We start from the raw sequence: 91,998 nt of genomic DNA, 5'->3' as shown, positions 1-91,998 counted from the left end.
GGAGCTAAAAGATAAACCCGAACGAAGTCAAAATATGATTTCGTTCGGGTTTTGTGTATTAACAATTAGTTCTGTCCCAATCTTTTTATTTTTCAACACTTTTAAATCTTCTTAATTGATCCAACTTACCTTCTGCTTTTAAAATATCTTCTTCAAATGATCCAATTAAATCAAAATGTGGGTATTTCTCATCTTCATGAATCCATTTCGGTTTAAGTCCATGCTTCTTACCCCACTGTTTTAATTTATCGACATCTCGACAACCTACTTTAGTAACGGTATTCATTTGTGGAAAACGGTCATCAGCCCAATAGTGTGTTAAAAAAGCGATATTACCTGCTTCTACTTCCTTTTTCCAGTGTTTTAATTCATCTCGCTTAATTCCGAACGCCATCTGCTTCACCTACTGCCTGTTCATACGCTTTGTGCCAATCAGGGAAATGCTTCTTAATTGATATTGGACGAAAGTTTGACTTCTTAACACATACGTGAGATGAAGACCCAGTAACAGCCAAAGTCCCATCATCTGTATAAACTTCATATCCATAAACGACCCTAAAGCCATCATACTCTTTAATATAGGTTTTAACCGTAGCGACTTGGCCATAGCGTAGAGGTCTTTTATACTTTGCTTCGATATCAACTACCGGTGAAACAATCCCCTCTTCTTCCATATCCGCATATCGGAATCCTAAATCCTCAATTAAGTGAGTTCTCCCTATTTCAAACCAGACGAAATAGTTCGCATGGTAAACGACTCCCATTTGGTCAGTTTCTTGATATCTTACTTTAACTTCTGTTTCATTTGTAATCATGTTATGTACATCTCCCTTGCTACACTTTGCTATTATTTTACTATATATTTTATATGAAATGTTTTAGCGTAGCAAAAATAAGTCGTTAATGAAATATTAAAGCTGCCGAGATTCTCTCGACAGCTTTAATATTAATTATTTATTATTCTTTTTTCGCTTCATATGTTCGTGTTCATCACGTACTTCGTCTCTCATACCTTCAACTGACTGACGTCTACGTGCATTTTTACGACGAATTTCTTCTTCTTGGAATTCTGAAGCTGTTTCCATTGAATGTTCTGCTTCTTGTATGTTCTCTAGCGTATTTTCAATGTTTTCTTGAATCTTCTTTAAGTTATCACGTCTATGATCTGGTTTCGGCTTTTGGCTATGATTAGACATTCCATCCATCTCCTTTTTGATGTAATCAATCATAGTTTGTAAAACCAGTCATGAGCTATGCATGCTTTTTAGGATTTCTAACTAATTCCATTCGCTCTTCAATTTTGTCATAAATTTTGTCAAGTTCTTCTTGGTTGTTCATAATCTTCTCTTTTTCATCTTTAACTAAGGCTTGGAAAGAAAGTCGTTCTTTTCTACGCATCATGATCGTCTCCTTTTTTTACTAGGATTACCATGATTCGTAATGTTTATACTTAATCTAATTCTTCAATTTTTCTGACCATATCATCATATGATAGTGGCCCAACATGTCTTGGGATTTGCAGTTCACCTTCAGTATTAACGAAATACGTTGTAGGCAAGCTTAACGCTTGGTAACGCACATTAACTTCTCTTGTTTCATCCATTAAAATTGGAAATGTTAATTCCAGTTCATCTATAAAGTCCTGCACGTTATCATGCGATGTCTCTTGGCTCGTCGCATTAACGGCTAATATGACAACATCATCATCATACTCCTCATGAATCTCTTGCATATGAGGCATTTCTGCACGACAAGGTGGACACCATGTAGCCCAAAAGTTAATCATTACTTTTTGTCCTCTAAAATCAGCTAATTCTGCTTCTTCTCCATTGAGGGTTTGTAATTTGAAGTTAGGAGCCATATCTCCAACTTCTACACCATCTGTATCAATATCAACACCATCAGGCTGAACAAAAATGCCATCACCCTCTGGATCTCCATTTGCTGTATCATCAAACCAAGTATTATAAACGATGATTCCAAGTAATACACCGATAATTGCCAAACCTAAAATACGCTTTAACATTATGTTCAATTTAATTTTCTCCTTTCACCTTTTGGTTTAAATACCATTCTAAAACAATCGTAAGAACAGCTAAAAGTAACACTATAATTAATGTATCAGTATATAAATGAATCTCATTTTGCAACACTCTAAATAAAGTCCAAGTAATAACAAACCACCTATAGGCTTGGAAAACTTTAATTAAAGTGACCGGCTTAACTAATCGAAACAAAATCCCAACCAATACAATGTATGAGACAACCTCTATAAAAATGTAAAGGTCAAAACCGTATAGAAAAGATGTTGCTTGATCAAATGAAATAAAGACGAAGGTCGCCTGTAAAATTAATAGCAATTGAATAGGAATAGTAATATTATGGCGTTTTAGTTGAAAATAACCGAAAATAACAATACCAATAACACCTAACAATAAACCTAACGTACCACCGTCAAAATAAATAACAGCTAATGGATTATTTAAGATGTTCCTTGGATAGTTAATAAAATAACTTAACTTCCAAATGACAATGAATACAATCCAATATTCAATCATTAAATCGGCTGGTTTTTTTGGAAAATCATAATTAATCAAACGTTTGATTAAGAAGTGTGCAACAACTAAAGATGCGACAATACCAGCTATGTAAAATAAATATGGAACGAATATGTTTAAAGGTCCAATTTGAATCAGATCGTTCATGTTACCACTCCCTACTAATTCATCATACCAAATTTTCTAAAAAAATACGTAAAACATGCATTACGATTCAGTGAACTTGTATTACTAAATATAGGAATAAATATGGTGTGATTTGGCAAACTACAGGTGACCTACATATATAGGAGGGTAACTTATGACAAATGAACAAAACAACCATCAAGATGCTAAAAATGAACAGCTTAACGCCTTTAAAAATAGTAATCAAGGTGAAAAATTAAGCACGAATCAAGGGGCTAAACTGTCTGATACGTCTCAGTCACTTACTGCAGGCGAACGAGGACCAACTATTATGGAAGATTTCCACTTCAGAGAAAAAATGACACACTTTGACCATGAACGAATACCGGAAAGAGTTGTTCATGCGAGAGGGTTTGGAGCTCATGGCTATTTTCAACCTTATGAATCCATGAAAGAATTAACGAGTGCCAAGTTTCTTCAGGACCCATCTGTCAAAACACCAGTCTTTGTTCGTTTTTCTACAGTAGTAGGGTCTCGTGGATCAGCTGATACAGTTCGAGATGTTCGGGGTTTTGCGACGAAATTTTATACTGAGGATGGTAATTTTGATTTAGTTGGTAACAACATGCCTGTTTTTTTCATTCAAGATGCAATCAAATTTCCGGATATCGTCCATGCGATTAAACCAGAACCCGATAACGAAATTCCACAAGCATCAGCAGCGCATGATACTTTTTGGGATTGGGTTGTACAAAATCGAGAATCAGCTCATATGATTATGTGGCTATTGTCAGATCGAGGTATTCCGAGAAGTTTTCGTATGATGGAAGGCTTCGGTGTTCATACGTTCCGCCTAGTTAATGATCAAGGTAAAGCTAGGTTTGTCAAATTCCATTGGAAACCACTTTTAGGTACACATTCATTAACGTGGGATGAAGCCCAAAAAATAGCGGGTAAAAATCCGGATTACCATAGGCAAGATTTATGGGATGCCATTAATAACGGAGAGTATCCTGAATTTGAATTAGGAATTCAAGTCATTGAAGAAAACCAAGAATTTGATTTTGACTTTGATATACTCGATCCAACGAAAATATGGCCTGAAGAACAAATTCCGGTCAAAATTATTGGAAAGATGACGCTAAATCGAAATCAAGACAACTTCTTTGCTGAAACAGAACAAGCTGCTTTTCACATGGGTAATATCGTGCCTGGTATTGATTTTACTAATGATCCATTATTACAAGGTCGCTTGTTTTCTTACTTAGATACACAGTTATTACGATTAGGTGGTCCGAACTTTCACGAAATACCGATCAACCGTCCAATTGCCCCTGTTCACAACAATCAACGTGACGGGTTCCACCGAATGACGATTAATAAAGGAAAAGTCGCCTACAGTCCAAATGGATTACAAAATAATGATCCTCAAACTAGTTCATTTGCTGAAGGTGGATTTGAACATTATCAAGAAAAAGTTGACGGTTATAAGGTTAGAAAACGAAGCGAAAGTTTCAAAGATCATTATACGCAAGCTGCACTATTTTACAATAGCATGTCCGAACATGAAAAAAGGCATATTCATAAAGCATTCCACTTTGAAGTCGGTAACGTTAAAGACCCTAAAATTAAGCAACAAGTTGTCGAGATGTTCAGTAATGTAAGTCATACGCTAGCCAATGAAATTGCTAAAGGTGTTGGGGTTGAACCACCACAATCAAACAACCAAGAACCTCAAGTGTCACCATCACCAGCGTTAAGTCAGTTACAAACGACCTTCTCATCTAATACACGAAAAGTAGCTGTTTTACTTGCTGATGGATTTAAAAATAAAGAACTACAAGAAATGATGACGACCTTACGAAATAATGATGTACACGTTGAAATCGTTAGTAAAACGTTAGGGAAATTACACAGTGATCAAAATGAACCAGTCGATGTCCACAAAAACTATTCGACAACACATTCTGTCATGTATGATGGGATATTTGTACCGGGTGGGAAACAACATGTTGATCAATTAATGACACACAAAGAAGCAAAAGACTTTATTAAAGATACATTTGCGCACGCTAAAACAATAGCAGCTAGTAATGATGCGGTTGAACTATTTTCAACAGTTCTACCTCAAAATTCACAACTTGCAACTAAGCAATCAAACAACGAGATGTTTAATGATCACGGTGTGTTGACTATTCAGTCTGAACAATTACAAGATTTTAGCCAAACCTTTTTAGAACAATTAGCTCAACACCGACATTGGGACCGTGAATTACAAGATGAAAAACAAGCTTAAAGATAAAGAAGCCACCGTTTTTAAACGGTGGCTTCTTAAAATAAGGTTTATTTTTCAACTGTTTGAAGCTTGTTACGAAGTACCATTGGCAGAATACCACCGTGGCGGTAGTAGTCAACTTCAACGTCACTATCGAAACGTGCAACAACTTCAAATTCTGTCGTTTCACCTTGATCATTCGTAGCAGTTACTTTTACTAAGTCATGAGGTTTAACGTCTTCATTAACTTCAACGTTAATAACTTCTTCTCCAGTTAATCCAAGTGACTCAATCGTGTCACCTTTCTGGAATTGAAGTGGTAGTACGCCCATCATAACTAAGTTAGAACGGTGAATACGCTCAAAGCTTTGAGCAATTACTGTTTTAATACCTAGTAAGTCAGTACCTTTAGCAGCCCAGTCACGTGAACTACCCATGCCGTAGTCATCGCCTGCGATCACACATAGGCCAGTACCTTTTTCTTTGTATCTCATAGCAGCATCGTAAATTGGTAGTACATCGCCTGTTGGCCAGTGCGTAGTAAATCCACCTTCTTTACCTCCACCGATCTCGTTACGGATACGGATGTTACCAAACGTACCACGCATCATAACTTCATGGTTACCACGACGAGAACCATACGAGTTAAAGTTACGTGGAGAAACGTCTTTTTCCATTAGATATTGACCAGCCGGCATATCTTTAGGAATCGCACCTGCTGGTGAAATGTGGTCAGTCGTTACAGAATCTCCGAACTTACCGACTACACGTAAACCTTCTAACGGTGCTACTTCTTTAGGATCTTTAGACATTTCTTCGAAGAATGGTGGGTTTTGAATATAAGTTGAATCTTCATCAAACTCATATAACGGCTCATCCGTTGTTTGAATCTTGTTCCACTCTTCATTTGAATTAAATACTTCTTCGTATTCTTTACGGAAGATTTCAGGTGTTACAACTTTCGCAATTTCAGACTTGATTTCATCTGATGATGGCCAGATGTCTTTGAAGAATACGTCATTGCCATCAGCATCTTGACCTAATGGTTCATTTAAGAGATCAAGATCTACTGTACCAGCTAGAGCATACGCTACTACTAATGGTGGTGAAGCTAAGTAGTTAGCACGTACTAATGGGTGAATACGTCCTTCAAAGTTACGGTTACCTGAAAGTACAGATGATACCGTTAAGTCAGAATCAGCAATTGCTTCCTCAATTTCAGGTAGTAATGGACCTGAGTTACCGATACAAGTTGTACAACCGTATCCTACAAGGTTAAAGCCTAACTTGTTTAGGTATTCCATTAATCCAGAGTTCTCTAAGTAGTTTGTAACTACTTTTGAACCAGGTGCTAATGAAGTTTTCACGTATGAAGGTACTTCTAAGCCTTTTTCTACAGCTTTCTTAGCTAATAGACCAGCACCTAACATAACGTGTGGGTTTGACGTGTTTGTACAAGATGTAATAGCTGCAATTGCTAATGCACCTGTTTTCATCGTCGTTTCGCCACCGTCGTTAAATTTAACAACAGCTTCCTTTTCTTTATCTTTCTCATTTAATCCAAAGCCTTGGTTACCAGCTGGAGCTGTTAACGCCTTGTTAAATGATTCTTTCATCTCTGAAAGCGGAATTAAGTCTTGTGGACGCTTCGGACCAGATAAGTTAGGTTCTAAATCAGATAGATCGATCTCTACTAACTGAGTAAACGCTGGATCTTCTTGATCTGGCGTGTAGAATAGATCGTTCTTCTGTAGGTATTCCTTAACTAACTGGATTTGCTCTTCAGTACGTCCAGTTAAACGCATGTAGTCTAGAGTCTCTTCATCTACTGGGAAGAAACCACATGTCGCACCATACTCAGGTGCCATGTTTGAGATCGTTGCACGGTCTGCAAGCGGCATTTCAGTTAGGCCAGGACCGAAGAATTCAACGAACTTACCTACTACGTTCTTCTGACGTAGTACTTGCGTTACTTTTAACGCTAAGTCTGTAGCTGTAGTAGCTTCTGGGAAACTACCTGTTAGTTTAACACCGATTACTTCAGGTGTTGGGAAGTATGAAGGCTGACCTAGCATACCTGCTTCTGCTTCAATACCACCTACACCCCAACCTAGAACACCTAGACCGTTGATCATCGTCGTATGTGAGTCAGTACCAACTAGTGTATCTGGGAATGCGTCATAAGTGCCGTCTTCTTGTTGTTTTTCGTGTACAACGTTAGCAATGTACTCTAAGTTAACTTGGTGCACGATACCTGTTGCTGGTGGTACAGCACGGTAGTTATCGAATGCTTTCTGTGCCCAGTGTAAGAATTCATAACGCTCTTTGTTACGTTCAAATTCCATTTCCATATTGACACGTAGTGCGTCTGCTGTACCATATCTGTCAACTTGCACTGAGTGGTCAATTACTAAGTCGACTGGTACTTCAGGATTAATTTGATCAGGGCTTCCACCCATATCAACCATTGCTTTACGAAGAGATGCTAAGTCTACTACTGCTGGCACCCCAGTAAAGTCTTGCAAAATAACACGAGATGGTTTGAAAGGAACATCTACCTTTTCACCATCAGCCCATTTTGCTAGCTTTTCAATGTGTTCATCTTTAATAACATGACCGTCATATTGACGTAAAACTGATTCTAAAAGTACGCGAATTGAGTAAGGTAGGCGTGATACGTTGCCTAGCCCTTTTTCTTCTAGCGTTTTTAGATGGTAATAGTTATAAGTCTTACCATTAAGTTCAAACTGCTTTTTTGCATTTGAAGAAAGATTAGCTACCATGTTACTTTACCCCCTTAACTATGTAATGTTTCGTCTCATTAGAATAATTAGCGTTTTTCTACAGAAAAGCCAATATTTCTGCACGTATTCATTTTATATTAAAAAGATATAGAAGTAAAACATTAAAACTAAAATTTTTGCATGAAAACGCTTACTTTAATCGATTATTTAGTTCTTGTAATGCTTTTCTTATTTCATCCTGTTCATGGCGTTCCAAAGTTCGAAAATCGACCATAACCGAATCGTTTTCAACCCTAACTATGATAGGAATCGGACAAGTGCGCAATTGCTTGGTTAACTCCTCTGTTGTCCGTACTCGGCATCGGACTTTAATACCAAAAGAATCTAACTCTACTTCAGGTAATGTACCTCCCCCTACTTTTGATTTCATCTCAATTGGTTCTAATGTTAACGGGTCAAGATCCTTTGTTCCCTCTAAAAATACCATGACTTCGTTTCGTATGGTATTAGAATCTTTTAAGATGTCACGTAATGTAGGTATTTGGTCAACCTGATTCGTTAATGCCAGCCGAAGCGTTTCTTCGAGTGCTGCATAAGTCATCTTATCAACTCTTAACACTCTGGCTAATTGGTGTTTTTTTAGGGCATCGATATACTCTTTCTTACCAGCAATAATACCTGCTTGCGGTCCACCTAACAATTTATCTACACTAAATGAAACAAGGTCAACCCCTTTGGCAATCACATCTTTGACAACTGGTTCATCAGTTATTCCTTGATCACTCAAATTATACAGTAAACCACTACCTAGGTCTTCATAGTAAATTAAGTTGTGGCGCTGAGCTAGGCTTGCTAACTCTTCACGATCTACACTCGAAGTGAAGCCGCTCATATAAAAATTGCTCGTATGCACTTTCATAATCATTTTCGTTTCACTATGAATTGCTTGTTCGTAGTCAAATAAATGCGTTTTGTTTGTCGTTCCGATTTCTTTAAGTGTTGTACCGCTTTCTTCCATAATTGATGAGACGCGAAAGCTTCCCCCAATTTCAACCAGTTCTCCACGTGACACAATGGCTTCATAGTTTTTGGCAAAACATGATAAAACCATGTAAACAGCTGCCGCATTATTATTAACAACCATTGCAGATTCAGCACCTGTTAAATTAGTAATATAACGTTCTACTAAGTCATGTCTTGATCCTCTCTTACCAGTAGTTACATCATATTCTAAAGTTGAATAATATGAAGCGCTATTAACAACGTGGTCTATCGCTTGGGATGCTAGTCGGGCTCGCCCTAAGTTTGTATGTAAAATAGTTCCTGTCCCATTAATTACAGGTTGTAAGTTATGAATTTTATGTTGTTCTATTTGTTTAACCGCTCGCTCTATAATTGAATTAAACAAATCTTCTAAACTTGAGTTTAAGAATTCACCGTTTCGGATTTCATTACGAACAGACTGCACGCTATCTTGTAAAGATTGTTTCGCTTCTTCGTATGAAATGTTATGTTGTTCAATTTCAGCGGCTATTTTATTGTCATTAAGTAATTCGTGTATTGGTGGAATATTTCTTAATAGATTCATCCAATCGCCCCATTATTTTATTACTTCAACACCATTATATCCTAATTAAGCCATAACCATAAAGAAGCCCACCGTTTAAATAAACGAGCGGGCTTCTTTTCGTTTTAAGATTTCATTTCTTTAATAACTTGATCAGCCTCAGGAAATACACCAGTATCTAGTTTTGAGTATAACTTTTCACCATCAACCGTTACTTCGAATGCTCCACCAGACGCTGGTACTAATTTCATTTCTGAAATTTCGTGTCGGAATTCAGTAAATAACTCATCTGCGAAACTCGCAGCTTTTGGCGCATAGTTTCACTGCATGCAAAACTCAATTGATACTTTATAACTCATAAATCTCTACCCCCTCTTTAATTACTAGCCTATAAAATAACATATCCTTTTTCAACAATTTTCACTCATTTTTCTAGTAAATTGTAGGAGGATATACTATTCTGAAGTTGGAGGTGATTCATATGAGTAAGGAACGTGATGAAATTTTACGTCTAACTTCCCTTTCATCTAAAGCTGGATGAGGTTGTAAACTCGCACCAAGCGAGCTGACTCAAGTGTTGAGTCAAGTTGAACGAAAATCAGATGACCCTCAAGTAATGTATAGTCAAAACAGTTCTGACGATGCGGGTGTTTATCAGATATCTGATGAACTAGCAATGGTACAAACAGTTGATTATTTCACTCCGATCGTCGATGATGCATACACATTTGGTCAAATTGCAGCCGCCAATGCTTTAAGTGATGTTTATGCCATGGGTGCTGATGCTAAAACAGCTTTAAATATCGTTGGTTTCTCTGTAAAAAAATATGGATCAGATATATTAGCTGAAGTACTTCAAGGTGCTGAAGATAAAGTGCATGAAGCTGATGCTTCTATTATAGGTGGTCACTCGATTGATGATGATGAACCGAAATTCGGACTGTCTGTAACTGGGTTCGTGCATCCTCATAAATTATGGACGAATAGTCAAGCACAAACAGGTGATGTACTAGTTCTTACGAAACCAATCGGTATTGGAATCATCACAACAGCTATTAAGAAAGGCAAAGCATCTCAACATTTAGCAGATGAAGCGATTAAATGGATGGCTCAATTAAATAAGTATGCAGCAGAACATCTACGTCCATTCAAGCCGCATGCTGTAACAGATGTCACAGGTTTTGGGTTATTAGGTCATGCTTTAGAAATTGCTAAAGGTAGTGAAAAATCACTAATTATAAACCATGATCAAGTTCCTGTTATTCAAGGCGTTAAAGAACTTGTTGAACAAGGTGCTGTTCCTGGTGGTACTAAAGCTAACCTTAAATGGTTAGATCAAGATGTAACATTTGAAGCACAAGTACAGGAAGAGTCAAAGTTAGTCTTAGCTGATGCAATTACTTCAGGTGGATTATTAATCTCAATGGATCGTAATCAAGCTGAGCAGTATGTTAAACAAATGGATGAAGTGTTTGGCGATCGAGCTTATATTATCGGTGAAGTTATTGAAGGGTCTGAAAAAAGTATTTATGTAAAATAAAAATGCACGAGGTTTGAGAGAACTAATAGTTAATACAAAAACCCGAACGAAATCACATTTTGAATTCGTTCGGGTTAAGCTTTTAGCTCCGCTCCATCAAAATGCTTCGCTTTCCGTGGGCGGCTGGTGAGCCTCCTCGTGCTACGCACTGCGGGGTCTCACCCTGGCCTTTGCTCCCACAGGAGTCTACGCATTTTGATTCCGCTAAGTGTCTACTCAACAAAGCTAAAAGCCCCTTTGTTCGTGTTTTCAATAAACTCCAGCCTATTTGTCCCAACCCCGTGCAGTTTGCAGTTTTTAATGAAAATTATTGGTTGTTCCACTGTCTCGCATTGTCCAATCTTTTCGTGTATTCAAATTCATCTAGCTTTTCTAGTAAAGGAATTAAATATTTTCGTGACAATGATAAGACATCTTTCGCCTCTTTTAATGTAAATTGGTCGGTCGTTTCCTTACGAAGCTGATCAAGGGCGTTATGAAATGTTTCATGACTGACAATAAGCTCTTCAGAAAGTTGGACTATTTGATTTGTGTTAGTTAAGTAATGCTGCAAATCTAAAATAGTATCTTGTCCTATAGTTGGGAAGTAGTTACTAAACTTTTCTACGTGCAAAGCGTCTTGTTGTAGTTTTGTCAGCCCTAATTCAACATCTTGTTTTAATGCATCATCAATAAATGGAGAAAATGATGGCAATGCGATATTATTATTAATTTGTCTAAAGTGTCCTTCTTCAACTAAATGGTCCACTATAACCTTCCCTGTCTTCGCTTTGATTGGCAACAATTGAACGAATTCTGCTTTTGGGTAGCCTTGCCTTAAAGAGAAATGGTTATGGTAGTTAGTTAGCTCGGTGTTAAGTAGTTGAACATATTGATTCAACCAGTTCCTCGTCATAATTAAATCATTAATGAAATAGATCTTGTCTAGTTCATATAGAGTATTTAATCTTTCATGACCTTCTGTTGGATCAATTGCTAACTCGTTGACTACTTCTTTCTTTTTAACAACGCCATTTCCTTCTATATACTCAATAATCGCTTCATCAATCGTTAACTCGCTTTGCTGTTTTAACAATTTGACTGTATTCGTTCCGAAGCGGTGTCGTTTAGCTGGAGCATTAATGATTCGGCCACCACCTATTGTCTCCATAGGCGTTGCTCTTCTTAAAATGAAAAAGTCATGCCTAGTAGCGTAAACGGTGTGATCTAGCTCTACTTGAGCGTAAACTTCTTCGTTTGCAGATTCTATTTCATTTCTGTCAAACAGGATTATTCTACCGTGAACTTCACTCGTACCAGTATGAAACTTGATAGGAGACCTTTGTTTAATCGCTTTATTTAAGTTCGGGCTTATATGTAATTTAAGGTCAATTCTATTTGATGCTTCATGGCTGTTCGTTGTTAGAACGTCCCCTCTTTTTACGGAATGGTAATCCACCCCTTTTAAGGCGATTGCTGTACGTGTACCTGCTCTCGCTTCACTCACCGTTTGTCCAAATTGTTGTAGACTTTTTGCTTCTGTATTAATATCTTGCGGCTTGACTGCTATTTGTTCCCGCTCACTAATTGAACCTTCAACAATTGTTCCTCTAACAACTGTACCAATCCCATGTACGTGGAAAGCTTGATCGACTGGCATTCTAAAGAAGCCTGAATGGTCTTTTTCAGGCATACGCTTTAAAGCTGTAATTAAGTCAGTCTTTAATAGGTCTATTCCATTTCCACTAATAGAATCTACACAATAAATTGGAACATTTTCAAATATTGTATTTTTAATATGATGGTTAATATCATCTTTTACGAGTTGTAATAGTTCTTCTTCTACTAAATCGACTTTCGTAATAACTATGTATGCACGATTAATCTCTAAGTAATTTAAAATTTCAATGTGTTCAACCGTTTGAGGCATAACACCCTCATCAGCTGCAATGATTAATAACGTATGATCAACACCGGATACGCCCGCAATCATTTGTCTAATGAACTTTTCGTGGCCTGGAACATCAATAATAGATAATGAATATTCTTGGTCCGCATATAAAGGTGCATAACCTAATTCGATTGATATTTTTCTTTCTTGCTCTTCTTTTAGGCGGTCTGTTTCGACACCAGTAAGAGCCTTCGTTAATTCTGATTTACCATGGTCAATATGGCCTGCCATACCAATCGTATAGTTACTTTTTGTCATATACCCACCAACTAGCATTAGGAAAATTTAACTTGAAAAATACTACCTTTTGGTTCACGGTCTCTAATTAATAATTGTGCTTCATGATTTTGTAGAATATCAATCGTAACCATTAAACCTAGGCCAGTCCCTTTATCTTTAGTCGTCAAGAACGGTTGACCTAACCTTTCTTTTAACGAATCAGGTACTCCTTCTCCTTGATCGATGACTTCTACAGATAAACAGTGGTCATTAGTTACTTTAATCGTAACTTCTCCAGGTTCATGCATTGCTTCAATAGCATTTTTTATCAAGTTAATGAACACTTGCTTAATTTGTGATCTGTCACATAAGATCATATAGCTTTTAAGATCACTGTCTAATACGACTTCAACATCTTCTAGTCTTGCTTGTGAACGCATAAGCATACATACTTCTTCTAACATTTCTACTATATTCGCTTCTTTAAATTCATTTGGTGACGGTTTTGCGATATATAGCAGCTCAGATGAAATGGATTCAATTTTTTCGATTTCATCTTTCATAATGTTTAAATAGGCTTCTTTACCTTCAATACCAGTCTCTAAAAGTTGTAAAAAACCTTTTAAAGACGTGATTGGATTGCGGATTTCATGAGCGACACTAGCAGCGAGTTGTCCTGCTGTTGACAGTTTTTCAGAGCTTACAAGCATTTGTTGTGCTTGTTTATGAGCCATAATATCTTGTGTCACACTAATATAATAGTGTTGACCTGTTTTACGATCAACTATTTTCCTAGAATGGGCTTGGCAATCTATATATCTACCATCTTTATGTAACACACGAAATTCGTGCCTTAACTTTTCGTTGTCTTCAAGCTTCTCCAGACATCCATAAAGTGATTGTCGGTGTTCTGGATGGATATAGTTTATAATAGACTTACTAATTAGTTCATTTTGTTTATAACCGAACACGTCTTCAACGGTAGCGGTTATATAAATTATGTTAAAAGATTCATCATATATCGTTTTGACAGTCATTGAGTTTTGATCAATCCATGAATTAGCAGCTTCTATTATTCCACCATATTCTACGTCGTAAAATAGTTCGTTTACATCATTAAAAGTGACATGGTTCTTCATAATCGGGTTGATCCTCCCCTCATTTGACGAATAGTTTATTAACAAACTATGATAAAAGCTAACAAATTATAACAGCTATTTTCATTTTAACTAAATAGTTTATAATTGTCTAAACAATTTTGATCATTTATTCTTTATTTAGAACAATTATACTAGATTTTTCGTCCTATTTAAACAGTACAATGATATCTTTAAGTTGCTTGTGGTTAGTTTACCTTGTATAATTACGTTTGGATATAAACATGAACTAGTTGGGGCTGGTTGCAATGCTGGTGCTTGTCTCGGTCTTCAAAACCGCTTGGGAGGCGCGTGTCGTCTCCGGTGGGTTCGATTCCCACACAGTCCCGCCAATGTATATGTACATCAAAAAGAGAGTGAGTACTTATGTCAACTACAGTAGGTATATTGTTAATTATTTGGTCTTTTATAATGGTAGGACTTTTGGCTATTGGCGGTTATTTTATGTTCCGTAAATTTCTTAAAAAATTACCTAAAGAAGACGGAAAATCAATCATTGATTGGGAAGAGTATTACGTCTATGAAACGATTGATTTATGGAGCGAAGAGAAAAAAGCTTTACTTAATGAGTTAGTTGAACCTGTTCCAGAGCTGTTTAGAGATGTAGCTAAACAAAAGATTGGAGCTAAAATTGGTCAACTTGCCTTAGAGCGAAAAGCAAAATCAATCACGATGGACTTGTTAATTGAAGGTTACATATTAGCGACTCCTAAACGTGATCATAAGTTTTTAATTAAAAGACTCAACGAAAAAGATATCGATTTTTCACAGTATGAACATTTACTTGAACGAGAAAAAGAAAGTGGGAGCTAGCAATAGGCTAACTCCCACTTTTTTTAGTTTAAACTTTCTTTTAGTTTTAAATACTTTAGCAACATCGCAATTCGCCAAGTTAATAGCATGGCGAAAGCTAGTATATAAAACATTGCACTCGTCTCACCGACTGAAATATCAGCCCCTGTAATTGCTTTCCAAGTCAGTCTAATTAACAATAAGCCGATTAAAATGAAACCAAGTGCTTTGGATGGTTTTAAGTAAATGTCGTTCTCTTTAATTTCAAAATTTGAAGTGTAAATAAGTAAAATTGAGAACAATAAACCAACAATGACGGCTTCCACCACTAAAATCCATTCTATTTGAAAATATGGAACAAAGAACATCAATGCTCCTGTACTCATGAATAGTGGTGGTAATATAATTTTTTTAACTGATGCAGGTTTCTTTGATGCTCGCATTCTTACGACAATCATACCTGTTGCCATAATGACCGCCATGACTGTTATTAAACCTGCAACTATTGGGTGATCTAAAATTGAAAACATTATGCCTCTGCCTTTTCTTCGTCTTCCTTAGCATCTGAGTCAGTTGCGATCGTTAAAATAATTGTCATCGTGACACCAACTACCCCTAAGTAAACCCCTAGGTCAAAGATTAATGCTGTTGCTAGCTCTGTTTCACCCATTATTGGTAAGTTATAGTATTCAAAAGTCTGTGATAAAAACGGGTGTCCTAAAACAATTGAGCCGATACCAGCTAGGGTCGCAATACCTAAGCCTGCAACGAACATTGTTGTAAAATTAATTGGCAAGATTTGTTCAATCTTTTCGTAGCCGTAAGTGATGTACATTAAAATGATTGCCGCTGCCGTCATTAATCCACCGATGAATCCACCACCTGGTGCGTTGTGACCAGCGAAGAATAGGTAAATAGAAAATCCTAATAAAATAAATGCAATTAACTGAGTCATTGTCTTAAGGATTATGTCATTAGTGTGTGCCATGTTAAATCCCCTTTTTCGTTGTTTAATAAATCACCATTATTATATGCTATTATGCACAATCATTCAATCTTTAAAAGCCGTAAAAGCCAAAGAAATTTGCTAAATAAGCTGTAAAAATACGTAATAAGTCAAAGAATAAGGCGATTCCTAATACGATTAATACATAACCGCCAATTTTAACAATCTTTTGTGAGTTACGCTTGATCCAATCCATCTTTCCAATAAAGAATGACATTACAAAGAATGGGATGGAAAACCCTAGTGAATATGCAGTCATCATGATAACACCAGACTCTGGATTTGTTGCTGCTAAGCCAATAATCGCCATTAGAATAGGGCCGGTACATGGTGTCCAGCCCATCGAGAACGCTGCACCAATAAATAAAGTGCCAAGGTATCCTGCTGGTCTATTCTTTAATGTAACTTTGCGTTCTTTCATAAGGAAATCAAAATTAAAGAACCCAATCATCATTAAACCGAAGAATACAATTAATACAGCACCAACTTGTCTAATTAAATCGCTGTAAGCATATAAAGTTCCTCCAATAAACGATGCTGTAAATCCGAGCATAATAAAGATCGATGAAAAACCAATTAAGAAAAACAAGGTATGTAACATCGCTCTTTTCCTTAAAATCGCTTTATCATTTTTAAGTTCTTCTACACTCATACCTGTTATATATGATAGAAACACGGGATATAACGGTAAAACACAAGGTGAGATAAATGATAAAAATCCTGCACCGAAAGCTAACAATATGTTTACTTCAGCCATAGGTAACTCTCCTAACTATAGTCTATCTTCTATAATATCATCGTATCAAAACAATTACCTCTATAAAGCTTTAACAGTTGACGGTTTTATGAAAATTGAAAGGGATGAGCTATTCGCCCATCCCTTTTCGTTTATTTTTTCTTTTTGTCATCGTTGTCCATTTGTTGAGACATAGCTTTCATCATTTGATTGATCTTCTTCTGTGAAGGCTTTTGTCCCATTTGCATCATCATTGTACGTAACATTTGCTCGTTAATTGGTGGGTTTTTCTTTAAATAGCTCATCATCGTCTTACGGGCAATGAAGAACCCTAAAAGTAAACCGGCTACCAATGTACCAAAAGCAATTAATACAACCCATAGTATGTCCATTGCTTCTATATCCTCCTATCTCGTTGTCTTTATACAGTATAGTAAAACATCCGAATAATGACAATAGTCTTAGATGTGATAATTTGCTTTTTTCGCTAAAGGTAAGATCCAACCGCATTCTCTTGAGTCAAAATTGACGACAAAAACGTACGGGTGGAACTCTTTAATATATTGAAAGAATAATTGATCAGCATCAATTAATGAATTTGCATAAACGTCAATGGCATAACCGTTACGTACGGCTTTCATATCCAAACTATCGCTCTTTATTATAAGTTCGTTATTTTCAGCTTTAACATCAAGTTTGTGTGAGAATTTTTGTGATGTTAAATGTTCATATACATCATTTAAAATGACATATTCTAAGACGAAACTCACCTGACGTTGTGTAGTGTCATCTGTATATTTACCTTTTCTATATTGATCTAAAAAACGATAAAGTACATCAACTTTATAATAAAAATGAATCGCGTATGTCGGTTTGAAAAAATATAAGGAATATTGATACATGACTCATCCTCCTTTAGGACAAGCGTATCAATATTCCATAAAAAAGTTTGTCACTTTTTAAGTTGAACTACAAAAAAGAATGTCGCATATTGTTTATCTTTGATGAATTATTATTTTAATAACGCCTTTGCGCGTGCTACAACATTCTCAACCGTAAAGCCATAGTTTTCGATGACTTCATCACCAGGAGCTGATGCACCAAACGTTTCGATTCCTAGAACGTCACCTTCTAGTCCTACGTAACGCTCCCAACCGAATGGTGATGCCATTTCCACAGCAAGACGTGTTTTAACTGCAGATGGTAATACAGCTTCTTTATAAGCGTCAGATTGTTGCTCAAAACGATACCAAGAAGGCATACTAACAACTTGAGCGTCAATTCCTTCTTCCTTAAGCTTATCGCTAGCTTTATATACAAGTTGTACTTCTGAACCTGTTGCTAATAAGATCACATCTGGTTGCTCTTTTTCAGCTTGCTTTAATACGTAAGCCCCTTGTTTAACACCTTCGTAAGCTATGTCATCTGTGCTTGGTAGTACTGGTAACCCTTGACGAGTTAGAACTAATGCTGTTGGGTGGTCAGTTGAAGTCACTGCTAATTCCCATGCAGCTTTCGTCTCGTTAGCATCAGCTGGTCTAATTAAGTCTAAATGAGGCATCGCACGTAATGAAGGCAGTTGTTCAATTGGCTCGTGTGTAGGACCATCTTCACCTACTGCAACTGAATCGTGAGTTAATACGTAAGTGACTGGAGTCCCCATTAATGCTGATAATCTTAACGCTGGGCGTAAATAGTCGCTAAATACGAAGAACGTACCGCCAAATACTTTTAAACCACCGTGAAGAGCCATACCGTTTAATGCAGATGCCATCGCAAATTCACGTACGCCAAACCAAATGTTTCGACCACTATAATCTGTTGGTTTGAAATCATCTTCACCTTTTAGTGCTGTTTTGTTAGAACCAGCTAAGTCTGCACTACCACCGATTAAGTTCGGCACTTTGTTCGCTAGTGCGTTTAGTACTTCACCTGAAGCTGCACGAGTTGCTAAAGCTTTCGAATGTTCATCATAAGTTGGTAAGTCAGCATTCCAATCTACTGGTAGTTCATCATTCATTGCTTTTTCAAACTCATCAGCTAATTCCGGATAAGCTTCTTTGTATTGTGCTAATAATTCATTCCACTTGTTTTCTGCCTCTTCTCCACGTTGTTTAACTTTCGTAGCGAAGTCTTCTTTAACTTCTTCTGGAATGAAGAAATCTTCTTCAAAGTCCCAACCGTAATGTTCTTTTGCTAATTTCAGCTCATCTTCACCTAAAGGAGCACCGTGTGAATCAGCTTTACCTGATTTATTTGGTGAACCGTAACCGATCACTGTTTTCACTTCAATCATTGTCGGTTGTTCTGTGTTAGCTTTTGCCTCTTCTAAAGCGCGCTCAATTGCTTCAGTATCGTTACCATCTTCTACACGAATGACTTGCCAGCCGTAAGACTTGTAACGGTCTTCTACACTTTCTGAGAATGAGCGGTCTAAGTCACCATCTAATGAAATATCATTAGAATCGTACATTACGATTAACTTGCCAAGTTTTAAGTGACCGGCTAATGAAGCTGACTCTTGAGAAACACCTTCCATTAAGTCACCGTCACCACAAATAGAATAAGTATAATGATCAACTAAATTATGTTCATCAGTGTTAAATTTTGATGCTAAGAATCGCTCAGCCATAGCTTTACCAGTCGCCATTGCTAAACCTTGACCTAACGGGCCAGTTGTTGCTTCTACACCATCTGTATGGCCAAATTCAGGGTGGCCTGGTGTGTTAGAACCCCACTGACGGAAATTTTTAATGTCATCAAGACTTACGTTGTACCCTGATAAATGCAATAAAGAATACAGTAGCATTGAGCCGTGACCAGCTGATAAAACGAAACGGTCCCTATTAAACCATGAAGAATGGCTTGGGTTATGGTTCATAACTTTCGTCCATAGTGTATAGGCCATAGGCGCAGCACCCATTGGCATTCCTGGGTGACCTGAGTTTGCTTTTTCTACTGCATCGATTGTTAATGTTCTAATTGTGTTAATAGATAGTTCTTCTGTTGTTCTACTCATTTGAATTCTCCCTTCAACTTGCTTATTTATATTGCAAGGCTTTTGTTACACTCGTTTCTATTTTAACAAAAACCGACAATTAATATTGATATTTTTAATGTTTTTTATTTTTTTCTTGTTCATCTTTTAATTTTTCTGGTGTTACATCTTGTCCTTCTGGGTCTACTACTTTCATTGAGTGTAGTTGATTTTTGAAAGAGTTGCGGAATGAAGATAAATATTCTTCTCTTAACTTCTTTTGTTCTTGCTCTTCTTTCTTTGTTAATCCTTTGGTCTTCTTTTTGTTCGCTAGCTCATTTATTCGATCTATTTTTTCTTGAGATAACATAAACCAAGCTCCTTTTAATTCTTTACTATTAAAATACCCTTATACTCAAAGTCCAAACTATATTCTATAATCTATGTACGCTAAACACAAGGACGATGTCTTAAATGCGAACGAACGTTTGTCTTTTGTGCCAATTCTTGCTATAATGTCTTTAAAAGTAGTTCGTTAGTTGTAATAATTCCATGGGGTGAGAAGAGTGACGAAGTTATCAAAGAGACAGAAAGAAATTTACGAGTTTATTGCAGATGAAGTAAAAGCAAAAGGGTATCCACCGTCCGTTCGAGAAATAGCCGAAGCAGTTGGACTAGCTTCAAGCTCAACTGTGCATGGTCATTTATCTCGTTTGGAAGAGAAAGGTTATATTCGTCGTGACCCAACTAAACCGCGTGCAATTGAAATTACGCACGAAGACCAACAAACAGTTCATGAACGTAGCGCAATGTATGCACCTTTAGTTGGTAAAGTTACTGCTGGTGAGCCGATTACTGCTATTGAAAATGTTGAGGAATACATTCCGATCCCTAACACTTATTCAGCAGTTGAAGACGATGTGTTCGTCTTATCTATTCAAGGTGATAGTATGATTGAAGCTGGTATTTTAGATGGGGACTTAGTCATTGTCAGAAAGCAAGCATCTGCTTCTAACGGGGACATTGTCGTTGCTATGACTGAAGAAGATGAAGCAACAGTTAAACGCTTCTTTAAAGATTCCAATCAATACCGGCTTGTACCAGAGAATTCGTCAATGGAACCTATTGTGTTAAGCCATGTTACAATTTTAGGTAAAGTGATTGGCTTGTATCGCGATATCCATTAAAAAGAGTTGCTTTCTTCCTAATTTGGAAGGAGCAACTCTTTTTTTATTCATAATGTCCACCTATTTTCTTACCACGATCAATTGCAATACCACCTGATGTGTAGCTACTAGCTCTTAAAATGGCGGTAGAACCAAATCGTTCTCGCACTTGATCGACAGCGTAATCAAGTTGTTTTTGACGGTCACGTTGTTCAAACAAGCTAAGTTGTGTTCCGACTTCATCGGTTAAATTCGTTAATGTAACGGATGCTTTACGTATGTGGCTTCCTTCTTTATAAAATTGCTCGAACAACTGCAAGCACACTTGGTACATTTCCCACGTGTCATTTGTTGCAGTGTCAATTGAAGTTGAGCGGCTAAACCCTTTGCCGTGTTCACTCGAATAGCCAATTGCAAGATGAATCGTCCTACCTTCCTTTTCATCTCTTCTCGCTCTTCGACAAGCCTCTTCGCACAAATCTAATAAACATGCATTAATTTCATCTTTCGTATAATCACGCAATAGTGTAACACCATGCCCATAACCTTTCTGCTCTGTTTTGGTAAAATTACCGGTCACTGGACTTAAGTCGATTCCCCATGCATGCCAATACAGCTGCTCACCGATCACACCAAACCGCTTTTTTAAATGGGCTTTTGAACATTGAGCTAAATCTCCTAGAGTGACGATTCCCATTCGGTTTAAATGATGTTTCATACGTGATCCGATCCCCCACACTTTTTCAACAGATATAGGCCACAACGAATCACTAACATGTTCATACCGGCACTCACTAATACCGTTAGGCGCTTTTTTTGCGTGGATATCCATGACAACTTTAGCTAAAAATTTATTATCACCTATGCCAATAACTGACTCAATGCCGAACTGTTCACGAATGCTGGCCTGAACTCTTTGTGCGATTTCTTCAACTGATCCATAAAGTCTTCTTAAACCGTCTACTGTTAGCCATAATTCATCGACAGAGTAGATATGGATTGCTTCTTTCGGTACAAAACGAGTCATTAATTTCGTAATTTCAAGTGAGATGTTAAGGTAATCACCCATATGAGCATTAGCAATTATTAAATTTGAATCTTGAGGCAGTTCAAAGTAACGACTGACATTGCTGATGCCGTGTTTTTTCTTTAAAGCCGGTGATGCAGCTAAGACGATACTTCCACTTCGATTAGGGTCGCCGACAACAGCCAGCAACGCTTTTTGTGGATCAAGTCCTCTTTTCATACACTCAACACTGGCATAAAAAGAGCGCATATCAATGCATAGTACATCATGCCTTGGGTAAGGAGTGTAATCCATGTTAATTCATTCCTTTACAATGTCACTTGTTTAATGTGTTTTAGTTTGATCCAATCTCGTTTATCGTGTTTGGTTTGCAGTCGAACGGCTTGCTGTTCACGACTCCAATCCATCACTCTTCCGATTATTTCGTCGTATCGTGAATGTTTAAAGTAAATGACTCTTACTTCTAATTGTTCTTCGTAAGCTTGTGATAAATAAAATAGATGCTCTTCTAGTTGTTGTTCATCAATGATTGGTGGTTGTTCATGTTCACTCTCTTGCCAAATTTGTTGTAGTGCTTCTACGTGTTCAGGCAACATGAGTGACGCCCATTTGATACTTCCGCGATCGTGATGCATAGTTTAAGCCTCCATTTCATACTGATTTAACCGAACTGGGTGAATGGCTAAAATGTTTTCCTTTTTAAATGACCTAACTTTCTTTTTCGAATAACAAAAAGCAAGGATTCGATCATCGTCTATTTTTACAATTCGTACAGTGCGTTGTGTTATGTTGTTTTCTGAATCCATATAAACTATCTCAAGCTTACGTCGGTCTTGTAATGACTTTTGAAATAGTTGGTTCATATTATTCAATCCTTTCATCGAATTAGAACGTTTGTTCGTATTATATCACGAAATGAAGAAAAATAACAAGGTGTTAAAAGTTGGTAGGGTTTAAAGGGAAAGAAAAACCCTAATAGCTTGATTAGCTATTAGGGTTAGAGGTGTTATTTTATTAGTAAGACGACAAGTACTGCTCGCGCTCCCATGGGTGTACTTGTGTACGGAACATATCCCATTCAATTTCTTTTGCTTCTAAGAAATGTTCTAGCAGGTGTTCACCTAAAGCACCTTTAATGACTTCATCTTGCTTAAGGTGTTGTAACGCATCGTATAGTGTTGCTGGTAAGTCTTGAACGCCGTTTGCTTCACGTTCTTCTTTATCCATCACATAGATGTTACGATCAACTGGTTCTGGTGCTGTTAATTTGTTTTCTACACCGTCTAGGCCAGCTGCGAGCATAACCGACATTGCCATGTAAGGGTTTGCTGCAGGGTCAACACTACGTACTTCAATACGTGTGCTTAATCCTCTAGAAGATGGAACGCGTACTAGTGGGCTACGGTTTTGACCAGACCATGCAACGTAACATGGTGCTTCGTAACCAGGTACTAAACGCTTATATGAGTTTACAGTTGGGTTTGTAACAGCTGTAAAGTTAACAGCGTGCTTAATAATTCCTGCTGTAAATTGGTGAGCGACTTCGCTTAACTGTTCGTCAGCATTTTCGTCAAAGAACGCGTTAACACCATTAGAGAATAGAGACATATTCGCGTGCATACCAGAACCGTTCACACCGAATAATGGTTTTGGCATAAATGTAGCGTGTAAACCGTGTTTACGAGCGATCGTTTTGACGACTAGTTTGAACGTTTGAATATCATCACAGTGTTTAACAGCGTCTGAATATTTAAAATCGATTTCGTGCTGACCAGGTGCTACTTCGTGGTGAGATGCTTCAATTTCAAAGCCCATTTCTTCTAGCTCTAATACAATATCGCGACGGCAATTCTCACCTAGGTCTGTTGGAGCTAGGTCAAAATAGCCACCTTTGTCGTTTAATTCCATCGTTGGTTCGCCACGTTCGTCTAACTTGAATAAGAAGAACTCTGGCTCGGTACCAATGTTGAAGTCAGTGAATCCTAGCTTCTCCATACGTTCTATGTTGCGCTTCAAGTTGTAACGAGGGCAACCTTCAAATGGTGTCCCATCTGGATTGTAAATGTCACAAATAAAACGTGCGACTTTACCTTTTTCTGAAGTCCATGGGAAAACAACAAATGAATCTAAATCTGGGTGAAGTAACATATCTGACTCTTCGATACGTACAAACCCTTCGATTGAAGAACCGTCAAACATCATTTGGTTGTCTAATGCTTTGTCTAACTGGCTAAGTGGGATCTCTACGTTCTTGATCGTTCCTAGTAAATCAGTAAACTGTAGTCGGATGAACCTAACGTTTTCTTCTTCAATACGTTTGTAAACCTCTTCTTTTGTAAACTTTGCCACAATAAATTCCTCCTAAATTTTTTTATCATTAATGGTAGAACCTAGAAAGCTCCCCTTTAACGATGGACGATTTGTTCATGTAACCTGATTCCATAATTTCGCGACGAAGCATTTTGTGAAGCTCTTTTTCAGATAGCTCTTCTTTCGCCTCAGGCACTTCTTCTTTATGTGGAATTTGCTCTTGATGTTCAGTTTTAACTTTTAATACTTGTTTGATGCCGGCTAAATTAACACCTTGGTCAATTAACTCTTTAATTTCTAATAACCGATCAACATCATAAAAGGAAAATAAACGTCTGTTCCCTTTTGATCGAACGGGCATGACTAAACCTTTTTCCTCATAGTAACGAACTTGTCGAGCGGATAAGTCAGTAAGCTCTGAAACAACGCTCATTGGGAATAAAGGTAAAGCTTTTCGATCTTGATTAACCATAACCAACACCTCCAATATGTTATTCATTATATTCTATGTAATTATAAGTGTCAAGAGATGTTAGGAAAGTTAACATAAAAAATAAACTCCTTAACTATTCAACAGTTAAAGAGTTTACAAATTCCCTTAAAAACTAACATTTAAACTTTTTAACGCTTCAACGATCGCAATTTTAACGTGTTCGTATGTTAACCCACCTTGTACATATAATGTGTAAGGTTCACGGATTGGACCATCCGCTGTTAGTTCTAAGCTTGCTCCTTGGACAAACGTTCCAGCGGCCATAATAACATCGTGATCATAACCAGGCATATAACTCGGTTGTGGTGTTACATAGGCATTGATTGGCGATTGTTGTTGAATGACTTGTGCAAATTGAACCATTTCTTCTTTTGTAGAAAATGTGATCGATTGAATTAAGTCCGTTCGATCTTGTTCTGGGCTAGGTGTTGTAACAAACCCTAGTTTACATAATAATGTTGCAGTAAAGTAAGAACCTTTTAAAGCTTCTCCAACTGTATGAGGTGCTAAAAATAAGCCTTGAAACATTTCTTGCAAGCTGTTCAATGTGGCTCCAGTTTCTTTACCTAATCCTGGTGCCGTTAGACGGTTAGCACATTGTTCGATTAAACGCTCTTTTCCTACAATATAGCCACCTGTTCTAACGATCCCTGCTCCTGGATTCTTTATTAATGAACCTGCAATAATGTCTGCACCTACATCAGTAGGTTCGATTGTTTCTACAAATTCACCATAACAATTATCAACAAAAACAATAACGTCGTCTTTAACCGATCTTACAAACTGAATCATTTCTTTAATTTCACTAACAGTAAAAGATGGGCGGTCGGCATACCCTTTTGAACGTTGAATCGCAACGACTTTCGTATGCTCATTAATTCTTTTTTTGATTTCGTCATATTGAATAGCACCTTCAGAATTTAAAGGAGCTTCATCATATTGAATACCAAAATCAATCAAAGAACCGTCAACAGACTGTTTAAAGCCAATCACACTTTCTAACGTGTCATATGGAGAGCCAGTAATACTTAACAGTTGATCATTAGGTCTAAGTAAACCGAATAATGCTGTTGAAATTGCGTGAGTGCCTGATACAATTTGTGGGCGAACTAACGCATCTTCACCATTAAAAACTTCTGCATACAATGATTCGAGCTTTTCTCTTCCTAAATCGTCATATCCATAACCTGTCGTTGGGCTAAAATGGACATCACTAATATTCTGGCTTTGGAAAGCTTTTAGTACTTTATTTTGGTTAGTTGTAACGAGATCTCTAATTTGTTTAAAACGTTCATCGAGTTGTTCTTCTGTTTCATGTATCATATTCCATTGCTGTTGCTGCATGTTGACCCCTCACCTTTTTGTAATGCTTAAATATAAAGGAGAATGTTCTGAGACAAACCCTTTAACTAAATAAGTCTCATCTTCCTCAGTAAATTCTTCTTCTTCTAAAATTGTTTCTCGTTTAAGTTTATTAATTAATTTCCCTTCACTACTTTCAAGCTTAATGTCATAAGGCTCCCACTCTGACTTTAATGCTTTTTCAATTGCGAGTTGTAATTTAGTGTAGTCTTCATTTCTGATCGCGCTCATTAAAGTGTGTGGTGTTGAGTAAGGAATAAAGTCATCTGCAAGTAGATCCGATTTATTATAAACGGTTAGCATCGGGATATCACCAGCACCTAATTCGTCTAATATTTTATAAACTGTCTTCTCTTGTTCTACCGATTGTTCATTTGAAGCATCAACGACGTGCAAAATAAAATCCGCTTCAACGACCTCTTCTAATGTCGAACGAAAGGCTGCAATTAACGTTGTCGGCAATTCTTGAATAAAACCAACAGTATCGGAAATTAACGGCTGAAAACCACTAGGTAGTGTGATCTTTCGAGTCATTGGATCTAATGTTGCAAATAACTTATCTTCAGCTAACGATTGTGTATCACTTAAATAATTAAAGATCGTAGACTTACCCGCGTTCGTATAACCGACGATTGAAATTTGAAACGCAGCGTTTTTCTTACGTCTTTCACGATACTGATTACGCTGTTTAGCAACTTGGTCAAGTGAACGCTTGATTTCAGTAATACGCCTTCTGATGTGGCGTTGGTCTGTCTCTAATTTCGTTTCACCCGGACCTCGTGTACCAATACCGCCACCTAGTCGAGATAAAGCTGTACCTTGGCCGTGTAGTCTTGGCAATAAGTATTGCAATTGTGCCAACTCAACTTGAAGCTTACCTTCTTTCGTTCTCGCACGCATAGCAAAAATATCAAGAATTAGTTGAGTGCGGTCTAAAATTTTTATTTCTAATTTCTCTTCTAAGTTCCTTGATTGTGATGGTGATAGCTCGTTATTAATAATCGCAATATCTACATCATGCTCATCAATATACGCTTTAATCTCTTCTACTTTACCTGTTCCGATATATAAAGATGAATGAACTTTGTCACGGTTTTGAACAAAAATCTCTAACACATTAGCATCAACTGTAAACGCTAATGACTCAAGCTCTTCAATTGATGATTCAAATGTTTGGTCATCTTGATCTGCAGTATGGCATCCAATTAATATAGCGTTTTCGATTGTTTCTTCTTTCATGAAAGGGCTCCTTTATTGTTTGTAACCTATAGTTAGTGTTATTGTTGACTAAAACTGGATGTAAGTCAACTTGAATACTCACGTAAATAAGCCTACCACCTTGTTAAGGTGACAGGCTTTTCTTTAAGGTATTTAAGATTAATATTAATCCAAATCGATATTTTTAACCGGTGCAAACGTGGAAATTGCATGCTTAAAAATCAATTGCTGGCGACCTTCTGTTTCAATTAAGATCGTGAAATTATCAAATGATTTAATAATCCCCCTTAATTGGAACCCGTTCGTCAGAAATACCGTTAGTTGAACCTTCTCTTTTCGCAATTTGTTTAAATAAGCATCTTGTACATTTGTTGAATTCGCCATACAAATCCTCCTCTATCTATCTAATAATGTATTTATTCTTCTAACTCTTTCAAAAATCCTGCTAAATCTTCGAAAATTGTCTCAAAAGTTTCTGCATAATGTTCTGGGTCGATTGTATACCAATGTACACGATCTAATTTATTTCGATAATAAGTTAATTGTCTCTTTGCAAACTTGCGTGTATTCTGTTTAACTAGTTCAACCGTTTCATCAAAACCTCTTTCACCTTTTAAATATGGAACCCACTCTTTATAGCCAATACCTTGCATCGGTTGTATGTCACTTCCGTACGTTTGATAAAGATTACGAACTTCTACAATTAACCCTTCCTCAATCATCTCATCAACACGTTGATTGATTCGTTCGTATAACGTCTCTCGCTCCATATCGAGGCCTATGATCATTGCGTTATAAGGTGAATCATAAGTTTGTTCCGCTTCATACTGTGACATTGGCTTTCCGGTTCTATCAAAGACTTCTAAAGCACGAACGACTCTTCTAATATTGTTTGGGTGTATTTTGTTAGCTTGTACAGGGTCCACTTCTTTTAATTTATTGTAGTAAGGTACAACACCATTTTGCTTAATATCTTCAGTTGCTTTTTCAACGTATTCTTCATCTCGTTCAACGGATGAAAAGTTAAAATTATAAAGTGCTGATTGTATATAAAAACCTGTCCCTCCTACTAAAACTGGAAGCTTACTTCTTTCTGTAATTTCATCGACTGTTACTTGTAAATCTTCTTTAAACCTAGCAGCTGAATATTCATTTTCTGGTGATAATAGGTCAATGAGGTGATGTGGAATACCTTCAGCTTCTTCGTCAGTTACTTTTGCAGAACCTATATTGAACTGTTGGTAGACTTGCATCGAGTCACCGTTAATCACTTCTCCATTAAACCTTTTACTAATTTCTATTCCTAGTTTCGTTTTCCCAACTGCTGTAGGGCCTATGACACTAACTAAAACAGGTTTCAAAATGGTCTCCTCGCTTTACATAATTCGTTTAAACATACGCTGCAATTCATATTCACTAAAATGAATAACGATTGGTCTGCCGTGTGGACAAGTAAAAGGGTCCTGACAAGTTCTTAATTCTTCTATTAAATAAGACATCTCTTCATGGCTTAAGTAATGATTGGCTTTAATTGAACGTTTACAAGACATTAGAATTGCCGCTTCTTCTCTTACCTTTTCTAAATCAATAGATTGTTCATGTGCTAAATCATCGATCATATCTCGAATGATCGCTTCTTCTTCACCGTTTGGAAACCAACTCGGGTAAGAACGAACTAAAAAACTATTATCGCCAAAAGGCTCTAGAAATAAACCTACTTTTTCAAGTTCTTCCCGATTTTCTTCAATTCGAATCACTTCTTGTTGAGTAAATTCAAATGTAAGTGGAATTGAAAGCTCTTGAACTTCTTTAATTGGATTACCGAGTTTCTGTTTGAAAAATTCATACTTAATACGCTCTTGCGCGGCATGCTGGTCTACCATATATAGACCACTATCATCTTGAGCTAATATATAAGTACCGTGAAGTTGACCGATTGGGTTTAAAAACGGGATTTTCTTTTCGTTTCGTTCAATATAAGCAGGTTCCATTTGCACTTCTGTTGGTTCATTAGGCTTACTAGTTTCAGCTGTATTAATATTGTTATGATCTAGGTTTGGTTCCTCAGCTACACCGGTCTCATTTTCACGTACGATATTCGTTGAATTTAATGGTGTTGTATTCGAAAAAGTACTGTGAATTGGTTCAGAGGTAGGGTTAGCGTCTCGCTTTACCGAGAAGTCTAGTGACGTTTGTTCAGACTTAAGCTTTTCCTTCTTTACACCAGAAGGGATTAAGCGTTGTCCATGCAAAACATCATAGACTGCTTGTTTGATTACATCAAATAACTCTTTTTCTTTACTAAACCTTACTTCAGTTTTCGCTGGGTGAACGTTCACATCGACTAAATACGGATCCATATCAATCTTTAATACAACAACAGGGTATCTCCCGATCGGTAAAAACGTATGATAACCATCCAATATCGCTTTATTTATCATTGGGTTTTTAACGAAACGTCCATTTACAATTAATGAAATATAGTTGCGGTTAGAACGCGTGACTTCTGGTTTAGCAATGTAACCTTGGACATTATAATCAAGTGAGCTAGCGTTAACTTCTAGCATATTTTTCGCAATGTTTTTCCCATATATTTGTTGGACTGCATGGAGTAACTGACCGTTACCTGGTGTGAAAAAGATCCTTTTACCGTTATGCTCACATTCAAATCGAATATCAGGGTGTGATAAAGCCATGCGGTTAATAACATCCGTTAAATGGCCTAACTCGGTGTGTACGGTTTTTAAATATTTCAACCGTGCTGGTGTATTATAGAACAAGTTTTCAACCGTAATTTCAGTCCCTTTACGTTTCGTGTGCTTATTATGCTCTACTAACGCACCTCCGTGAACGACAATTTCAGTCCCTGCACTCTCACCTGTAGAAGTTCTTAAAGTCAATTGACTAACTGAAGCTATACTCGCTAATGCTTCTCCTCGGAACCCTAATGTACTAACACGGAATAAGTCTTGCTCGTTTGTTATTTTACTCGTTGCATGACGGCCAAACGCTTTTGGGGCATCTTCAGATTGGATCCCAACACCATTATCAATTACTTTAATAGAACGCAAGCCTGCTTCTTGAAGTTCAATTTTAATCCATGAACTTTTGGCATCAATACTATTTTCAATTAACTCTTTAATAACAGAAGCTGGACGTTCTACGACTTCACCAGCTGCAATTTTGTTTGAAAGTGATTCGGGTAATTCGATTATTTTGCCCATACAGCACCTCCTTTTAACTTAATTTCTTTTGAAGTTCGTAAAGCTTATTCATCGCATCCATTGGTGTTAAGTTCATCAGATTAGTTTCACGTAACTCTTTAGCTACCTCAACTTCTTTCGTTGCTGGTGGTGCCTCTGTTTGTTCTTCAAATAGCGTAAGTTGTTGCTCTTTTACAAATTCGTCTTTAATTGATTGTGTACTTTCAAATGTTTGAAGTAAATAATTGGCACGATCTATAATCTCATCTGGTAAGTCTGCTAATTTAGCAACGTGAACACCATAGCTTTTATCAGCTTTACCTGGTTTAATCGTGTGTAAAAAGACAACTTCCCCTTCTTGTTCATCGACTTCTACATGGACATTTTCTAGATTCACAAGCGATTCATCTAGAGATGTTAACTCATGATAATGTGTGGCAAATAAAGTTTTAGCTCCTACTTGGTCGTGTAAGTGTTCAACGATTGATTGAGCTAATGCCATTCCATCATAAGTACTCGTCCCACGTCCAATTTCATCGAATAAAATAAGACTATTTTCAGTTGCATGGCTAACCGCGTGTTGAGCTTCAAGCATTTCAACCATAAAGGTACTCTGTCCTGACACTAAGTCATCAGCTGCACCGATCCGTGTGAAGATCTGATCAAAAACTGGTATATTAGCATACGTTGCAGGGACGAAACACCCGATTTGTGCCATAATCGCCATTAAGCCGAGTTGTCGCATGTAAGTACTTTTACCTGCCATGTTAGGACCTGTAATAAGTAAAATGCTTGTGTCATCATCCATTTCAAAGCTGTTTGGAACAAATTCTTCTTGCATCACTTGTTCAACTACAGGGTGTCTTCCTTCATGGATTCTTAGTGAATGTTCTTCATTCAATGATGGTTTCACATAATTGAATTGTTCACTTACGTTAGCAAAGCTGACGAGTACATCGATTTCACTTATTTGTTCAGCTAATTTTTGGAGAAGCGGAATATACTGTTTCATCTGTTCACGAATTTGAACGAATAATTCATATTCCAACGCTACACTTTTATCTTTAGCTTCTAAAATTAACCGCTCTTTTTCTTTTAATTCAGGCGTGATAAATCGTTCAGCATTAGCAAGTGTTTGCTTACGTTCATATCTTTCTGTATCGACTTGTGAAAGATTAGCTTTCGTAACCTCAATATAATAGCCAAATACTTTATTAAAACCAACTTTTAGCGATCTAATTCCCGTTTTCTCACGTTCGGTCGCTTCAAGTTGTGCTACCCACGCTTTACCATTACGAGAAGCTTCACGGTATTCGTCTAACTTACCGTCGTATCCATCTTTAATAATGTCACCTTCTGTAATCGAAATTGGTGGTTCATTGTGAATACTTTTTTCTAATAAGTCGTGCATGTCACGGTAAACATGAATATCACCTAATAGTTGCGTAATCAGTTGTGAATCAAACTGGTTTAATATATCTTTCAAATGAGGGACTGCGCTTAAAGATTTTTTAAGTTGGATTAAATCCCTCGCATTAACATTTCCGTAAGATACACGTCCTGCTAGCCGTTCTAAGTCATAAACATTTTTTAAATGTTCGCGTAGTTCCCCTCGTTCAAAGAAATAGTCGATTAACGTTTGCACTTGTTCGTGACGTCTTTCGATCGCTTCTTTTGATAGTAGCGGTCTGTCTAACCATTTTTTTAGTCGACGAGCACCCATAGCAGTGGAAGTTTGGTCTAATACCGAGAGTAAAGTTCCTTTTTGACTTTTGTCGCGAATCGATTCCATTAGTTCTAGGTTTCTTTTGGAATATAGATCCAGCTTCATAAATTGTTCGACTGGTACATATTCAACTCGTTGTAAGTGCGTAAGGAATCGTTTTTGCGAATGATAAATATATTGAAATAAACGACCGAATGCTTCTGAAAGCACTGACTCATTTAGTTGATCAATCAAGTAATTAAAGTCTTCTGGTATGTCACAATCATCTTGGAAAGAGATGGTCACATTTAAGTAGGCTTGTAGAGATTGTTTATGTTCTTCTGGAAAATCAGAAGATACAACGACTTCTTTCACCGGACGGTTGTACAATTCACTTAGTACATCTTTGAAGCTAGTGATTTTGCTAACGAAACATTCTCCAGTAGATAAGTCAGTATAAGAAATAATATAATTGCCTTCATGCTGAGCAATCGATGTAATGAAATTGTTTTCATCTTCTGCTAACATGTTATCTTCCATAATGGTACCAGGTGTAACAACTTGTACCACTTCACGCTTAACGACACCTTTAGAAGCTTGAGGGTCTTCTACTTGTTCACATATAGCTACTTTATACCCTTTATTAATTAAAGTACTAATATAATTTTCAGCTGAATGGTAAGGTACTCCACACATTGGAATCTTTTCTTCTTTGCCGCCGTCCCTTTGGGTTAGAGTAATCTCTAATTCTTTCGCTGCTTTCAATGCATCATCAAAAAACAGTTCGTAAAAGTCACCTAAACGAAAAAATAGAAATGCGTCTTCATTTTCAGATTTTATTTTTAAATATTGCTTGATCATTGGCGTATAATTGCCCATGTTATGTATCCCCCAATAGATAATCTCTAATCGCCATTATAGCATAGTTTGTCGAATGAATTAATAAAACCATACAGCCATATTAGCTGTATGGTTTTATAAAGTTAGTCTCTGTCGATTTCGATTTCAGCTAACTCTGATTCTAGTTCATCTAAATCTACATCATCTTCATCAAAACCATCTGGCTCAACTTTTGCCCAAACTTTAGTTTCGCCAATTAGATCGACAACGAATTCACGCTCAAGCTCAACTTTAACATTTTTGTTTTCTTCATCAATTGTGCACTCAAGCGTATTAGGTTGTTGAGTTGCTCTTGCAACGACATCGAAGTTGTTCGTTAAGCACTTGTTGTCTTTCATCGCAATTGGTACTTTATCGACATACTGCTTTCGTTCTGTAATGACTTCTGTTTTCGTATTATCAGAATACGAATACCATACATTAATGTCATATGCTCCAGAAACTTCTACAACATGCCCTTTCTTTCTTGCTTGGTACTGATGGTTAATGATCCAGCAACCTAGAATGCTCGTTGGTTTATAGTTAGGTGAAACGGTATGAGAGGTTTCGGTAAATTTCTTACCTTTACCACAAACTGCTTTCGTAATAATCTCACGATAATCTCGACCCGCCATATTAACTTTCCTCCTCTTTAATTAGCCAATTTATAATATGGTTATTAGGCATATATTGTGAATCTAAAATCTATAGCTTAATAGATGTATACTCATTCATATGCTCATGCCCATTAAAACGTTCATATGACTAGAGGAAATAACGGTTGAATAAAATTAAAAATCCCTGGCTTTGAACATTTAAGTTCGAAACCAAGGATTAGTTATGATGATTAATTCACAAGTTAGTATTTTAACTCTTTACCTGTTTCACCTTTTAAAACATTGCCGCCAGTTGCTCTAATGATTTCATTAGTCACTTCATCAGCAATTGTTTTTGTAACACGTTGTAGAATATCATTTACAACAACTTGAGATTCCTTAAATTCTTGAACGATTGGAATTTCATCTAATTCATTTTGTAAACGATCTAATTCTTCTTCTACGCGTTTTTGAGCTTCATGTTTGTCATAATGCTGTAAATTAACAGCTTGCTTTTGTAACGCTTTAATCTTCTTAATGTGGCTTTGAATCTTGTTGTTATTGTTGATTTTCACTTCTAATTGTTTAAAGCGTTCGATTTCTTCGATGTTAGCTAATTTGTAAGCTAGCTCATTTGCTTCTTTGATGACTTCTTGTCTTGTATATTTTGTCATATTAACTCACCTCAACTGACTCTTCAACCATGACGCCATCAAGCGTCCAAGTCTTAGCTTCTGTAATTTTTACTTCTACGATTTGTCCGATTGCCGTTCTTGGTCCTGTAAAGTTAACAAGTTTACTGTGCTCAGTATAACCAGCTAATACATCAGGATTGTTTTTACTCTCGCCTTCTACTAATACTTTAACTGTTTCACCTTCATACTTTTTCATCGCTTCAGCAGATAAAGTATTTACTTTCTTATTTAGACGTTGAAGACGTTCTTTCTTCTCATCCATTGAGATTTTATCATTAAACTTTGCTGCTGGCGTACCATCTCTTGGAGAGAAAATGAAAGTATAAGCACCTTCAAATCCAACTTCATCGTAAAGTGAAAGCGTATCTTCAAATTGCTCCTCAGTTTCGTTAGGAAAACCAACAATGATGTCTGTTGTGAACGAAGCATTAGGAATGGCTTCTTTAATTTTACCAACCAATTCTAAATATTGCTCGCGCGTGTATTTACGCCCCATTAACTTCAGAACATTAGAGTTACCTGATTGTACTGGTAAATGGATGTATGGCATTAAGTTGCCACCTTTGGCTAGAACTTCAATTAAACGATCATCGAAATCTCTAGGGTGTGATGTTGTAAAGCGTACTCTTGGAATATCAATTTTACGAATTTCATCCATTAAGTCACCTAAACCAAATTCGATATCATCGAAGTCTTTACCATATGCGTTAACATTTTGACCTAATAGAGTCACTTCTTTGTAGCCCTGTGCAGCTAAATGGCGTACTTCTTGGATAATATCTTCAGGGCGACGGCTACGTTCCTTACCGCGCGTATATGGAACGATACAGTAAGTACAGAACTTATCGCAACCGTACATAATGTTGACCCATGCTTTAATGTTACCTTGACGACGTTTTGGAAGGTTTTCAATTACGTCACCTTCTTTAGACCAAACTTCAACAACACGCTCCTTACTTAAGTGAGCGTTTTCGACAAGTTGTGGTAAACGGTGAATATTGTGCGTACCGAATATTAAATCTACTTGATGGTGCTTCTCTAAAATTCGATTAACAACTGATTCTTCTTGTGACATACAGCCGCATACACCAATAATTAAATCAGGGTTTTCAACCTTTAATGGTTTTAAGTGGCCAATCTCACCAAACACTTTGTTTTCAGCGTTCTCGCGGATTGCACAAGTATTAAGAAGGATAATATCAGCCTCTTTTTGATTGGTAGTGGCTTCATACCCCATCTCTTCTAAAATTCCTGACATAACTTCAGTATCATGCTCGTTCATTTGGCAACCATAAGTGCGAATTAAATATTTACGACCAGTACCTAGTCCTTTAAACTGTTCGTCGATCTCAAAATTATCATGGTACTTAACATCTTGCTTACCACGCTTTTGGGCTTTACGTAAGTTTGGCGGTTCATAAGTAGCTTCAAAATATTTAATAAAATCATCTGATGTTTTATCTTTTAAACGATTGAGATTATCCTGGTCGGATTTTATGTCCGCTGGATTACTCTGCTTTATTTGGCTCTGTTCTTTTCTTTGCTTCTCATTCATGACAAGGCTCCTTTCATTAAGTATCCTATATACAACATACGCATACCTCTTATCAGTATAATTGCTCAACGTGATTTTAACAATAATCATATCAAAAATCCAAATTAAAACCCAAAAGTTGTCATAATAAAGACAAACTTTTGGGTTAGTTAGTTTATTAATCTAAATGTCTAACGAAATTGTCATAAGAAAACTTATGAACATCTTCTGAAGAATAGCTTTCTGATACTTTTTGAATTAAATTGTCGTAGTCACCGATGTGTTCTAGCTTTTTAATCGTTTTACTTATTCCGTCAAAATCAGAACCGAAAGCAATCGAGTCTTGACCACCAAGCTCATATAAATGATCTAAATGTTTAACTAAATCATCAATCGTTACTTCATCACCTTCTGCAGTAAAATACGGAACAAATGTTAACCCTACTGGTGCTTTCTTATTAAAGAACTGTTTTAGGTGTTCATCAGAAACGTTACGGTCATGAGCATAGATTGATTTTGCATTTGAATGTGAAAACATTGGATAGTCTGCATACTTTAATACATCATCAATACCAGCTGGAGATAAATGAGAACAGTCGGTATATACTTTATACTCATTTAATACTTGGACAACTTCTTTTCCGAACGCTGTTAAACCTTTTTCAGGCTCCTCTACACAAGTTCCAGATACCGCATTTGTATTATTCCACGTCAGACCAACTGCTTTAATACCTAATCTTAATAATGTACGTAATTTGTGTAGATCTTCACCTACTACGTGACAACCTTCTAAAGTTAACATCGCGCCTTTTTCGTGTGGTTTCAAAGTTTCTATATCTTCTTTACTTTGTACCCACTTAATATTGTCATAAGGCTTCACAACCTTCTCGTGAAAAAGATCAACCATTTCTAAAGCAGCATTAAAATAATCTTCATTTATTTCTGGAGGTACAAATATTGCAAAACATTGGACTTTCACAGGGCTTTCCACCCACTTAGAATATGAAATATGTAAGTCATCATCGTCAAAAGTCTTTGAACGATCTTCCCATAGTTTTAATAAAGCGTCACAGTGCATATCTATCACCATAACGATCCCCCTCTCCCAATATATAAAATTTAGGCTCGCATATTTCCATTTTACTAACAATTAAAGAATAGGCAATGAAATTGACAGAAAAAAATGATGAGAATGATTTCCATAAATATTTTGAACACAAAAAAAGTACAAAGCTAATGCTAGCTTTGTACTTCAACTCTTCTGTTGTTATCTCGGCTCAACAATTAGCTTGATTGCCGTACGCTCTTCTTGATCGATCGTAATATCTGTAAATGCTGGAATACAAATCAAGTCAACACCACTAGGAGCAACAAACCCTCTGGCTATGGCTACAGCCTTAACAGCTTGGTTCAGTGCACCTGCACCAATGGCTTGAATTTCAGCAGTGCCACGCTCTCTTAATACGTTCGCTAATGCACCTGCCACTGAATTTGGATTTGATTTCGATGATACTTTGAGTATTTCCATCCCTAGTTCCTCCTTCAATTACTATAGTGATTTCATAATTAATCTATTCAGCATTTCTACGACCTATTCCTTTTATTATGAACTAATTATCGGAAAAATTCAAATAATTTGTCTATTCGAAGTTGAGATGGTCATCATTGATCAATATTCTTTTAATGTTTTTACCCTCACCTGTTTTCGGGTCGACTTTTGCAACGACACCACTTAAGACCGTTTGATCAGTTTCAGGAATGTCAAAGCGTACCGGCAAGCCTGTTTTAAACTTACGAATGACAGCTTCTTTTTCTACTCCTAAAATGCTGTTGTAAGGACCCGTCATTCCGACATCTGTAATATAAGCTGTTTTATTAGGTAAAATTCGCTCATCTGAAGTTTGAATATGTGTGTGTGTTCCTACAACCACCGACGCTTTACCGTCAAGGTACCACCCCATTGCTTGTTTTTCACTTGTTGCTTCAGCATGAAAGTCTACAAATATAACATTCGTTTCATTCTTTGCTTTCTCTATTAAATGATCGACGACAGTAAAAGGGTCATCTATAGGGTTCATAAACGTACGGCCTTGAATATTTATAACAGCAACCTTTTTTGAGCCAACTTTATAAAATTGAAGGCCTGTACCTGGTGTTCCTTCTGGATAATTTCCTGGTCTAACAAGTTGGTGAGCATCGTCAATGAAGTCGAAAATCTCCCGTTTATCCCAAGCATGGTTACCTAACGTGACGATATCTGCTCCCCAATCAAGGATCTGCTGATAGATATTTTTCGTTATACCTTTACCGTGCGCAGCATTCTCACCGTTCACAATGGTCAAGTCAGCTTGATATTGTCTTTTTAAGTTTGGTAGTTGGTTTTGTAGTGCTGTGCGTCCAGGCTTACCTACAATATCGCCAATAAATAGAATATTCATAACTAGATCCTTTCTAAAACTATAATCTTTTTTGATATTAACTGTCTATTAAGCTTTGCTTACTATTATTTTCTTTTATAATTTATCGTTACATATTTAATAAGTCTAGTCAAAATAAAAGACGGCTAATCGCCGTCTTTTATTACTTAGCATATTCAACTGCACGTGTTTCACGAATCACTGTTACTTTAATATGTCCCGGATATTCTAATCCTTCTTCAATTTTGTGACGAATATCGCGAGCTAATGTAACAGCTGTTGAATCATCAATATCATCTGGACGAACCATAATTCTCACTTCGCGTCCAGCTTGAATTGCGAATGACTTCTCAACACCTTCATAAGCGTCTGCTATTTCTTCTAGTTTTTCTAAACGTTTAATATAATTCTCTAGTGATTCACTACGAGCTCCTGGTCGAGCAGCTGATAGAGCATCAGCAGCGGCAACGATTACAGAGATGACACTAGTTGCTTCTTCATCACCGTGGTGTGAAGCAATAGCATTAACAACCGTTTCATTCTCTTTATACTTTTGACCTAGCTCTTTACCGATCTCAACGTGACTGCCTTCCACTTCATGGTCAACAGCTTTACCGATATCGTGTAATAAACCAGCTCTTCTAGCCAACTGCTCATCTTCTCCTAGTTCTCCAGCTAATAGTCCAGACAAGTAAGCGACTTCTAGAGAGTGTTTTAGAACGTTTTGACCATAACTTGTACGGTACTTCAGTCGTCCAATGATTTTAACTAAGTCAGGGTGGATGCCATGAGCGCCAATATCAAATGTCGCTTCTTCACCCACTTCTCTGATGTATTCATCAACTTCACGACGAGACTTCTCTACCATTTCCTCAATTCGTGCAGGGTGAATTCTTCCATCCTGTACAAGGTTTTCAAGTGCAATGCGAGCAATTTCGCGTCTAATTGGGTCAAAACCAGAAAGAATGACAGCTTCAGGTGTGTCATCAATAATTAGGTCAATACCAGTTAACGTTTCAAGAGTACGGATATTACGACCTTCCCTACCGATGATTCTTCCTTTCATCTCATCATTTGGTAGGTTAACTACAGAGACTGTCGTTTCAGAGACGTGCTCAGCTGCTAAACGTTGAGTAGCTAGTGATAAGATGTTTTTAGCCTTCTTATCAGCCTCTTCTTTAGCGCGTGACTCTTCACGTTTAATAATCATAGCTGTTTCATGGGCCATCTCTTTTTCAACACGATCAAGAATAACTTGCTTAGCTTGTTCTTCAGTTAAGCCAGAAATTCTTTCTAACTCTGCTTGTTGTGTCGATAACAATTCTTCCACTTTGCTTTCAGCTTTATTTAGTTGTTGTTGTTTTTCGTTTAATGACTCCTCTTTGTTTTCTAATGTTAGCTCACGTTTATCCAACGTTTCACCTTTACGATCAAGCGTTTCTTCTTTTTGCATGAGTCGATTCTCTTGCTTTTGAATTTCATTTCGACGCTCTCGTAATTCTTTTTCTTGTTCTTGGCGTAAACGATGACTTTCGTCTTGAGCTTCTAAAAGTGCTTCCTTCTTGGCAGCTTCTGCATTTCTTCTGCCTTCTTCTTCTATTTTACGAGCAAATTCTTCAGCACTAGAAATTTTAGCTTCCGCAATCGAACGACGAATCAGATAACCAACAACAGTACCGACAACTAAAGCAAGCAAAATGGAGATGATTAAAATTGCCATACTATCCATACATTCACCTCCTCTTGCTATTCATTTGTTTCAAACTTTCATTTTCATTTCGGTCGGTAATGTACAATCATTCATCATAAGCATCAAAGTATAAAATGAAAATTATACATACTAATTTTAAGCTTGTCTATCGTTTATGTCAAGGAATTGTCAAACTATTTAACTATATGTCTAAAAAAATGTTATACTTTCAGCTTAATATTTTTAACGAAAATTAATACAACACCTTTACTCAATTTTGTATGAGAAAAGGTGTTGTAAAGAACTATTCTAGCTCTAATTTTTCCTGTGATTCCGGTTCTTCTGATCCTTCGCCATCTATATTGTAGTGAGCTCGGATTTCATTATGAATTTGCTCATAAATATCTGGGTTGTCTTTTAAGAATTGCTTAGCATTCTCTCGACCTTGTCCTAATTTATCACCATTGTAAGAGAACCATGCTCCACTCTTTTGTACAACTTCTAAGTTAGAGCCGATGTCTAATATTTCTCCTTCTTTAGAAATCCCTTCGCCGTACATAATGTCCACTTCAGCTTGTTTGAATGGTGGTGCTACCTTGTTCTTCACTACTTTTACACGTGTTTTATTACCAACCATATCATTACCTTGCTTTAACGTTTCTGCACGACGAACTTCTAGGCGTACAGAAGAATAGAACTTTAACGCACGTCCACCTGGAGTTGTTTCAGGGCTACCGAACATCACACCGACTTTTTCACGAATTTGGTTAATGAATACAGCAGTTGTATTCGATTTATTAATTGCACCCGACAACTTTCTTAGTGCTTGTGACATTAGTCGAGCTTGCAAACCAACGTGAGCATCTCCCATCTCACCTTCGATTTCTGCTTTAGGTACTAATGCTGCTACAGAGTCAACAACAATAATATCTACTGCGCCACTACGTACTAGTGCCTCAGCAATCTCTAAAGCTTGTTCACCAGTATCTGGCTGTGAAAGTAACAGCTCATCTATATTAACACCTAAATTTTTAGCATAGACAGGATCTAAGGCGTGCTCAGCATCAATAAATGCAGCTTGACCACCTTGCTTTTGTGCTTCCGCAATGGCATGTAATGCAACTGTAGTTTTACCAGAAGATTCAGGACCATAAATTTCAACGATTCTTCCTCTCGGGTAGCCGCCAACACCTAATGCTACGTCGACGCCTAGTGAACCAGTTGATACAGTTGAAATAGCTTGCCCTTCTTGTTCTCCCAGCTTCATAATAGAGCCTTTACCAAATTGTTTCTCTATTTGTTTTAGTGCCATATCTAATGCTTGTTTACGATCGCTCATAATTACATTCCCCTTTCGTTCATCTATATCTATAATACTATGAATTAGATCATTTGCCAAGAAAAAAGCGAATATTTGTTCTGTTTTTTACGAAGTTATCATATGGATTAACTGTTTAAGTCCAGCTTGAACTGCTTCATCTCTAATTTGATTGCGATCTCCAGAGAAGTGGTAATGTTCACATTTAGTCTCTCCATTGTAATTAATAGCAATAAAGACTGTTCCAGGTTCATAACCATTTACTTCATCAGGACCTGCGACACCGGTGAAGCTTATTGATAAATTAGAATTCGCCATTCGTTGCGTATTGTCTGCCATTAACTTGGCACATGCTTCGCTGACAGCACCTTCTTTTTGTAAAAGGTTATGGGGAATGCCTACTATTTCTTCTTTCATTTCATCTGTATATGAAATAATACTCCCTTTGAATAGTTGAGAAACCCCTTTATTCGCGACTATTGTCGAAGCAAACTGACCTCCTGTAATGCTCTCACAAGCCGAAAGAGTCATCTCATGTTTAGATAGAAGGTGAACCAACTGTTGATCAAGCGACTGATCTCCATAACCGAAGAAGTAGTCTCCTACCCGCTCATGGACTAGTTGTTCAGTATCGTCTAATAATTTATCTGCTTCTGCTTCTTTATTTGCCTTAGCCGTTAATCGAATCATAATGTAGCCGTTACCTGCTAATGGTGCAATCGTAGGGTTTGTCTGTCCTTGTATTAAGTCAAGTAACTCAGTTTCTAATGCTGACTCACCTATACCTTGAAACGTTAGGATGCGATGGAATAGCTTACCTTCTGTTAACCCTTTATCGTGAAGAAATGGAATTACTTTTTCGGTTGCAATCCATTTCATTTCTTTAGGAACTCCAGGCAAAAAGAACCATAGAACACCTTTATGTTCAAAATGTAATCCAGGAGCCATACCGACCTTATTATGAAACACTTCTCCACCATTGAAATACAGTGCTTGTTTACGGTTATTTTCAGTCATCGTTAAATTTCGTTCAGTATAATAACTTTGAACTTCTTGAAACGTAGGTTCATCTAATTTTAAGTCCGTTTCAAATAAACTGGCAGCAACCTCACGTGTTAGATCATCTTCTGTTGGACCTAATCCGCCTGTAACTATAATAATATTTGATCTTTTTTGTGCTTGTTCAAACACACTAGCTAAACGGTTAAAGTTATCCCCAACTGTTTGATGGTAGTAAACATTCAAACCGATGTTATTCAGTTTCTCAGATAACCAACTTGCATTTGTATCAACGATTTGTCCTAATAACAGTTCTGTACCGACTGAGATAATTTCACATTTACTATTCATTACTTAGAATCCCTCATTACATGCCAGTTTTTCTTAAAGTAGTCAACTCCTGATATAACCGTTACTAATGCTGCTAGATATAGCAAGATAGTTCCAATTGGTAATCCGATATAAGAAAATGGAAAATGGTGCAGTAATAAAAAAGCAGCTGAACCAATTTGTAATGTCGTCTTTAATTTCCCCATTTGACTTGCAGCTAACACGATTCCATCACCAGCTGCAACTAAACGTAATCCTGTGACGGCAAACTCTCTACTTATAATGATAATCACGATCCAAGCTGGTGCCATCCCTAGTTCAACTAGACAAATCAAGGCTGCTGAAACTAACAACTTATCTGCTAATGGATCTAAAAACTTTCCAAGGTTCGTTACTAGGTTATATTTGCGAGCGTAGTATCCGTCTAACCAATCTGTTAAAGAAGCGACAATAAAAATAATAGCAGCTAGTAGATGTGCAACAGGCTGCTCATAGGCACCGATGTCATAACTGCCCCAATCTAATGGTGCTACTAGTAAAATGATAAAAACCGGAATTAAAAATAGTCGTGAAATAGTAATTTTATTTGGTAAATTCATACTGCGGTCCTCCAATTTTATTTACTGCAAGATCTATAGTTTATTTTAACCGAAAAAGAAATCCTTTGCGATTAAAAGCAAAGGATTAGTCTTCTTCATGCTCATTTTCCCATAAAATTATGATACGTTGATGGACATTGTCGTTCGGATCGACTTCATACTCAAGCTCGACGCCGCTCACTTCAATACCAAATCCACTCGCACGTCCTATGTTCATCTCTAGCTCAACTTCATTTCCATCTGAATCAATTTCAAATGGTGAATCGTCGTCATTTCTAAACATTCCAGAAAAAGGTTGTGACCCTTCCCCATCCTCTGTTAAGTCAACTTCTAAGTAAGTTTCATCATTTACGGTTAATGTAATTACAAAAGAATCCGCATCAACTAACTCATATGTCGTTCTTGGTGTACTGTCTTGGTTAACATCAAGCACGTTTAAGCTAGGATTAACTTCCTCGACCTCTTCTTCAGTTGATTCTTCTTCATCTTCATTTGATGATTCCTCATCACCGTTTTCTGCATTTTCATCACTTTCATCATCATCATCATCATCTTCTGGTGCAGTAATGATTTCTTGAGATGGTTGTTCGTTTTCGCCATCAGTTATGGCAGGCTGAATATAATTAACTATTGAATACCATATGGCAAACCCGATTCCAATAATTAATAAAAATACTAATAATTTTGGAAGAAGGGTGAAGATTTGGTTACTTGCTTTTTGAGCCTTACTATTCTTTCTTGACGGCGTCATATATTCATACGTACGATCGTCTCCTGAAGGTAGCTCATTAGCGTATTCAGTTATGAGCTCATCGCCACTTAAACCAACAGCATCTGCATACTCTCTAACAAAAGCGCGAACATAGAAGTTACCAGGAATTGTATCCCATTGATGATCTTCAATTGCAGTTAAGTAGCGCTTTTGGATTTTAGTAGATTCGGCTAGCTGTTCAATTGTGATTCCTTTTTCTTCTCTAGCTTCTTTCAGTCTTTGCCCTAGTTCCATTGATTAACACCATCCATTTAAAAGTCAAACATAGAAAAGCCATCTTGTTCATCAAATTGTGGTCTTTGGATTTTCTCATACTCAATTTCTTCATCTACACTATTGCGAAGTTCGATAAAATAATCAAAGTCATCTAACGAATATTCAGAGTTTTGAACGAAGACATCAGGATGTTCAACCACTTTAACTGCAGGTATGCTCATGACTTCTCTTATTAGTTGCCAATGTTTTTCTGTAGCTCGCTTCATCGAGACAACACCATCGATGATAAACAAATTATCTGCTCCGTATTCATCTTTAATTAGCTGACTACGAACCGTTTGTTTCAATAATGTGCTAGATAAAAACAACCATCTTTTATTAGCACAAACACTGGCAGCAACGATCGATTCGGTTTTACCGACTCTTGGCATACCTCTAATACCAATTAAAACGTGGCCTTCTTTTTTATAAAGCTCAGCCATGAAATCGACTAATAAACCTAACTCGTCACGTACGAATCGGAACGTCTTCTTGTCGTCTGAATCACTTTTTATGTAACGACCGTGCATTACAGCTAATTTATCACGTAATTTCGGACGTCTAATCTTCGTTACTCGAATTGTATCCATAGTATTTAAAATACTTATTAAACGCTCGATTTGGCGATCGTCTTTACTTAGTAACAACATACCTCGTCGGTGATCTTCTACACCATTAATCATAATAATGTTAATAGATAACATTCCTAATAAAGAAGAAATATCACCTAATAGGCCAGGCCGATTATATTTAATTTCATATTCTAAATACCAATCTTTACGCTCATCCATCACAATCAGCCTCTCGTACCAATTAAAATATATGTCCAAATTTTACAGACATGTTATTTCTATAATAAATTATTTTAATATTAATGAAAAGGTTAAAAGGATAAATAATGAAATTTAATACAAATGTAAAAAACTCCGTAAAGTGATTCGTTCACTTTACGGAGCTAAGTATTATCTGTCAGTACCTTCGTTTTGAACAAGTTTAACCATCATACTTGCAATTGATTTACGTTCTTCTTCAGAAGCAACATTCCAAAGATCCCTTAACATTGCTTCTTCGTCATTGTGAGCATCAACTTTCGTAGCTAAATGTTCTCCCACTTGATAGGCAAGGTTATTAATCGTCGCATGATCAACACCTTGATCTTCTGCTTGGTGCAAGCGATCACCAAGGAAGTCCTTCCATTGTTCGAAGTTATCTAAAACGGACATCGCTCATCCTCCTTTTGATATATGTCACTTATATTTTGAGCCGAAAGATGAACTTTATACATAAAGCTAACTAATTCCACCGTTTACTTTTAAAATATGTCCGTTAACATAGCTCGATTGACTTGAACATAAAAACTTAACACAATTGGCTACTTCACTTGCTTCACCTAGCCTGCTAAGTGGAACGTCTTCTATCCAATAACCTATTTCTTCATCCGTTAAAGCTTGATTCATTTTTGTATTAATAAAACCTGGTGTTACGCCATTTACTTTAATACCAGAAGGTCCCATTTCTTTAGCTAATGACTTCACAAAGTTAATTTGAGCACTTTTCATCATGGAATACCATACTTCAAAGCTCGCCCCTTCTTCACCCCAAATAGATGAGATGACAACAATGTTACCTTCTTGTTTTTTAACCATAGAGGCTAGAAAGGCTTGTGTTATTAACGTTGTAGCCTTTACATGAACGTTGTATAAAGCATCCATTGTCTGTTCATCTAATTTTATAAACGTTTGGGATAAAGCTTGTCCTTGTGCGAACACAATCGTATCTACATCAAAAGGGGTAAGGTCAATTAATGAATAGATTTCATCTGGTTGAGTTAAGTCAGCCTGTACAGACATTAATACTTGATCATCATGCAATATTTCCACCAATTCATCAATTACATGGCTATTTTTACTATAATGTAATATAAACCGTCTATTGCTTTGTTCAGCTAAAGCTTGAACTGTAGCTTTACCAATTTCCCCACTTGAACCTATAACTAGAACAATTTCCTCGTTCTTCACCGCTTACTCCCCTTCAGGAACTACCATACAGATCGCAATTTGCTCTTCACTAACCCATTTAGAAAGATTGTCTTTAAAACGATCTAAAGTTAAATTTTCGAGCGTTTCAAAGATATCTCTAAAGTCTAAGCCCATTTGATTATATTGCATAAAGTTGTTCGCAGTGCCTTCGATGTCGTTAAACTCTCGGATCAGTTCGCCATACTTTTTCTTCTTAGCACGATCGAATTCTTTTTCATCTATTTCTTCATCTTTTATTTGTAAAAACATCTCTTTGACACGCTTGCTGAACTTCTCAGGCTCCATCGTATTTGCACCTACTGCTGTGAAGCCGAATGATTCTTCTAAAACAAATTCTAAACGCAACGTGTCGATCGTTAGGCCTTCTTGATACAACTCTTCAAAATAACGTCCACTTTTTGAGAAGTATAAATCTAATACGATGTCTCGTACTAAGTCATTCTCTAAAAGAAGATCTTGTTGTAATGCTTCTGGCTTTTCCTTAATAGCAACCATACACTTAGGTGTACTGATCGGCATTTTAATGACTTCTTCTTGTTTATGAACTTGTACTGGTTCATCTCCGTAATCACGTTCGATCTCTTTTTGATCTTCAAATGATTTGTTATTTTGATTATCACGAACTAACGTTTCGATTTCGTTTAAATCAAAGTTTCCAATGATAAACAATTGCATATTAGACGGGTGATAAAAAGTCTCATAGCAAGTGTATAAGTCTTCATGTGTTATTTTGTTAATTGATTCAACTGTACCAGCAATGTCGATATGAACTGGATGTTTTTCGAACATAGCACCTAACGTGCCGAAGAATAACCGCCAGTCCGCTTTATCGTCGTACATACGAATCTCTTGTTCGATAATGCCTTTTTCTTTCTCGACACTTTCCTCTGTAAAGTAAGGATCTTGGACAAAGTCTAACAAGGTCTCAACATTTTCTTTTACATCAGAAGTACTTGAAAACAGATAAGCTGTTTGTGTAAATGACGTAAAAGCATTGGCTGATGCACCACGTTCAGAAAAGTGTTGGAAAACATCTCCGTCTTCTTTTTCAAACATTTTATGTTCTAAAAAATGAGCAATACCATCAGGAACTGTAACCATTTCTTGTCCATTTAATGGAATAAACTTCTGGTCAATTGAACCATACTTTGTAGAAAATATAGCAAAAGTCTTCTCTAACTCATCTTTTGGATATAAGAAGACGTCCAATCCATTTTCTAATCGGTCATGATAGATGGATTCATTTATTCGAGGAATTTTTAATTCATTCATTTTCCGCACCTCCATCTTCTGCTGTTAAGAAATAAACGGTATCTAATCGAACTTGTTTACTTACTGCAATCACTTGTTCTTTTGTTACTGATTGTATAGCCTCGACCATTTCTTGATTAGTCATTTCTTTACCACCAATCACTTGCTGATAATACCAATTGATAATACCGCGCGGACGATCGATTGTCTCTTTTAATGAATGAATGATCGTCTTTTTCGTTTGTTCGAGCTCATCATCAGAGACTTCACCTTTTTTAATCGCTTCATGTTGTTCCATAATGATGTCTTTCGCTTGGCCATACTTTTCTGGAGCTATACCACTAAATACAAACAACAGTCCTTTATGGCTTTCAAATCGGGATGCGGCATAATAAGCTAATGAATGTTTCTCACGCACATTTAAAAATAGTTTTGAATGTGGGAACCCACCAAATATGCCATTGAACACTTGGAGTGCAGGGTATTGTTCGTCTTGATACGTAATACCCGTTCGATAACCTAAATGAAGTTTACCTTGTTGGATTTTTTGAGCTTCAGTAATATCCTTTTCTTCAGAAGGCTCTTTAGGTTCAACACGTCTTATACTCGCATTAGGGTTACGATTGATTTGAAACTTACTTTCCAAAATACTTTTAGCATGCTCTTCATCTAAGTCTCCAACGATATAAATGTCTAGTTGATCTTCAGTGATCATCTTTTGATACGAATCATACAATGATTGTGCATCAATATCGTCAAAATCTTCTAAGTATCCGTGCGACCTGATGCCGAATTTCTCATCTTTACACATTTCATCGATTAAGCGCATATTAGCGTATTGCATTTTTTCATCAATAATGGAGTTAATTTTGTTTTCTAACGTTTCTTTTTCTTTTTCTACAATATTAGAGTCAAATTTGTCTCCATCTAGCTTTGGGTTGTTAGCAATTTCATGTAAAAAACTAATCCCTTTATGAAGAAGCTCATCTTCTCCTTCAATAAACTTCTCGTTCGCTAAATCTAACGTAAAAGTTATGATATGGTTTTCACCTTTTTTAGCACTCGTAATTGAAAATTTAGCACCATACAATTCATCTAATTCTAGTCTTAAATCACGTTCAGTTGGATATTTTGCAGAACCTTTTTGTAACACAAAAGGTATTAATGCTCTCTTCGTTATATCTTCACGTTCAATTGGACGAGAGAATTTTAAAGCGATTGTATTCGTTTTAAATTTTTTCGTATTAATTAAATGTAACTCGTAGTCATCATAGCCTACTTTATGATCGATTAACGTTTGCATGTCAGTCCTCCTTAGGAATTTCTTATTATATATTTTACCTCTATACGTTAAAACATACTATTTAACTCAGGTTCAGTGAAATTACTGAACCTGAGTTTACATAAGATTATTATTGTGAAGTTATGACGACTGTTCTTCCTGTTGTGGATTAGGCGGTCCTAATACTTTTCTTGGTTTACTACCTTCATAAGGCCCAACAATACCTCGTTCTTCCATTGCATCAATTAAACGAGCAGCTCTTGTGTAACCGATTCTAAACTTACGTTGTAACATTGACACGCTCGCACTTTGCATTTCAACAATTAGTTGGACAGCATCTTCATATAATTCGTCATCTACTTCTTCATGTTGTTCATTCGATTCACTTGGAATCATCTCTTCTTGATATTGGGCTTTTTGTTGTTCGATACAGAAATCGACGATTGATTCGACTTCTTCATCAGATAAGAAAGCGCCTTGTATACGTGTTGGCTTAGAGGCACCAACAGGTAAAAATAGCATGTCACCTTTACCGAGTAACTTTTCGGCACCACCACTGTCTAAGATCGTTCTAGAGTCAGTTTGAGATGATACGCTAAATGCTATTCTTGAAGGAATATTTGCTTTTATGACACCGGTAATTACATCAACAGATGGTCTTTGTGTAGCGATAATTAAGTGAATGCCTGCAGCTCGCGCCATCTGTGCTAAGCGAGTAATGGCATCTTCCACTTCGTTTGAAGCAACCATCATTAAGTCTGCTAATTCATCAATTAAAACAACAATGTACGGTAGTTGCGGGTGGTTCTCATCTTCTTGGTCATTAACTTTATTAATGTAGTCATTATACCCTTCAATGTTTCTTGTACCCGTATCAGAAAATAACTCATACCGTCTTTCCATCTCTGAAACAATCTTTTTAAGTGCTTGAGATGCCTTTTTCGGATCCGTTACAACTGGCGCTAAAAGATGCGGTATGCCATTATAAACATTTAATTCAACTTTTTTAGGGTCGATCATCATCATTTTCACTTCATGCGGCTTGGAACGTAGTAAGATGCTTGTAATAATGCCATTTACACAAACACTTTTACCACTACCTGTCGCACCTGCAATTAACATGTGCGGCATTTTATTCAACTCCGCTGTAATAGCGTCACCAGCAATATCTCGCCCCAGTCCAAACAGTAATTTGGATGGACTTTGGTGAATGGGTTGCATAACTTCTCTCATCGACACTTGCGCCACTTCAGTATTTGGCACTTCAATACCGATTGCTGACTTACCAGGTATTGGTGCTTCAATTCTAATGTCTCTAGCAGCTAAAGCTAGTGCTAAATCGTCATGTAAATTAACAATTTTACTAACCTTTACACCAACATCAGGATAAACTTCGTATTTTGTAACGGCTGGTCCTACGTGAACTTTCGTTACTTTCGCTTTTACACCAAAACTATGAAAAGTTTGTTCTAACTTTTTAACAGTTGATTGGATTTGTGATTTCTCTTGTTGTTGCGAATGGTTAACAGGGTTAGCTAACAAGTTTAATGAAGGTAATTTATAATCTTCATTCTCAACTTCTGTTAACGGCAGTTGATCGGGTTCATCAAATTGTTGTTCAGATTCATTCTCAACCGTTTCAGTCCATTCTTTTGTTTCAACTTCTGTTAAATCAGTTTCATGATCATACGTGTCGAAACCTTCAATTACAGGCTCTTCATGTGGTGTTGCGTGATCTTCAATTTCTACAGTAACTGTTTCAGGCTCTTGTTTTTCTTCTTTTTCTTTTTGTTTCTCTTCTTTGTTCTTATATCTTTGTGCCTTCCAAGAATCAAGCTTAGTTTTGAAGTATGTATACACTTGGTTGATCACGTCTGTTAAGGATTTTTCCGATAACAGCATAATTCCTATAATAAGTCCAAAGAATGCCAATACTTTTGCCCCTGCCGAAGAAAGTAAGTAAAAGCTTAAGAAAAATAAAAGTGCACCTGTCATTCCAGCTCCAATTTCTTCATATGTGACAATTCCGTTTTGGTAAGCATCAAAGAAATCCCACGTTAATGTAAAAATTGATTGATCTGAATTAGTCGCAACAACAGCTTCAAAAGCTTGGACATGTGTATAAAGTATAATTGAACCGACTAACACGTAGAAGCCAATCCATTTCATTGATGTAAATGTTGGCCATGTTCTTTTCACTAATAAATAAAGTCCTAAAACGAACATAAAGCTACTCGCAATAGCGTACCAAAAACCAAACAGCCATTGCAGTAAATTCGTTAATAGGTTCGGAATAACCCCTTCACTGATCGGCGTAATTCCACTTGAGAAAATAGCAGTTAAAATTAATAGTAATCCTATTAATTCAAACTTCAATAAAGGCTTTCTTTTGTTGCGTTTTGTTTTACGTTTTTTCTTTGCCATCTTCATCACCTCAAAAATGAGTGAAGCAGCCTAATAATCGGCTGCTTCTAACGTTCATTATATCACAGAGTTACCTCATTTTGGATGATTATAAGTAATAAATTGAACCAGGTTGTAAGTGTTTTTGTAAATAATCTGATGGGTTAGTTGATGACATATGAACAATTTCAAAACTATTGTTTTCAACATCTCTTCTTAATTTAACTGTTGCATGATTAACATTTAACCAATGGAAGCTCTCATGTTGCTCTTCATCTTCAAAAATTTCTTGTTCGAGTAATGGCGTATATATAATCATTGAACCACCTGGTCATCATTAGTTTTTCCAATTAACTCATTAAGTTTGACCATCGCTTCTTTAACGCCACCAATCGAATCAATTAAGCCATAATCAACAGCGTCTTGACCAACAACGTTTGTACCGATATCACGAGTTAAATTCCCTTTAGCAAACATTAAGTCCTTAAACTGTTCCTCCTCGATATTCGAGTGGTGCGTTACGAAATTAATAACACGATCTTGCATTTTATCTAGGTATTCAAATGTTTGTGGTACACCAACGACTAGTCCAGTTAAACGAATTGGATGAATCGTCATTGTAGCAGTTTCTGTAATGAAAGAATGATTTGCTGATACAGCAATTGGAACACCAATAGAATGTCCGCCACCTAATACAAGTGATACAGATGGTTTAGACAGAGACGAGATCATTTCTGAAATTGCCAAACCTGCTTCTACGTCTCCACCCACTGTATTTAACAAAATAATAACACCTTCAATTTTAGGGTTTTGTTCAATCGCGATTATCTGTGGAATAAGGTGTTCGTATTTTGTCGTCTTATTTTTAGCGGGTAATTGAAGGTGTCCTTCAACTTGTCCAATAATCGGAAGCACATGGATATTAGAATCAGGTGCTTGTGGGACATTTGTTGAACCGAGCTGCTTAATTTTTTCCATTAATGAATCTTGGCTTTGACCTTCCTGTTTTTTCTCATCGTTATTTGGTTGATCTTGATTCATTTCTAACACCTACCTTTAGTTCGTATTGTTCGCATTTTGTTGTTAGTCATGCATATCAAAAAGTAAAAAACTGGTCTCATAATAAAATGAGACCAGTTTACTTAGACAAATATATTATTGATCTAATACCGATTTTAATGTATTAAATTCTTCTAATGATAAATCAACTAAAGGCAGGCGAACTGAACCGACATCAATACCATAGTAATTTAGCGCTGCTTTTACAGGTGCTGGTGAAGGGGCCATAAAGCACGCTTTCATCTTTGGTAAGATCTTTCGATGAATTTGTGCCGCTTGACTCGTATGCCCTAAGCGAAAGGCATCAACCATTTGTTTCATTTCATTTCCTATAACATGCGCTGAAACGGAAACAACACCTTTAGAGCCTACAGCTAACGAAGGTAATGTCATACTGTCATCACCAACATATAAACTGAAAGAATCATCCGTTCTTTCAATAATTTCGCTCATCATATCTAAATCGCCACTAGCATCTTTCGTTGATACTATATTGGAGATTTTTGATAACTCGACTGTCGTATCAACAGACATGTTAACTACTGATCGACCTGGCACATTATAAAGCATGACTGGTAAAGATGTACTTTCAGCAATTGATTTAAAATGTAAGTATAAACCTTGTTCATTCGGTTTATTGTAATACGGTGTGACTAACATAATGCCATCGACACCTGTTTTAGTAGCTTGCTTAGTCAACTCTACCGCTGCCTCTGTATGATTACTACCGGTACCAGCAAGAACCGGTACCCGATTGTTAACCATTTCTTTTACAGCAGTAAAAAGTTGTATTTTTTCCTCGCTTGATAACGTCGGTGATTCACCTGTTGTGCCACCTAATACTAAACCTTCAGATCCGTTTGCAATTAAATACTCAACTAACTTCTCAGTTTTGTTTAAATCTAAACGTCCTTCATCGTCAAAGGGCGTAACCATCGCAGTTAAAACATTCCCAAAATCCACTGTCAAAACCCCTTCCACAAATTAACGATCTTCGAGAAACTCTTGGTGTAATGCGTTAACCGCATTTTCAAGGTCTTGTTCTTTTACTAACACCCATATAGTAGTATGGCTATCTGCCGACTGTAATATTTGGATGTTAAATTTTGATAATGCTGATACGACACGAGAAGCAACACCTGGAACCCCTTGGATTCCAGCACCTACTGTTGAAACTTTTGCGCATTTTTCAACAATTTTATAATCATAATTTAACGCTTCTATTATAGAAGTAGTAGTCTTTAGTTTGTGTGTAGGGACAGTGAATGTTATACCATCTGTTGTAATATTGAAAAAGTCAACTGAGATTTGTTCTGTTGCTAATTTAGTTAATACGTCATTATGCAAACGAATTGAATCTTCTTTAGTATATACTTTAACTTGTGTAATGCCAGAAACGTGTGCAATACCAGTAACAAGTCGATCTTTAAAGCCTTGGTCGACTGTTTGGTCTTTCTTTGCAGTTACTAAAGTACCGGCATCATTCGAGTATGTTGAACGTACTCGAATCGGAATCTTTTCTTGCATTGCAATTTCAACAGCTCTAGGGTGAATTACTTTAGAGCCTTGGTATGCTAAATGAACAATTTCATTATATGTCATTACTTGTAAAGTTTTAGCATTTTCAACAAGTCGTGGGTCCGCAGTTTTAATTCCATCTACATCTGTAAAAATGTCAACATATTCAGAGTCCATCGCGGCTCCAAGTGCAACAGCAGATGTATCAGAACCACCACGACCAAGTGTTGTAACATTACCACCCTCATCTTGGCCTTGGAAACCAGCTACGACGACAACATCATTGCTTTTTAAGTACTTATGAATTTCTGTTGGATCGACTTTATTAATTCTAGAGTCTGTATAATCACTAGTTGTTAATATACCAGCACGCGACCCTGTTAGCGCAGTAGCCGTTACACCTTGTTGTTTCAACTCATGGGTAAAAACGACAGACGAAATCGTTTCCCCACATGACATTAATAAATCAACTTCACGTTTTGTTACATCTGTTTCAGGATAATCTATTAAATCTAGTAAAGAGTCCGTTGCATATGGTTCACCTTTGCGCCCCATTGCAGAAACGACTACGACGACTCGATACCCTTCATCAATTGCATCCTTTATATGTTGAATTGCACGACCTCTGATCGCTTCATCACGAACAGAGGTCCCACCAAACTTTTGCACTAACGTTTTCATCTTTGCACCTCAACTTATGCTTCAGAGTTTATTTCGATTAATGCTTGAGCGATTTGTACTGAATTCCAAGCAGCACCTTTTAGTACGTTGTCTGCTACAACCCATAAGTGGAATCCGTTTGGTACGTCTAAGTCTTTTCTTACACGACCGACAAAGATATCTAATTTGCCTTCTGCTGATAGTGGTGTTGGGTATCCTTGGTTTACAATATCATCTTCTAATACAACACCAGGTGCGTCTTTAATAGCACCTTGTAATTGAGGAACTGAAATGCTCTCATCATCAATTTCGACATAGATGCTCTCAGCGTGTGAATAGAAAAACGGCAAACGCACGCATGTTGCAGCTACATTTAAGTCAGGAAGACTCATAATTTTCTTTGTTTCGTTAACCATCTTCATTTCTTCAAATGTATAGTGGTTATCTTCAAATGTATCGATCTGAGGCAACGCATTAAACGCGATTGGGAAGTGCTTTGGCTCAGATTTCACTGGCATGATTTCTGTATGAACTGTTTCACCATCTAACATCGCACGTGTTTGATGCTTAAGCTCTTCAATTGCATCATTACCTGATCCTGAAACAGACTGATAAGTTGAAACAATGATACGGTTTAAACCATATTTTTCACGGACTGGCTCTAATGCCGCTACCATTTGAATAGTTGAGCAGTTAGGGTTAGCAATAATTCCTTTGTGATCTTTAATGTCCTCTTTGTTCACTTCAGGAACAACTAATGGAACATCTTCATGCATACGGAATGCACTTGTGTTATCAATAACAACAGCTCCACGGTCTACAGCTTCTTGTGCTAACTGTTTAGATACTGACCCTCCTGCTGAAAATAACGCAATATCAATTCCTTCAAATGCTTCTGGAGCAGCTTCTTGAATAGTCACTTCTCCACTTTTGTATTCAACCGTTTTTCCGACTGAACGCTTTGATGCTAACGGACGTAGTTCATCAATTGGGAACTCGACCTGTTCTAACATCTCAATTATTTTTTCACCTACTGCACCTGTTGCTCCTACAACTGCTACATTGTATCTGCTTTTTGCTTCCACTTTTATTCCCTCCATAACTACGTATATAAATTTTCTATTAACAGTCTATCATATTTTTATATTATTAACACCTTTGTTAATATTCTCTTAACATTGGCTGCAGTTGCTCACCGTCAAGCGCTTTTTCAACTGTGTTTGGTAGCAGTGACATATGTGCTACTAAAGACGTAGGTTTCTTTACTGGATCATCTTGCCCATATGGTACAAAGTAAACATGTTTAGCAGCTAAAAGTTTAGCAATATTTGCAGCATTTAATCCTAACGCATCGTTTGTAGAAATTGCCAAAACAACTGGTTTACGATTTCTTAACGTTGCTTTAGCAGCCATTAAGACAGGGCTATCTGTTAATGCATTAGCAAACTTGCTTAATGAAGCACCCGTCATTGGTGCAATAACCATACAATCTAATGGCTCTTTAGGTCCTAGCGGTTCTGCTAAAGGGATTGTGTTTACTAGTGGCTTTTGCGTGATCTCTTTAATTCTAGCAATATGTTGTTCAGCCTCGCCGAACTTTGTGTCAGTAGTCTGAACTGTATAAGATACTATCGGTACAACTTCAGCACCGCGATCAACTAAATCTTGCAAAATTGGAAATGTCTCATCATACGTACAATGTGAACCTGTTAACCCGAATCCTATTCTTTTACCTTTTAAATCCAATCAAACCGAACTCCTTCCGTTATTCATGATCATGCATAACGGTTTGAATGACATGGGCTAAAATCTTACCAGCTGTTTTCGGTGCGACCATCCCTGGCAAACTAGGTGCGAGCATAGCATTGACGCCACGCTTTTTAGCATAACGAAAATCTACCCCACCTGGTTTTGACGCTAAATCGATAATTAAACAGTCCACTGGTAGTGCACTTATAATTTTGGGCGTTACGATTAAATCTGGGACTGTGTTAATTAATATGTTACAGTCCTTTACTGAATCGACAAGGTCAGTCTCTTCTAATGGTTTAGCATGTGACTCAAACACTCTCGCTAAATCATCATTCTTTCGTGCGTATACTGACACATTTGCACCTAACCCTTGAAAAGGTCTAACTAACGTCTTCCCAACTCTTCCAAATCCTAAAATAGTTACGTTAGAATTATGAATAGTAAAGTCTGTATGTTGAATCGCTAGCATGATGGCACCTTCAACTGTTGGAATTGAGTTATAGATTGCAACATCATCTCGGTCCATCAATGCGACAATGCGGTTTTGAAAGCTACTTAATTGTCTTAAGTATGGTGTCATAATCCCAGTAAACATTAAACAGTGGTCGGGAAATTCATTTAATTGTTCTTCGGTTAGCTGTATAGAAGAATCACTAAAATGAGTATCTGCATAACCATCCTGATCTAACCCAGTAATCGGTAAGATGATTGCGTCGATTTGATCTTTCACTAAACGATCTTCAGTCGTTAAAATAACATTTTCTAACTGATCTTCCGCTTCATCAAACCCAATAGCATAGACACTAGCATCAAATAAAGACAATTGTTTAATTAACTCAATGTACCTGGCGTCGCCACCTACAATTAACACTGACTTTCCTGTTAACATCTCATCACCTGCCCATTATCATTCAATCCAATATATACTATGTAAACGTCTAGGAAAAGTGAAAACTGACTTTCCAAATTTTAAGGAAAGCCAGTTATACGTATAATTTCAATAAAGTTTTTCGGTTTCATATGGTTTTAAAAGTTGGTTCGTTTAATGACAATCATATCGTCACCAATAACTTCAATATCTGACCATTTAATAGTAGCAGTGGATTCTCCCTTTTTAAAACCTAACATTGAGTAATCTTGGATCACGATTCGCTCAATTTGCCCAGTTGTTTCGTTAATTTCTAAGTCGGTATGTCCTAACACACCTAATCTTTCTCCACGGTCCGCATCAATTAATTCTTTTCCTGATAAGTCTCTATAACGCATAAACATCTACCTTTCCAGGAGGGTTTATACCATTATATGCTCTCAGGTGAAATCAATGCACGTGCTGGCTTAGAATTAAACATTTCATTAGCAATTTTCTTAAGGTCAGCATGTGTTACTTTTTCTAGTTTAGTAATCAACTCATCAAGTGTTAAATGAGGCTGCTGTAATAGCTCATTACGACCGTTACGATTCATTCGACTACTTGGATTTTCTAACCCTAATACTAGTTGTCCTTTTAATTGCTGAATTGTATTTGTCAATTCTTGATCAGTAATGCCATTCACTTTAATATCATCTATAATACTATTAATAATAGCTTCCATTTCTTCAAGTTGATCAGGTGCTGTTGCACTATAAATTGTTAGTATTCCGTTATCGCGGAATGGGTTGTGAAATGAAAATATAGCATAAGACAAACCTTTTTCTTCTCTAACTTGCTGGAACATCCTAGAGCTCATACTACCGCCTAGTACGTTGTTTAAGACAGAGACAGTTAATACTTCATCCGTTCCAATAGGATAGCCATTATAACCGATACACAAGTGGGATTGACTTGTATCGTCAGTTTTTTCTATATTTCCTGGGGTGAATATTGTTTTCATGCTGTCTTCAAGCTGATCATTCGACCTAACATCCCCTAAGTGTGTAGACACTTTGTCACGAAAGTTATTTGGTACGTTGCCTGCTATTGAAACGACCATACGTTCAGATGTGTAATATCGCTCCATGTAATTTAAAATATCTGACCTATATAAATTATTTAACGCTTCACGACTACCTAAAATTGATTGTGACAATGAGTGTCCTTCAAAACTTATCTCATGTAAATAGTCATGAATGATGTCATCTGGATCATCTTCTGTCATTAGTATCTCTTCTAATACGACTTTCTTTTCTCTTTCAAGCTCTTCTTCATCAAAATTAGAATTTAAAATCATATCAGACAGCACTTCCAATGCTTCTTCAGCATGTTGGTCCATAACTCTTGCATAAAGACAAGTGTACTCTTTTGAAGTAAATGCATTGACCTGTCCACCAATTTTATCGAAAGCTTCAGCTATATCTTTTGGAGACCTTTTGTCAGTTCCTTTGAAAAGCATATGTTCAATCAAATGTGAAATACCATTAATATTTTCGGGTTCATTGCGTGATCCAGTCAAAATCCATATTCCGATCGAAACAGAACGAACCCCGTCCATTTGCTCCTCAACCACTTTTAAGCCGTTGTTGAGTTCGTATCTTTGTAACACTGTATTAATCTCTCCCATTAACTATTAATTATTTCGGTTCTATTTCAAATGTGGTGGTGTATAAATTTAATAAATATATTGATCATCGCTCCATCAAAATGCTTCGCTTTCCGCGGGCACGGCTCGAGCCTCCTCGGCCCAAAGAACGGGGCCTGTGGGGTCTCGAGACTCGTGCTGTTCCCGCTGGAGTCTACGCATTTTGATTCCGCTTAATACACCTTACCTAACAAAAAAGTGTTTTTTATGATCTTTATTCTGTAATAGATGCTTTATTTAATCATTGTAGCATCAATTAGTGCCATAAAACCTTTCGACGTTATCTTTCAAATGATTTAATATCATATGATATACGTTTCAACACCTTATTGATACTATTAATACCCTCTGTGATAAAATGTTGTTGTACTCATATCGCCTCTCTTTTTGCTAGTGTTTTAGCCGACTTTAGGATAACAAGAGATGGCGAATGAGTGTATTTTTTTGTTTTGAATGGGATGTTCGACCCCATCTTAAAGATCAGGATGTGACGAGCGAAAGGCGGCGACGCCAGGTCGGCTAAAAGCGGCCACGTCCTGTGTCCAACGCCGACATTAGACCATCCAGGCCATGGGGACAGCACGAGCTGAAGATCCACTGGGGAAAGCGTATTTCTTTCCCCAGTTAGCTGAAGCCGTGCCCCTGCATAGAAAACCCTGCGATAAACGACCTTGGGGAGTTTGAGCAGATGTTGACCTTGTGCCCTATGGATAAAAGCGTCCACCGAGAGCGGATCACCTGATACCAACGGTTCCGGTAAGACAAATCTATAAATATGATGACATAAAAAAGAACTGGTAAACACCAGCTCTATCTTATGTTTCCAACTACATGGATTGTTCAGATTCTTGCTCTTTTAATGCTGCTTTACGTGATAAGTTAACTCGACCTTGTTGGTCAATTTCTTTAACTTTAACTAACATCTCATCACCGACATCTGCTACGTCAGTTACATTTTTGATGTGTTGTTCATCAAGTTCACTAATATGAACAAGTCCATCTTTACCGCTGAATAGTTCTACGAATGCTCCGAACTTTTCTACGCGTTTAACTTTACCTAAATAAATCTTACCAACCTCAACCTCGCGCACTAAATCTTCAATGATTTGTTTTGCATGGTTAATCTTAGTACGATCTGGAGATGAAATGAAAATGCGACCATCTTGTTCAATGTCGATTTTAACATCTGTTTCTTCGATGATTTTATTAATCTGTTTGCCGCTTGGCCCAATAACATCACGAATTTTATCTGGTTTAATAGTAATTTTTTCGATTTTAGGTGCGTATTCAGAAAGTTCTTCACGTGGTTGTGGAATTGTCTCAACCATATGATCTAAAATTTCCATGCGTCCTTTTTTCGCTTGAGTTAAAGCTTCTTCTAAAATTTCTTTTGATAAACCGTCAACTTTAATGTCCATTTGTAGCGCTGTAACACCTTCGCTTGTACCAGCGACTTTAAAGTCCATGTCACCTAAAGCATCTTCCATACCTTGAATATCAGTTAGTACCGTATAGTTCTCACCAGACTTAACTAATCCCATTGCAATACCTGCAACTGGTCTCTTAAGTGGTACACCAGCATCCATCATCGCCATTGTTCCTGCACAAATACTAGCTTGTGAAGTAGAACCGTTAGATTCTAAAATTTCAGAAACAACTCTAATAGTATAAGGGAAATCACTATCATCTGGAATGACAGGGTCTAAGGCACGTTCACCTAATGCTCCGTGGCCAATTTCACGTCTACCTGGTCCACGGACAGGACCTGTTTCACCTACACTATACTGTGGGAAGTTATAATGGTGCATAAAACGTTTTTCTTCCTCAAGGTCTAAACCATCTAGAATTTGCACATCACCTAAAGGCCCAAGAGTACATACACTTAAAGCTTGTGTTTGTCCACGAGTGAACATTGCAGATCCATGTGTTCTCGGTAAAACTTCTGTACGAGAAGTTAATAGACGAACTTGATCTACTTTACGACCATCAGGGCGAATTTTATCTACAGTAATTAAACGACGTACTTCTTCTTTTACAATCGAATCTAACACCGCTTTAACTTGTCCGATTACGTCACTTTCTGCTTCTGCTTCTTCATATTGTTCTATAATTTCTTTCTTTACAGCGTCAATTGCTTCTTCACGAGCTGATTTTTCTTCTGTTTTAATTGCAGAAACTAGCTTGTCTTTTGCTAATTTTTCTACTTCTGAAGCAATGTCTTCTTCTGGAGTGAATAATGTCACTTCCATTTTCTCTTTACCTACTTCTGCCATAATCTCTTCTTGGAATGCTACTAAACGTTTAATCTCTTCATGTCCAAACATAATCGCTTCTAACATAATATCTTCTGGAACTTCTTCTGCGCCTGCCTCAACCATGTTGATTGCATCTTTCGTTCCAGCTACCGTTAATTCGATGTCACTTTCTTTCATTTGTTCAATTGTAGGGTTAATAACAAACTCTCCATTTACACGACCTACATTAACACCAGCAATCGGTCCATCAAATGGGATATCTGAGATGCATAGTGCGAGGGAAGAACCGGTCATAGCGGCCATTTCCGAAGAACAATCTTGATCAACACTCATTACAGTACTCATTACTTGTACTTCATTTCTAAAACCATCAGCAAATAATGGTCTAATTGGTCGATCAATTAAACGAGAAGTTAAAACAGCTTTATCACTTGGTTTACCTTCACGCTTTATGAAACCACCTGGAATCTTACCAACAGCATATAATTTTTCTTCATAGTTAATTGTAAGTGGGAAGAAAGGTAAATCTTTAGGTTCATTAGAGGCTGTAGCAGCTACTAATACTGATGTATCACCGTACCTTACCATCGCTGCACCATTTGCTTGTTTAGCAACTTCTCCAATTTCAAATGTTAATTGTCTTCCACCAACATCGATCGAATATGACTTCATTTCATTCGTCATAGTTTTAATTGCTCCTTCCAAAAACTGTTCTTATGTAATCACAAGTACACTTTTATTATTCATTTTATTACTTGTCGCTATGCTTGTAAAAGCCTTATGATAAAGAAAAAGCGGGTGATATCCCCGCTTTTTGTGACAAACCTTATCGACGTAGACCAAGTTGATTGATCAATTCACGGTAGCGTTGAATGTCTTTGTTACGTAAATAGTTTAACAAATGACGACGTCTACCAACCATTTTCATTAAACCACGACGAGAGTGGTGGTCATTTTTGTGCTCACGTAAGTGATTGTTTAAAGTAGTAATCTGTTCTGTTAGGATAGCTACCTGTACCTCTGGAGAACCAGTATCATTCTCGTGAGTCTTAAATTCGCTGATTAATTCGCTTTTGCGTTGTTGTGAAATTGCCATCCTATTCACCTCCTAAATTTTTTAATCCCCTTCTTCCTAGCATTCGGCGGAGAGACGTTATGCCAAGAACAAGGTTAGCTTCATACAATAAATACAATACACGTTATAAGTGCCAAATGCAAGTATTATCTATATTTCGATAAGATTTTTTTTGCTTCAACCTCATCCTGTTTTATTCGATCGACTAATGTATCAACATTGTCGAATTTTTCTTCATCACGGATGTAATGTAGAAATGAAACAGTAATTTCTTCACCATATAGATCTTGGTCAAAATCAAAAACATTGACTTCAATAATTGGCTTGTCATGTTCACCTTCAAATGTAGGGTTGTAACCGACACTTGCCATTCCACCATATGTTTGATTGGCGTATTCAACTTGCACAACATAAACGCCTACTCTTGGTACTTTATGTTCTGGATCAACATCTAAATTAGCAGTAGGAAAACCAATCTCTCTACCTCGCTTGTACCCTTCTTTAACTTTAGATCTAATTTTAAATGGACGACCTAAAAGTTGTTCTGTGTACTCAATGTTACCTAAAGAAAGTTGTTCCCTTATTAAGGTTGAGCTAACTTTTTCGTTTTTAATAGAAACTTGATCGACTACAGAATGGGTAAACCTTCCTTTTGAATAGCTTTCCATCTCTTGAATTTTCCCAGCCCCTTTATGGCCGAAAGAAAAGTCAAATCCACCTACTACATGTTTTACATTTAAGTCAGTGAAAAACTGATCAACAAATGATTGTGGTGATAGTTTAGCTAAATGACGATCAAAAGTCACAATAATTACATAATCTAATTCCATACTTTTAAACAAGTCGAGCTTTTCATCAAGTGATGTTATTAAGTAATCAGATAGTGGCTCTCCTTTAATAACTGTTAAAGGGTGTGGGCTAAATGTCATAACACCAGATTTAATATTAAGTTCCTTTGCTTGATTGATTGCCGTTTGTATCACTGCTTGATGCCCTTTATGTATACCATCAAAATAACCTACAGCAATACTAACTTCATCTAATGTAGGGAAATGGCTACTTTCACTCAATGACAGTTCGATAACTTCCATAAATTCACCTTCTTTACGATTGCAATACCTTAAACGGTTTAATTTGACCAGCTTTAGTCGGGTGCTGTTGATATAATGCAATTAATTGTCCTAATTCATCTTCAACTCTAAACAAGTCAACTTCTTTTAGTTTAGAGGGAACAGGTAGTACTTGTCCATGCTTAAAACGAATAATTTCATCAGTATTTGCTTTATATGATGGCAAAAAAGATAAAGGTTTTGATGGATTAACAATAAACTTTTCGACATCTCCATCATTTTTTGCGTCTTCTAATTGCTCAAATGTAACAGCCTCATTTGATTTAAATGAACCTGCCTCTTCTCTTACTAAGTGAGACATGTGTGCAGGGAACCCTAGCCTTTTACCAATATCAACACAAAGAGTTCTAATATAAGTCCCGCTAGAACAAGTAGCTTGAAAAGAAAATCTTACATCTTGTTGATTGTGTATTTTTAACTGTTGACTTAAGTTAGTTATATTATAAATTGTAACTTCTCTACTCGGGCGATCTACTTCAAGTCCATCTCGAGCATATTCATATAGTTTCATTCCGTTAACTTTAACTGCTGAATACATAGGTGGAACTTGGGTTAGTGTACCTTCAAAATGGTTTAAAACATCAATACATTGGTCAATAGTCAATGTTTCAGGAATGTCTCTCTGATCAACTACTTCACCTGTGTGGTCTTCAGTCGTTGTTTGTTTACCTAAGGAAACTTCAGCAACGTATGTTTTGGGTTGGTCAGTAATTAACGTCGTCAATTTTGTAGCCTTTCCTACAGTAATCGGCAATACACCTTCAACTTCAGGGTCTAACGTACCAGTGTGACCAATCTTTTTGGTCCTTAAGACTCCTCGTAGTTTCATAACACAATCGTGTGAAGTCATCCCTTTTGGCTTCCATAATGGAATAAATCCGTTCATTTGATGCACCTCTTTTATGTAAAAGCTTTTGGGTTAGTACACCCAAAAAGTTTATATCTTAAATACACACTAAAGGATAGACGTAATTGTCTATCCTTTAAACGTGTATATAAAGGTTATTCCTTATTGAGATCATTTAAAATGTTTTCAATTTTGTTTCCGTATTGAATAGCTTCATCAATTTCAAATGAGATCTCTGGCGTTTTACGTAATCGAATACGTTTGCCAATTTCAGTTCTAATGAAACCTTTAGACTTTGTTAAGCCAATTAATGTTTCTTCTTGTTGTACATCATCACCGAAAATGGAAATAAAAACTTTCGCTTGTTGTAAATCCCCACTTACTTGTACGTCTGTTACTGTAACAAACCCGACACGTGGGTCTTTAATTTTTCTTGATAAAATATCGCCGAGCTCTTTTTTCATTTGCTCTGCAACACGATTTGATCTAACATTACTCATTTATTATCACCTCGGAATTTTAGGGTTACAACCATTCGTATTCAATAATAGTCGTATCCAAGTCGGTGCGTGATTCAATTGTTTCTACAACTTGTTGTAGAACTCGCTCAGCCATGACTTTATCGGTAGAAACAACAGCTATTCCGAATGCTGATCGTTGCCATGTATCATGGAAATCAATTTCAGTCATACTTACATTAAACTTTTTAGTGATTTGGTTAGTCACTTGTTTAATAATTGAACGTTTGCCTTTTAAAGATTGAACATCATAAAGTAAACATTCGACGTAAGCATATCCGATCATTGCTTTTTAATTTCCTCCATTACGAACGCTTCAATGATGTCGCCTTCTTTTATGTCATTGAAGTTTTTAATCGTAATACCACATTCGTAGTTTTGTTGAACTTCTTTAACATCATCTTTGAAACGTTTTAGAGAGTCAATTTCCCCTTCAAATTGTACAACGCTGTCACGGATAACACGGATACCAGAATTACGAGTAATCTTACCATCTGTAACGTAAGAACCTGCAATTGTACCAATCTTAGATACTTTGAACGTTTCACGTACTTCAACTTGACCGATTACTTTCTCTTCATACTCTGGGTCAAGCATACCTTTCATGGCTGCTTCGATTTCTTCAATAATTTTATAAATGATACGATGTAAACGAATGTCGATTCCTTCTGTTTCTGCAGCGCGTTTTGCATTATTATCAGGTCGAACGTTAAATCCAATAACAACAGCGTTTGAAGCAGATGCTAAAATGATATCTGATTCCGTAATCGCACCAACACCAGTATGGATGATGTTAATCTTCGCACCTTCTACATCGATCTTACGTAAAGAAGAAGCAACAGCTTCGACTGAACCTTGTACATCAGCTTTTACAATAAGATTGATTTCTTTTAGATCACCTTGTTTAATTTGATCAAATAATTCATCTAAATTTAGCTTACCTGTTGATTCACGCTGTTCTTCAACTTCTTTTTGCTCACGTATTTCAGCGATTTGCTTAGCTTTTTTCTCATCTTTAAATACTACAAATTGGTCACCTGCTTGCGGTACTGAATTAAGACCAATAACCTCTACAGGTGTTGATGGACCTGCTGAGTTAACACGACGCCCTAAGTCATCACTCATAGCACGTACCTTACCATAAGTGTTTCCAATTACTAAAGAATCACCCATATTTAACGTACCATTTTGCACTAATAAAGTAGCTACACTTCCGCGGCCTTTTTCAAGTTGAGCTTCGATTACTGTACCATTTGCAGGTTTATTAGGGTTAGCTTTTAGCTCTTCAACCTCTGCAACTAAGTTAATCATCTCTACTAAATCATCAATACCTTCACCTTTTAAAGCTGATAGCGGCACATAAATTGTTTCTCCGCCCCAGTCTTCAGGTACTAGTTCGTATTCCGTTAGTTCTTGCATAACACGACTTGGATCTGCGCCTTCTTTATCAACTTTGTTTACTGCTACAATAATTGGCACCTCTGCTGCTTTCGCGTGGTTGATTGCTTCAACTGTTTGAGGCATGACTCCATCATCGGCAGCAACGACTAAGATTGCAATATCCGTTACTTGCGCACCACGGGAACGCATGCTAGTGAATGCCGCGTGACCAGGTGTATCTAAAAATGTTGTCTTTTTACCATCATCATCAATTTGGTAAGCACCAATATGCTGTGTAATTCCACCCGCTTCGCCTTCTGTCACTTTTGTTTCGCGAATCGAGTCTAAAAGCGTAGTTTTACCATGGTCAACGTGTCCCATAATCGTAACGATTGCTGGACGGATTTGTTGATTTTTAGCTTCATCTTCTTCAATGAAGTTGTTTAGGTCCGTTTGATCAACAACAACTTCTTCTTCAACTTCAACGCCAAAATCATCACAAATTAGTTCAATTGTTTCTTGATCTAATTGCTGATTAATTGTAGCCATTACACCTAGCATCATAAGCTTTTTAATGATTTCTGAAGAGTCTTTGTTTAACTTTTCAGCAAGCTCCCCAACTGTTAAAGAACCTTGATAAGTGATTTTGCTTGGCACTTCTTGGGAATTTTGTTTAGGTTTCTGTTGTTGGTCTTGTCTTCTATTTTTGTTGTTACCTTTTTTATTGTTTCTGTTGTTTTTCTTGTTTTGGTTAGCTTGATTATTTTGATTGTGGTTTGATTGTTTTTGGTTATTATGGCCTTGTTTTTTCTGATTATTGTTGTTTCGACCTTGCTGCTGTTGATTGTTGGATTGTTTTTTAGGCTCTTGCTTCTTCTCTTCTTGTTTTGGTTCCGATTTTTTTTCTGTTTTCGGTTGATAAATTCCATCCAATTGTCTAATTGTGTTTTCTGTAATAGTAGACATATGGTTTGAAATTTCAACGTCTAATTCTTTTAATTTATTAATAACTTCTTTACTTGAAACGTTTTGTTGTTTGGCATATTCATATACGCGCATTTTTTTCATACATTCACCCCCGAGTATTATTCCGGTAACAATTGCATTAACTTGTTTGAAAAACCTTCATCATTTACGGCAATTGCCACTCGCCCTTGCTTCCCAATTGCTTGAGATAGCGTATTACGATCATCAGCAATTCGAAAAGGGACATTATAGCTACGACATTTATCTGTGAGTTTTTTAGTTGTGTTTTGAGAAGCATCTCCTGCAATGATCACTAATTTTGCTTGCTGTGATCGAATGGCATCGATAATCGCTTCTTCACCAAGTGTTATCTTCCTTGCTCGGAATGCTAGACCTAGTAAGTTTAAATAGTTATGACTCACTTTTTACTCACTCACTTTACTTAGTAATTCGTCGTAGATCTCATCACTAACTGTTGCATTTAAATGTTTATTTAACACTTTCGTTTTTCTCGCCTTTTCAATTGTATCTTGGTCATTACTTAAATAGGCGCCTCTACCGTTCTTTTTGCCGGTATCGTCAACGAAAACCTCACCCTCTTTATTTCGAACAACTCGAATGAGCTGTTTTTTTGGTACCATTTCTTGTGTCACAACACACTTACGTAAAGGTTCTTTCTTTTTACTTGCCATTATTCATCACCCCTTACAGTTCGTCGTCGTGATCTTCTACATTTGCTTCAGGAGAGCTGTCATTTAACAACCCTTCTTCTGTTGCTTCTGATTCGCTTTTAATGTCAATTTTCCAACCTGTTAATTTAGCAGCTAAGCGAGCGTTTTGCCCTCTTTTACCAATTGCTAGTGACAGTTGGTTATCAGGTACAATAACTGTTGTTGCATGCTCTTCTTCATCTACTAATACATCGATTACTTTTGAAGGGCTTAAAGCGTTTGAAATATATACAACTGGATCTTCGGAGTAGTGTACGATATCGATCTTTTCACCGTTCAGTTCATCAACAACTGTCTGCACTCTCTGTCCTCTTTGACCAACACATGATCCAACTGGGTCAATTTCTGGGTCTTCAGCGTGTACACTAATTTTTGAACGATCGCCAGCTTCACGTGATACTGACATAATCTCAACGATTCCTTCGTAAATTTCAGGAACCTCAATTTCAAATAATCGCTTTAATAATCCAGGATGAGTACGAGATACATAAACTTGAGGTCCTTTGCTCGTATTCTCTACTTTTGTGACATAAACTTTAATTCTGTCATGCACTTTATAAGACTCACCAGGCATAACTTCATTAATAGGTAATTTACCTTCAATCTTTCCTAAGTGGATATAAAGATATCTTTGGTCCATACGTTGAACTGTTCCTATTAAGATATCATCTAAGCGATCAACAAAATCGTTATAGATTACACCGCGCTCAGCCTCACGAACTCTTTGTGTTACAACTTGTTTTGCAGCTTGAGCCGCAATTCGTCCAAAGTTTCTTGGTGTAACTTCACGCTCTACGACATCTTCAACTTCATATGTTGGATCAATTTCTCTAGCTTCTTCAATTGAGATTTCTAAATCGTCGTCTTCTACTTCATCAACAATTTGAAGTCGTGCGTAAACTTTAAGTTCACCATCATCTGAGTCTAAATCAACTCTAACGTTTGTTTTCGAATTGAAGTTCTTCTTGTATGCTGAAACTAGTGCTGCATCAAGAGCTTCATAAAGAACTTCACGATCAATGCCTTTCTCATCGGCTAAACTTTTCATTGCATCTAAAAGATCTGTATTCACCAATTAAACCTCCCTTATTAAAATGACACAGCTAAATGTGCATTCGCGACTTTTTTATATGGTATAGTTACTTCTTTTGTTTGAGTTTTAACTTTAACTACAAGTGTTACTTCATCGTTCTCAAAGCTTTTAATATCGCCAAAGAACTCTTTTTCACCATCAATAGGTTCGAACGTCTTTATGTAAACATAAGAACCGACAAATCGCTCGAAATCTTCCCTCTTCTTCAGCTTGCGTTCTACACCTGGTGATGACACTTCAAGAAAATAAGCACTTTCAATTGGATCTTGTTTATCTATTTGTTCACTTAATTGCTCACTTACTTTCTCGCAATCTTCAATGTCGATGCCTCCATCTTTATCTACATATACTCGTAAGAAATGGTTTTTCCCTTCTTTAACGAATTCAACGTCTACTAATTCTAGGTCCATCGCATCTACTATTGGTTGTGCAATCTCTTCAGTTAAAGTTACAATCTTTTTACTCAAATTCATACCCTCCTTAATACAACTAAGTAATACTTTAAATTTATATAAGCATTCTTTCATTATTTTAGGCAATAAATTGCCCTGCTGTTAACGTGTTCAGCAGGGTGAGACAAAAGGAAAGAGTGGGTTTCCCCACTCTTTACCGTAATCGTATCTTTTGCTTATCCAATATGAAATATACCATACTGATTGAATATTTGCAACCCTGGAGACTAGTCTAGAACAAGGATAGCTGATTTTGATCAGGTAATCCTTCCAAGCAACCATGCGTGTCTAAGTACTCTAATACTGTCTTAGATATACGTGATCGCTCACGCAAATCTTCTTTTGAAAGGAATTCACCTTCTTCACGTGCCTTCACAATGTTTAGTGCTGCATTAGTACCTAATCCATCAATTGAATTGAATGGTGGGATTAATGTATCACCATCAACAATAAACCTTTTAGCATCTGATTTATAAAGGTCAACTTTTTGGAAAGAGTACCCTCTCATTGTCATTTCTAACGCTAGTTCTAACACGGTTAATAAGCTTTTCTCTTTCGGAGCCGCGTCATTACCTTTTTCAAGAATGTCTTCCACACGTTGCTTGATTGGTTCTGCTCCTCTTACCATCGTGTTAATATCAAAATCATCTGCACGCACAGAGAAGTAAGCTGCATAAAATTCGATTGGATAATGAACTTTGAAATAAGCAATTCTAATGGCCATTAATACATATGCAGCAGCGTGTGCTTTCGGGAACATGTATTTAATCTTTTTACAAGACTCAATATACCAATCAGGTACACCATGCTTCTTCATTTCTGCAATCCACTCATCTTTTAGCCCTTTACCTTTACGAACAAATTCCATGATCGTGAATGCTAATGATGATTCAAGTCCTTTGTGCATTAAATAGACCATAATATCATCACGACAACCGATTACATCACCAATTTCGCAAATGCCATCATTAATTAAATCTTGAGCGTTACCTAGCCATACATCAGTACCGTGAGATAAACCTGAAATAATAACTAGCTCATTAAAAGTTGATGGCTTAGTATCTTCAAGCATTTGCCTTACAAATCGTGTACCGAACTCTGGCACTCCAAGTGTTCCTGTTTTACACAAGATATCATCGGCTGTTACACCTAAAACCTCTGGACCACTAAAGATTCTCATCATTTCAGGGTCGTTTACTGGCACATTTTCAGGATCAATTCCTGTAATATCTTGTAACATACGTATCACAGTAGGATCATCGTGTCCTAAAATATCGAGTTTTAATAAGTTGTCATGAATCGAATGGAAATCAAAATGTGTCGTTAACCATTCCGAACTTTGGTCATCAGCTGGATATTGAATTGGCGAGAAGTCGTAAATCTCGTATTCATCTGGTACAACGATAATACCACCTGGGTGTTGTCCTGTTGTACGTTTAACGCCGGTACAACCTTTTACTAACCGGTCCACTTCAGCTTGTCGATACATGAATTGGTTGTCTTGTGCGTATCCTTTAACATACCCGTATGCAGTTTTTTCTGCGACTGTACCAATAGTACCTGCACGATAAACTTTATCTTCCCCGAATAACACTTTAGTATAATGGTGAGCTACAGGTTGGTATTCTCCTGAGAAGTTCAAGTCGATATCAGGTACTTTATCCCCTTTAAAGCCTAAGAATGTTTCAAATGGGATATCTTGTCCATCACGATTATATTCTGCACCGCACTGTTCACAACTTTTTTCAGGTAAATCATAACCAGAACCTACACTTCCATCCGTGAAAAACTCATAGTGCTGACACTCAGGACATACATAGTGTGGCGCTAATGGGTTAACTTCGGTAATTTCCATCATCGTCGCGACAAATGACGAACCTACTGAACCACGCGAACCAACTAAATAGCCATCCTCTAATGATTTTTTAACGATTTTTTGAGAAATTAAATAAATAACCGAGAAGCCATTTTCGATAATACTCGTTAACTCGACTTCAAGTCGGTCAGTTACGATGTTAGGTAAGTCTTCTCCATAAATGCTTTTAGCACGGTTATAACACATATCTCTAATCTCTTGGTCTGCACCTTCAATATTTGGTGTATATAAATCGTCTTTAATTGGTTTTAACACATCAACTTGATCGGCTACCCAGTTTGTATTTGTAACTACAATTTCTTTTGCTTTTTCTTCACCAAGGAATGCAAAGTCATTTAGCATTTCTTGTGTTGTTTTAAATGGCACATTAGGTAGCGTTTGGCGGTTTAACGGATTCCCACTTTGAGAGCCAATTAATATTTGTCGATAAATTTTTTCGTGTTCGTGTAAGTAATGGGTATTACCTGTTGCTACTACTGTTTTACCTAAGCGTTCCCCTATTTCAATCAACTTCTTAATCAATTGTTTAATATGCTCAAGCGATTGTACATTCTCTTTTTCGATTAAGTGATAATAGTTCATTGGAGGTTGAACTTCGATATAATCGTAAAACTCAGCCACTTTTTCTGCTTCTTCCTCAGATTTAAGGGCAATAGTATCAAATAATTCCCCTTGATCACATGCTGAACCTACTAAGATGCCTTCACGATGTTTTGATAACTTTGAACGCGGTATTCTTGGGACTCGGAAAAAGTAATCAATATGCGCTAACGATACAAGCTTGAATAAGTTCTTTAACCCTTCTTCAGTTTGAGCTATTAAAGTAGCATGCATAGGTCTAGAACGTTTGTATGCATCACCTTGTCCTACATAACGATTTAAATCTTGATGGTTTTCAATCTCTTTTTCTTTAGCCGTTTTAACTAACGCCCACATTAAATAACCAGTAGCTTCCGCGTCATATATTGCGCGGTGGTGTTGTGTCAACTCAATATTTAATTGTTTACACAATGTATTTAAACGGTGGTTTTTTAAATTAGGGTAAAGTAAACGTGCTAACTCAAGAGTGTCGATGACAGGATTAGTTACTTTCGGTAGATCTATACGTTTGTAAGCTGCATTAATAAAGCCAATATCGAAACTTGCGTTATGGGCTACGAGTACATCACTACCACACCATTCATAAAAGTCGCGCATAACATCTTCAATTTCTGGTGCGTCTTTAACCATATCATCAGTGATGCCTGTAAGGTCAATCGTCGTTTGGCTTAACTTTTGATGAGGATTAGCAAATCGCTCAAAACGGTCAACAATTTCACCTTGATATAATTTCACGGCTGCTAACTCGATAATTTTATCGTATGTCGCAGAAAGACCTGTCGTTTCGACGTCAAATACGATATATGTTCCATCTTCAAGCATTAAATCCTTTTCATTGTATGCAATAGGAACTCCGTCATCTACTAAATAAGCTTCTAATCCATAAAGCACTTTAATATCATGCTTTTGACTTGCATTATATGCATCTGGAAATGCTTGGACTACACCATGGTCTGTAATTGCAACCGCTTTATGCCCCCAACTCGCAGCTTGTTCAACTAAACTAGTAGCTGAGACTGTAGCGTCCATTTGGCTCATCGTTGTATGTGCGTGTAGTTCAACACGTTTTTCACCATCTATACCTTCATCTTTACGTACTACACCTTTTACTTCAATGACGTCATTTCCCATCATCATAAGCTCATTCGAATACGTATCTGTTTGTACGCTCCCACGCGCTTTAAGCCACATACCTTCTTTTACACGCTTAAACTGTTCTTTTTGTTCATCACCTTTAGAGAACATCTTAATTTGGATAGAATCCGAATAGTCTGTAATGCTAATAATTAAAAGATCACGACCTGACCTTAAGTTACGAATATCTACATCAAAAACATATCCTTGAATGACCATTCGCTTCTCTTCTTCTAAAATATTGTGCATTTGAATTGGCTCATCTTTAATTTCATAGCCAATTTGTAAAGGTCCTTGATTTTCTTTCGGTTCATCTTCTTTAATCTTTTCTTTTTCAGCTTGATCTTGTATTGCTTTTTGAACTAAGTTTCTCTCTTCTTCTTGCTTCTGTTTTTGGAACTGTTGGATTTCTTCTTCATTAATTGAGACATCTAGTTGAATGTAATAACTTTTAAGCCCATGCTTATCACAGTATTCTTTAAACAGTGGATCTAACTTCTTCTTAATCACGTTAGCCTCTGCATCATTACGAGCACTTAAAGTAACATTAGGTCCTTCAATTTTCGGTACTTGAGAACAGATAAATTCTTTATACGCTGGAAATAAATCATGTATAGAATGTATGAAATCATGCCAATACGTTTTAAATTCTTCATCCTCAAGATCGCTATGATCATTTGTAATAACTACATCAACGTCCGCAATATGATGAAAGGCCGTTTTTAAGTTAGCTTTGAATAAAGAAATGGCTTCAAATTTAAATGGAACGGGGTTATGTAAGTGAAACTCCCACAGTTTTTTATCTTTATAAACCGTTAATTTATTTAATATGGTTTCAGAAAAGTGCTCATTGACAACATCAGTTGGCATATTAACTTGTTCGAGTAACAATGCCATTTTTTCTTTTTTATTTAGGTCCATTTCAAGTCCCTCTCTTAAAGGTTATATCATTTTAGTAAACCCTTGTCTCACACGAAAGACAAGGGTTTACATCAAAATTATGAATGAAGTGTTTTTAAGAAGTCAACAAGTTCATCAATATGAATATCTTGCTGTTCTCCTGTCTTACGATGTTTATACTCAACATAACCTTCACCTGCTCGTTTACCGACTGTAACCCGGTGCGTTACACCGATTAAATCACTATCATTAAACTTAACGCCAGCGCGCTCTTGACGGTCATCATATAAAACATCAAAGCCTTTAGACTGAAGCTGTTCATAAACTTGCTCAGCTACTTCAACTTGTTCTTCTTTTTTGGCATTTAAATTAATAATGTGCACATCAAATGGAACAAGTGAGTCCGGCCAGAACATACCATTGTCATCATGGTATTGTTCAACTACAGCAGCTAAAGTTCTTGTCACTCCTATACCATAACAACCCATCACATAGTTTTGTGAACGTCCTTGTTGGTTTAAGAATGATGCTCCTAATTTATCAGCATATAAAGAACCTAGCTTAAATACGTGACCGACTTCAATTCCTTTTGCAAATTGAATGGTACCTTGTCCATCTGGAGAAGGGTCACCTTCTTCAATAAAACGCAAATCTGCATATTGGTTTATTTCAAAATCTCTATCAGGGTTTACATTTTTGAAGTGGTAACCATTTTCATTAGCACCACATGTAGCATTGTGTAACGATTTAACTGCGTGATCAGCAATAACCTCAACACTTTCAGGTACATTGATAGGTCCTAATGAACCGAAACCTGCTCCGACAGCATCAATTGTTTCTTGTTCAGTTGCCAATTCAACTATTCCTGCATCGAATAAATTTTTCACTTTGACGTCGTTTACTTCATGATCACCACGTGTTACGACTAACACAAGACGTTCGTCCACTTTAAACATAATAGCTTTCATGCCTTCAGCAAGTGAATGGCCTAAGTAATCAGCTACCTCTTGCATTGTTTTCGCATTAGGTGTTTCGACTTTTTCAAGTGGTTTCGCTTCTTCATTACTTTGTTCATATTGTGTAACAACAGGCGCCATCTCAACGTTAGCTGCGTAATCTGATGTATCAGAGTAAGCGATTGTATCTTCACCTACGTCAGATAATACCATAAACTCATGGGTGTCTTTACCACCCATAGCACCAGAGTCCGCAATTACAGCTCTAAAGTTCAAACCGCACCGTTCAAATACACGCTTATATGCATTAAATAATTGATTGTAAGTTTCATCTAAAGACTCAAAATCTTCATGGAAGGAATAAGCATCCTTCATTAAAAACTCTCTTCCTCTAAGCAAGCCAAAGCGAGGCCTTTTTTCATCACGGTACTTCGTTTGAATTTGATAGACTGTTAGAGGTAATTTTTTGTATGAATTGATTTCATCTCTAATTAAAGAAGTTACAACTTCCTCATGCGTCGCGCCAAGCGCAAATGGTCGTTCATGACGGTCATTAAGACGCATTAACTCTAAGCCCATCGTATCCCAACGCCCAGAAGTTTCCCATAGTTCTGCAGGTTGTAGACTTGGCATTTGAATTTCTTGTGCACCTGCACGGTCCATTTCTTCACGGACGATATTTTCTAAATTGCGCAAGACTTTTTTACCTAATGGCAAAAAGTTGTACACCCCTGAAGCTAGCTTGCGGATATAACCGGCTTTCAGTAGTAATTGGTGACTTGCTATTTCTGCTTCTTTAGGTACTTCTCGCAACGTTGGAATCAACATATTACTTTGTCTCATATTAGATTCACCTCAAAATACGATTTTTACATAAATAAACGTTCTATATCATTCCATGTAACAACGATCATCAGCAACATAAGTAGTGCAAAGCCGATAAAGTGGACCACGCCTTCTTTTTGAGGATCTACTGGTTTCCCTCTAATGGCTTCAAGTCCGATAAACATTAACCTTCCTCCATCTAAGGCAGGGAGAGGTAATAAGTTAATAATACCTAAATTAATACTTAACATAGCCGTCCACATTAAAAAGTTTAAAAACCCTGTTTGTACAACGTCATCTGTTGCAGAATAAATACCAACTGGACCTGCTAACGCATCAAGAGATAATTGACCAGTCACAAGTTGCCCAAGAGCGTTTATTATTAATACGGTTATGTCATATGTTTGTGTAAAACCATATAAGATGACATCTCCTGGGGAATCTTCAAACATTCTCATAACGCCGAGTCTGCCAATTGTTTCGCCTTGTTCTGTGAAGGATTCTGGCGTAATGGATTTGGATAAAAGTTCGCCATCTCTTTCTACAGTCACATCTAATTGTTCATCAGGTCGTTCCTGCACGTACATAACAAAGTCCATCCACGTTTCTATAGATTGACCATTGATCGATACGACTTCGTCACCTTCCATCAGTTCAGCCTGTTCTGCAGGGCTATCTTCTTGCACTCCACCAATTAAAGCTTCATCTACTGGTACCCCCTGCAGAAAACCAAGACCAATAAAGATTGCGATTGCTAATAAGAAGTTCATCGCAGGACCAGCAAAAACTTGTATCCCTTTTTGGCCGACTGACTTAGAACCAAATTGACGGTCATATGGGGCAATTAAAGTTTCTTTATCATCCATGACAAACAACGCTTTTCGGTCAACACTATATTGATGGTGTTCATCAGTATCTAACTCATAACAGTCTATTTTTAATTCATGATCTAAATCTACTTGCTCTACTTCTACAATTTTAGCATTAGGGTAATTAGATTTATTGTTTACGATAATCTTATTCACATCACCGAAATCATTAAATTCTAAACCGATATGATGCCCTGGTTTTAGCTCTATAATTTCAGGGTCTTCACCTGCTACTCTTACGTAGCCACCAATTGGGAGCAAACGTACTGTATATAATGTTTCGTCTTTACGATACGAAAAAATCTTCGGTCCAAACCCGATCGCGAATTCACGGGCTAACATTCCGGCTCTTTTTGCAAAAATGAGATGACCTAATTCATGGATAAATACTAATAGGCCAAACATGAAAATAAAGGCAATAACAGTATTCAATACTAGCACCTTCCTTTAAGACACTTCATGACGGACGCGTTCACGGGTCTCTTGATCAATAGTTAAAATTGTTCCTAAGTCAGGAGATGTAATCGTTTTGTGTTGTTCAAGTTGATTTTGAATTAGGTTTTCAATCCCTAAAAAGTCTACTTTTCCGTTTAAAAATAAAGAAACAGCTTCTTCATTGGCAGCATTTAAAACAGTTGTCATAGAACCACCTTCACGCCCTGATTCATATGCCATTTTTAAACATGGGAACCGCTCAAAACTCATTTCTTGAAAGTTTAAAGTACCAAATGATAACAAGTCTAATCCCTCTGACATGTTGTAAGGGTAACGCTCGGGATATGTTAAAGCATATTGAATCGGTATTCTCATATCTGGTGTCCCTAACTGAGCCATAACACTTTGGTCCGTAAACTCTACCATACTATGAATAACGCTTTCCTTATGCATGATCACATCAATTTGATCATAAGGGACGCCAAATAGCCAATGAGCCTCAATGACTTCAAGACCTTTGTTCATCATAGTGGCTGAATCAATTGTAATCTTTGCTCCCATACTCCAATTAGGATGTTTTAATGCATCTTCTTTTGTAACACCTACGAGTTCTTCTCTCGTACGGTCACGAAAGCTACCACCAGAAGCTGTAATTACCATACGCTTTAATTCTTTTAAATTTTCTCCACGTAGACATTGATGAATCGCAGCATGTTCGCTATCAACTGGCAATAAGTCTACACCGTACTTCCTCGCCTCTTCCATGACAAGGTGCCCCGCTGTCACAAGCGTTTCTTTATTTGCAAACGCAATTTGCTTTTTAGCTCGAATGGCCTCTAGAGTAGGCTTTAAACCAACACTACCTAAAAGAGCATTAACTACTAAATCAACTTGATCATGTTTAACAATTTCACTTAATGCATCCAATCCAGCATACACTTTAACATCATATGTAAGTGTACTTTCAAGATGACTTTTTGTTTCACCATCTTTAACAATAACGACTTGAGGTTTCAACTCCTCAATAATCGGTTTGGCCACATCCACTTGAGTTCCAAATGCTAGTGCATATAAATTAAATGCATCAGGGTATTCTTTTATTATATCAATAGTTTGTAATCCAATTGAACCCGTTCCACCTAATAAGACAATATTTTTCATATTTAACCCTCATTTATTGCTATATATTAAATAAATTGTAGAAAATGCAAGAAAGGCAGCATAAAGATTAAACTGTCAAAGCGATCTAAGACACCACCGTGACCTGGTAGTAATGTTCCTGAATCTTTCACTTCATAAGTTCTCTTCAATGCAGATTCAACTAAGTCACCGATTTGTGCTAAGATTGAAGCAATTATTGCAATTACGATTACCGTTATAACGTAATCATATAATTGAAAAATCAATTGAAAGATGACCGCGATCACAATGGCACTTAATACACCACCAACGAAACCTGCAATTGTCTTCTTCGGACTAATTTCAGGCCACAACTTGCGTTTACCCATATATTTACCAAAGAAATAAGCTCCTGAATCAGTTAACCAAATGATTAACAACACAAAGAAGATATATTCTAAACCGACATATCTTGTTTCGATAAAGTAGGCAAAACCGACACCAACATAAAATAAAGATAACAATACAAACGATAAATCATGATACGTTTTCTCGTTTTTAACAACAACAGTATAAATTAACAGTGAAAATATAAATATAAAAAATAATTCAAAATGTTCCAACGGTATGTATGAAAAGATCGGTGTTATAAATAGATCAATATAAAAAATCCATAACAGTAAAAAGCTCAAGACTGCTGGGAAACTAAAAGTTGATATATTGTTCATACGAAACAACTCGTTTAACCCCATTGTTGCTAAAACAGCAACTAATAACGCAAATGGCCACCCTCCAAAAACTACAAAGGGAACAAATATGATCAATCCAATTACAGCCGTTATGACTCGTTGTTTCATTTCCTCACATCCCTATAAGCCACCGAACCTTCTTTTTCGATGTTGATATTCCATAATAGCTTCATCTAATGCTTCTGCATTAAATTCAGGCCAAAGTTTATCAGTAAAGTAAAACTCCGCATACGCTAATTGCCACAACAAGTAGTTACTTAACCTTTGTTCACCACTTGTTCTAACTAGTAAATCAGGATCTGGTAATTCATTCGTATATAAATGATCTTCAATTTTCTCTTCATCTATAGATTCTATATCAAGCTCACCATCTAATACAGACTGGCTAATTTCTTTCACAGCATCTACTAATTCTTTACGACTGCCATAGTTCAACGCCAAGTTTAAGACCATACCATTATTTTGGCTTGTTTCATCAATTGCCTTGCTCACAGCGCTTTTAGTGAATTCAGGCAATGATTCAAAGTCACCCATAGTTGTTATTCTAACATTGTTTTCTTTAAGTCCTGGTAAATATGTATCTAGAAACTGAGATGGTAATTTCATAATAAACTCAACTTCTGATTTAGGCCTTTTCCAATTTTCTGTAGAAAAAGCGTACAACGTCAGTGCTTCAACACCTAAATTAGATGCACGTTTAACAACCTTTTCAATAGCTTTCATACCTTCACGGTGACCAGCAACCCTTGGTAGGGAACGCTTCTTAGCCCATCTGCCATTACCATCCATAATGATCGCAATGTGCTTCGGTATGTTTTCAGACTGTAATTCATCTTGTTCAATTTTAGAGTTTGTACGAAAAAGCATAATAATCCCTCTCTAAACAACATTAAGAAAAATTCAGCTTCCGCTTTAGTGAGCGAAAGCTGTTATAATCTCCAAGTAAGAAGTTTTAAACTTCTGTAATTTCTTTTTCTTTTTCTTCTAACAATTGATCAATTTGAGCAATATGCTTATCCGTCTCACTTTGAACGTCGTCTTGATAAGAACGAGATTCATCTTCTGTAATCTCGCTACTTTTCTCAAGTTTCTTTAATTGATCATTAGCATCACGACGAATATTACGAATTTGAACACGTGCTTCCTCAGCATACTTGCGAGTTATTTTCACTAACTCTTTACGACGATCTTCGGTTAATGCCGGAATATTAATTCGAATCACGTTTCCATCATTGTTTGGCTGTAATCCTAAATCTGCTTTTTGAATTGCTTTTTCCATATCACCAATAGCAGATTTATCAAACGGTGTAATTACAAGTAATCTAGCTTCTGGAGCAGATACAGTTGATAACTGATTTAATGGTGTATTTGCACCATAATAATCAACATAAACACTATCTAATAGTGCTGGGTTAGCACGACCTGCTCTCACTGTAGATAATTGTTTAGAGAACGCTTGAATCGCACTAGACATTTTTTCGCGACAATCTTTAATTACTGCATCACTCATTCTGATTTCCTCCTAATTATTGTTCCAATTTCTTCTCCAGTAACAACACGTTTGATGTTACCTTCCTCCATAATAGAGAATACTATTAATGCTATATCGTTGTCCATACATAAAGATGAAGCTGTTGAATCCATCACACCTAACCCTTCATTTAATACTTCCATGAAGCTTAATTCATGGTATTTAAATGCATCAGAATTAAGTTTTGGATCATCAGAATAGACACCGTCGACATTATTTTTTGCCATTAAAATAACATCAGCTTCTATTTCTGCTGCACGTAGAGCTGCTGTCGTGTCTGTTGAAAAGTAAGGATTACCTGTTCCACCGGCAAAAATGACAACACGCTTTTTCTCTAGATGCCTCATAGCCTTGCGTCGAATATAAGGTTCAGCAACTTGCCTCATTTCAATCGATGTTTGGACTCGAGTTTCTACTCCATAGTTCTCTAAACTGTCTTGTAAAGCAAGAGAATTCATAACAGTAGCTAACATGCCCATATAGTCAGCGTTAGCTCGATCCATGCCAACTTCACTACCAACTTTGCCTCTCCATATGTTACCGCCACCGACTACAATTGCAATTTCAATTCCCAAATCATGTACAGCTTTCACTTGGTCTGCAATTGATTTAATAAATTTCGGGTCAATTCCATACCCTTGTTCACCACTAAGTGCTTCACCACTAATTTTTAATACGATTCGTTTAAAATCAGGTGTTGACATATTTACCTCCGTCATTATGTAAGGATGTGATTTTTACTTTACAAAATAGGGAACACACCAAGTGTCCCCTATTCTTATTAGTTTGTTATTTCTTAACTTGGTTCATTACTTCGTCAGCAAAGTTTTCTTCACGTTTTTCCATACCTTCGCCAACTTCATAACGTACGAACGATTTAACTGAAGCACCTTTTGATTCAACATACTTCTTCACTGTTTGATCAGGGTCTTTTACGAATGATTGATCAAGTAAGCAAATATCTTCGAAGAATTTACCTAGACGACCTTCTACCATCTTCTCAACAATGTTCTCAGGCTTACCTTCTTCTAAAGCTTGTTGCTTTAGGCGTTCGCGCTCTGTATCCACAATTTCTTGGTCAACTTCTTCACGAGATAAGTAGTCAGGGTTGATTGCAGCTACGTGCATTGCAACGTCTTTTGCAACATCTTCATCAGTTGTACCTTCTAATTGTGCAAGAACACCAATTTTACCACCCATATGGATGTAAGCACCAATTGCAGAGTTAGCATCACTTTCAAAGATTTCAAAGCGACGTAGTGAAAGTTTCTCTCCAATTTTCGCAATTGCAGAAGTAATATATTCACTTACAGTTTCATCACCGTTAATCTTTTGCTCAAATGCTTCTTCAACTGTTGCTGGCTTATGAGTAAGAATATGGTTAGCTAATACGTCTAATAAGTTTTTGAATTCGTCGTTTTTAGCTACGAAGTCTGTTTCTGCGTTAACTTCAATCATTACTGCAGTGTTACCTTCAGTAACGATATGTGTTGATCCTTCTGCCGCGATACGGTCAGCTTTCTTAGCAGCTTTTGACATACCTTTTTCACGTAGGAATTCAACAGCTTGATCTAAGTCACCATCAGTTTCTTGAAGTGCTTTTTTACAATCCATCATGCCCGCGCCTGTTTTTTCACGCAGTTCTTTTACTAGTTTCGCACTAATTGCCATTATACTTCCTCCTTGGAATGATCGTTTTTATGTTTAAAGTTAAATTTGATATAAACTGTCTCAGTCGTTTACATCGTTCCACATATATTATGTTTCTAAAACTCATGCTGTAAAAAAGGTGATAAAAGGTCCTACCTCTTATCACCTACAACCTTTTACTCTTGAACTGTTTGTTTTTCTTCTTGTTCTTCAGAAGCGTCTGCTGCAACATCTTCTGTTGCTTCACCTTGTTTTACTTCAAGGATCGCATCTGCCATTCTTGTAGTAATAAGTTTAACAGCACGAATTGCATCATCGTTTGCAGGGATTACGAAATCAATTTCATCTGGATCGCAGTTAGTATCAACCATTGCTACGATAGGGATATCTAACTTTTGCGCTTCCTTAACTGCAAGACGTTCTTTTCTAGGGTCAACGATGAATAGAGCATCAGGTAGCTCTTCCATATTTTTAATTCCGCCTAAGAATTTCTCTAGACGATCTTTTTCTTTTAAGATCATAACAACTTCTTTTTTCGGAAGTACATCAAAAGTACCGTCTTCTTCCATACGCTCGATATCTTTCAGGCGATTAACACGCTTTTCGATTGTTTGGAAGTTCGTTAAAGTACCACCTAACCAACGCTGGTTAATGTAATGCATGCCAGAACGGGTCGCTTCTTCTTTCACCGTATCTTGTGCTTGCTTCTTAGTACCTACGAATAAGACTGTTCCTCCATCTTGAGCAACTTCCTTAATGAAGTTAAATGCTTCATCAACCTTTTTAACTGTTTTTTGTAGGTCAATGATGTAAATGCCGTTACGCTCAGTGAAAATGTAGCGCTTCATTTTTGGATTCCAACGGCGTGTTTGGTGTCCGAAATGAACACCAGCTTCCAATAGCTGTTTCATTGAAATAGCTGACATAATAAAATCCTCCTAAATGGTTTTTTTCCTCCGCTTGCTTCATATATAAGCAAAACTCATGACTGATGAGCACCTTTACTTACGTCCACAAGCGTGTGTATTAACACCAAAAGTAAATATATCATAACTGATTTTGCGTAGCAAGTATTAAATAGTCATTTTATGATTAAATTTTACAATAAGTTCAACTTCTGTATAGCCCATATTTAACTTCTTTGCTGTCGTTTCTATTGAGTAACCTTGTTTAATAAGGTCGAGGACTTGATTTTGTAGGCTAGGTTGAGAGCTTCGTTGCTCATGATCCATTTGTTTTTCGGTGCTTAGCTCTAATTGATCCTCTTGTTCTGAGATGACATGTTCTAAATCAAAAGCGTCATACTCGTCTTCAGGTGGGGTAGTATAATCAAAGCTTTTTCCATGATTTTTTAAACTTATATTGTTACTCGATTGATCTTGGTCGTTATTAGTTGTTGAGGAATATTGATTAGTTCGCTCTACTTTAGATAGTTGTTCTATTAATTTTTTATTTTCATCTTTTATTTCTAATAAATATGAGTTAAATAAATCTTCAATCTCTTGAACTCGTTGCTCTGATTGTTTTTCAGATTCATTCGATTGCCTTAATTGAATGAATAGCCAAAATATCGCAAATAAAGCTATTCCATGTAGAACTAAATAAATGATTTCCAACTTCCATACCACCTAATATTGTTTACTTTGTAAAATCGACTCGATGACCTAAGTAAGGGTGAGGGATGCTTGTCCTACGTTGATCCTTACTTTCAGTTTGATTATGACCATTTGCTTTCGCTTCTGCTTCATGTTTACGGCTGTCCTCTTCATTGTCGATTTGTTCAGTTTGTTCAGATTCTAAGACTGCTTTTCTTTTACGTTCAAGTTCTCGCAGTTGTTCATGCGTAATTTGGTCTTGCATTAATTGGCCGCGTTGTTGTAATTGGTCTTGAAGTTGACTAGCATCTTGGGTTCTTGGGAGAGCCACTTGCATCTCAACAGCTTTCCAACTCATTAAAACCGACCCTTTCTATAGTGGATTTATAGAAAAATCATGATTTTCATAAACAATCGAAACTTTACTAGCCTCTTGATTGAACACTTTTGCATACTTGCTATATTTCACTTCTACATTTGGATAAATTATACCATGAACTGTTACATTAGGTAAATTCTCTTCATTGTAGTTCATATCATTCTGTGTATAAATGGAGTACTCATCATTTAGTTCACTTAATTCTAATTTAGCTTTTTCATAAGAACGCTTTTGCCTCAAAAGAGTAATTCTTTCTTTACTACTTAATTCACGCAATTCTTGTAACTGTTCCATCTTGCTACCGATCGTTTTTAATTTTTTCAACTGTTCCACTAGTTCTTTCATTCGTTCTTCTATATATGACTTTTTCTCAACCACTTTTTTATTTTCACCTAAATACAGTACTGTTTTGGAACTCATACGATTACCTATATCATTAGCTTCAATTAATTGACCACTAGATATCGAACCGCCAATAATATGCCCTTTGTAACAAGATACAAATTCGCGAGCAATTACTTCGCTATGTAGTATTGATTGATTAACATAAATGCTTCGACCAGCTTCTAAATTTCCTTGGTTTATATTACCTGCTTTAATATCTAAAGTTGCGCGAATTTTACCTTTTCCCTGAGAAGAGACGCCCTCTTCAATAAAAACAGAGCCACCCGCTTCTAAATAAGCACCTTCAACTATACCTTTTACCGTAATATCACCACGGGCATTTAAACTGAACCCTTCTGGTACATCCCCTTTAATTACAATGGAACCATTAAATTCAATGTTACCAATTGTCAAATCAAGGTCTTTGTTCACTTCATATACTGGCAATACTTTAATTTCTTTTTCAGTTAAGGTGACTTGTCCACTATCTGTTGCATATATCGTTTGATCTTTCTCAGTATGTTTTGTATTTTCGCCCGCTTTTATTGTTACAACCTTGCCTGGTTTCGCTTCAACCTTTTTATTATAAACATTAATACCAGGTTCACCTTTTGTTGGAGCTACAAAAGTTAGTAACGGTTCATCTGTTTCAACGATTGGAATTTGCATCATTTCTTTAAAATCGATTTTATGCGTCTCTCCGTCAACATCTACTTTTGAATTAAGGTTTACATGATAATCAATATAGCCATCCTCACCATTTTCAGCTTCAATACCTCTAGCTACTTCAATTTGTGAGGAATCTAAATTTTCACCTTCACTGTTTAAAATGTCTTCACAAAATTGGTGGATGGCTTCTTCATCAATACCGTAAACAATTTCATTCTTATGAAGAAAATTAATAATGTTTGAAGGTGTAATTAATTCAGCTATACTAAACTCTTCATCTAGTTCAACATTAGAAAAATAACTGTTATTGAACTCGATCAAAGCGTTCATACGATTGTCATTAACTTTAACATCTATTAATTGTGATAAGTCCAACACCCTTCACCCCTTAATCATGCTGTTAATAACCTTTTCAGCTTTGCAATTGCCTTACTGTGAATTTGTGAGATGCGTGATGTTGACAACTCTAACACATCACCAATTTCAGTTAAGGTTAGCTCCTCTTTATAAAACAAGCTTAAGACGATTTGTTCATTGTCGTTAAGCTTTTCTATCTCAACTAACAATTCCTGCACGTTTTCATTTCTAACTAACTGATCATCAGGTGTTAATTCATGGGTGTCCGGGATTGTATTTCGAAGGCTTTCTCGCTGTTCATCATTTTGTTCACTCGTTTTTTCTTCAATTGACAATATATTGGCGAACAATGTGTCTTTCATAACCTCAGCAACTTCTTCGGGGGACAAATTAACTTTATGTGCAACTTCGTCAATTGTTGGTTCTCGCTGAAACTTTTGTTCTAAAGCTTCAAAAGTTTGTTCAATTTCTTTAGACTTCTCTCGAACAGACCGCGGTAACCAATCCTCTTTTCTCAAACCGTCAATGATTGCTCCTTTTATGCGAAAAGAAGCATACGTATCGAACTTTAAATCCCGTTTTGTTTCAAACTTCTCTAAAGCATCCACCAATCCCATAAAAGCTAGACTTTTAACATCTTGCTTATCTACATTCTTAGGCAAATGTGTATGAATTCTATTTACTTGGTAATCTACTAATGGCATATAATGCTCGACTAATAGATTACCCGCTTCTTGATCTCTACTTTCTTGCCATTTATCCCATAACATTGACAGAGAGGACGTTGTTTTCTTCATTTGACGGACCCCCAAGTTTTACTTTCTAGCTGTTAATCATTCATCAGTTTACGAATATGTTCTGCTGTTTCGCTTGAATCAACTTCATTAATCTCATCATGATCATCCAGTTCTTCTGATTGAACTGATGCCTCTTCTTGCGTATTTTCAGTTTCTGACCGCTGTATTGATTTAGTTCTTGTATCCAATATATAAGTGATTAATTGACGAACACCATACGTTAGAATAAATGCTAAAACGAATACAATTAGTGCTCTAACGAATGAATGTTGTGGTGTATTATTCATTAATGATAATAAAAATACATAAACACTTATAAAAGTTGATAAAACGATATTATGCCATACTGAGCCAATCATTATATATATGTCACACCTTCTTGAATTGTCCTAACCTTAAGTGTTGATTGATCAATTAAAAATTCAATCGTTCTACCTCTATTACCACCTACATCTTCAGCTACGATTGGAATGCGGTATTCTTCTAGTTGTTTTTTAACCGCTTCAATATTTCGTGAACCAATTTTCATCATTTCATTGTTACTGTTCACGTTAAACATTTGAGCGCCACCGGCCATCTTAGCTTTTAAGTTAGTTCTTCTGACTCCTTTTCGTTCAAGCATTTCAATTAATGCTTTTATACCTGTATCAGCGAACTTTCCTTCTTTAAATGATTGGTTTCTTGCCATTGTAGAATCAGGCAACATAACATGCAATAAACCTGCGATATTTGAGAAATTATCATATAAGATAAGACCTACACATGATCCTAAGCCAGCCGTCATAATCGTTTCGGGATGTTCGGCAATATTCAAGTCTGCTATTCCAACCTTTATAACTTCTGCTACTTGTTGGCTCATAATTGATTAACTCCCAACGATTCGAATATAGAAGTATACGTTTCTGGGTTAGGGAGCAAGAAGAAATGTCCTCTTATTTCTCGTTTCATTCCTTCAATATCATGAAGAACAGTCTCGATCATAATAGCTTGGTCTGAGGAAACTGAGATTTCGAGTAACCCCTGTGTTAACATAGCTCCAACCATATCGATTGCGACTTGTGGTACAGATTGAACTACTTCTAAACTAGTAAAATCAGATAGTGCTCTTAAATAAGACCCTGTTAAAATATTTCCTAATTCTAAAAATGCAGAAGTGGCTAGTTCATCACCATTTGAAACTGTCTTTGATTGATCACCAATCATCAATTGCGAAAATAGGTCTGCCTCTTCTGGTGGAACCATGAAAAACATACTCCCTGATAGGTCACCAGTTGCTTGTACAAAGACAGCAGCTTGAACTTCGTCTTTACCGCCAACTTCCATCATCATTTCATCAAAGGAAACAATATTAACAATTGGTACCGTCATTTGAACTTTTCGGTTAATTAAACTTGATAAAGCTGTAGCCGCATTTCCAGCCCCAATATTACCTATTTCTTTCAATACATCTAAATGGATCCGTTGAAATTGTTCGTAATCTTGCATTTAATATGACCTCACGTTTTCGGAATTAAGATTCAACTGTTGATAAGTGATCAAATTCTTCTTCTGTTAACACTTTATCTAAATTAAGTAATACGAGAAGTCTTTGATCGATTTTAGCTACACCTCTAATGTAATCGGCATTAACTGATCCAACGACCTCTGGTGAAGGTTCTACTTGATTTTGAGGAACATCAACGACATCATTAGCTGCATCTACAATCATACCTACATTTTTATCACCAATCGTTACAATAATGATCCGGGTACTTTCCGTATATGCTGTTTGTTCCAAGTCAAATCGTTCACGTAAGTCAATAATTGGTGTAATTACACCGCGTAAATTCATAACACCTTTCACAAAACGAGGAGCACGAGGGACTCTTGTAATTTCCTGAATCCGCTCGATAGATCCAACATGTTCAATCGGAACACCATACTCTTCATCTTTTAATTGAAATACGATGACCTTTTCGTTTTGTACTACTTCACTCATGTCCATTCCTCCTTATTTTATGAGAGCATTGCTGTCGACGATTAATGCAACTTCACCATTGCCTAAAATAGTTGCACCAGAGATAGCAAAAATATTAGATAGGTAGTTTCCTAGCCCTTTTAATACAATTTCTTGCTGCCCAATGAAAGAATCAACGACTAATCCTGCCATTTGGTCTCCTTTGCGTACGACAACTACAGAGTAAAACTCATCTTCAACCTCGTGATCACTAGGAACTTCAAAGACTTCTTTTAAGTCTACTAAAGGCACAATGTTTCCTCTGAAATCAATGACTTCCTTGTTGTGTGCTTTCATAATTTCAGATTTCTTAATAACAGCCGTCTCTATAATTGACGATAAAGGAATAGCGTAAGTCTCATTCTCAATGACGACTAACATAACTGAAATAATTGATAAAGTTAATGGTAGTTGAATTGTAAATGTTGTCCCTTGCCCTAACTCTGACTCGATCTCTATTGAACCACCTAAAGACTCAATTGTGCTTTTCACAACATCTAAACCAACACCTCTACCAGAAATATCTGAAACTTCTTGAGCTGTTGAGAAGCCACTTTCTAAAATCAACTCATTAATTTGTTTGCTTGTTAATGAAGTGGATTGCTCTTGAGTAATGACACCATTTTCAATTGCCTTAGCAAGAACTTTATCTTGATTAATCCCTTTACCATCATCTTTAATTTGAACAAATACATGGTTACCGCTATGGAAAGCTTTTAATAGCAGTTTACCCTCTTCATTTTTTCCAGTTTCTAAACGCTGATCAGGTGTTTCAATTCCATGGTCAACAGCATTACGAATTAAATGGACTAAAGGGTCACCAATTTCGTCAATTACTGTTCGATCTAATTCCGTTTCAGCACCTTCAATTTGCATATCAATCTTCTTACCTAGATCACGAGTGAGTTGTCTAACCATTCTTGGGAAACGATTAAACACTTGGTCGATTGGAACCATACGCATTGTTAAAATGATATTTTGTAAGTCTCCTGATATTCTCGATATACGCTCAACGGTTCCTTTTAAATCGTTGTGATCAAGTTCATCAGAAATTTGTTCTAAACGACCGCGGTCAATTACCATTTCCTCAAATAAGTTCATTAAAGCATCTAGACGATCAATGTTTACACGTATTGTTTTATTACCAACTGCTTTTTTAGATTCAACGGAGTCCTCTTTTGTATCTGAACTACTTTCAGGGGTCTGAATAGTTGCTGCCACTTCACCTTCTACATCTTCTTCAACCTCTTTTGAATCAAGACTAAACGGTTCAACATCAACCTGACTGACTTCAGAGACTTTTAATATTTTCGCTTGTAAATCTTGTGCGGGTTCTGAAGAGACTAATATTAATTCAAACACTTGATCAAAGGCTTCATTTTCAAGTTCATCTACTGTTGGAACAGATTTAATGACTTCACCATTTTGCTCTAATACTTCAAACACCATATAAACCCTAGCTACCTTTAATAAGCAATCTTCCGTTAACGCTACTCTAATTTGATAAATAGATTGCCCATCTGATTCGGCTTGTTGTAATACAGTTCTCTCAAATTGATCAATAGAAAAAGAGTTATTAGAAGTTGGCTCGTTTACAGTTTCTACACTTGAAGCTTCTGCCACAGCTTCCCCAGACTCTATAGTTTTTAACTTAGAGACGATTTCTTCTACTTCCTTAGCTCCTGAGCCACCTTCTGAAATATCAGTAATCATATCTTCTAAGTATTCAACAGAATCTAATAAAACATCCATCACATCAGTGGTCACTGAAAGTTCTTCTTGTCTAATGCCATCTAAAACATTTTCCATCTTGTGTGTTAAGTCAGATAGGTCTTCATAGCCCATCGTTGCAGCCATTCCTTTCAACGTATGAGCTGCTCTAAATATCTCGTCCACAATTGACAGGTTTGTAGAATCCTTCTCAAGATTCAACAATTGATCGTTTACAACTTGTAAATTCTCCTTACTTTCATCAATAAAAATATCTAAGTATTGATTCGATTCCATAAGTTCGCCTCCTTAGCGTTCAACCACTTCAATTAATGCTTCTGCAATGAGGTTAATCGGTCTAATTAAATTAGGGTTAACTTCTTCTACGAGAGATTTAGGCATACCGTAAATGACCGCTGTTTGTTGTGATTCTGCAATTAAATATGTAGATGGGTCTTTCTCTCTTAGCAGTTTTGCCCCATCAGTTCCATCACTACCCATTCCAGTTAAAACAACACCGACTTTATTAAAAGTTGATAGGTCAGCAATAGATTCAAATAATCGATTAACTGACGGGCGATGACCTTTAACTGGTTCAGTTTGCTCAACAACTGCTGCTAACGAACGTCCTATTGACTTAACTTGTAAATGATAATCTCCTGGTGCTATATAAGCGTGACCTTTCTTTAACAGCTCTCCGTTTTGAACTTCTTTTACTTTAATTTCAGCTAACCGGTCTAACCTTTCAGCCAATGACTTTGTAAATTTCGCTGGCATATGTTGAACGATTACAATAGTTCCATCAAATTGCCTTGGTACCTTTGACAACACTTGTTGTAATGCTTTTGGTCCACCAGTTGAGACACCTATAGCTATAATCGTTTCGTTATGTTTAAACTGTTGTGGTTGAAATTCTGTATAAGTGTCTTGATCTTTCGCTTGTTCATCTGACGGCTCAATGTTAGCTGTAGCCGCTTGTTTAACTTTTGAACATATTTCTTCACTGACTTTATTTAAGTCTAAAGAGATTGGGCCTGATGTTTTGTTAATAAAATCAATTGCGCCATGTTGTAACGCGGTAATCGTACTATTAGCCCCTTCATAAGTTAAACTTGATAACATAATGACAGGCGTTGGGTACTCTTCCATAATTAATCTCAAAGCCGTCAAACCATCCATAACTGGCATTTCTATATCTAACGTAATGACATCTGGTTTAAGTTGTTTAACTTTTTTTAAACCGTCTTCACCATTACGAGCAGTACCAATTACTTCTAGATGTTTGTCTTGATTAATAATGTCCGATATTACTTTCCGCATAAAGGCAGAGTCATCGATGACTAATACTTTAAACTTCTGCATGTTAATCTACCTTTCTTGTAAACATAGACCTTACGCGACTAATAAACTGGCGGTTGTTTTTATGTTTTACAGGTTCGTTCATAAAGTCGGTAATTACTTGGTCCAATGATTTCTTAGCTTTACCTCTTTCATTTAATATGTAGTACGGGATCTGCTTTTTAACTGCTTCGACTACAGTTCGGTCTTCACGAATAAAGCCAATGAAGTTCAACTTATAATTTAGAAACTTAGTAACAACTGATTCCAACTTAGTAAAAGCTATTTGCGCTTCTTGTTCACTCTGTGCTCTATTGACTAATAAAGAAATTTTTAAATGATCTCTAGAACTATGAACAATTAATCGCTTCATAGCAGCATAGGCATCGGTTATTGATGTAGGCTCTGTAGTTGTCACAACAATACTTTCATCTGCTGCTTGGATGAAGGCTAAATGTTCCTCTGACATACCAGCTCCTAAGTCAAAGATGATATAGTCATATGTTGAAGCCACAAACTGTAATTGTTGGATAAAATAATTATATTTAGATTGATCTAAATGAAAAAAGTCACTCAAACCTGTTCCTGCAGCTATATATGATATTCCTTGTGTTCCTTCTTCTATAATATCAGAAATTTGCAAATTTTTCTCTAACATTGTCGATAAACTGTTTTTAGGTTGCAAACCTAATAAGATATCAATGTTCCCCATGCCAATGTCTAAATCAAATATTAATACTTTCTTCCCCTGCTGTCCTAACGCAATGCTAAAATTTAAGGCGAAGTTAGATTTTCCAACTCCACCTTTCCCACTAAAAACTGCAATAGTGTGGGCGTGCTCTTCAGTCTGCTGATTCATTTTTATCCGAAGATCGTGCGCTTGGTCTTTATTCATTATTGTTCACCTACTATCAACTGAGCGATTCTATTAGGTGATGCTTTTTCAATGTCATCTGGAACATCTTGAC

91 protein-coding genes, 1 tRNA gene and 1 pseudogene (1 of these 93 only partly in view) are annotated in these 91,998 nt (G+C 36.7%); 5 read left to right on the top strand and 88 right to left on the bottom strand.

Annotated features, from left to right (window positions below; all coding sequences use genetic code 11):
• Positions 1-85 precede the first annotated feature (85 nt).
• The 6 genes from AHA02nite_RS03995 to AHA02nite_RS03970 all read right to left on the bottom strand — a co-directional run bounded on the left by AHA02nite_RS03995 (position 86) and on the right by AHA02nite_RS03970 (position 2,705).
• Complete coding sequence (locus AHA02nite_RS03995; protein ID WP_146814613.1) at positions 86-394, bottom strand: hypothetical protein; 309 nt, start codon at positions 392-394, stop codon at positions 86-88.
• Positions 378-815: an acyl-CoA thioesterase gene (locus tag AHA02nite_RS03990; protein ID WP_146814611.1), complete on the bottom strand. Its 438-nt coding sequence runs from the start codon at positions 813-815 to the stop codon at positions 378-380. The genes AHA02nite_RS03995 and AHA02nite_RS03990 overlap by 17 nt, the downstream gene beginning before the upstream one ends.
• A gap of 135 nt (positions 816-950) precedes the next feature.
• Positions 951-1,196 (bottom strand): small acid-soluble spore protein Tlp, encoded by a 246-nt coding sequence (gene tlp, locus AHA02nite_RS03985; RefSeq protein ID WP_146814609.1) that lies wholly within the window; start codon positions 1,194-1,196, stop codon positions 951-953.
• Positions 1,197-1,251: 55 nt separating this feature from the next.
• The gene (locus AHA02nite_RS03980) at positions 1,252-1,401 is read right to left on the bottom strand and encodes an FbpB family small basic protein (protein WP_246118804.1); all 150 of its coding nucleotides are present in this window, start codon (positions 1,399-1,401) and stop codon (positions 1,252-1,254) included.
• A gap of 49 nt (positions 1,402-1,450) precedes the next feature.
• Positions 1,451-2,026: a TlpA family protein disulfide reductase gene (locus AHA02nite_RS03975; protein WP_246118808.1), complete on the bottom strand. Its 576-nt coding sequence runs from the start codon at positions 2,024-2,026 to the stop codon at positions 1,451-1,453.
• A 10-nt stretch (positions 2,027-2,036) separates the two neighbouring features.
• Positions 2,037-2,705 (bottom strand): hypothetical protein, encoded by a 669-nt coding sequence (locus tag AHA02nite_RS03970; RefSeq protein ID WP_146814606.1) that lies wholly within the window; start codon positions 2,703-2,705, stop codon positions 2,037-2,039.
• Between the two features lie 154 nt (positions 2,706-2,859).
• Here AHA02nite_RS03970 and AHA02nite_RS03965 point away from each other — a divergent pair, with 154 nt between their 5' ends.
• Positions 2,860-4,980, top strand: a complete 2,121-nt coding sequence (locus AHA02nite_RS03965) for a catalase (protein ID WP_146814604.1) — start codon at positions 2,860-2,862, stop codon at positions 4,978-4,980.
• A 47-nt stretch (positions 4,981-5,027) separates the two neighbouring features.
• Here AHA02nite_RS03965 and acnA read toward each other — a convergent pair whose 3' ends face one another.
• From acnA to AHA02nite_RS03950, 3 genes and pseudogenes are all read right to left on the bottom strand, one after another.
• Entirely contained in the window at positions 5,028-7,742 is a 2,715-nt protein-coding gene (gene acnA / locus AHA02nite_RS03960; protein ID WP_146814602.1) for an aconitate hydratase AcnA, read from the bottom strand.
• 151 nt (positions 7,743-7,893) lie between these two features.
• Entirely contained in the window at positions 7,894-9,291 is a 1,398-nt protein-coding gene (gene selA / locus AHA02nite_RS03955) for an L-seryl-tRNA(Sec) selenium transferase (protein ID WP_146814600.1), read from the bottom strand.
• 104 nt (positions 9,292-9,395) lie between these two features.
• Positions 9,396-9,578, bottom strand: a pseudogene (locus AHA02nite_RS03950) (Rdx family protein); the annotation flags it as partial.
• A gap of 173 nt (positions 9,579-9,751) precedes the next feature.
• Between AHA02nite_RS03950 and selD the strand changes: the two are divergent.
• The gene (gene selD / locus AHA02nite_RS03945; RefSeq protein WP_146814596.1) at positions 9,752-10,810 is read left to right on the top strand and encodes a selenide, water dikinase SelD; all 1,059 of its coding nucleotides are present in this window, start codon (positions 9,752-9,754) and stop codon (positions 10,808-10,810) included.
• A 307-nt stretch (positions 10,811-11,117) separates the two neighbouring features.
• On the opposite strand, the gene selB is transcribed toward selD, so the two are convergent.
• Entirely contained in the window at positions 11,118-12,998 is a 1,881-nt protein-coding gene (gene selB, locus AHA02nite_RS03940) for a selenocysteine-specific translation elongation factor (RefSeq protein WP_170235963.1), read from the bottom strand.
• 17 nt (positions 12,999-13,015) lie between these two features.
• Entirely contained in the window at positions 13,016-14,098 is a 1,083-nt protein-coding gene (locus AHA02nite_RS03935) for a PAS domain S-box protein (protein WP_146814592.1), read from the bottom strand.
• A gap of 253 nt (positions 14,099-14,351) precedes the next feature.
• Here AHA02nite_RS03935 and AHA02nite_RS15050 point away from each other — a divergent pair.
• Positions 14,352-14,448 (top strand) — tRNA-Sec (locus tag AHA02nite_RS15050).
• A 34-nt stretch (positions 14,449-14,482) separates the two neighbouring features.
• Positions 14,483-14,929, top strand: coding sequence for a DUF2621 family protein (locus AHA02nite_RS03930; protein ID WP_146814590.1), 447 nt, complete (start codon positions 14,483-14,485; stop codon positions 14,927-14,929).
• Positions 14,930-14,952: 23 nt separating this feature from the next.
• On the opposite strand, the gene AHA02nite_RS03925 is transcribed toward AHA02nite_RS03930, so the two are convergent.
• The 7 genes from AHA02nite_RS03925 to AHA02nite_RS03895 all read right to left on the bottom strand — a co-directional run bounded on the left by AHA02nite_RS03925 (position 14,953) and on the right by AHA02nite_RS03895 (position 19,997).
• Complete coding sequence (locus AHA02nite_RS03925; RefSeq protein ID WP_146814588.1) at positions 14,953-15,438, bottom strand: CcdC family protein; 486 nt, start codon at positions 15,436-15,438, stop codon at positions 14,953-14,955.
• Positions 15,438-15,896 (bottom strand): Na(+)/H(+) antiporter subunit B, encoded by a 459-nt coding sequence (locus AHA02nite_RS03920; protein WP_146814586.1) that lies wholly within the window; start codon positions 15,894-15,896, stop codon positions 15,438-15,440. The genes AHA02nite_RS03925 and AHA02nite_RS03920 overlap by 1 nt, the downstream gene beginning before the upstream one ends.
• A 70-nt stretch (positions 15,897-15,966) precedes the next feature.
• Complete coding sequence (locus tag AHA02nite_RS03915) at positions 15,967-16,671, bottom strand: cytochrome c biogenesis CcdA family protein (RefSeq protein WP_146814585.1); 705 nt, start codon at positions 16,669-16,671, stop codon at positions 15,967-15,969.
• A 131-nt stretch (positions 16,672-16,802) separates the two neighbouring features.
• Positions 16,803-17,042: a YneF family protein gene (locus tag AHA02nite_RS03910; RefSeq protein WP_146814583.1), complete on the bottom strand. Its 240-nt coding sequence runs from the start codon at positions 17,040-17,042 to the stop codon at positions 16,803-16,805.
• Between the two features lie 69 nt (positions 17,043-17,111).
• Complete coding sequence (gene sirA / locus AHA02nite_RS03905; RefSeq protein WP_146814581.1) at positions 17,112-17,552, bottom strand: sporulation inhibitor of replication protein SirA; 441 nt, start codon at positions 17,550-17,552, stop codon at positions 17,112-17,114.
• Between the two features lie 110 nt (positions 17,553-17,662).
• The gene (tkt, locus tag AHA02nite_RS03900; RefSeq protein ID WP_146814580.1) at positions 17,663-19,669 is read right to left on the bottom strand and encodes a transketolase; all 2,007 of its coding nucleotides are present in this window, start codon (positions 19,667-19,669) and stop codon (positions 17,663-17,665) included.
• A gap of 94 nt (positions 19,670-19,763) precedes the next feature.
• Positions 19,764-19,997, bottom strand: coding sequence for a DUF896 domain-containing protein (locus tag AHA02nite_RS03895; protein ID WP_146814578.1), 234 nt, complete (start codon positions 19,995-19,997; stop codon positions 19,764-19,766).
• Between the two features lie 196 nt (positions 19,998-20,193).
• On the opposite strand from AHA02nite_RS03895, the gene lexA reads away from it, so the two are divergent.
• A complete protein-coding gene (gene lexA / locus AHA02nite_RS03890; protein WP_146814576.1) occupies positions 20,194-20,814 on the top strand; it encodes a transcriptional repressor LexA in 621 nt (206 codons plus the stop codon).
• A gap of 43 nt (positions 20,815-20,857) precedes the next feature.
• Here lexA and AHA02nite_RS03885 read toward each other — a convergent pair whose 3' ends face one another.
• The 70 genes from AHA02nite_RS03885 to flhF all read right to left on the bottom strand — a co-directional run.
• Complete coding sequence (locus AHA02nite_RS03885; protein WP_146814574.1) at positions 20,858-22,114, bottom strand: DNA polymerase IV; 1,257 nt, start codon at positions 22,112-22,114, stop codon at positions 20,858-20,860.
• A 14-nt stretch (positions 22,115-22,128) separates the two neighbouring features.
• Positions 22,129-22,455, bottom strand: a complete 327-nt coding sequence (locus AHA02nite_RS03880; RefSeq protein ID WP_146814572.1) for a YolD-like family protein — start codon at positions 22,453-22,455, stop codon at positions 22,129-22,131.
• A gap of 3 nt (positions 22,456-22,458) precedes the next feature.
• Positions 22,459-22,683 carry a WYL domain-containing protein gene (locus tag AHA02nite_RS03875; RefSeq protein WP_146814570.1) on the bottom strand — a complete coding sequence of 75 codons (225 nt, stop codon included), beginning with the start codon at positions 22,681-22,683 and terminating at the stop codon, positions 22,459-22,461.
• A gap of 151 nt (positions 22,684-22,834) precedes the next feature.
• Positions 22,835-24,172, bottom strand: a complete 1,338-nt coding sequence (glnA, locus tag AHA02nite_RS03870; protein ID WP_146814568.1) for a type I glutamate--ammonia ligase — start codon at positions 24,170-24,172, stop codon at positions 22,835-22,837.
• 25 nt (positions 24,173-24,197) lie between these two features.
• Positions 24,198-24,602 (bottom strand): MerR family transcriptional regulator, encoded by a 405-nt coding sequence (locus AHA02nite_RS03865; RefSeq protein ID WP_146814567.1) that lies wholly within the window; start codon positions 24,600-24,602, stop codon positions 24,198-24,200.
• 126 nt (positions 24,603-24,728) lie between these two features.
• Positions 24,729-25,967: a methionine gamma-lyase family protein gene (locus tag AHA02nite_RS03860; RefSeq protein WP_146814565.1), complete on the bottom strand. Its 1,239-nt coding sequence runs from the start codon at positions 25,965-25,967 to the stop codon at positions 24,729-24,731.
• A gap of 9 nt (positions 25,968-25,976) precedes the next feature.
• Complete coding sequence (gene hflX / locus AHA02nite_RS03855) at positions 25,977-27,224, bottom strand: GTPase HflX (protein WP_146814563.1); 1,248 nt, start codon at positions 27,222-27,224, stop codon at positions 25,977-25,979.
• A gap of 144 nt (positions 27,225-27,368) precedes the next feature.
• On the bottom strand, positions 27,369-27,587 hold the full coding sequence (hfq, locus tag AHA02nite_RS03850) for an RNA chaperone Hfq (RefSeq protein ID WP_017187055.1): 219 nt from the start codon (positions 27,585-27,587) through the stop codon (positions 27,369-27,371).
• A 32-nt stretch (positions 27,588-27,619) separates the two neighbouring features.
• A complete protein-coding gene (gene miaA, locus AHA02nite_RS03845; protein ID WP_146814561.1) occupies positions 27,620-28,564 on the bottom strand; it encodes a tRNA (adenosine(37)-N6)-dimethylallyltransferase MiaA in 945 nt (314 codons plus the stop codon).
• Between the two features lie 15 nt (positions 28,565-28,579).
• Entirely contained in the window at positions 28,580-30,427 is a 1,848-nt protein-coding gene (mutL, locus tag AHA02nite_RS03840) for a DNA mismatch repair endonuclease MutL (RefSeq protein WP_146814560.1), read from the bottom strand.
• A 13-nt stretch (positions 30,428-30,440) separates the two neighbouring features.
• Entirely contained in the window at positions 30,441-32,990 is a 2,550-nt protein-coding gene (mutS, locus tag AHA02nite_RS03835; protein ID WP_146814558.1) for a DNA mismatch repair protein MutS, read from the bottom strand.
• Between the two features lie 104 nt (positions 32,991-33,094).
• Positions 33,095-33,625: an outer spore coat protein CotE gene (cotE, locus tag AHA02nite_RS03830; protein ID WP_146814556.1), complete on the bottom strand. Its 531-nt coding sequence runs from the start codon at positions 33,623-33,625 to the stop codon at positions 33,095-33,097.
• Positions 33,626-33,849: 224 nt separating this feature from the next.
• Positions 33,850-34,260, bottom strand: a complete 411-nt coding sequence (locus tag AHA02nite_RS03825) for a RicAFT regulatory complex protein RicA family protein (protein ID WP_146814554.1) — start codon at positions 34,258-34,260, stop codon at positions 33,850-33,852.
• Position 34,261: 1 nt separating this feature from the next.
• Positions 34,262-35,836 (bottom strand): tRNA (N6-isopentenyl adenosine(37)-C2)-methylthiotransferase MiaB, encoded by a 1,575-nt coding sequence (gene miaB, locus AHA02nite_RS03820; protein WP_146814552.1) that lies wholly within the window; start codon positions 35,834-35,836, stop codon positions 34,262-34,264.
• Between the two features lie 157 nt (positions 35,837-35,993).
• Positions 35,994-36,905 (bottom strand): dipeptidase, encoded by a 912-nt coding sequence (locus AHA02nite_RS03815; RefSeq protein WP_146814551.1) that lies wholly within the window; start codon positions 36,903-36,905, stop codon positions 35,994-35,996.
• 177 nt (positions 36,906-37,082) lie between these two features.
• A complete protein-coding gene (locus AHA02nite_RS03810) occupies positions 37,083-37,343 on the bottom strand; it encodes a stage V sporulation protein S (RefSeq protein WP_146814549.1) in 261 nt (86 codons plus the stop codon).
• A 112-nt stretch (positions 37,344-37,455) separates the two neighbouring features.
• Positions 37,456-38,253 carry a TIGR00282 family metallophosphoesterase gene (locus AHA02nite_RS03805; RefSeq protein ID WP_146814547.1) on the bottom strand — a complete coding sequence of 266 codons (798 nt, stop codon included), beginning with the start codon at positions 38,251-38,253 and terminating at the stop codon, positions 37,456-37,458.
• Positions 38,254-38,395: 142 nt separating this feature from the next.
• Positions 38,396-39,961 (bottom strand): ribonuclease Y, encoded by a 1,566-nt coding sequence (rny, locus tag AHA02nite_RS03800; protein ID WP_146814545.1) that lies wholly within the window; start codon positions 39,959-39,961, stop codon positions 38,396-38,398.
• A gap of 265 nt (positions 39,962-40,226) precedes the next feature.
• Complete coding sequence (gene recA / locus AHA02nite_RS03795) at positions 40,227-41,261, bottom strand: recombinase RecA (protein WP_146814543.1); 1,035 nt, start codon at positions 41,259-41,261, stop codon at positions 40,227-40,229.
• An 87-nt stretch (positions 41,262-41,348) separates the two neighbouring features.
• Positions 41,349-42,590, bottom strand: coding sequence for a competence/damage-inducible protein A (locus AHA02nite_RS03790; RefSeq protein ID WP_146814541.1), 1,242 nt, complete (start codon positions 42,588-42,590; stop codon positions 41,349-41,351).
• Positions 42,590-43,168 carry a CDP-diacylglycerol--glycerol-3-phosphate 3-phosphatidyltransferase gene (pgsA, locus tag AHA02nite_RS03785; protein ID WP_146814540.1) on the bottom strand — a complete coding sequence of 193 codons (579 nt, stop codon included), beginning with the start codon at positions 43,166-43,168 and terminating at the stop codon, positions 42,590-42,592. The genes AHA02nite_RS03790 and pgsA overlap by 1 nt, the downstream gene beginning before the upstream one ends.
• An 85-nt stretch (positions 43,169-43,253) precedes the next feature.
• A complete protein-coding gene (locus AHA02nite_RS03780; protein ID WP_146814538.1) occupies positions 43,254-44,174 on the bottom strand; it encodes a helix-turn-helix domain-containing protein in 921 nt (306 codons plus the stop codon).
• Positions 44,175-44,191: 17 nt separating this feature from the next.
• Positions 44,192-44,986, bottom strand: coding sequence for a YmfK family protein (locus AHA02nite_RS03775; protein ID WP_146814536.1), 795 nt, complete (start codon positions 44,984-44,986; stop codon positions 44,192-44,194).
• Between the two features lie 171 nt (positions 44,987-45,157).
• Positions 45,158-45,418 carry a DUF3243 domain-containing protein gene (locus tag AHA02nite_RS03770; protein ID WP_146814534.1) on the bottom strand — a complete coding sequence of 87 codons (261 nt, stop codon included), beginning with the start codon at positions 45,416-45,418 and terminating at the stop codon, positions 45,158-45,160.
• Positions 45,419-45,484: 66 nt separating this feature from the next.
• Positions 45,485-46,213, bottom strand: a complete 729-nt coding sequence (gene ymfI, locus AHA02nite_RS03765; RefSeq protein ID WP_146814532.1) for an elongation factor P 5-aminopentanone reductase — start codon at positions 46,211-46,213, stop codon at positions 45,485-45,487.
• 3 nt (positions 46,214-46,216) lie between these two features.
• Positions 46,217-47,506 carry an EF-P 5-aminopentanol modification-associated protein YfmH gene (gene yfmH / locus AHA02nite_RS03760; protein WP_146814530.1) on the bottom strand — a complete coding sequence of 430 codons (1,290 nt, stop codon included), beginning with the start codon at positions 47,504-47,506 and terminating at the stop codon, positions 46,217-46,219.
• A complete protein-coding gene (gene yfmF, locus AHA02nite_RS03755) occupies positions 47,499-48,788 on the bottom strand; it encodes an EF-P 5-aminopentanol modification-associated protein YfmF (RefSeq protein ID WP_146814528.1) in 1,290 nt (429 codons plus the stop codon). The genes yfmH and yfmF overlap by 8 nt, the downstream gene beginning before the upstream one ends.
• A gap of 120 nt (positions 48,789-48,908) precedes the next feature.
• Positions 48,909-51,191, bottom strand: a complete 2,283-nt coding sequence (locus AHA02nite_RS03750; protein WP_146814526.1) for a DNA translocase FtsK — start codon at positions 51,189-51,191, stop codon at positions 48,909-48,911.
• An 88-nt stretch (positions 51,192-51,279) separates the two neighbouring features.
• Complete coding sequence (locus tag AHA02nite_RS03745) at positions 51,280-51,489, bottom strand: YlzJ-like family protein (RefSeq protein ID WP_146814524.1); 210 nt, start codon at positions 51,487-51,489, stop codon at positions 51,280-51,282.
• The gene (locus tag AHA02nite_RS03740) at positions 51,486-52,211 is read right to left on the bottom strand and encodes a ClpP family protease (protein ID WP_146814522.1); all 726 of its coding nucleotides are present in this window, start codon (positions 52,209-52,211) and stop codon (positions 51,486-51,488) included. The genes AHA02nite_RS03745 and AHA02nite_RS03740 overlap by 4 nt, the downstream gene beginning before the upstream one ends.
• 114 nt (positions 52,212-52,325) lie before the next feature.
• Entirely contained in the window at positions 52,326-53,192 is an 867-nt protein-coding gene (dapA, locus tag AHA02nite_RS03735; protein WP_146814520.1) for a 4-hydroxy-tetrahydrodipicolinate synthase, read from the bottom strand.
• A 21-nt stretch (positions 53,193-53,213) separates the two neighbouring features.
• Positions 53,214-54,428: an aspartate kinase gene (dapG, locus tag AHA02nite_RS03730; RefSeq protein ID WP_146814518.1), complete on the bottom strand. Its 1,215-nt coding sequence runs from the start codon at positions 54,426-54,428 to the stop codon at positions 53,214-53,216.
• A 14-nt stretch (positions 54,429-54,442) separates the two neighbouring features.
• Positions 54,443-55,492 (bottom strand): aspartate-semialdehyde dehydrogenase, encoded by a 1,050-nt coding sequence (locus tag AHA02nite_RS03725; RefSeq protein WP_146814516.1) that lies wholly within the window; start codon positions 55,490-55,492, stop codon positions 54,443-54,445.
• A 76-nt stretch (positions 55,493-55,568) separates the two neighbouring features.
• Positions 55,569-56,153: a dipicolinate synthase subunit B gene (locus tag AHA02nite_RS03720; RefSeq protein WP_017186071.1), complete on the bottom strand. Its 585-nt coding sequence runs from the start codon at positions 56,151-56,153 to the stop codon at positions 55,569-55,571.
• A 19-nt stretch (positions 56,154-56,172) separates the two neighbouring features.
• Positions 56,173-57,048, bottom strand: a complete 876-nt coding sequence (gene dpaA / locus AHA02nite_RS03715; protein WP_146814514.1) for a dipicolinic acid synthetase subunit A — start codon at positions 57,046-57,048, stop codon at positions 56,173-56,175.
• A gap of 137 nt (positions 57,049-57,185) precedes the next feature.
• Positions 57,186-57,425: a YlmC/YmxH family sporulation protein gene (locus tag AHA02nite_RS03710; RefSeq protein WP_146814512.1), complete on the bottom strand. Its 240-nt coding sequence runs from the start codon at positions 57,423-57,425 to the stop codon at positions 57,186-57,188.
• Positions 57,426-57,457: 32 nt separating this feature from the next.
• Entirely contained in the window at positions 57,458-58,678 is a 1,221-nt protein-coding gene (locus AHA02nite_RS03705) for a M16 family metallopeptidase (RefSeq protein ID WP_146814510.1), read from the bottom strand.
• Between the two features lie 863 nt (positions 58,679-59,541).
• Entirely contained in the window at positions 59,542-61,653 is a 2,112-nt protein-coding gene (gene pnp / locus AHA02nite_RS03700) for a polyribonucleotide nucleotidyltransferase (RefSeq protein WP_146814508.1), read from the bottom strand.
• A 142-nt stretch (positions 61,654-61,795) separates the two neighbouring features.
• Positions 61,796-62,065: a 30S ribosomal protein S15 gene (gene rpsO, locus AHA02nite_RS03695; protein WP_017186076.1), complete on the bottom strand. Its 270-nt coding sequence runs from the start codon at positions 62,063-62,065 to the stop codon at positions 61,796-61,798.
• Between the two features lie 125 nt (positions 62,066-62,190).
• Positions 62,191-63,135 (bottom strand): bifunctional riboflavin kinase/FAD synthetase, encoded by a 945-nt coding sequence (locus tag AHA02nite_RS03690; RefSeq protein WP_146814507.1) that lies wholly within the window; start codon positions 63,133-63,135, stop codon positions 62,191-62,193.
• A 13-nt stretch (positions 63,136-63,148) separates the two neighbouring features.
• The gene (gene truB, locus AHA02nite_RS03685; protein WP_146814505.1) at positions 63,149-64,060 is read right to left on the bottom strand and encodes a tRNA pseudouridine(55) synthase TruB; all 912 of its coding nucleotides are present in this window, start codon (positions 64,058-64,060) and stop codon (positions 63,149-63,151) included.
• 116 nt (positions 64,061-64,176) lie between these two features.
• Positions 64,177-64,521: a 30S ribosome-binding factor RbfA gene (gene rbfA / locus AHA02nite_RS03680; RefSeq protein ID WP_146814503.1), complete on the bottom strand. Its 345-nt coding sequence runs from the start codon at positions 64,519-64,521 to the stop codon at positions 64,177-64,179.
• Between the two features lie 25 nt (positions 64,522-64,546).
• The gene (locus tag AHA02nite_RS03675; protein WP_146814501.1) at positions 64,547-64,825 is read right to left on the bottom strand and encodes a DUF503 domain-containing protein; all 279 of its coding nucleotides are present in this window, start codon (positions 64,823-64,825) and stop codon (positions 64,547-64,549) included.
• A complete protein-coding gene (gene infB, locus AHA02nite_RS03670) occupies positions 64,822-66,987 on the bottom strand; it encodes a translation initiation factor IF-2 (RefSeq protein ID WP_146814499.1) in 2,166 nt (721 codons plus the stop codon). The genes AHA02nite_RS03675 and infB overlap by 4 nt, the downstream gene beginning before the upstream one ends.
• Positions 66,988-67,004: 17 nt before the next feature.
• Entirely contained in the window at positions 67,005-67,307 is a 303-nt protein-coding gene (locus AHA02nite_RS03665) for a YlxQ family RNA-binding protein (RefSeq protein WP_146814497.1), read from the bottom strand.
• Between the two features lie 3 nt (positions 67,308-67,310).
• Positions 67,311-67,577: an RNase P modulator RnpM gene (gene rnpM / locus AHA02nite_RS03660; protein ID WP_146814495.1), complete on the bottom strand. Its 267-nt coding sequence runs from the start codon at positions 67,575-67,577 to the stop codon at positions 67,311-67,313.
• A 13-nt stretch (positions 67,578-67,590) separates the two neighbouring features.
• The gene (gene nusA / locus AHA02nite_RS03655) at positions 67,591-68,688 is read right to left on the bottom strand and encodes a transcription termination factor NusA (RefSeq protein ID WP_146814493.1); all 1,098 of its coding nucleotides are present in this window, start codon (positions 68,686-68,688) and stop codon (positions 67,591-67,593) included.
• A 17-nt stretch (positions 68,689-68,705) separates the two neighbouring features.
• Positions 68,706-69,176 (bottom strand): ribosome maturation factor RimP, encoded by a 471-nt coding sequence (rimP, locus tag AHA02nite_RS03650; RefSeq protein ID WP_146814492.1) that lies wholly within the window; start codon positions 69,174-69,176, stop codon positions 68,706-68,708.
• Between the two features lie 217 nt (positions 69,177-69,393).
• Complete coding sequence (locus AHA02nite_RS03645) at positions 69,394-73,692, bottom strand: PolC-type DNA polymerase III (RefSeq protein ID WP_146814489.1); 4,299 nt, start codon at positions 73,690-73,692, stop codon at positions 69,394-69,396.
• Positions 73,693-73,769: 77 nt separating this feature from the next.
• Positions 73,770-75,470, bottom strand: a complete 1,701-nt coding sequence (locus tag AHA02nite_RS03640; protein WP_146814487.1) for a proline--tRNA ligase — start codon at positions 75,468-75,470, stop codon at positions 73,770-73,772.
• A 26-nt stretch (positions 75,471-75,496) separates the two neighbouring features.
• On the bottom strand, positions 75,497-76,753 hold the full coding sequence (rseP, locus tag AHA02nite_RS03635; RefSeq protein WP_146814485.1) for an RIP metalloprotease RseP: 1,257 nt from the start codon (positions 76,751-76,753) through the stop codon (positions 75,497-75,499).
• 15 nt (positions 76,754-76,768) lie between these two features.
• Positions 76,769-77,917 (bottom strand): 1-deoxy-D-xylulose-5-phosphate reductoisomerase, encoded by a 1,149-nt coding sequence (gene dxr, locus AHA02nite_RS03630; RefSeq protein ID WP_146814483.1) that lies wholly within the window; start codon positions 77,915-77,917, stop codon positions 76,769-76,771.
• Positions 77,918-77,943: 26 nt separating this feature from the next.
• A complete protein-coding gene (locus tag AHA02nite_RS03625) occupies positions 77,944-78,732 on the bottom strand; it encodes a phosphatidate cytidylyltransferase (RefSeq protein WP_146814481.1) in 789 nt (262 codons plus the stop codon).
• 12 nt (positions 78,733-78,744) lie between these two features.
• A complete protein-coding gene (locus tag AHA02nite_RS03620) occupies positions 78,745-79,491 on the bottom strand; it encodes an isoprenyl transferase (RefSeq protein WP_146814479.1) in 747 nt (248 codons plus the stop codon).
• A gap of 85 nt (positions 79,492-79,576) precedes the next feature.
• Positions 79,577-80,134 carry a ribosome recycling factor gene (gene frr / locus AHA02nite_RS03615; RefSeq protein ID WP_146814477.1) on the bottom strand — a complete coding sequence of 186 codons (558 nt, stop codon included), beginning with the start codon at positions 80,132-80,134 and terminating at the stop codon, positions 79,577-79,579.
• Positions 80,131-80,859, bottom strand: a complete 729-nt coding sequence (pyrH, locus tag AHA02nite_RS03610; protein ID WP_146814476.1) for a UMP kinase — start codon at positions 80,857-80,859, stop codon at positions 80,131-80,133. Before pyrH ends, frr begins: the two co-directional genes overlap by 4 nt.
• Positions 80,860-80,944: 85 nt before the next feature.
• Positions 80,945-81,826, bottom strand: a complete 882-nt coding sequence (gene tsf / locus AHA02nite_RS03605; protein ID WP_146814474.1) for a translation elongation factor Ts — start codon at positions 81,824-81,826, stop codon at positions 80,945-80,947.
• Positions 81,827-81,981: 155 nt separating this feature from the next.
• Positions 81,982-82,731 (bottom strand): 30S ribosomal protein S2, encoded by a 750-nt coding sequence (gene rpsB / locus AHA02nite_RS03600; protein WP_146814472.1) that lies wholly within the window; start codon positions 82,729-82,731, stop codon positions 81,982-81,984.
• 147 nt (positions 82,732-82,878) lie between these two features.
• Complete coding sequence (locus AHA02nite_RS03595) at positions 82,879-83,421, bottom strand: hypothetical protein (protein ID WP_146814470.1); 543 nt, start codon at positions 83,419-83,421, stop codon at positions 82,879-82,881.
• Positions 83,422-83,443: 22 nt separating this feature from the next.
• Entirely contained in the window at positions 83,444-83,758 is a 315-nt protein-coding gene (locus AHA02nite_RS03590; RefSeq protein WP_146814468.1) for a hypothetical protein, read from the bottom strand.
• A 15-nt stretch (positions 83,759-83,773) separates the two neighbouring features.
• Positions 83,774-85,207 (bottom strand): FapA family protein, encoded by a 1,434-nt coding sequence (locus tag AHA02nite_RS03585; RefSeq protein ID WP_146814467.1) that lies wholly within the window; start codon positions 85,205-85,207, stop codon positions 83,774-83,776.
• Positions 85,208-85,224: 17 nt separating this feature from the next.
• On the bottom strand, positions 85,225-85,986 hold the full coding sequence (locus AHA02nite_RS03580; protein ID WP_146814465.1) for a FliA/WhiG family RNA polymerase sigma factor: 762 nt from the start codon (positions 85,984-85,986) through the stop codon (positions 85,225-85,227).
• A gap of 32 nt (positions 85,987-86,018) precedes the next feature.
• Positions 86,019-86,345 (bottom strand): ZIP family transporter, encoded by a 327-nt coding sequence (locus tag AHA02nite_RS03575; protein ID WP_146814463.1) that lies wholly within the window; start codon positions 86,343-86,345, stop codon positions 86,019-86,021.
• A complete protein-coding gene (locus tag AHA02nite_RS03570; protein WP_017185283.1) occupies positions 86,345-86,845 on the bottom strand; it encodes a chemotaxis protein CheD in 501 nt (166 codons plus the stop codon). The genes AHA02nite_RS03575 and AHA02nite_RS03570 overlap by 1 nt, the downstream gene beginning before the upstream one ends.
• Complete coding sequence (locus AHA02nite_RS03565; RefSeq protein ID WP_017185284.1) at positions 86,842-87,471, bottom strand: chemotaxis protein CheC; 630 nt, start codon at positions 87,469-87,471, stop codon at positions 86,842-86,844. Before AHA02nite_RS03565 ends, AHA02nite_RS03570 begins: the two co-directional genes overlap by 4 nt.
• A gap of 25 nt (positions 87,472-87,496) precedes the next feature.
• Positions 87,497-87,964, bottom strand: a complete 468-nt coding sequence (locus AHA02nite_RS03560) for a chemotaxis protein CheW (protein ID WP_146814461.1) — start codon at positions 87,962-87,964, stop codon at positions 87,497-87,499.
• A gap of 12 nt (positions 87,965-87,976) precedes the next feature.
• Entirely contained in the window at positions 87,977-89,989 is a 2,013-nt protein-coding gene (locus AHA02nite_RS03555; RefSeq protein ID WP_146814459.1) for a chemotaxis protein CheA, read from the bottom strand.
• A gap of 12 nt (positions 89,990-90,001) precedes the next feature.
• Positions 90,002-91,054: a protein-glutamate methylesterase/protein-glutamine glutaminase gene (locus tag AHA02nite_RS03550; protein WP_146814457.1), complete on the bottom strand. Its 1,053-nt coding sequence runs from the start codon at positions 91,052-91,054 to the stop codon at positions 90,002-90,004.
• Position 91,055: 1 nt separating this feature from the next.
• Positions 91,056-91,925, bottom strand: coding sequence for a MinD/ParA family protein (locus tag AHA02nite_RS03545; protein WP_146814455.1), 870 nt, complete (start codon positions 91,923-91,925; stop codon positions 91,056-91,058).
• A protein-coding gene (gene flhF, locus AHA02nite_RS03540; protein ID WP_146814453.1) for a flagellar biosynthesis protein FlhF crosses the window boundary here: on the bottom strand, positions 91,925-91,998 show its 3' end. It continues 1,054 nt past the right edge of the window; 74 of the gene's 1,128 nt are visible here — the last part of the coding sequence; the start codon falls outside the window, past its right edge — the gene reads right to left on this strand; its stop codon occupies positions 91,925-91,927. The genes AHA02nite_RS03545 and flhF overlap by 1 nt, the downstream gene beginning before the upstream one ends.

Source organism: Alkalibacillus haloalkaliphilus, assembly GCF_007991275.1.
Taxonomy (GTDB): domain Bacteria; phylum Bacillota; class Bacilli; order Bacillales; family Alkalibacillaceae; genus Alkalibacillus; species Alkalibacillus haloalkaliphilus.
The sequence above is the reverse complement of the archived record's forward strand: the minus strand, read 5'-3'. Positions and strand labels throughout refer to the sequence as shown.

Coding starts and splice junctions, on each gene's coding strand:
- AHA02nite_RS03995 (WP_146814613.1), bottom strand. CDS start 394: ATGGCGTTCGGAATTAAGCGAGATGAATTAAAACACTGGAAAAAGGAA.
- AHA02nite_RS03990 (WP_146814611.1), bottom strand. CDS start 815: ATGATTACAAATGAAACAGAAGTTAAAGTAAGATATCAAGAAACTGAC.
- tlp (WP_146814609.1), bottom strand. CDS start 1,196: ATGTCTAATCATAGCCAAAAGCCGAAACCAGATCATAGACGTGATAAC.
- AHA02nite_RS03980 (WP_246118804.1), bottom strand. CDS start 1,401: ATGATGCGTAGAAAAGAACGACTTTCTTTCCAAGCCTTAGTTAAAGAT.
- AHA02nite_RS03975 (WP_246118808.1), bottom strand. CDS start 2,026: ATGTTAAAGCGTATTTTAGGTTTGGCAATTATCGGTGTATTACTTGGA.
- AHA02nite_RS03970 (WP_146814606.1), bottom strand. CDS start 2,705: ATGAACGATCTGATTCAAATTGGACCTTTAAACATATTCGTTCCATAT.
- AHA02nite_RS03965 (WP_146814604.1), top strand. CDS start 2,860: ATGACAAATGAACAAAACAACCATCAAGATGCTAAAAATGAACAGCTT.
- acnA (WP_146814602.1), bottom strand. CDS start 7,742: ATGGTAGCTAATCTTTCTTCAAATGCAAAAAAGCAGTTTGAACTTAAT.
- selA (WP_146814600.1), bottom strand. CDS start 9,291: ATGAATCTATTAAGAAATATTCCACCAATACACGAATTACTTAATGAC.
- selB (WP_170235963.1), bottom strand. CDS start 12,998: ATGACAAAAAGTAACTATACGATTGGTATGGCAGGCCATATTGACCAT.
- AHA02nite_RS03935 (WP_146814592.1), bottom strand. CDS start 14,098: ATGAAGAACCATGTCACTTTTAATGATGTAAACGAACTATTTTACGAC.
- AHA02nite_RS03930 (WP_146814590.1), top strand. CDS start 14,483: ATGTCAACTACAGTAGGTATATTGTTAATTATTTGGTCTTTTATAATG.
- AHA02nite_RS03925 (WP_146814588.1), bottom strand. CDS start 15,438: ATGTTTTCAATTTTAGATCACCCAATAGTTGCAGGTTTAATAACAGTC.
- AHA02nite_RS03920 (WP_146814586.1), bottom strand. CDS start 15,896: ATGGCACACACTAATGACATAATCCTTAAGACAATGACTCAGTTAATT.
- AHA02nite_RS03915 (WP_146814585.1), bottom strand. CDS start 16,671: ATGGCTGAAGTAAACATATTGTTAGCTTTCGGTGCAGGATTTTTATCA.
- AHA02nite_RS03910 (WP_146814583.1), bottom strand. CDS start 17,042: ATGGACATACTATGGGTTGTATTAATTGCTTTTGGTACATTGGTAGCC.
- sirA (WP_146814581.1), bottom strand. CDS start 17,552: ATGTATCAATATTCCTTATATTTTTTCAAACCGACATACGCGATTCAT.
- tkt (WP_146814580.1), bottom strand. CDS start 19,669: ATGAGTAGAACAACAGAAGAACTATCTATTAACACAATTAGAACATTA.
- AHA02nite_RS03895 (WP_146814578.1), bottom strand. CDS start 19,997: ATGTTATCTCAAGAAAAAATAGATCGAATAAATGAGCTAGCGAACAAA.
- AHA02nite_RS03885 (WP_146814574.1), bottom strand. CDS start 22,114: ATGGATTACACTCCTTACCCAAGGCATGATGTACTATGCATTGATATG.
- AHA02nite_RS03880 (WP_146814572.1), bottom strand. CDS start 22,455: ATGCATCACGATCGCGGAAGTATCAAATGGGCGTCACTCATGTTGCCT.
- AHA02nite_RS03875 (WP_146814570.1), bottom strand. CDS start 22,683: ATGAACCAACTATTTCAAAAGTCATTACAAGACCGACGTAAGCTTGAG.
- AHA02nite_RS03865 (WP_146814567.1), bottom strand. CDS start 24,602: ATGGTTAATCAAGATCGAAAAGCTTTACCTTTATTCCCAATGAGCGTT.
- AHA02nite_RS03860 (WP_146814565.1), bottom strand. CDS start 25,967: ATGCAGCAACAGCAATGGAATATGATACATGAAACAGAAGAACAACTC.
- hflX (WP_146814563.1), bottom strand. CDS start 27,224: ATGAAAGAAGAAACAATCGAAAACGCTATATTAATTGGATGCCATACT.
- hfq (WP_017187055.1), bottom strand. CDS start 27,587: ATGGCGAATTCAACAAATGTACAAGATGCTTATTTAAACAAATTGCGA.
- mutL (WP_146814560.1), bottom strand. CDS start 30,427: ATGGGCAAAATAATCGAATTACCCGAATCACTTTCAAACAAAATTGCA.
- mutS (WP_146814558.1), bottom strand. CDS start 32,990: ATGGGCAATTATACGCCAATGATCAAGCAATATTTAAAAATAAAATCT.
- cotE (WP_146814556.1), bottom strand. CDS start 33,625: ATGGCGGGTCGAGATTATCGTGAGATTATTACGAAAGCAGTTTGTGGT.
- AHA02nite_RS03825 (WP_146814554.1), bottom strand. CDS start 34,260: ATGACAAAATATACAAGACAAGAAGTCATCAAAGAAGCAAATGAGCTA.
- miaB (WP_146814552.1), bottom strand. CDS start 35,836: ATGAATGAGAAGCAAAGAAAAGAACAGAGCCAAATAAAGCAGAGTAAT.
- AHA02nite_RS03815 (WP_146814551.1), bottom strand. CDS start 36,905: ATGGTGATAGATATGCACTGTGACGCTTTATTAAAACTATGGGAAGAT.
- AHA02nite_RS03810 (WP_146814549.1), bottom strand. CDS start 37,343: ATGGAAATACTCAAAGTATCATCGAAATCAAATCCAAATTCAGTGGCA.
- AHA02nite_RS03805 (WP_146814547.1), bottom strand. CDS start 38,253: ATGAATATTCTATTTATTGGCGATATTGTAGGTAAGCCTGGACGCACA.
- rny (WP_146814545.1), bottom strand. CDS start 39,961: ATGGATAGTATGGCAATTTTAATCATCTCCATTTTGCTTGCTTTAGTT.
- recA (WP_146814543.1), bottom strand. CDS start 41,261: ATGAGCGATCGTAAACAAGCATTAGATATGGCACTAAAACAAATAGAG.
- AHA02nite_RS03790 (WP_146814541.1), bottom strand. CDS start 42,590: ATGAATAGTAAATGTGAAATTATCTCAGTCGGTACAGAACTGTTATTA.
- pgsA (WP_146814540.1), bottom strand. CDS start 43,168: ATGAATTTACCAAATAAAATTACTATTTCACGACTATTTTTAATTCCG.
- AHA02nite_RS03780 (WP_146814538.1), bottom strand. CDS start 44,174: ATGGAACTAGGGCAAAGACTGAAAGAAGCTAGAGAAGAAAAAGGAATC.
- AHA02nite_RS03775 (WP_146814536.1), bottom strand. CDS start 44,986: ATGGATGAGCGTAAAGATTGGTATTTAGAATATGAAATTAAATATAAT.
- AHA02nite_RS03770 (WP_146814534.1), bottom strand. CDS start 45,418: ATGTCCGTTTTAGATAACTTCGAACAATGGAAGGACTTCCTTGGTGAT.
- yfmH (WP_146814530.1), bottom strand. CDS start 47,506: ATGAATGAATTAAAAATTCCTCGAATAAATGAATCCATCTATCATGAC.
- yfmF (WP_146814528.1), bottom strand. CDS start 48,788: ATGCAAACGTTAATCGATCATAAAGTAGGCTATGATGACTACGAGTTA.
- AHA02nite_RS03750 (WP_146814526.1), bottom strand. CDS start 51,191: ATGGCAAAGAAAAAACGTAAAACAAAACGCAACAAAAGAAAGCCTTTA.
- AHA02nite_RS03745 (WP_146814524.1), bottom strand. CDS start 51,489: ATGATTATATATACGCCATTACTCGAACAAGAAATTTTTGAAGATGAA.
- AHA02nite_RS03740 (WP_146814522.1), bottom strand. CDS start 52,211: ATGAATCAAGATCAACCAAATAACGATGAGAAAAAACAGGAAGGTCAA.
- dapG (WP_146814518.1), bottom strand. CDS start 54,428: ATGAAAACGTTAGTGCAAAAGTTTGGTGGGACCTCTGTTCGTGATGAA.
- dpaA (WP_146814514.1), bottom strand. CDS start 57,048: ATGTTAACAGGAAAGTCAGTGTTAATTGTAGGTGGCGACGCCAGGTAC.
- AHA02nite_RS03710 (WP_146814512.1), bottom strand. CDS start 57,425: ATGCGTTATAGAGACTTATCAGGAAAAGAATTAATTGATGCGGACCGT.
- pnp (WP_146814508.1), bottom strand. CDS start 61,653: ATGACGAATGAAATGAAGTCATATTCGATCGATGTTGGTGGAAGACAA.
- rpsO (WP_017186076.1), bottom strand. CDS start 62,065: ATGGCAATTTCACAACAACGCAAAAGCGAATTAATCAGCGAATTTAAG.
- AHA02nite_RS03690 (WP_146814507.1), bottom strand. CDS start 63,135: ATGGAAGTTATCGAACTGTCATTGAGTGAAAGTAGCCATTTCCCTACA.
- truB (WP_146814505.1), bottom strand. CDS start 64,060: ATGAACGGATTTATTCCATTATGGAAGCCAAAAGGGATGACTTCACAC.
- rbfA (WP_146814503.1), bottom strand. CDS start 64,521: ATGAGTAATGTTAGATCAAATCGTGTTGCAGAGCAAATGAAAAAAGAG.
- AHA02nite_RS03675 (WP_146814501.1), bottom strand. CDS start 64,825: ATGATCGGATATGCTTACGTCGAATGTTTACTTTATGATGTTCAATCT.
- infB (WP_146814499.1), bottom strand. CDS start 66,987: ATGAAAAAAATGCGCGTATATGAATATGCCAAACAACAAAACGTTTCA.
- rnpM (WP_146814495.1), bottom strand. CDS start 67,577: ATGGCAAGTAAAAAGAAAGAACCTTTACGTAAGTGTGTTGTGACACAA.
- AHA02nite_RS03645 (WP_146814489.1), bottom strand. CDS start 73,692: ATGGACCTAAATAAAAAAGAAAAAATGGCATTGTTACTCGAACAAGTT.
- AHA02nite_RS03640 (WP_146814487.1), bottom strand. CDS start 75,470: ATGAGACAAAGTAATATGTTGATTCCAACGTTGCGAGAAGTACCTAAA.
- dxr (WP_146814483.1), bottom strand. CDS start 77,917: ATGAAAAATATTGTCTTATTAGGTGGAACGGGTTCAATTGGATTACAA.
- AHA02nite_RS03625 (WP_146814481.1), bottom strand. CDS start 78,732: ATGAAACAACGAGTCATAACGGCTGTAATTGGATTGATCATATTTGTT.
- AHA02nite_RS03620 (WP_146814479.1), bottom strand. CDS start 79,491: ATGCTTTTTCGTACAAACTCTAAAATTGAACAAGATGAATTACAGTCT.
- frr (WP_146814477.1), bottom strand. CDS start 80,134: ATGAGTGATGCAGTAATTAAAGATTGTCGCGAAAAAATGTCTAGTGCG.
- pyrH (WP_146814476.1), bottom strand. CDS start 80,859: ATGTCAACACCTGATTTTAAACGAATCGTATTAAAAATTAGTGGTGAA.
- tsf (WP_146814474.1), bottom strand. CDS start 81,826: ATGGCAATTAGTGCGAAACTAGTAAAAGAACTGCGTGAAAAAACAGGC.
- rpsB (WP_146814472.1), bottom strand. CDS start 82,731: ATGTCAGCTATTTCAATGAAACAGCTATTGGAAGCTGGTGTTCATTTC.
- AHA02nite_RS03590 (WP_146814468.1), bottom strand. CDS start 83,758: ATGAGTTGGAAAGCTGTTGAGATGCAAGTGGCTCTCCCAAGAACCCAA.
- AHA02nite_RS03580 (WP_146814465.1), bottom strand. CDS start 85,986: ATGAAGAAAACAACGTCCTCTCTGTCAATGTTATGGGATAAATGGCAA.
- AHA02nite_RS03575 (WP_146814463.1), bottom strand. CDS start 86,345: ATGATTGGCTCAGTATGGCATAATATCGTTTTATCAACTTTTATAAGT.
- AHA02nite_RS03570 (WP_017185283.1), bottom strand. CDS start 86,845: ATGAGCCAACAAGTAGCAGAAGTTATAAAGGTTGGAATAGCAGACTTG.
- AHA02nite_RS03565 (WP_017185284.1), bottom strand. CDS start 87,471: ATGCAAGATTACGAACAATTTCAACGGATCCATTTAGATGTATTGAAA.
- AHA02nite_RS03560 (WP_146814461.1), bottom strand. CDS start 87,964: ATGAGTGAAGTAGTACAAAACGAAAAGGTCATCGTATTTCAATTAAAA.
- AHA02nite_RS03555 (WP_146814459.1), bottom strand. CDS start 89,989: ATGGAATCGAATCAATACTTAGATATTTTTATTGATGAAAGTAAGGAG.
- AHA02nite_RS03550 (WP_146814457.1), bottom strand. CDS start 91,054: ATGCAGAAGTTTAAAGTATTAGTCATCGATGACTCTGCCTTTATGCGG.
- AHA02nite_RS03545 (WP_146814455.1), bottom strand. CDS start 91,925: ATGAATAAAGACCAAGCGCACGATCTTCGGATAAAAATGAATCAGCAG.